The sequence below is a fragment of the Stenotrophomonas sp. 62841_Sma genome (assembly GCF_056482945.1).
The window spans coordinates 1,881,492-1,993,594 of sequence record NZ_CM151224.1 but is presented as its reverse complement, the minus strand read 5'-3'; the positions used below and the strand labels follow the sequence as shown (position 1 = coordinate 1,993,594).

The 112,103-nt window shown below is 66.0% G+C and carries 104 protein-coding genes, 1 other RNA gene and 1 pseudogene (2 of these 106 cut by a window edge); 44 read left to right on the top strand and 62 right to left on the bottom strand.

Annotation, left to right across the window (positions count from 1 at the left end):
• The 5 genes from ACZK5G_RS09420 to moeB form a co-directional block, all read right to left on the bottom strand.
• On the bottom strand, positions 1-176 hold the beginning of the coding sequence (locus tag ACZK5G_RS09420) for a hypothetical protein (protein WP_478466509.1). 301 nt of this gene lie to the left of the window's left edge; 176 of the gene's 477 nt are visible here — the first part of the coding sequence; it begins with the start codon at positions 174-176; its stop codon lies off the left edge, out of view.
• Between the two features lie 107 nt (positions 177-283).
• Positions 284-1,741, bottom strand: coding sequence for an IMP dehydrogenase (guaB, locus tag ACZK5G_RS09415; RefSeq protein WP_005409308.1), 1,458 nt, complete (start codon positions 1,739-1,741; stop codon positions 284-286).
• 398 nt (positions 1,742-2,139) lie between these two features.
• A complete protein-coding gene (folD, locus tag ACZK5G_RS09410; RefSeq protein ID WP_014036908.1) occupies positions 2,140-3,018 on the bottom strand; it encodes a bifunctional methylenetetrahydrofolate dehydrogenase/methenyltetrahydrofolate cyclohydrolase FolD in 879 nt (292 codons plus the stop codon).
• Between the two features lie 260 nt (positions 3,019-3,278).
• Complete coding sequence (locus ACZK5G_RS09405) at positions 3,279-5,111, bottom strand: monovalent cation:proton antiporter-2 (CPA2) family protein (RefSeq protein WP_478466124.1); 1,833 nt, start codon at positions 5,109-5,111, stop codon at positions 3,279-3,281.
• A gap of 277 nt (positions 5,112-5,388) precedes the next feature.
• Entirely contained in the window at positions 5,389-6,525 is a 1,137-nt protein-coding gene (gene moeB, locus ACZK5G_RS09400; protein WP_478466122.1) for a molybdopterin-synthase adenylyltransferase MoeB, read from the bottom strand.
• A gap of 89 nt (positions 6,526-6,614) precedes the next feature.
• On the opposite strand from moeB, the gene ACZK5G_RS09395 reads away from it, so the two are divergent.
• The 3 genes from ACZK5G_RS09395 (at position 6,615) to ACZK5G_RS09385 (ending at position 9,011) form a co-directional block, all read left to right on the top strand.
• Positions 6,615-7,430 (top strand): helix-turn-helix domain-containing protein, encoded by an 816-nt coding sequence (locus ACZK5G_RS09395; RefSeq protein WP_478466121.1) that lies wholly within the window; start codon positions 6,615-6,617, stop codon positions 7,428-7,430.
• A 74-nt stretch (positions 7,431-7,504) separates the two neighbouring features.
• Positions 7,505-8,134: a LysE family translocator gene (locus ACZK5G_RS09390; protein WP_478466119.1), complete on the top strand. Its 630-nt coding sequence runs from the start codon at positions 7,505-7,507 to the stop codon at positions 8,132-8,134.
• A 94-nt stretch (positions 8,135-8,228) separates the two neighbouring features.
• Positions 8,229-9,011, top strand: a complete 783-nt coding sequence (locus ACZK5G_RS09385; RefSeq protein WP_478466118.1) for a lysine transporter LysE — start codon at positions 8,229-8,231, stop codon at positions 9,009-9,011.
• A 137-nt stretch (positions 9,012-9,148) separates the two neighbouring features.
• On the opposite strand, the gene der is transcribed toward ACZK5G_RS09385, so the two are convergent.
• The 7 genes from der to ndk all read right to left on the bottom strand — a co-directional run bounded on the left by der (position 9,149) and on the right by ndk (position 15,780).
• Positions 9,149-10,546 (bottom strand): ribosome biogenesis GTPase Der, encoded by a 1,398-nt coding sequence (der, locus tag ACZK5G_RS09380; RefSeq protein WP_014036905.1) that lies wholly within the window; start codon positions 10,544-10,546, stop codon positions 9,149-9,151.
• Positions 10,547-10,563: 17 nt separating this feature from the next.
• Complete coding sequence (bamB, locus tag ACZK5G_RS09375) at positions 10,564-11,772, bottom strand: outer membrane protein assembly factor BamB (RefSeq protein ID WP_032130494.1); 1,209 nt, start codon at positions 11,770-11,772, stop codon at positions 10,564-10,566.
• Positions 11,772-12,410, bottom strand: coding sequence for a YfgM family protein (locus tag ACZK5G_RS09370; protein WP_032130493.1), 639 nt, complete (start codon positions 12,408-12,410; stop codon positions 11,772-11,774). Before ACZK5G_RS09370 ends, bamB begins: the two co-directional genes overlap by 1 nt.
• Positions 12,411-12,475: 65 nt before the next feature.
• Positions 12,476-13,348, bottom strand: a complete 873-nt coding sequence (locus ACZK5G_RS09365; RefSeq protein WP_189719610.1) for a RodZ domain-containing protein — start codon at positions 13,346-13,348, stop codon at positions 12,476-12,478.
• An 18-nt stretch (positions 13,349-13,366) separates the two neighbouring features.
• Entirely contained in the window at positions 13,367-14,152 is a 786-nt protein-coding gene (gene pilW / locus ACZK5G_RS09360) for a type IV pilus biogenesis/stability protein PilW (protein WP_346484716.1), read from the bottom strand.
• Positions 14,139-15,344: a dual-specificity RNA methyltransferase RlmN gene (gene rlmN, locus ACZK5G_RS09355; protein WP_005409296.1), complete on the bottom strand. Its 1,206-nt coding sequence runs from the start codon at positions 15,342-15,344 to the stop codon at positions 14,139-14,141. Before rlmN ends, pilW begins: the two co-directional genes overlap by 14 nt.
• Positions 15,345-15,354: 10 nt before the next feature.
• Positions 15,355-15,780, bottom strand: a complete 426-nt coding sequence (gene ndk / locus ACZK5G_RS09350; RefSeq protein ID WP_008265389.1) for a nucleoside-diphosphate kinase — start codon at positions 15,778-15,780, stop codon at positions 15,355-15,357.
• A 321-nt stretch (positions 15,781-16,101) separates the two neighbouring features.
• Here ndk and ACZK5G_RS09345 point away from each other — a divergent pair, with 321 nt between their 5' ends.
• The 3 genes from ACZK5G_RS09345 (at position 16,102) to ACZK5G_RS09335 (ending at position 20,475) form a co-directional block, all read left to right on the top strand.
• Positions 16,102-16,755: a TetR/AcrR family transcriptional regulator gene (locus ACZK5G_RS09345; RefSeq protein WP_006431024.1), complete on the top strand. Its 654-nt coding sequence runs from the start codon at positions 16,102-16,104 to the stop codon at positions 16,753-16,755.
• 39 nt (positions 16,756-16,794) lie between these two features.
• Entirely contained in the window at positions 16,795-19,167 is a 2,373-nt protein-coding gene (locus ACZK5G_RS09340; protein ID WP_049399461.1) for a 3-hydroxyacyl-CoA dehydrogenase/enoyl-CoA hydratase family protein, read from the top strand.
• A gap of 99 nt (positions 19,168-19,266) precedes the next feature.
• On the top strand, positions 19,267-20,475 hold the full coding sequence (locus tag ACZK5G_RS09335; protein ID WP_049399460.1) for an acetyl-CoA C-acyltransferase: 1,209 nt from the start codon (positions 19,267-19,269) through the stop codon (positions 20,473-20,475).
• A 196-nt stretch (positions 20,476-20,671) separates the two neighbouring features.
• Here ACZK5G_RS09335 and ACZK5G_RS09330 read toward each other — a convergent pair whose 3' ends face one another.
• The 9 genes from ACZK5G_RS09330 to cmk all read right to left on the bottom strand — a co-directional run bounded on the left by ACZK5G_RS09330 (position 20,672) and on the right by cmk (position 29,272).
• Complete coding sequence (locus tag ACZK5G_RS09330) at positions 20,672-20,929, bottom strand: hypothetical protein (protein WP_478466116.1); 258 nt, start codon at positions 20,927-20,929, stop codon at positions 20,672-20,674.
• A gap of 56 nt (positions 20,930-20,985) precedes the next feature.
• On the bottom strand, positions 20,986-21,864 hold the full coding sequence (galU, locus tag ACZK5G_RS09325) for a UTP--glucose-1-phosphate uridylyltransferase GalU (RefSeq protein WP_478466114.1): 879 nt from the start codon (positions 21,862-21,864) through the stop codon (positions 20,986-20,988).
• Positions 21,861-23,774 (bottom strand): polysaccharide biosynthesis protein, encoded by a 1,914-nt coding sequence (locus ACZK5G_RS09320; protein WP_032130079.1) that lies wholly within the window; start codon positions 23,772-23,774, stop codon positions 21,861-21,863. The genes galU and ACZK5G_RS09320 overlap by 4 nt, the downstream gene beginning before the upstream one ends.
• A 3-nt stretch (positions 23,775-23,777) precedes the next feature.
• Entirely contained in the window at positions 23,778-24,767 is a 990-nt protein-coding gene (locus ACZK5G_RS09315; RefSeq protein WP_049399455.1) for an MraY family glycosyltransferase, read from the bottom strand.
• Positions 24,768-24,770: 3 nt separating this feature from the next.
• The gene (lapB, locus tag ACZK5G_RS09310; protein ID WP_478466113.1) at positions 24,771-25,949 is read right to left on the bottom strand and encodes a lipopolysaccharide assembly protein LapB; all 1,179 of its coding nucleotides are present in this window, start codon (positions 25,947-25,949) and stop codon (positions 24,771-24,773) included.
• 6 nt (positions 25,950-25,955) lie between these two features.
• Positions 25,956-26,240, bottom strand: a complete 285-nt coding sequence (locus ACZK5G_RS09305; protein ID WP_010484569.1) for a LapA family protein — start codon at positions 26,238-26,240, stop codon at positions 25,956-25,958.
• Positions 26,241-26,317: 77 nt separating this feature from the next.
• The gene (locus tag ACZK5G_RS09300; protein WP_005409286.1) at positions 26,318-26,623 is read right to left on the bottom strand and encodes an integration host factor subunit beta; all 306 of its coding nucleotides are present in this window, start codon (positions 26,621-26,623) and stop codon (positions 26,318-26,320) included.
• Positions 26,624-26,710: 87 nt separating this feature from the next.
• On the bottom strand, positions 26,711-28,396 hold the full coding sequence (gene rpsA / locus ACZK5G_RS09295) for a 30S ribosomal protein S1 (RefSeq protein WP_005416230.1): 1,686 nt from the start codon (positions 28,394-28,396) through the stop codon (positions 26,711-26,713).
• Between the two features lie 198 nt (positions 28,397-28,594).
• Positions 28,595-29,272, bottom strand: a complete 678-nt coding sequence (cmk, locus tag ACZK5G_RS09290) for a (d)CMP kinase (RefSeq protein WP_032130077.1) — start codon at positions 29,270-29,272, stop codon at positions 28,595-28,597.
• A 197-nt stretch (positions 29,273-29,469) separates the two neighbouring features.
• Between cmk and ykgO the strand changes: the two genes are divergently transcribed.
• The 6 genes from ykgO to ACZK5G_RS09260 all read left to right on the top strand — a co-directional run bounded on the left by ykgO (position 29,470) and on the right by ACZK5G_RS09260 (position 33,968).
• Entirely contained in the window at positions 29,470-29,595 is a 126-nt protein-coding gene (ykgO, locus tag ACZK5G_RS09285) for a type B 50S ribosomal protein L36 (RefSeq protein WP_005409283.1), read from the top strand.
• A 146-nt stretch (positions 29,596-29,741) separates the two neighbouring features.
• Entirely contained in the window at positions 29,742-30,071 is a 330-nt protein-coding gene (locus ACZK5G_RS09280; RefSeq protein ID WP_404830375.1) for a hypothetical protein, read from the top strand.
• A 39-nt stretch (positions 30,072-30,110) separates the two neighbouring features.
• The gene (locus tag ACZK5G_RS09275; protein WP_478466110.1) at positions 30,111-31,148 is read left to right on the top strand and encodes an agmatine deiminase family protein; all 1,038 of its coding nucleotides are present in this window, start codon (positions 30,111-30,113) and stop codon (positions 31,146-31,148) included.
• A 162-nt stretch (positions 31,149-31,310) separates the two neighbouring features.
• On the top strand, positions 31,311-32,198 hold the full coding sequence (locus tag ACZK5G_RS09270; RefSeq protein WP_005409280.1) for a carbon-nitrogen hydrolase: 888 nt from the start codon (positions 31,311-31,313) through the stop codon (positions 32,196-32,198).
• A gap of 14 nt (positions 32,199-32,212) precedes the next feature.
• Positions 32,213-32,743, top strand: coding sequence for a GNAT family N-acetyltransferase (locus ACZK5G_RS09265; RefSeq protein WP_107432020.1), 531 nt, complete (start codon positions 32,213-32,215; stop codon positions 32,741-32,743).
• A 4-nt stretch (positions 32,744-32,747) separates the two neighbouring features.
• Positions 32,748-33,968, top strand: coding sequence for a TraB/GumN family protein (locus tag ACZK5G_RS09260; protein WP_478466109.1), 1,221 nt, complete (start codon positions 32,748-32,750; stop codon positions 33,966-33,968).
• A gap of 222 nt (positions 33,969-34,190) precedes the next feature.
• On the opposite strand, the gene ACZK5G_RS09255 is transcribed toward ACZK5G_RS09260, so the two are convergent.
• Genes ACZK5G_RS09255 through ACZK5G_RS09245 form a run of 3 tightly spaced genes read right to left on the bottom strand, consistent with a single transcriptional unit; the run spans position 34,191 to position 41,937 of the window.
• Positions 34,191-37,271, bottom strand: coding sequence for an efflux RND transporter permease subunit (locus ACZK5G_RS09255; RefSeq protein WP_478466108.1), 3,081 nt, complete (start codon positions 37,269-37,271; stop codon positions 34,191-34,193).
• Positions 37,268-40,789: an efflux RND transporter permease subunit gene (locus ACZK5G_RS09250; RefSeq protein WP_478466106.1), complete on the bottom strand. Its 3,522-nt coding sequence runs from the start codon at positions 40,787-40,789 to the stop codon at positions 37,268-37,270. Before ACZK5G_RS09250 ends, ACZK5G_RS09255 begins: the two co-directional genes overlap by 4 nt.
• Complete coding sequence (locus ACZK5G_RS09245; RefSeq protein ID WP_197616620.1) at positions 40,786-41,937, bottom strand: efflux RND transporter periplasmic adaptor subunit; 1,152 nt, start codon at positions 41,935-41,937, stop codon at positions 40,786-40,788. Before ACZK5G_RS09245 ends, ACZK5G_RS09250 begins: the two co-directional genes overlap by 4 nt.
• 206 nt (positions 41,938-42,143) lie before the next feature.
• Here ACZK5G_RS09245 and ACZK5G_RS09240 point away from each other — a divergent pair, with 206 nt between their 5' ends.
• The gene (locus ACZK5G_RS09240; protein WP_005413034.1) at positions 42,144-42,533 is read left to right on the top strand and encodes a c-type cytochrome; all 390 of its coding nucleotides are present in this window, start codon (positions 42,144-42,146) and stop codon (positions 42,531-42,533) included.
• A gap of 9 nt (positions 42,534-42,542) precedes the next feature.
• Positions 42,543-43,004 carry a c-type cytochrome gene (locus ACZK5G_RS09235; RefSeq protein ID WP_049423686.1) on the top strand — a complete coding sequence of 154 codons (462 nt, stop codon included), beginning with the start codon at positions 42,543-42,545 and terminating at the stop codon, positions 43,002-43,004.
• Between the two features lie 148 nt (positions 43,005-43,152).
• On the opposite strand, the gene ACZK5G_RS09230 is transcribed toward ACZK5G_RS09235, so the two are convergent.
• The 4 genes from ACZK5G_RS09230 to ACZK5G_RS09215 all read right to left on the bottom strand — a co-directional run bounded on the left by ACZK5G_RS09230 (position 43,153) and on the right by ACZK5G_RS09215 (position 46,536).
• Positions 43,153-45,033 (bottom strand): ATP-binding cassette domain-containing protein, encoded by a 1,881-nt coding sequence (locus tag ACZK5G_RS09230; RefSeq protein ID WP_132809930.1) that lies wholly within the window; start codon positions 45,031-45,033, stop codon positions 43,153-43,155.
• 107 nt (positions 45,034-45,140) lie between these two features.
• Complete coding sequence (locus ACZK5G_RS09225; RefSeq protein ID WP_071228971.1) at positions 45,141-45,518, bottom strand: hypothetical protein; 378 nt, start codon at positions 45,516-45,518, stop codon at positions 45,141-45,143.
• On the bottom strand, positions 45,515-46,123 hold the full coding sequence (locus tag ACZK5G_RS09220) for a hypothetical protein (protein ID WP_197616614.1): 609 nt from the start codon (positions 46,121-46,123) through the stop codon (positions 45,515-45,517). Before ACZK5G_RS09220 ends, ACZK5G_RS09225 begins: the two co-directional genes overlap by 4 nt.
• Positions 46,124-46,170: 47 nt before the next feature.
• Entirely contained in the window at positions 46,171-46,536 is a 366-nt protein-coding gene (locus ACZK5G_RS09215) for a hypothetical protein (protein WP_478466104.1), read from the bottom strand.
• A 70-nt stretch (positions 46,537-46,606) separates the two neighbouring features.
• Between ACZK5G_RS09215 and ACZK5G_RS09210 the strand changes: the two genes are divergently transcribed.
• Positions 46,607-47,709 (top strand): IS3 family transposase gene (locus tag ACZK5G_RS09210; RefSeq protein WP_181859227.1). Its coding sequence is split into 2 segments (ribosomal slippage): positions 46,607-46,865 and positions 46,865-47,709, totalling 1,104 coding nucleotides; the frame shifts between segments, so codons are not numbered across the junction.
• Between the two features lie 117 nt (positions 47,710-47,826).
• Here ACZK5G_RS09210 and ACZK5G_RS09205 read toward each other — a convergent pair.
• From ACZK5G_RS09205 to ACZK5G_RS09195, 3 genes are all read right to left on the bottom strand, one after another.
• Positions 47,827-48,054 carry a DUF2283 domain-containing protein gene (locus ACZK5G_RS09205; RefSeq protein ID WP_164081477.1) on the bottom strand — a complete coding sequence of 76 codons (228 nt, stop codon included), beginning with the start codon at positions 48,052-48,054 and terminating at the stop codon, positions 47,827-47,829.
• A gap of 126 nt (positions 48,055-48,180) precedes the next feature.
• Positions 48,181-48,414, bottom strand: coding sequence for a hypothetical protein (locus ACZK5G_RS09200; RefSeq protein WP_478466103.1), 234 nt, complete (start codon positions 48,412-48,414; stop codon positions 48,181-48,183).
• Between the two features lie 554 nt (positions 48,415-48,968).
• The gene (locus tag ACZK5G_RS09195; protein WP_164081475.1) at positions 48,969-49,844 is read right to left on the bottom strand and encodes a LysR substrate-binding domain-containing protein; all 876 of its coding nucleotides are present in this window, start codon (positions 49,842-49,844) and stop codon (positions 48,969-48,971) included.
• Between the two features lie 102 nt (positions 49,845-49,946).
• Between ACZK5G_RS09195 and ACZK5G_RS09190 the strand changes: the two genes are divergently transcribed.
• The 5 genes from ACZK5G_RS09190 (at position 49,947) to dbpA (ending at position 54,461) form a co-directional block, all read left to right on the top strand.
• Positions 49,947-51,026 (top strand): YeiH family protein, encoded by a 1,080-nt coding sequence (locus ACZK5G_RS09190; RefSeq protein WP_478466100.1) that lies wholly within the window; start codon positions 49,947-49,949, stop codon positions 51,024-51,026.
• A gap of 44 nt (positions 51,027-51,070) precedes the next feature.
• Entirely contained in the window at positions 51,071-51,640 is a 570-nt protein-coding gene (locus tag ACZK5G_RS09185) for a CbrC family protein (protein WP_478466099.1), read from the top strand.
• Positions 51,641-51,681: 41 nt separating this feature from the next.
• The gene (locus ACZK5G_RS09180) at positions 51,682-51,954 is read left to right on the top strand and encodes a hypothetical protein (RefSeq protein WP_478466098.1); all 273 of its coding nucleotides are present in this window, start codon (positions 51,682-51,684) and stop codon (positions 51,952-51,954) included.
• Between the two features lie 125 nt (positions 51,955-52,079).
• Positions 52,080-53,048, top strand: a complete 969-nt coding sequence (locus ACZK5G_RS09175; protein ID WP_478466508.1) for an IS481 family transposase — start codon at positions 52,080-52,082, stop codon at positions 53,046-53,048.
• A 36-nt stretch (positions 53,049-53,084) separates the two neighbouring features.
• Positions 53,085-54,461, top strand: a complete 1,377-nt coding sequence (dbpA, locus tag ACZK5G_RS09170; protein ID WP_049461879.1) for an ATP-dependent RNA helicase DbpA — start codon at positions 53,085-53,087, stop codon at positions 54,459-54,461.
• Positions 54,462-54,635: 174 nt separating this feature from the next.
• On the opposite strand, the gene ACZK5G_RS09165 is transcribed toward dbpA, so the two are convergent.
• From ACZK5G_RS09165 to ACZK5G_RS09150, 4 genes are all read right to left on the bottom strand, one after another.
• Positions 54,636-55,172, bottom strand: a complete 537-nt coding sequence (locus ACZK5G_RS09165) for an adenine phosphoribosyltransferase (protein ID WP_478466096.1) — start codon at positions 55,170-55,172, stop codon at positions 54,636-54,638.
• A gap of 613 nt (positions 55,173-55,785) precedes the next feature.
• Positions 55,786-57,351 (bottom strand): protein adenylyltransferase SelO, encoded by a 1,566-nt coding sequence (locus tag ACZK5G_RS09160; protein WP_478466095.1) that lies wholly within the window; start codon positions 57,349-57,351, stop codon positions 55,786-55,788.
• A gap of 32 nt (positions 57,352-57,383) precedes the next feature.
• Entirely contained in the window at positions 57,384-58,073 is a 690-nt protein-coding gene (locus ACZK5G_RS09155; protein WP_478466094.1) for a glutathione S-transferase, read from the bottom strand.
• Between the two features lie 188 nt (positions 58,074-58,261).
• Positions 58,262-58,471, bottom strand: coding sequence for a cold-shock protein (locus tag ACZK5G_RS09150; protein ID WP_004153307.1), 210 nt, complete (start codon positions 58,469-58,471; stop codon positions 58,262-58,264).
• A gap of 301 nt (positions 58,472-58,772) precedes the next feature.
• On the opposite strand from ACZK5G_RS09150, the gene ACZK5G_RS09145 reads away from it, so the two are divergent.
• Positions 58,773-59,261 carry a YaiI/YqxD family protein gene (locus ACZK5G_RS09145; RefSeq protein ID WP_010484520.1) on the top strand — a complete coding sequence of 163 codons (489 nt, stop codon included), beginning with the start codon at positions 58,773-58,775 and terminating at the stop codon, positions 59,259-59,261.
• A 6-nt stretch (positions 59,262-59,267) separates the two neighbouring features.
• Here ACZK5G_RS09145 and ACZK5G_RS09140 read toward each other — a convergent pair whose 3' ends face one another.
• Positions 59,268-60,146 carry a pseudouridine synthase gene (locus tag ACZK5G_RS09140; RefSeq protein ID WP_478466092.1) on the bottom strand — a complete coding sequence of 293 codons (879 nt, stop codon included), beginning with the start codon at positions 60,144-60,146 and terminating at the stop codon, positions 59,268-59,270.
• Between the two features lie 124 nt (positions 60,147-60,270).
• Between ACZK5G_RS09140 and ACZK5G_RS09135 the strand changes: the two genes are divergently transcribed.
• From ACZK5G_RS09135 to ACZK5G_RS09125, 3 genes are all read left to right on the top strand, one after another.
• Complete coding sequence (locus ACZK5G_RS09135; protein ID WP_049400101.1) at positions 60,271-60,819, top strand: YaeQ family protein; 549 nt, start codon at positions 60,271-60,273, stop codon at positions 60,817-60,819.
• Positions 60,816-62,000, top strand: a complete 1,185-nt coding sequence (locus tag ACZK5G_RS09130) for a BaiN/RdsA family NAD(P)/FAD-dependent oxidoreductase (protein ID WP_478466090.1) — start codon at positions 60,816-60,818, stop codon at positions 61,998-62,000. The genes ACZK5G_RS09135 and ACZK5G_RS09130 overlap by 4 nt, the downstream gene beginning before the upstream one ends.
• A 91-nt stretch (positions 62,001-62,091) precedes the next feature.
• Positions 62,092-64,161 carry a GGDEF/EAL domain-containing response regulator gene (locus ACZK5G_RS09125; RefSeq protein WP_478466089.1) on the top strand — a complete coding sequence of 690 codons (2,070 nt, stop codon included), beginning with the start codon at positions 62,092-62,094 and terminating at the stop codon, positions 64,159-64,161.
• Positions 64,162-64,232: 71 nt separating this feature from the next.
• Here ACZK5G_RS09125 and fabV read toward each other — a convergent pair whose 3' ends face one another.
• The 5 genes from fabV to tgt all read right to left on the bottom strand — a co-directional run bounded on the left by fabV (position 64,233) and on the right by tgt (position 70,737).
• On the bottom strand, positions 64,233-65,492 hold the full coding sequence (gene fabV, locus ACZK5G_RS09120; RefSeq protein WP_049425168.1) for an enoyl-ACP reductase FabV: 1,260 nt from the start codon (positions 65,490-65,492) through the stop codon (positions 64,233-64,235).
• A gap of 721 nt (positions 65,493-66,213) precedes the next feature.
• Positions 66,214-67,194, bottom strand: coding sequence for a protein translocase subunit SecF (gene secF, locus ACZK5G_RS09115; protein ID WP_071228983.1), 981 nt, complete (start codon positions 67,192-67,194; stop codon positions 66,214-66,216).
• 15 nt (positions 67,195-67,209) lie between these two features.
• Complete coding sequence (gene secD / locus ACZK5G_RS09110; protein WP_197615252.1) at positions 67,210-69,066, bottom strand: protein translocase subunit SecD; 1,857 nt, start codon at positions 69,064-69,066, stop codon at positions 67,210-67,212.
• Positions 69,067-69,127: 61 nt separating this feature from the next.
• Complete coding sequence (gene yajC / locus ACZK5G_RS09105; protein WP_005409257.1) at positions 69,128-69,472, bottom strand: preprotein translocase subunit YajC; 345 nt, start codon at positions 69,470-69,472, stop codon at positions 69,128-69,130.
• Between the two features lie 134 nt (positions 69,473-69,606).
• Complete coding sequence (gene tgt, locus ACZK5G_RS09100) at positions 69,607-70,737, bottom strand: tRNA guanosine(34) transglycosylase Tgt (RefSeq protein ID WP_006434331.1); 1,131 nt, start codon at positions 70,735-70,737, stop codon at positions 69,607-69,609.
• 186 nt (positions 70,738-70,923) lie between these two features.
• On the opposite strand from tgt, the gene ACZK5G_RS09095 reads away from it, so the two are divergent.
• Positions 70,924-71,334 (top strand): hypothetical protein, encoded by a 411-nt coding sequence (locus ACZK5G_RS09095; RefSeq protein ID WP_121503051.1) that lies wholly within the window; start codon positions 70,924-70,926, stop codon positions 71,332-71,334.
• 35 nt (positions 71,335-71,369) lie between these two features.
• On the opposite strand, the gene ACZK5G_RS09090 is transcribed toward ACZK5G_RS09095, so the two are convergent.
• A complete protein-coding gene (locus ACZK5G_RS09090) occupies positions 71,370-72,263 on the bottom strand; it encodes a LysR family transcriptional regulator (RefSeq protein ID WP_121503050.1) in 894 nt (297 codons plus the stop codon).
• A gap of 83 nt (positions 72,264-72,346) precedes the next feature.
• On the opposite strand from ACZK5G_RS09090, the gene ACZK5G_RS09085 reads away from it, so the two are divergent.
• Positions 72,347-73,063, top strand: a complete 717-nt coding sequence (locus ACZK5G_RS09085; protein WP_121503049.1) for an SDR family oxidoreductase — start codon at positions 72,347-72,349, stop codon at positions 73,061-73,063.
• Between the two features lie 77 nt (positions 73,064-73,140).
• Here ACZK5G_RS09085 and queA read toward each other — a convergent pair whose 3' ends face one another.
• The gene (queA, locus tag ACZK5G_RS09080) at positions 73,141-74,208 is read right to left on the bottom strand and encodes a tRNA preQ1(34) S-adenosylmethionine ribosyltransferase-isomerase QueA (protein WP_478466088.1); all 1,068 of its coding nucleotides are present in this window, start codon (positions 74,206-74,208) and stop codon (positions 73,141-73,143) included.
• 210 nt (positions 74,209-74,418) lie between these two features.
• Between queA and ACZK5G_RS09075 the strand changes: the two genes are divergently transcribed.
• The 3 genes from ACZK5G_RS09075 to ACZK5G_RS09065 all read left to right on the top strand — a co-directional run bounded on the left by ACZK5G_RS09075 (position 74,419) and on the right by ACZK5G_RS09065 (position 77,951).
• Complete coding sequence (locus tag ACZK5G_RS09075) at positions 74,419-75,915, top strand: aminotransferase class III-fold pyridoxal phosphate-dependent enzyme (protein WP_478466086.1); 1,497 nt, start codon at positions 74,419-74,421, stop codon at positions 75,913-75,915.
• 315 nt (positions 75,916-76,230) lie between these two features.
• Positions 76,231-77,196, top strand: coding sequence for an IS110-like element ISStma4 family transposase (locus ACZK5G_RS09070; RefSeq protein WP_032130373.1), 966 nt, complete (start codon positions 76,231-76,233; stop codon positions 77,194-77,196).
• A gap of 161 nt (positions 77,197-77,357) precedes the next feature.
• A complete protein-coding gene (locus ACZK5G_RS09065; protein ID WP_032128301.1) occupies positions 77,358-77,951 on the top strand; it encodes an LOG family protein in 594 nt (197 codons plus the stop codon).
• A 19-nt stretch (positions 77,952-77,970) separates the two neighbouring features.
• On the opposite strand, the gene ACZK5G_RS09060 is transcribed toward ACZK5G_RS09065, so the two are convergent.
• Positions 77,971-80,811, bottom strand: coding sequence for a bifunctional diguanylate cyclase/phosphodiesterase (locus ACZK5G_RS09060; protein WP_049400107.1), 2,841 nt, complete (start codon positions 80,809-80,811; stop codon positions 77,971-77,973).
• 247 nt (positions 80,812-81,058) lie between these two features.
• On the opposite strand from ACZK5G_RS09060, the gene ACZK5G_RS09055 reads away from it, so the two are divergent.
• The 5 genes from ACZK5G_RS09055 (at position 81,059) to ACZK5G_RS09035 (ending at position 85,242) form a co-directional block, all read left to right on the top strand.
• Positions 81,059-81,577, top strand: a complete 519-nt coding sequence (locus ACZK5G_RS09055; protein WP_229301232.1) for an RNA polymerase sigma factor — start codon at positions 81,059-81,061, stop codon at positions 81,575-81,577.
• Positions 81,574-82,575, top strand: coding sequence for a hypothetical protein (locus tag ACZK5G_RS09050; RefSeq protein WP_478466085.1), 1,002 nt, complete (start codon positions 81,574-81,576; stop codon positions 82,573-82,575). Before ACZK5G_RS09055 ends, ACZK5G_RS09050 begins: the two co-directional genes overlap by 4 nt.
• 40 nt (positions 82,576-82,615) lie before the next feature.
• Entirely contained in the window at positions 82,616-83,212 is a 597-nt protein-coding gene (locus tag ACZK5G_RS09045; protein WP_049400110.1) for an IMPACT family protein, read from the top strand.
• Positions 83,205-84,977 carry an ABC transporter transmembrane domain-containing protein gene (locus tag ACZK5G_RS09040; RefSeq protein WP_049400111.1) on the top strand — a complete coding sequence of 591 codons (1,773 nt, stop codon included), beginning with the start codon at positions 83,205-83,207 and terminating at the stop codon, positions 84,975-84,977. The genes ACZK5G_RS09045 and ACZK5G_RS09040 overlap by 8 nt, the downstream gene beginning before the upstream one ends.
• Before the next feature lie 70 nt (positions 84,978-85,047).
• Complete coding sequence (locus tag ACZK5G_RS09035) at positions 85,048-85,242, top strand: hypothetical protein (RefSeq protein ID WP_005409247.1); 195 nt, start codon at positions 85,048-85,050, stop codon at positions 85,240-85,242.
• Positions 85,243-85,508: 266 nt separating this feature from the next.
• Here ACZK5G_RS09035 and ACZK5G_RS09030 read toward each other — a convergent pair whose 3' ends face one another.
• The 3 genes from ACZK5G_RS09030 to ACZK5G_RS09020 form a co-directional block, all read right to left on the bottom strand.
• Entirely contained in the window at positions 85,509-86,633 is a 1,125-nt protein-coding gene (locus ACZK5G_RS09030; RefSeq protein ID WP_478466084.1) for a prephenate dehydrogenase, read from the bottom strand.
• The gene (gene pdxY, locus ACZK5G_RS09025; protein WP_478466082.1) at positions 86,630-87,538 is read right to left on the bottom strand and encodes a pyridoxal kinase; all 909 of its coding nucleotides are present in this window, start codon (positions 87,536-87,538) and stop codon (positions 86,630-86,632) included. The genes ACZK5G_RS09030 and pdxY overlap by 4 nt, the downstream gene beginning before the upstream one ends.
• A 583-nt stretch (positions 87,539-88,121) precedes the next feature.
• Positions 88,122-89,321: an MFS transporter gene (locus ACZK5G_RS09020; protein WP_071229475.1), complete on the bottom strand. Its 1,200-nt coding sequence runs from the start codon at positions 89,319-89,321 to the stop codon at positions 88,122-88,124.
• 72 nt (positions 89,322-89,393) lie between these two features.
• On the opposite strand from ACZK5G_RS09020, the gene ACZK5G_RS09015 reads away from it, so the two are divergent.
• Positions 89,394-90,191, top strand: a complete 798-nt coding sequence (locus tag ACZK5G_RS09015; protein ID WP_478466080.1) for an AraC family transcriptional regulator — start codon at positions 89,394-89,396, stop codon at positions 90,189-90,191.
• Positions 90,192-90,283: 92 nt separating this feature from the next.
• Here the strand turns inward: ACZK5G_RS09015 and dnaJ are convergent, their stop codons facing one another.
• From dnaJ to hrcA, 4 genes are all read right to left on the bottom strand, one after another.
• Positions 90,284-91,408 (bottom strand): molecular chaperone DnaJ, encoded by a 1,125-nt coding sequence (dnaJ, locus tag ACZK5G_RS09010; RefSeq protein ID WP_478466079.1) that lies wholly within the window; start codon positions 91,406-91,408, stop codon positions 90,284-90,286.
• A 154-nt stretch (positions 91,409-91,562) separates the two neighbouring features.
• Positions 91,563-93,488: a molecular chaperone DnaK gene (gene dnaK, locus ACZK5G_RS09005; protein WP_032128291.1), complete on the bottom strand. Its 1,926-nt coding sequence runs from the start codon at positions 93,486-93,488 to the stop codon at positions 91,563-91,565.
• Positions 93,489-93,670: 182 nt separating this feature from the next.
• The gene (grpE, locus tag ACZK5G_RS09000; protein WP_032128290.1) at positions 93,671-94,186 is read right to left on the bottom strand and encodes a nucleotide exchange factor GrpE; all 516 of its coding nucleotides are present in this window, start codon (positions 94,184-94,186) and stop codon (positions 93,671-93,673) included.
• Positions 94,187-94,249: 63 nt separating this feature from the next.
• On the bottom strand, positions 94,250-95,314 hold the full coding sequence (gene hrcA / locus ACZK5G_RS08995; RefSeq protein WP_107432375.1) for a heat-inducible transcriptional repressor HrcA: 1,065 nt from the start codon (positions 95,312-95,314) through the stop codon (positions 94,250-94,252).
• 115 nt (positions 95,315-95,429) lie between these two features.
• Here hrcA and recN point away from each other — a divergent pair, with 115 nt between their 5' ends.
• Entirely contained in the window at positions 95,430-97,091 is a 1,662-nt protein-coding gene (gene recN, locus ACZK5G_RS08990) for a DNA repair protein RecN (RefSeq protein WP_478466077.1), read from the top strand.
• Between the two features lie 110 nt (positions 97,092-97,201).
• On the opposite strand, the gene ACZK5G_RS08985 is transcribed toward recN, so the two are convergent.
• Positions 97,202-98,119 carry a LysR family transcriptional regulator gene (locus tag ACZK5G_RS08985; RefSeq protein ID WP_478466076.1) on the bottom strand — a complete coding sequence of 306 codons (918 nt, stop codon included), beginning with the start codon at positions 98,117-98,119 and terminating at the stop codon, positions 97,202-97,204.
• A gap of 97 nt (positions 98,120-98,216) precedes the next feature.
• Between ACZK5G_RS08985 and ACZK5G_RS08980 the strand changes: the two genes are divergently transcribed.
• Positions 98,217-99,461 (top strand): SGNH/GDSL hydrolase family protein, encoded by a 1,245-nt coding sequence (locus tag ACZK5G_RS08980; protein ID WP_478466074.1) that lies wholly within the window; start codon positions 98,217-98,219, stop codon positions 99,459-99,461.
• Positions 99,462-99,519: 58 nt separating this feature from the next.
• Here ACZK5G_RS08980 and fur read toward each other — a convergent pair whose 3' ends face one another.
• On the bottom strand, positions 99,520-99,927 hold the full coding sequence (fur, locus tag ACZK5G_RS08975; RefSeq protein WP_005409235.1) for a ferric iron uptake transcriptional regulator: 408 nt from the start codon (positions 99,925-99,927) through the stop codon (positions 99,520-99,522).
• A gap of 103 nt (positions 99,928-100,030) precedes the next feature.
• Between fur and ACZK5G_RS08970 the strand changes: the two genes are divergently transcribed.
• Positions 100,031-100,423, top strand: coding sequence for an outer membrane protein assembly factor BamE (locus ACZK5G_RS08970; RefSeq protein ID WP_010484453.1), 393 nt, complete (start codon positions 100,031-100,033; stop codon positions 100,421-100,423).
• A 36-nt stretch (positions 100,424-100,459) separates the two neighbouring features.
• Here ACZK5G_RS08970 and ACZK5G_RS08965 read toward each other — a convergent pair whose 3' ends face one another.
• Both ACZK5G_RS08965 and ACZK5G_RS08960 read right to left on the bottom strand, forming a co-directional pair.
• Positions 100,460-100,717, bottom strand: coding sequence for an RnfH family protein (locus tag ACZK5G_RS08965; RefSeq protein ID WP_478466072.1), 258 nt, complete (start codon positions 100,715-100,717; stop codon positions 100,460-100,462).
• A gap of 3 nt (positions 100,718-100,720) precedes the next feature.
• On the bottom strand, positions 100,721-101,146 hold the full coding sequence (locus ACZK5G_RS08960; RefSeq protein WP_010484449.1) for a type II toxin-antitoxin system RatA family toxin: 426 nt from the start codon (positions 101,144-101,146) through the stop codon (positions 100,721-100,723).
• Between the two features lie 57 nt (positions 101,147-101,203).
• On the opposite strand from ACZK5G_RS08960, the gene smpB reads away from it, so the two are divergent.
• Positions 101,204-101,707, top strand: coding sequence for an SsrA-binding protein SmpB (gene smpB, locus ACZK5G_RS08955; RefSeq protein WP_010484447.1), 504 nt, complete (start codon positions 101,204-101,206; stop codon positions 101,705-101,707).
• A 125-nt stretch (positions 101,708-101,832) separates the two neighbouring features.
• On the opposite strand, the gene ACZK5G_RS08950 is transcribed toward smpB, so the two are convergent.
• From ACZK5G_RS08950 to ACZK5G_RS08940, 3 genes are all read right to left on the bottom strand, one after another.
• Positions 101,833-102,405 carry a hypothetical protein gene (locus tag ACZK5G_RS08950; protein ID WP_032128284.1) on the bottom strand — a complete coding sequence of 191 codons (573 nt, stop codon included), beginning with the start codon at positions 102,403-102,405 and terminating at the stop codon, positions 101,833-101,835.
• A 141-nt stretch (positions 102,406-102,546) separates the two neighbouring features.
• On the bottom strand, positions 102,547-102,978 hold the full coding sequence (locus tag ACZK5G_RS08945) for a GNAT family N-acetyltransferase (RefSeq protein ID WP_478466070.1): 432 nt from the start codon (positions 102,976-102,978) through the stop codon (positions 102,547-102,549).
• Between the two features lie 85 nt (positions 102,979-103,063).
• The gene (locus tag ACZK5G_RS08940) at positions 103,064-103,291 is read right to left on the bottom strand and encodes a hypothetical protein (RefSeq protein WP_232528310.1); all 228 of its coding nucleotides are present in this window, start codon (positions 103,289-103,291) and stop codon (positions 103,064-103,066) included.
• A gap of 198 nt (positions 103,292-103,489) precedes the next feature.
• Here ACZK5G_RS08940 and ssrA point away from each other — a divergent pair.
• Together ssrA and ACZK5G_RS08930 are read left to right on the top strand one after the other, a co-directional pair.
• Positions 103,490-103,882: a transfer-messenger RNA gene (gene ssrA, locus ACZK5G_RS08935) on the top strand.
• Between the two features lie 343 nt (positions 103,883-104,225).
• On the top strand, positions 104,226-105,731 hold the full coding sequence (locus tag ACZK5G_RS08930) for a S8 family serine peptidase (protein WP_223224726.1): 1,506 nt from the start codon (positions 104,226-104,228) through the stop codon (positions 105,729-105,731).
• A gap of 48 nt (positions 105,732-105,779) precedes the next feature.
• On the opposite strand, the gene ACZK5G_RS08925 is transcribed toward ACZK5G_RS08930, so the two are convergent.
• Complete coding sequence (locus ACZK5G_RS08925; protein WP_478466068.1) at positions 105,780-107,213, bottom strand: MFS transporter; 1,434 nt, start codon at positions 107,211-107,213, stop codon at positions 105,780-105,782.
• Positions 107,214-107,321: 108 nt separating this feature from the next.
• On the opposite strand from ACZK5G_RS08925, the gene soxR reads away from it, so the two are divergent.
• On the top strand, positions 107,322-107,792 hold the full coding sequence (gene soxR, locus ACZK5G_RS08920; protein ID WP_049423593.1) for a redox-sensitive transcriptional activator SoxR: 471 nt from the start codon (positions 107,322-107,324) through the stop codon (positions 107,790-107,792).
• Between the two features lie 91 nt (positions 107,793-107,883).
• On the top strand, positions 107,884-108,369 hold the full coding sequence (locus ACZK5G_RS08915) for a hypothetical protein (protein ID WP_478466067.1): 486 nt from the start codon (positions 107,884-107,886) through the stop codon (positions 108,367-108,369).
• Between the two features lie 14 nt (positions 108,370-108,383).
• Here ACZK5G_RS08915 and ACZK5G_RS08910 read toward each other — a convergent pair.
• The 3 genes and pseudogenes from ACZK5G_RS08910 to ACZK5G_RS08900 all read right to left on the bottom strand — a co-directional run.
• Positions 108,384-108,536: pseudogene (locus ACZK5G_RS08910) on the bottom strand (methyltransferase family protein); the annotation flags it as partial.
• Between the two features lie 157 nt (positions 108,537-108,693).
• Positions 108,694-110,859 carry a hypothetical protein gene (locus ACZK5G_RS08905; protein WP_478466065.1) on the bottom strand — a complete coding sequence of 722 codons (2,166 nt, stop codon included), beginning with the start codon at positions 110,857-110,859 and terminating at the stop codon, positions 108,694-108,696.
• A 131-nt stretch (positions 110,860-110,990) separates the two neighbouring features.
• The gene (locus ACZK5G_RS08900) at positions 110,991-111,452 is read right to left on the bottom strand and encodes a methyltransferase family protein (protein WP_478466063.1); all 462 of its coding nucleotides are present in this window, start codon (positions 111,450-111,452) and stop codon (positions 110,991-110,993) included.
• 153 nt (positions 111,453-111,605) lie between these two features.
• Between ACZK5G_RS08900 and ACZK5G_RS08895 the strand changes: the two genes are divergently transcribed.
• Positions 111,606-112,103: the 5' portion of an esterase/lipase family protein gene (locus ACZK5G_RS08895; protein ID WP_478466062.1), read on the top strand. The gene runs 1,524 nt beyond the window's last position; only the first 498 of its 2,022 coding nucleotides appear in the window; the start codon lies at positions 111,606-111,608; the stop codon falls past the right edge of the window.

Genomic DNA, 112,103 nt, shown 5'->3' with positions numbered 1-112,103 from the left:
ACCGGCGTCAGCACCGGATCATCCGGCCCGTGTAGCAGCTCGGTAATGCATTGCAGCGTGACCTGCAGCGGGCGCTCGCCAGTGCCTTTCAGCCGCCAGCGCTGCTCGCCAGCGGCCTGCACCTGCCAGCCCTTCGGCAGCGAGAACGCGTTCTGGCAGGCCTGCACGTCCTGCAATTGCGAAACCGCCGCGCCCGGAGACCCGGAGCGCGGCGGCGGTTCGGACAACGAACAGCCTGCCATCAGCAGGCTGCCCGTAATCGCAAGAGCAGTTCGCAAGCGCATCAGGCGCGGTAGTTCGGCGGCTCTTTGGTGATCGTCACGTCGTGGACGTGGCTCTCACGCTGGCCGGCGCCGCTGATCTTCACGAACTTGGGCTTGCTGCGCATGTCTTCGATGGTGGCGCAGCCCACGTAGCCCATGGTGGCGCGCAGGCCGCCCATCAGCTGGTGGATGATGCCGCCCACCGGGCCGCGGTACGGCACGCGGCCTTCGATGCCTTCCGGCACCAGCTTGTCGGCGGTGGCGGCGTCCTGGAAGTAGCGGTCCTTGGACCCCTTTTCCATGGCAGCCAGCGAACCCATGCCGCGGTAGCTCTTGTACGAACGGCCCTGGTACAGCTCGGTCTCGCCCGGCGATTCCTCGGTACCGGCCAGCAGGCCACCGACCATGATGGTCGAGGCACCAGCGGCCAGCGCCTTGCCGATGTCGCCCGAGTAGCGGATGCCACCATCGGCGATCAGCGGGATGCGGTCCTGCAGCGCTTCGGCCACCAGGTCGATGGCGGTGACCTGCGGCACGCCGACACCGGCGACGACGCGGGTGGTGCAGATCGAGCCCGGGCCGATGCCGACCTTCACTGCGTCCGCGCCGCTGTCCAGCAGCGCCAGTGCGGCTTCGCCGGTGCAGATGTTGCCACCGATGACCTGCACGTTCGGGAAGTTCTTCTTGACCCAGCTGACGCGGTCCAGCACGCCCTGCGAGTGGCCGTGCGCGGTATCGACCACGATCACGTCCACGCCGGCGGCGACCAGCGCTTCCACGCGGCGATCGGTATCGCCACCGACGCCGACGGCGGCGCCGACCAGCAGGCGGGTCGACAGATCCTTGGCAGCGTTCGGGAAGTCGGTGTTCTTCTGGATGTCCTTGACGGTGATCAGGCCACGCAGTTCGAACGAATCATTGACCACCAGCACCTTTTCGATGCGGTTGCGGTGCAGCAGCTGCAGCACTTCGTCAGACGCGGCGCCTTCCTTGACCGTGATCAGACGATCCTTCTTGGTCATGATGTGGCGGACCGGATCGTCCAGCTCGGTCTCGAAGCGCATGTCGCGGTGGGTCACGATGCCGGCCAGCAGGCCGTCGCTGCCCACCACCGGCACGCCGGAGATGTTGTGCGCCTGGGTCAGGGCCAGCACGTCGCGGATGGTGGTTTCCGGGCCGACGGTGATCGGGTCGCGGATGACACCGGCCTCGAACTTCTTGACCTTGGCCACTTCCGCGGCCTGCTGTTCCAGGCTGAGATTCTTGTGGATGATGCCCATGCCGCCGAGCTGTGCCATGGCGATGGCCAGGCGGGCTTCGGTGACGGTATCCATGGCTGCGGACAGGATCGGAAGCTTCAGCTTCAGGTCGCGCGTCAACCGCGTTTCGAGGTTGACGTCCTTGGGCAGGATGGTCGAATGGGCGGGGACGAGCGAGACGTCGTCGTAAGTGAGTGCTTCAGCCTGGATGCGCAGCATCGGCATACCCGAGATGTGGGGAAGCGCGACATTTTACCCTGTTTCTGGAGCCAAGAACAGCATTTTTTGGTAGCCAGAATTGGATTTCTGCGCGACACAGTGTCGCGCCAGCGGTGATCCGTTCAGGGCACCCAAACGCACCGCCTTTGGTAGGTGCCAACCTTGGTTGGCACAAACAAGGAGGGGCCGTCACCCCATCTGGGGTCCAGCGGCGGACGGATTGTGCCAACCAAGGTTGGCACCTACCAACAGCCGGTCGTCGGCCTGCCTGTGGTGGGTGCGGACCGTTGGTCCGCACTCTCTCTCAGACACCAGTGCCCCAGCAGGAGCCCCACCCCTCTGGCATTGTGCCGACCAACGGTCGGCACCCACCGACGGCAGATCTCCCCAACAGCAGGTCAGCTCAGCGCTTCCGCCGCTTCCAGGGTGTTCTGCATCAAGGTGGCCACGGTCATCGGGCCCACACCACCGGGCACCGGGGTGATCCAGCTCGCCCGCTGGGCCGCCGCTTCAAACCCGACATCACCCACCAGGCGACCGTCATCCAACCGGTTGATGCCCACATCGATCACCACCGCGCCCGGCTTCACCCACTCGCCCGGCACGATGCCCGGGCGGCCCACCGCCACCACCAGGATGTCGGCGTTGCGCACGGCCTGTTCCAGCACGTCCTTGGGGGTGAACTTGTGGCAGCTGGTCACGGTGCAGCCGGCAATCAGCAGCTCCAGGCCCATCGGGCGGCCGACGTGGTTGCTCACGCCCACGATGGTGGCGTTGCGGCCGCGCACCGGCTGGTCGGTGTGGCCCAGCAGCGTGGTGATGCCGCGCGGGGTGCACGGGCGCAGGCCGAACTCGCGCAGGGCCAGGTGGCCGACGTTTTCCGGGTGGAAGCCGTCCACGTCCTTGCGCGGGTCGATGCGCTGGATCAGCCGGCGCGCGTCGGGGATGCCCGGCAGCGGCAGCTGGATCAGGATGCCGTTGATCTTCGGATCGGCGTTGAGCTGGTCGATCAGGTCGAGCAGTTCGGCTTCGGTGGTACCGGCCGGCAGGTCGTAGTCGTGCGCTTCGATGCCGACCTTCTCGGCGGCACGGCGCTTGTTGCGCACGTAGACGGTCGAGGCCGGGTCGCCACCGACCAGCACCACGGCCAGGCCCGGGCGGCTGCCGCCGGCGGCCACGCGCGCGTCGACGCGCACCTTCAGGCTGTCGAGCAGGTCCTCGGCGATGCGGCGGCCATCAAGGATGCGGGCAGGAAGCTGGGGGGCGGAATCGGTCATCGGGAGCAGGCGTGGGGCGGCGGGGACGCTATTGTCCCCGATTCAGGCCCCCTCGCCCACCGCGGAATGGGGTCGGATCCCTTTGCCGCAGGCAAAGGGCTCTGACGCCGGGGTTACGCAAATTGCCAACCTCCGGTAGTGCCGGCCGCTGGCCGGCAACCTCATGACGTCGGAACGTTTCCGTATTTGCCGGCCAGCGGCCGGCACTACCGACGGATGGTGCACTGAGGTTGCCGGCCAGCGGCCGGCACTACCGGGCTTTATTCTTCCTCTTCCGGCACGTCCTGCGGGTTCAGCGTCTTGCTCGCGCGCTTCGGTGCGGTGAACGGGGTCGGCGTCGGTACGCCCTGCGGGCTGTTGCCGTAGATCATCCGTGCGCCGGCATTCAAACCGCCACCGGCAATTTCCAGCTCGAAGCGCTCGGCATCACGACGGCGGATCTGCTCTGCAATCTCCACCGCGTCATCCTCATCCGCCCCCAGCTCCACCAGCGCGGCCTGGCCAAACAGCACCGCCGATTCAAAGGTCTCGCGGATCTGGAAATCGACACCGGCATGGATCAGCCGCAGCGAATGCTCGCGGTCGAACGAGCGCACCATCAGCTTGGCCTGCGGGAACTCATGCGCCACCAGTTCAACGATGCGATCAGCCGCTTCGGCCTTGTCCACGCACACCGCAATCGCACGCGCGTTGGCCGCGCCCGAAGCATGCAGCACATCCAGACGCGTGCCATCGCCGTAGTAGATCTTGAAACCGAAGCGCGCGGCGCTCTGGATCATCTCCACATCGTTGTCGATGATGGTCACGTCCACGTCGCGCGCCAACAGCGACTGGCTGGCAACCTGGCCGAAGCGGCCGAAGCCGATCAGCAGCACGCTGCCGGACAGGCCGTCGGCCTCGTCCACGCCGTCCATGTTCACCGTCGGCTTCGGTGCGATGCGCTTGTAGACCAGCACCACCAGCGGGGTCAGTGCCATCGACAGCACCACCACGGCGGTGAAGTTGGCATTGATCTCCAGGTCGATCACGCCGGCCGATGCGGCAGCAGAGAACAGTACGAAGGCGAACTCGCCGCCCTGCGCCATCAGCACGCCACGGTCCAGCGCCTGCGCGTGGTCGCTGCCCATGATGCGCGCCACCACGTAGATGCACAGCGCCTTGGCCGCCATCAACGCCAGCACCAGGCCGAGGATCAGCTGCCAGTTGCCAGCCACCACGCCCAGGTCCAGCGCCATGCCGACGCTGAGGAAGAACAGGCCGAGCAGGATGCCGCGGAACGGTTCAATGTCCGCCTCGATCTGGTGGCGGAAGGTCGACTCGCTCAGCAGCACACCAGCCAGGAACGCGCCCATCGCCATCGACAGGCCGGACAGCTGCATCAGCAGCGCTGCACCCAGCACCACCAGCAGCGCGGCGGCGGTCATCACCTCGCGCGCCTTCGATTCGGCCAGCACGCGGAACAGTGGGTTGAGCAGGAAGCGGCCGACCAGCACCAGGCCGACGATGGCACCGACGCCGATCGCCACCGACAGCCAGCGCGAGCCTTCGCCGTCGGCACTGCCCGCGCTCGGGCCCATCCAGGCCACCAGCGCCAGCAGCGGCACGATCAGCAGGTCTTCGAACAGCAGGATGGAGACGATCTTCTGCCCCGACGGCAGCGCGATGTCACCACGCTCGGCCAGCAGCTGCATCACCACCGCGGTGGAGGTCAGCACGAAGCCGGTGGCACCGATGAAGGCCACCTGCCATGGCAGGCCGAACAGCTTGGCGATACTGGTCAGCACCAGCGCACAGGTGACGATCTGCAGCGTGCCCAGCCCGAAGATTTCCTTGCGCAGGCTCCACAGGTGTGAGGGCCGCATCTCCAGGCCGATCACGAACAGGAACATCACCACGCCGAGCTCGGCGGTATGCAGGATGGCCTGCGGGTCGGAGAACCAGCCCAGCCCGAACGGTCCGATCGCCAGGCCGGCAGCGAAGTAGCCCAGCACCGAGCCCAGGCCGGCCCGGCGGAACAAAGGCACCATCACCACCGCCGCGCCCAACAGGGCCACGACCTTGACCAGCTCGCTGGTCGCTGCTTCTACCGCCATGCGGTGTTTTCCCCAAGATCCAGAATCGGGTTCAACAATAGAGCAATGCCGATGACGGCAATAGCACACATGTTGCGCCGGATTGTCTTGGAGATGGAACGATGTGAGGAGCGACCCCCAGCATCATCCCGAAACCGTGCATGCGCGTCGATGGGTGCCAACCATGCATGCGCATCGGCGGGCGCCAACCATGCACCCGCTTCGGTAGGTGCCAACCTTGGTTGGCACAAGAGCGCCGACCAAGGTCGGCATCTACCAACGCATTCCCCGGCCAGCCTCACCCGCCCCGGCAAAACGCGGCGTAATCGATATACCCCGGGAACGGCACGCCCGGCGCGCACACCGGGCAATGCGGGTCCGGCCGGATGCCGGTCTCGCGGAAGCGCATGCCCAGCGCGTCGAAGCGCAGCAGCCGGCCGACCAGCGGCTCGCCGATGCCCAGCAGCAGCTTCAGCACCTCGGTGGCCTGCAGCACCCCGGCCAGGCCAGGCAGCACACCCAGCACCCCAGCCTCGGAACAGTTCGGAGCGAACTCCGGCGGCGGCGGCTCCGGGAACAGGCAGCGGTAGCACGGCGCCACGCCACGCTGGCGGCCCGCGTCAAACACGCTTACCTGGCCATCAAAGCGCTCGATGGCGGCATACACCAGCGGCTTGGCGTGCTTGATGCAGGCGTCGTTGAGCAGGTAGCGCAGCGGGAAGTTGTCCGAGCCGTCCAGCACCGCGTCCACGCCGTCCAGCAGCGCATCCACGTTCTCGGAGGTGACCCGCTCCGGCACCGCCTCGACCTCGATCGACGGGTTCAGTGCCAGCAGCCGCTCACGCGCCGAATCGACCTTGAGCTGGCCGACGCTGGCTTCGGTATGCACGATCTGCCGATGCAGGTTGCTGCGCTCCACGCGGTCATGGTCGGCGAAGCGCAGGTGCCCTACCCCGGCGGCCGCCAGATAGAAGCCGGCCGGCGCGCCCAGGCCACCGGCACCCAGCACCAGCACCCGCGACTGCTGTAGCCGGCGCTGGCCGGCCTCGCCCACCTGCGGCAGCAGCAGGTGGCGTGAGTAGCGATCAAAGAAATCGCGGTCGGCGGCGCTGGCCAGCGGCTGCACCAGCGGCAGCGACTGCTCGCGCCAGGCCACGGTACCGCCGCTCACGGAAGCCACATTGGTGTATCCAGCCTCCAGCAGGAACTGCGCAGCATCGGCCGAGCGCTTGCCGCTCTGGCAGATCAACAGGATTTCCTGGTCGTGCTTTGGCAGATGCGCGGCCGGGTCGGCCTGCAGCTCGCCCTTGGCCACGCCGCGCGCGCCCTCGGCCATGCCCCCGGCCCGTTCGTGCGCCTCGCGCACATCGATCAGCACGGCGCCGTGGGCCAGGCGTTCACGCGCCTGCGCGGGGGAAAGCTCTTGGATGCTCATGGCCGCATTATCGCGCAGACACCCTCGACGCGCCTTGCCCCGAACATGGCACCATGCGGGCGTTGCCCCCTGCATCCCGGAACCGCTGCATGCGCCCTGCCACCGAATTCTGGCGTGACCCGCGCATGCCCTTCGTCGAAAGCCGACGGGCCTGCGACAGCCGCGCCTGCCATCGCCCGCACAGCCATGACACCTTCTCGATCGGCGCCGTGGACGCCGGCAGCAGCGTGTTCACCGGCGCCGCGGAAGGACCGCGCCTGCTGCAGCCCGGCAGCCTGGTCGGCGTACCCGCAGGCCGCGTGCATGCCTGCAACCCCCTGCCCAGCCAGGTCTGGAGCTACCAAATGCTGCACCTGGATGCGCGCTGGATGGCCGAAGTCCGCGCCGAGTATGACGGCCTGCCCGGACCCGATTGGCAGCAGGAACCCATCCGGATTTCCCACCATCGCCGGCGCTACCAGCAGTACTGCCAGCTCAACGAGACGCTGTTCTCCGACGATCCGGTCAGCGTCAAGGAAGCGGCCCTGATCGCGTTCGTCGGCGATCTGGATGAACACGATGGGGTAGCCGTCGCCGGCCCGCCTGAAGATGCCGCATTGCAGCAGCGAGTGCAGCCGGTGATGGACGTTCTGCGCCAGCGGCTCGAACACACCCCGGTCCTGCAGGAACTGGCATCGCTGGCGGGCATGAGCCGCTACCAGCTGATCCGCGCCTTCCGACGTGCCACGGGCCTGACTCCACACGCCTGGCAGATCGACCAGCGCATCCAGGAGGCTCGCCGACGGTTGTGCGAAGGCCAGGCACTGGCCGTGGTCGCGCATGCACTGGGCTTTGCCGACCAGAGTCATTTCCAGCGGGTCTTCAAGGCCCACGCCGGTGCGACCCCGGGCCAGTACCGGCGCTGAGCCTGCAATAACGTTCAATACCACCGCGCGGCACATCCCCAGACTGGCGCCCCAGCCAGCCGCCGCCGGACCTGATGGAACAGTTCCTGATCATCGCCACCGTTCATTTTTTCGCCCTGCTCTCACCCGGTCCCGATTTCTTCCTCGTTGCACGCACCGCGATCACCTCTGGCTGGCGCACCGCCAGTGGCGCCTGCGCAGGCATCGCCGTCGGCAATGGCGTCTTCATCGTGGCGGCTTTCACCGGAATGGCCATGCTGCGCGCAGGCAGCGCAGGGTTCATTGCGGTGCAGTTGGCGGGCTGCGGGTTCCTGCTGTACCTCGGCACGCTGTTCCTGCGCCATGCGGGCTCGACGACGCTGCAGGCATCTGCCGCGGAATCGCGCGCAGGCGATACGCACGGGTGGTGGAAGGCGGCAGGGCTGGGCGCCCTGTCTGCGCTGCTGAACCCGAAGAATGCGCTGTTCTACGCAACGTTGGCGGCAATGCTCAATGGCCCGCAGGCCAACGCCGCAACGAAATTCTTCTATGGCGCGTGGATGTTCGGCATCGTCCTGCTTTGGGATCTGCTGGTCGCCGCGCTGGTCGGCCACCCGTGGGTGCTGCGTCGGTTCGCACGCGCCCTGCCCTGGCTGGAGCGGGCCGCAGGGTTTCTGATGATCGCGCTGGCGCTATGGATCGTCGTGTCGCTGTGGGCCGGCTGACGCCAGCGATTCGCGCCTGTCGCAATGGCGTTCAATACCGTGCGTTCACACCCGCCCACACTCTGCACTTTCTGTAGGTCAGTGGCAGGTTTACGTGCAGCAGTTCTTCATCGTCGCGGTGCTGTACGGCTTCGCCATGCTCCTGCCTGCTTCGCATCACGCGAAGATCCTGCGCACCGCGATGGGCGCAGGCGGGCACGCTGCCATGGCCGCGTCGTTCGGTATCGCCATCGGTACGGGCGTCATCTGTGCGACGGCTTTCGTTGCAGCGGGCATGCTGGGAAACCGCGGCCTGTGGACGCTGGCGATGCAGTGCGCGGGCTGCCTCCTGCTGCTGCGCCTGGCGGGCATGTGCCTGCGCGACGCCGGCTTGACCCCGTTCTCTCCGCTTTCCCTGCAGATGCCCTGGGGCCTGCGCGCCCGCTCCCGTTGGCCGCACGCCGAAGCAGGATGCCTGCTGGCGCTCGCCAGCAGCAGCAACTGGATGCTGCAGTTCGCGATTGCAGCCCTGGTTACCGGCCTCGTCGCCGACACGGGCACCCAGGCCGCTTACGTGGCCTGCCTGAGTGGCGTCGCACTGTCGCTCGGCCTGCTGATGGCGTGGCTCGGCAGCCATCCGCGCTGGGCGCAGGGGTGTTGCCGATTGCTTCCATGGCTGGAGCATGCCGCGGGCCTGCTGATCGGGGCGGTGTCGGTGGCGTACCTGGCAGGTGCACTGGGTACGACCCTGGTCTGGGCAAGCATCACGGGGCAGGTGCAGCTGCCGGAATCAATCCCCGCCACACGCCAGGTGCAACCGGCTTCAACATCGCGGCGCGGCCGAGGCATCCCATGCGCGTTGCCGCATTGCCGCGCTCGTCGCAGCAGTCCGCTCTGATCGAGGTCTGTAGATACACGGTAGTGCCGGCCGCTGGCCGGCAACCTCGTGAACACGCCAGGCATCATCGGGTTGCCGGCCAGCGGCCGGCACTACCACAAACAAGAAAGGCGGCCCTGCGGCCGCCTTTCTCTGCATCACTTGCCCTTGACGTGCTTCATCAAGCGCCGCTTGGCCTTGACCTGCCGCTCGGTGAGGACGTTCTTCTTGCCCTCGTACGGGTTGGTGCCCTCGCGGAAGATGAAGCTCACGGGCGTGCCGATCAGCTTGAAGCGCTTGCGGAAGAAGTTCTCCAGGTAGCGCTTGTACGACTCCTGCAGTTCCTTCAGGCGGGTGCCGTGCACGATGAAGGTCGGCGGGTTTGCGCCGGCCGGGTGCACGTAACGCAGCTTGGAGACATGGCCGCGGATGGTCGGCGGCGGGTTGGTCTCGTACGCCACTTCCAGCGCCTTGTTCACTTCGCTGGTGGTGAAGGTCTTGTTCGCCGATTCGTGCGCGCGGTGCACCGCGCGGAACAGCTCACGCAGGCCCGAGCCATGCTTGGCCGAGATGCGCACCGACTCGGCCCACGGCACGAAGCCCAGCTTCAGCGACAGCATGGTTTCAGCCTGCTCACGCTGGTACTCGGTCAGGCCATCCCACTTGTTGATGGCGATCACCAGCGCACGGCCCGCGTCGAGCACGGCACCGAGCACGGTGGCGTCCTGGTCGGTCACGCCTTCGGTGGCGTCGAGCATCAGCACGGCCACCTGGCACTGCTCGATCGACTGCATGGTCTTGACCACCGAGAACTTCTCGACGACCTCGTCCACGCGCGAACGACGGCGCAGGCCGGCGGTATCGATCAGGCGGTATTCGCGGCCGTCACGCTCCAGGTCCACGGCGATCGAGTCGCGGGTGGTGCCCGGCACGTCGGAGGCGATCATGCGCTCCTCGCCGAGGATGCGGTTGACCAGCGTCGACTTGCCCACGTTCGGGCGGCCTACGAAGGCGATGCGGATGCGGTTCGGATCGTTGTCCAGCTCTTCGCCGCTGCCTTCTTCCGGCAGGCGCTGGATCACTTCGTCCAGCAGGTCGTCCAGACCCTGGCGGTGCGCAGCCGACACGGTCAACATCTCGCCGAAGCCGTAACGGGCGAATTCCGAACGCACGGTGTCCTCGTCGGTGCCGTCGATCTTGTTGATCAGCAGCAGCGTCGGGCGCGACAGCTTGCGCAGCCAGGCCAGGATCTCGTCGTCCATCGCCGAGGTACCCTCACGGGCATCGACCACGAACAGGATCAGGTCGGCTTCCGCCGCAGCGGCACGGGCCTGGCGGGTGGTAGCCCCTGCCAGACCCTCTTCCTCTTCCGCGATACCGCCGGTGTCGACGACGAGGAAATGATTGTCCTCGTCCAGACGGCAGACACCGTAGTTGCGGTCGCGGGTGACGCCGGGCTGGTCATGGACCAGCGCGTCACGGGTGCGCGTAAGCGCATTGAAAATAGTCGACTTGCCGACATTCGGCCGTCCAACCAGGGCGACCAAAGGCAGCATCGCGATTACTCCAATTTTTAATTTGCCAACCGGAAGGCGGTCAGCTTGCCATCAACGTTCTGCACCAGCAGCACCCCGTCTACGACGATTGGCTGGGCCAGCAGGGCGTCACCGCCGCTCTTTGCCCGTGCCGCCATCGCACCATCGGAGGTCTGCAGCCAGTGCACGTATCCCTTGTAGTCGCCGACCACGACGTAGTCGCCGTGCAGTGCCGGGCCAGTCAGCGAGCGACGGGCCAGTGCGGTCTGCGACCACATCGCCGCGCCGCTGGCCTTGTCCAGACCGAACACGCCGCCCTTGTTGTCGGTGACGAACACATTGCCAGACGAGACCGCCACGCCACCGGCACCACCATGGTCGCGCGCCCACAGCGGGCGACCGGTCGGGCCTTCGATGGCCATCGTCTGGTTCTTGAAGCTGCTCACGAACAGGGTGTTGCCATCCAGCACCGGCGCACCGTCGACATCGGCCATGCGCTCCAGCTCGGTACGGCCTTCACCGTTGCCCACATTCTGTTCCCACAGGGTGCGGCCATCCTGCTGGGCCAGGGCGGCAACCGCGCCCTCGTCCTTGCCGATGAACAGCACGCCCGGGCCGGTCACCACCGGCGCGTTGCCACGCACGGTCAGCGCCGGCAGCTCGCTCGGGTTGAACCACTTCTGGGTGCCGTTGCCGGCATCGAATGCGGTGATGCGGCCGTCATTGCTGCGCACGTAGACCGCGCCCTGGGCGATGGCCGGCGCGGCGATGACTTCACCCGGAACACGGGCGCGCCACTTCTCGCTGCCGTCGTTGATGTCCAGGGCGATGACCTGGCCATCGAGCGTGCCGATCACGACCAGGTTCTCACCGACCCCCGGGCCGCCGGACAGGCGCAGCTTGGCCTTCTTCTTTTCCTTCTTCGGCTCCCAGGTCCAGACCTTCTTGCCGGTCTGCAGGTCGATGGCGTGCACGCCACCGGTGAGTGCCGCAGCGAACACGTGGCCGTTGGCCACGGCCGGGCCCTGGCGCACGCCGATGCGGCGCTCGCCCTTGCCGAGGTTGACCGACCAGGCCTTGTTGACCTTCACGGTCGGCTCGAACTTGACCAGCTCAGCCGGTTCCTGTGCCTTCTTCGCGGCCGCGTCCTTGCCGGCGAACCAGCCCTTCACGGTGCTGCAGCCGGTCAGGGCCATGCCCATCAGGAGCACGGTGGCGACGCGGGTGATCATGACCTTCTGACTCATCAAACCGACTCCGCAGGGGCGGCAACGGTGCCGCCGGCGTCCATAACCTTGGTTTCCAGCAGGCGCCGCTGCGGCGCTGCCACGTCCAGCGACTTCAGCGCTTTCTCGTACTGGCCTCGGGCGTCATCACGCTTGCCCTGCGCCATCAGCGCGTCGCCATGGATTTCCAGGCTGCTGCTGTCGGTGGCGCTGCCCAGCAGCTTGATCGCCTCGTCACTCTTGCCGGTGGCCACCAGCAGGCGGGCCACACGCTGGTCGACCACGCGCTGCAGGTCACCTTCGACCTTCACGCCGCGCAGGGTGGCCAGGGCTTCTTCGTTCTTGCCGGCGTCGACCTGGGCCTTGGCCAGCTGCAGCGCCGCGAGGTCGCCGTAGATGCTGGACGGGCCGGCTTCGAGCGCCTTGACCGCCTTGGAGGCGTCGTCGAGCTTGTTCTGCTGCAGGCCAACGAGCGCCTTCTGGTACTCGACATTGGCCGAGGCCAGCTTGCCGCCCTGATCCTTCTGGTACCACTGCCAGCCGGCAATGGCACCGATGGCGATGACTACGCCACCGAGGATGCTGGCGCCATTCTTCCGCAGCCAGCTGCGGACGCGTTCACTTTGTTCGTGCTCGTCGAGCAGATCGTCGATCGCCATGCGTACTCTCGCCCCGCCCATCGGGAGGGACCATTGGGATTAATCGAAGGTGGTGAAACCGCGCCTCAGTGCGAAACCGGGACTACGGAGCCTTCAGAGGATACCTGAAAGCGTGCCACGTTGGCTCGCTGGTAGGGGGTCAGATCGACGATAGCGCCGTTCTGCTGAACCTGGACCGCCGAGGCGTTGCCCAGGGTCACCCGGGTCACCTGGCCCGGCGTGAAGCTGCGGCTCTCGCCGGACTTGATCAGCGCCTTCTCGACGGTAGCGCCGTCCGGGCCGCCGATATCGACCCAGCTGTCGCCGCTGAACTGCATGTCCAGCGTGTTGGCGGCAGCCGCCGGTGCCGGGGCTGAACGCGGCACCGGGGCCAGCGAGGCTACGTACGGGGTGGCGGCCGGCTTGCTGGCCGGGGCGCTCGCCACGTCAGCCACGGCGGCCGGCTCGACGCCGGCGGCAGACGGGGTCACCGGCACAGCGGCCGGGATCGCGTCCAGCGAAGCGGTGTTCGGCGACGGCGTCGCACTGCCATCAAAATGACCACGGGTGGCGAACCACACCGGCACCGCCAGCACCGCGGTGATACCGACATACAGCACGCGACGGCCGAGATTCTCGGCAATGCGGCGCGCACGCGGGGTGTGGGTATGGCTGACCAGGGTGGGTGGAACCACCGGGCCGACCTGGGCCTGCTCCAGCAGCTGGCTCACATCCACGTCCAGCAGGCGCGCGTAGCTGCGCAGCTGGCCGCGCACGAACACCGGCGCCCCCAGCTTCTGCCATTGTTCCTCTTCCAGCGACCTGACCACCTGGACCGGCATGCGCAGGCGCGAGCCGACATCTTCGAGGGTCAGTCCGGCCGCCTCGCGGGCCTGGCGCAGGCGGCTGCCGCAGCCGGCCGCAGTCTCGAGAGCGCTCACAGTCTGGTCATCAATCACAATGCATCAACCCTGGAGTTAGGAGCCCGCTTCCTGCGGAAATTCCTGTCGAATGCGCTGAAGATAGCGGTCAGATGCCGCCCGATCACCCAGCCGCGCTTCGATTTGAGACGCAAGTTGTAACACGGAACGCGTTGCGGGTGCAGCCGCAATCCTACGTTCGGCGAAGGCCCGGGCTTCCATGAAGCGGCCCTGGCGGAAGCTGAGCTGGGCCATCGCCTCCAGCGCGACCGGGTTTCCCGGCAGCGTGGCCAGCGCCGCACGCAGGTCGCGCTCGGCACGTTCGAACTGGCCGGCGTCCAGCGCACAGCCCCCGGCATTGGCCCGGGACTCGGCCGGCGTGGCGTAGCCCGGCGCCTGCAGCGCACGATCGAACCAGACCAGCGACTCGGCCGGCCGGCCCTGCTGGCACAGCCACGCGCCGTAATTGTTGAGAATGTCCCCGCGCTGCGGCGCCTGCTCGGCAGCCCTGCGGAAGCTCTCGCCAGCCTGCTGGGTCCGGCCACGGCGCTCGTCGATGCCGGCCAGCAGCACCAGCGCATCGGGCGACTCGGGGGCCAGCTTCAGCGCCTCGCGCGCCTTGCGTTCGGCCGCATCGAGGTTACCTACCTGCATGTCGCGGGCGGCCAGGGCCAGCAGGTCCTGCAGGCGCACCTGGCGCCGCACGCTGTCCGGATCACGGACCGAGTAGACCGGCGCCTCGCTGGGGCCCAGCTTGGCCTTGGGATGGGATTTGCAGCCGCCGACCGCAACGGCCAGCATGCCTGCGAACAGAACCAGCCAGAGGCGGTCAGGCCGCGGCATCGCTCCCCTTCCCCGCCTGCAGCGTCTTGTTGAACTCCGCCTGGCGGCGGGTGCGGTCCATCACCTGGCCCTTGAGCTGGCCGCAGGCGGCGTCGATGTCGTCGCCTCGGGTGCGGCGGACCATGGTCAGCACGTTGCTGTCGAGCAGGATCTTCTGGAAGGCACGGATGTGCGCTTCTTCCGAACGCTCGTAGCGGGTGCCCGGGAACGGGTTGAACGGAATCAGGTTGACCTTGCCCGAATCCTTGGCCTGCACCGCGTTGTCGAACTGGCGCATCAGGCGGGCCAGCTCGCGGGCATGCTCGGGCTTGTCGTTGATGCCCTTCATCAGGGTGTATTCGAAGGTGACCGATTCGCGGCGCTTGTTGGCGCGCAGGTAGCGTGCGCACGAGGCCATCAGCTCGGCGATCGGATACTTCTTGTTGAGCGGCACCAGCGTCTCGCGCAGCGCATCGTTCGGCGCATGCAGCGACACCGCCAGCGACACGTCGCTTTCGGCAGACAGGCGGTCGATCTGCGGCACCAGGCCGGAGGTCGACAGGGTCACGCGCTTGTTGGCCAGGCCGTAGCCCAGGTCGTCGCGCATCACGCTCATGGCGCGCACGACGTTGTCGAAATTCATCAGCGGCTCGCCCATGCCCATCATCACCACGTTGGTGAGGCGGCGCATCTGGTGCGGCACGTTGCCCAGGTGGCGCGCGGCAACCCACACCTGGCCGATGATCTCGGCGGTGGTCAGGTTGCGGTTGAAGCCCTGGGTGGCGGTGGAGCAGAACGTGCAGTTCAGGCCGCAACCGACCTGCGAGGACACGCACAGCGTGCCGCGGGTCTTGTCCGGGATGTACACGGTCTCGATGGCGTTCTTGCCATCCACGCCCATCGCCAGCAGCCACTTGTGGGTGCCGTCGGCGGAGGGCTTGTCGAACACGATGTTGGGAACCAGCACCTCGGCATGGGCCTGCAGCTTGGCGCGCAGGACCTTGCCGAGGTCGGTCATTTCATCGAAATCGGTGACGTAGCGATGGTGGATCCACTTCATCACCTGATGGGCACGGAACTTCTTCTCGCCGAGAACCTCGACGAAAAACTTCTCCAGGCCCGCGCGATCGAGGTCGAGCAGGTTCTGCTTGCCAGCCGTGGGTGCCGACTTCGGCAGCGGCTGGATGGCGGGGGACTGTACGACCTCGTTCACGGCATTACTCTCAGCGCGAAACGACTTCGGTGGCGGCGAAGAAGTAGGCGATTTCAATCGCGGCATTCTCGACCGAGTCCGAGCCGTGGGCGGCGTTGGCATCGATGGATTCGGCGAAGTCGGCGCGGATGGTGCCCGCAGCGGCTTCCTTCGGGTTGGTGGCGCCCAGCAGGTCGCGGTGGGCCAGGACGGCGTTCTCGCCTTCCAGGGCCTGGATCATCACCGGGCCGGAGATCATGAACTCGACCAGCGCGTTGAAGAACGGACGCTCGCGGTGCACGGCGTAGAAGCCTTCGGCTTCACGGCGCGACAGCTGCTTGTACTTGGCGGCCACGACCTTCAGGCCGGCCTTCTCGAAGCGGGCGTAGATTTCGCCGATGACGTTCTTGGCAACGGCGTCCGGCTTGATGATCGAAAGGGTGCGCTCCAGCGCCATGGGATGTCTCCAATGGAATCGGGCCGCTGATGGCCCGAAGGGTAACATGAAAAAAACCCGCGTCGGGACGCGGGCTTAGCCTGATAAACGTAGGCGAATTGTAAAAGATCCCGTGCAGTAGTGCCAGCCCATGGCTGGCAGGCAGGATGCCGGATATCGAGCGCCGGAGCCTGCCCATTCAGGATCAAGCGTTGCCAGCCATGGGCTGGCACTACTGAATCCCTTGTAACCGGGCGACAGGATTTTGCTGCACTGCAAAATGCCATACGCTACCGTCTGGTCCTAGTATCAAACAATCGTTTGATTAAGGTCCGCCCGCCGATGGCCAAACCCGCCCACTTCTCGACCAAGGACCGGATCCTCGGCGCGGCCGAGGAGCTGTTCGCACAGCACGGCTTCGCCGGCACGTCGCTGCGCCAGGTGACCAGCCAGGCCGACGTCAACATCGCCGCGGTCAACTACCACTTCGGCTCCAAGGAAAACCTGGTCAACGAGGTGTTCCGCCGCCGCATGGACGAGATGACCGGCGCGCGCCTGGCGCAGCTCGAGCGCGCCCGCAGCGAACACCCCGGGCAGCTGCGCCCGGTGCTGGCCGCCTTCGTCGAGCCGGCACTGGCGCTGGCCCAGGACCGCCAGAACGGCGGCGCCTTCGTGCGCGTGATCGCCCGCGCCTACGCCGAGAAGAACGACAACCTGCGCAAGTTCCTGTCCGACCACTACGGTCACGTGCTGCGTGCGTTCGGCAAGGCGATTGCCGAATGCGCACCCGACCTGAGCAAGGAAGAGCTGTACTGGCGCCTGGATTTCCTGGCCGGCTCGCTCACCTATGCCATGGCCGACTTCGGGCTGATCAAGCGTCCCGCCGGTGTCACCGAAGCGGCGCATCGTGCCCATGCCGCCCACGAACTGATCCATTTCGCCGAAGCCGGGTTCCGCGCCGCCGCACGCGCCAGCGCCCTGCCCGCTTCCCCTTGATTCCACCCAGTAACTGCTGACCAACAAAGGCCCTACACCATGTCCAATTCCCTGCTAGTCCGCCGCGCCGCCGTGCTGGGTGCCGGCGTCATGGGTGCCCAGATCGCCGCCCACCTCACCAACGCTGGCGTCGACACCGTGCTGTTCGACCTGCCCGCCAAGGAGGGTCCGGCTGACGGCATCGTGCTGAAGGCGATCGCCAACCTGGGCAAGCTGAGCCCGGCGCCGCTGGCCAGCAAGTCGCTGGCCGAAGCCATCACCCCGGCCAACTACGAGTCCGGCCTGGAGCAGCTGAAGGACTGCGACCTGATCATCGAGGCCATCGCCGAGCGCATGGACTGGAAGCAGGACCTGTACAAGAAGATCGCGCCGTTCGTGGCCGACCACGCGGTGCTGGCCTCCAACACCTCGGGCCTGGGCATCAACAAGCTGGCCGACGTGCTGCCCGAGCAGCTGCGCCACCGCTTCTGCGGCGTGCACTTCTTCAACCCGCCGCGCTACATGCACCTGGCCGAGCTGATCCCGGCCACCACCACCGACGCCGCCGTGCTGGAAGGCCTGGAAGAATTCCTGGTCACCACCCTGGGCAAGGGCGTGGTGTACGCCAAGGACACCCCGAACTTCATCGGCAACCGCATCGGCGTGTTCTCGATCCTGTCCACCATCCACCACACCCAGCAGTTCGGCCTGGGCTTCGATGAAGTGGACGGCCTGACCGGCCCGCTGGTCGGCCGCCCGAAGTCGGCCACCTACCGCACCTCCGACGTGGTCGGCCTGGACACCATGGCCCACGTCATCAAGACCATGGGCGATACCCTGCCCAACGACCCGTGGCATGAATTCTTCAAGTCGCCGAAGTGGCTGGACGCGCTGATCTCCAAGGGCGCGCTGGGCCAGAAGACCGGCGCCGGCATCTTCCGCAAGGTCGGCAAGGACATCGTCGTCCTCGACCTGGAAAAGCAGGACTACCGCGCTGCTGATCGCACCGCCGCACCGGAAGTGGTCGAGATCCTGAAGATCAAGAACCCGGCCGAGAAGTTCGCCAAGCTGCGCGAAAGCCAGCACCCGCAGGCGCAGTTCCTGTGGGCGACCTTCCGCGACCTGTTCCACTACAGCGCCTACCACCTGGCCGACATCGCCGAGACCGCGCGCGACGTCGACCTCGCCATCCGCTGGGGCTACGGCTGGTCGCTGGGCCCGTTCGAAACCTGGCAGGCCGCCGGCTGGAAGCAGGTGGCACAGTGGATTGCTGATGACATCGTCGCCGGCAAGAGCATGAGCAACGCCCCGCTGCCGGATTGGGTGTTCGATGGCCGCGATGGCGTGCACGCCGCCGAGGGCAGCTACAGCCCGTCGCGCAACGCCAAGCTGCCGCGCTCGTCGCTGCCGGTGTATCAGCGCCAGCGCTTCCCGGATCCGCTGCTGGGCGAGAAGTTCGCGCCGGGCGAGACCGTGTTCGAGAACGACGGCCTGCGCATGTGGCACGACGGCGACGGCATCGCCGTGGTCAGCTTCAAGACCAAGATGAACACCGTGTCCGACCAGGTGCTCGACGGCCTGCAGGAATGTGTCAGCCGCGCCGAGAAGGACTTCCAGGGCCTGGTGATCTGGCAGCAGAAGGAACCCTTCTCCGCCGGTGCCGACCTGGCCGGTGCATTGGGCCTGCTGCAGGCCGGCAAGGTCGACCAGTTCGAAGAGATGGTCGCCAACTTCCAGCGCACCAGCCAGCGCATCAAGTACTCGCTGGTGCCGGTGGTGGCTGCCGTGCGTGGCCTGGCGCTGGGTGGTGGTTGCGAGTTCCAGATGCACAGCGCCAAGACCGTGGCCTTCCTGGAAAGCTACATCGGCCTGGTCGAGGCCGGCGTCGGCCTGCTGCCGGCCGGTGGTGGCCTGAAGGAACTGGCCGTGCGCGCCTCGCAGGCCGCTGGCCCGGGCGGTGACGTGTTCGCCGAACTGAAGAAGACCTTCGAAACCGTGGCGATGGCCAAGGTCTCCAACTCGGCGGTCAACGCCAAGGAACTGGGCCTGCTGCGCAGCACCGACAAGGTGGTGTTCAACAGCTACGAGGCCCTGCACATCGCCAAGGCCGAAGCGCGCGCCCTGGCCGAAGCGGGCTACCGTCCGCCGCTGCCGGCACGCCGCATCCAGGTGGCCGGCGACGTGGGTATCGCCACCTTCAAGATGATGCTGGTCAACATGCTGGAAGGCCGTTTCATCAGCCCGTACGACTACGAGATCGCCGAGCGCATCGCCACCGTGCTGTGCGGTGGCAAGGTCGACCGCGGCACCCTGGTGGACGAAGAGTGGCTGCTGACCCTGGAGCGCAAGCACTTCGTCGAACTGGCCCAGCAGGAAAAGACCCAGGCCCGCATCGCGCACATGCTCAAGACCGGCAAGCCGCTGCGTAACTGATTGATGGCGGGTGCCGGCCCCTGGCCGGCATCCCTCTGCCTCTGGTAGGTGCCCACCTTGGTGGGCACACCGGCAAAACCAATTCGAGAGATCACTGCAATGACCAAGCAAATCCAGGACGCCTACATCGTCGCCGCCACCCGTACCCCGGTCGGCAAGGCGCCCAAGGGCATGTTCCGCAACACCCGCCCCGACGACATGCTTGCGCACGTGCTGCGCAGCGTCGTCGCCCAGGCCCCGGGCGTGGACGTCAACCGCATCGATGACGCAATCATCGGCTGCGCCATGCCGGAAGCCGAGCAGGGCATGAACGTGGCACGCATCGGCGTGCTGCTGGCTGGCCTGCCCAACACCATCGCCGCGCAGACCGTGAACCGCTTCTGCTCGTCCGGCCTGCAGGCCGTGGCGCAGGCCGCCGACGCGATCCGCCTGGGCAATGCCGACCTGATGCTGGCCGGTGGTACCGAATCGATGTCGATGGTGCCGATGATGGGCAACAAGATCGCCATGGCGCCGAGCGTGTTCGACAACGACCACGTCGCCATCGCCTACGGCATGGGCATCACCGCCGAGAAGGTGGCCGAAGAGTGGAAGGTCTCGCGCGAAGACCAGGACGCCTTCGCCCTGGCCTCGCACCAGAAGGCCATGGCCGCGATCCAGAACGGCGAGTTCAAGGACGAGATCAGCCCGTACGAGATCGTCTCGCACCTGCCGGACCTGGCCGATGGCCAGCGCATCATCACCCGCAACAAGATCGCCGACACCGACGAAGGCCCGCGCCCGGATTCCTCGGCCGAAGGCCTGGCCAAGCTGCGCCCGGTGTTCCGCAACGGCCAGTTCGGCGGCACCGTCACTGCTGGCAACTCGTCGCAGATGAGCGACGGCGCCGGTGCCGTGCTGCTGGCCTCGGAACAGGCGATCAAGGACTACGGCCTGACCCCGCTGGCCCGTTTCGTCAGCTTCTCGGTAGCCGGCGTGCGCCCGGAAGTGATGGGCATCGGCCCGATCGCCGCGATCCCGAAGGCACTGAAGCAGGCCGGCCTGACCCAGGACCAGCTGGACTGGATTGAACTGAACGAAGCGTTCGCCGCGCAGTCGCTGGCGGTGATCCGCGATTGCGGCCTAGACCCGAACAAGGTCAACCCGCTGGGTGGCGCGATTGCCCTGGGCCACCCGCTGGGCGCGACCGGCGCGATCCGCACGGCAACCCTGCTGCACGGCCTGCGCCGTCGCCAGCAGAAGTACGGCATGGTGACGATGTGCATCGGCACCGGCATGGGCGCAGCGGGTATTTTCGAGGCGCTGTAAGGTTCAAAGCGTTGCCGGTCGGGATGTCGGCGTACTGCAGGGCCCGGGTGGGTGAGACTGCCCGGGACACGCCGTGAACCCGTCCCTGGGGGCTCGATGGCGCCATCCATGGCGCCAACGGTCCCGGTCAGCCTCACCCACCCGTGCCAGCCAGCATTCCACGCGGCGGAGGGGTGAGCAGAAGCAAAGTCTGGGGTCAGAGCCCTTTGCGCAGCAAAGGGCTCTGACCCCAACAAGCAAAAAAGGCAGCCACCGGCTGCCTTTTTGCTTTTGCTTTTGCTTTTGCTTTTGCTTTTGCTTTTGCTTTTGCTTTTGCCCTTGATTCCGCCCTTCCCGTCCGCGCCGCACGGAAACTGTCGAGAGGGGGCGGATGGCCCTCTCCAAAACCGTTGGCGCCATGGATGGCGCCATCGAGCACCATGGAAGGGCTTTGGCGTGTTTTGGAGAGGGCCATCCGCCCCCTCCCCCACGTATCAATCAAGGCGCAGCACGGAGCGCTTGATAGAACCCTTAATCCGCCAACATCGCCGTCAGTTTCTCCCGCGCCGGCCCTGCCAGCTTCGGGTTGTCCAGCGCGAAGCGGATCGTCGCCTCCACCAGCCCCAGGTGCGTGCCGCAGTCGAAGCGGGTGCCCTCGAAGCGGTAGGCATCGACCTCTTCGGTCTTCAGCAGCTGCGCGATCGCATCGGTCAGCTGGATCTCGCCACCGGCACCACTGCCGGTCTGTTCCAGCAGCTCGAAAATCTTCGGGCTCAGCACATAACGGCCAACCACGGCCAGGTCGCTCGGTGCGTCCTCCGGCTTCGGCTTCTCCACGATCTGCGAAATGCGACCCTTGCGGCCGTCGAACGCTTCAGTGGCAACGATGCCGTAGCTGGCAGTCTTGTCGTGCGGCACGTCTTCAACGGCGATCACGCTGGCACCACTGGCCTCGTTGAGGTCTGCCATCTGCTTCAGTGCGCCGTCGCCGCGGTTCCAGATCAGGTCGTCCGGCAGCAGCACCGCGAACGGCTCGTCACCGATCACGGCCTTGGCGCACAGCACCGCATGGCCCAGGCCCAGTGCTTCGGCCTGGGTCACGAAGATCGCGCGCACGCCATTGGGCAGCACATGGCGGATCATCTCCAGCTGCTCCTGCTTGCCGGCGCGCTCGAGCTTCTGCTCCAGTTCGTAGGCCTTGTCGAAGTAGTCGGCCACGGCATGCTTGTAGCGGTTGGTGATGAACACCAGCGTGTCGCAACCGGCTTCAATCGCTTCATCGACCGCGTACTGGATCAGCGGACGATCAATGATCGGCAACATTTCCTTCGGAACCGTCTTGGTTGCCGGCAAAAAGCGCGTCCCGAGCCCTGCCACTGGGAAAACTGCCTTGCGAATTCGCTTGCTCATTGGTGCCTGTTGGCCTCACGTGCCGGAAAGGGCACGACTTTAGCGGATGAAATGTAAGCATCCTGTTCGATGGGAGAGAACTCCGGCATCGTCGCGAACAGGATCTCCTGGATGCTGGTCGTGTCGTAACCAGCCACGGCATCGCGCAGGCGCGGGACATTGCCCAGCACCAGGTCACGCGAGAACGTACGTACACCGGCCTCGAGAATCTTCGGGTGCGCGGTGGAACGGTAGTCCTCGTCCGAATAGAACAGCGTCTCGTGCAGCTTCTCGCCCGGACGCAGCCCGGTGTAGATGATCGGAATGTCCTTGTACGGCTGCTTGCCGGCCAGGCGGATCATCTGCTCGGCCAGCACGCGGATCGGCACCGGCTCGCCCATGTCGAGCGTATAGATCGCACCATGCGATGCCGAAGCGGCCGCCTGCAGGATCAGCTGGCAGGCCTCCGGGATGGTCATGAAGTAGCGACTGACTTCCGGGTCGGTGACGGTCACCGGACCGCCACGCAGGATCTGTTCGCGGAACAGCGGCACGACGCTGCCGGCCGAGGCCAGCACGTTGCCGAAGCGCACCGTAACGAAACGGGTATGCGTGGACTTCTGGTCCAGGCTCTGGCAGATCATCTCCGCATAGCGCTTGCTGGCGCCAAGTGCATTGACCGGGTCGACCGCCTTGTCGGTGGAGATGAACACGAAATGCTCAACGCGCGCTTCCAGACAGGCGCGGGCCACGTTCTCGGTGGCCAGGATGTTGTTGCGCACCGCTTCGCGCAGCTGCCGCTCCAGCACCGGCACGTGCTTGTAGGCAGCCGCATGGAAGGCGGTGTCGACCGGATGCAGCGACAGGGCGTGGCGGATCACCGCCGGGTCACCGCAGTCGCCCAGCACCGCTTCGATCTCGACATCGGGGAAGCTTCGCCGCAGCTCGCCTTCGATGGTCAGCAGCAGCAGTTCGCTGATCTCGAGCAGGATGATGCGGCCGGCACCATGCCGTGCGCACTGGCGGCAAAGCTCGGAGCCGATCGAACCGCCGGCACCGGTGACCATCACCGTACGCCCGCCCAGCCAGCCACGGATCAGGTTCCAGTCCGGCATGATCGGCTTGCGGCCCAGCAGATCCTCGATCGCCACTTCCTTCAGCTGCCCCGGCAGCGACTGGCCCTGCAGGATGTCGCTGAGCTTGGGCACGGTGCGGAACGGCACGCCGGTGCTTTCACAGATGGCGACGATCCGCTGCATGCCCGCCGCGTCCAGTGACGGAATGGCGATCACCAGCAGCTTGGCTGCCGTCTCCCGGACCACTGTCGGCGCATCGTCCAGGGTGCCGAGGATCGGCAGGCCCTGCAGCTTGGCGCCGCGCAGGTGCGGCGCGTCGTCCAGCAGGCCGACCGGCTCGAAATTACCGGAACGGCGCAGGTCACGGACCAGGGTCTCGGCGGCCTGGCCGGCACCCAGGATCAGCACGCGGCGCGCGGACGAGTCCGACTGCAGTGCCTGATAGTCCTTCCAGGCCCGGTACAGCAGGCGCGGCGCGCCCAGCAGCGCCGACAGCGCGAACGGATAGATCACCAGCACCGACATCGGCACGCCGTCGAAGCGCTTCCACATCAGCACCAGCACGATGGCGACCATGCCGATGAAACTGGCCTTGAAGATGTTCAGCAGGTCGCTGACGCTGGCGAACCGCCACAGGCCCCGATAGAGGCCCACGCGCCAGAACACCATGCCCTGCAGCAGCAGCACCAGCGTGGTGTCGACGTTCCAGAGAGGGAGCTCGGGGGCGTTGGCCAGGATCGAATACCGCCCCGCGTGGAGCAGCTGCCAGCATGCCCAGACCATGAACAGGTCGTGGCAGACGATGGCCGAACGCGGCATCAGGCCGAGGATTCTGTCCCGCCAGGGTGAAGCCATAAGTCAGGTATTTCCTTTTGGGTGGCGCAATCCATTGCGCAGGAGGAGCCAGAGGACGCTCAGCGCAATGAACCACGCGATCGCCACGGCAGCCTCCCACCTCGGCTGCAAATTGGAGCAGACATTAAGCACTGTAATACTGAACAGGCCCAAAGCAAAGTACATCCCTGTTACCTGGGCGTGACTGGCTCCTGCCTGCACCGCGCGCTGGTAGACGTGCTGGGTATGGGGTTCCATCCAGCGTTGTCCGGAAATGATGCGCGCCAGCAGTGTGAAGCCCGCGTCCACAAGGAACGGCGATGCCGACACCAGCAGCAGGATCCAGTGGATGTCGGTCTTGACGCTGGCCAGTGCCAGCACTGCCGCCACCGCGTAGCCCAGCGCGCCACTTCCGACATCGCCCATGAAGATCCGGGCCCGCGGGAAGTTGAACGGCAGGAAGCCCAGGCAGGCCAGGCCCAACGCGACCGCCGCCAGCGAGTACGGCCAGGGCAGCAGCGGCGCCAGCCCCAGCGCGACCACAATGGCCTGGCTGGCCGCGATGCCGTTGATCCCATCCATGAAATTCCAGATGTTGATCAGCGAGGCGGTGAACAGCAGGACCAGCACGGCCAGCAGCCAGCTGCCACCGTGAACCTTGACCAGCGCGGCCAGCAGCGCGGCGGCGATGAAGTGCACCATCAGGCGGCGCATGGCCGGCAGCGGCCGGTGGTCGTCCCACCAGCCGATACCCGCCACCAGCGCCAGGCCAAGGCTGGCGACCAGCAGGCTCGGACGCGCTTCGGGCCAGGCCCACATGGCAACACCGGCGGTCACCAGCAGGCTGATGACAATGGCGATGCCGCCGCCGCGGGGGGTCGCCACGCTATGGCTGCGCCGCTCGCCCGGCTGGTCAAACAGTTGCCGGCGCAGCGCGTAGCCCCGCGCCGCCCAGGTCAGTGCCGCACTCAGCAGGGCCAGGCCCAGCAGCGCGCCCATCACGAGCCACGGCATGGATCAGAGCACCGCGTAGTTCAGCAGCGGCTTGACCGTACCCCACTCCTTGCAGCTCGGGCACTGCCAGTGGTGGGTGCGCGCACCGAAACCACAACGGGTGCAGCGATAGGCCGGATTGCGCACCAGCAACTGGTCGGTGATGTGCTTGAGGTCGTGCAGGGTCGCCGTGGAATCGGCGCCTTCAGCTAGGGTCAGGTCGATCAGCGCGGACTCGCCACGCACCGACGGGCGATCCTTGAGCTGGCGGCCCAGGTAGGCACGGGCCGGCGCCACGCCCTCCTGCTCTTCCATCAGGCGGGTCAGCGCCAGCACCGGGGCGATGCCGCGGTAGTGCTCGGTCATCTCCGACAGGAAGGCGCGCGCGCCCGCCAGATCGCCGACCTTGCGGTAGTTCTGCATCAGCGCCGGCAGCAGTTCCGGCAGGTACTCCGGATCATTGCGCGCGGCACGCTCGAAGGCGCGTACGGCCGCTTCCGGATTGCCGGCATCGGTTTCCAGGCGTCCTTCAATGATGCCGGCACGTACCGACATCGCATCGGCCTGGTAGGCCCGGGCAATCGCTGCCCTCGCCTCTTCCAGCTTGCCAGCACCGCGGAAGCGTTCGGCCAGTTCGCACTCGAACTGCCCGATCAGCTTGCCCATCGGCTCGCCGGTGACGTCCTCGAAACGGGTCGCGTTGTCAATCGCCTTTTCCCAGTCGCGCTCGGCCTGGTAAATGCCGATCAGGTGCTTGAGCGCCTGCGGGGCACGCTGGTCCAGCTGGGCCAGTTCGGAGAACACGGTCTCGGCGCGGTCCAGCAGGCCGGACTTCATGTAGTCCTCGCCCAGCGCCAGCAGCGCCTGCACGCGTTGCGCATCGCTGAGGTCGTGGCGGTTGACCAGGCCCTGGTGCAGGCGGATGGCGCGGTCGACTTCGCCGCGGCGGCGGAACAGGTGGCCCAGCGCGACCTGGGTCTCGAAGGTTTCCTTGTCCAGCTCGGCGATGTGCAGGAACAGCTCGATGGCCTTGTCCGGCTGCTCGTTGAGCAGGTAATTCAGGCCGCGGAAGTAGGTGCTGGACAGGCGGCTGACCTGGCTGTCACCGTGGCGTTGACCACCACGCCGTCCGATCACCCACCCGGCCAGTGCGGCCAGCGGAACGAACAGGAAGAACCAGAACCACTCGGTGACGAAATCCATCTTCGATCAGCGTCCATCAAAAGATTGGGGGGAAGCAACCGGTGCCGGCGTGGCGACAGCGGACTTGTTGGCGCGGCGCAACTGGCTGTAGAGCGGAATGACCACGCTCACCAGCACCAGGCCGGCACCGACGATGACACCCACCAGCAGCGCGGCGATCAGGGCCACGCCCACCGAGGTATGCAGTTGGGTAAACAGCAGGTTGATCGACATCGCGGTCATGTTGACCGCACCGATGATCAACCCAAGGATCAGAACCGCCAGCAGGACCAGCAGACGAAAAACCTTCATGCGACAGCTCCAGTGGCAGGAGTCCGTAGCTTATCCGACTCGCGGCTGGATTCGCACGCGGTGGCGCGACGGGAGGCTCAGGCCGGATCGGCGTCCAGCGGCAGCACACTGCTGACCCGCTCACGCAGTTCCTTGCCCGGCTTGAAATGAGGGACGTGCTTGCCCGGCAGGGCAACCGATTCGCCGGTCTTCGGGTTGCGACCCAGGCGCGGCGGACGATAGTGCAGCGAGAAGCTGCCAAAACCACGGATTTCGATGCGATCCCCGGCGGACAGCGATCCGCCCATCATTTCCAGCAACGACTTCACCGCCAGATCGACATCATCGGCCTTCAGGTGCGCCTGGCGGCGCGCAAGGATTTCGATCAGTTCGGATTTGGTCATTACCGGCTCACATCAGGGGTATCTCAGCCTGAAACGGCCCGGGCAATGCCCGGGCCGTCCAGGAAACAACGAACAGCGTAAGGCCGATTACTCGGACTTGTTGCCGTTCAGCTGTGCACGCAGCAGCGCGCCCAGCTGGGTGGTGCCGCTGGAAGCCGAAGAGGACTGGTATTCCTCCAGCACTTCGCGCATTTCAGCGTCGTCCTTGGCCTTGATCGACAGCTGCAGGGTACGGCCCTTGCGGTCCATGCCCACGAACTTGGCTTCGACCTTGTCGCCGACCTTCAGGTGCTGGGTGGCGTCGTCAACGCGCTCGTTGGCGATGTCGCGTGCCGAGACGTAACCTTCGATGCCGTCAGCCAGCTCGATGATCGCGCCCTTGGCGTCGACTTCCTTCACCACGCCTTCGACCTTGGAGCCCTTCGGATTGGCAGCCATGTACTGGCCGAACGGATCCTGCTCCAGCTGCTTCACGCCCAGGGAGATGCGCTCGCGCTCCGGATCGACAGCCAGGACGACGGCGTCCAGGGTATCGCCCTTCTTGAAGTTGCGAACGACGTCTTCGCCGGTGGTGTTCCAGCTGATGTCGGACAGGTGGACCAGGCCGTCGATGCCGCCGTCCAGGCCGATGAAGATGCCGAAGTCGGTGATCGACTTGATCTGGCCCGACACCTTGTCACCCTTCTTGTGGGTGGCAGCGAAGGTTTCCCACGGATTGGCGGCAACCTGCTTCATGCCCAGCGAGATACGGCGACGCTCTTCATCGACGTCCAGCACCATCACTTCGACTTCATCACCAACCTGGACAACCTTGGACGGGTTGACGTTCTTGTTGGTCCAATCCATCTCGGAGACGTGCACCAGGCCTTCGACGCCCGGCTCGATCTCAACGAACGCACCGTAATCGGTGACGTTGGAGACCTTGCCGAAGACGCGGCTGTTGGCCGGGTAACGACGGCCGATGTTGTCCCACGGATCCTCGCCCAGCTGCTTCAGACCCAGCGAAACGCGGTTGCGCTCGCGGTCGAACTTCAGCACGCGGACGTCCAGCTCGTCGCCGACGTTCACGACTTCCGACGGGTGACGCACGCGCTTCCACGCCATGTCGGTGATGTGCAGCAGGCCGTCGATACCGCCCAGGTCCACGAACGCGCCGTAATCGGTCAGGTTCTTGACGACACCCTTCAGGATCGCGCCTTCCTGCAGCTTGTCCATCAGCTGCTCGCGCTCTTCCGAGTGCTCGCTTTCGACGACAGCGCGGCGCGAGACCACGACGTTGTTACGCTTGCGGTCCAGCTTGATGAGCTTGAACTCGAGTTCCTTGCCTTCCAGGTAGGCCGGATCGCGCACCGGGCGCACATCGACCAGGGAACCCGGCAGGAAGGCGCGGACATCCTTGATGTCCACGGTGAAACCACCCTTGACCTTGCCGCTGATGCGGCCGGTGATGGTTTCGTTCTTTTCCAACGCTTCTTCCAGCTCGTCCCACACCATCGCGCGCTTGGCCTTCTCGCGCGACAGGACGGTTTCGCCGAAGCCGTTCTCGATCGAGTCGAGGGCGACCTTGACGATGTCGCCTTCGGCGACGTCGATTTCGCCAGCGTCGTTACGGAACTGTTCGATCGGCACGATGCCTTCGGACTTCAGGCCAGCGTTGATCACCACGACGTCGCCGCGGACTTCAACAACGGTACCGCTGACGATGGCGCCCGGCTTCAGCTTGGCCAGATTGGCCTGGCTGGCTTCAAACAGTTCGGCAAATGATTCGGTCATTAGATTTACTCTGTTGGACACATGGGTCGGTGGCGTCCCCTTCAGGGGAATGGCGACCGCCCGCCTGTTGGTCGACCCCGGAAACGCAGGTCGTGTGTAGTAGGAAAACCGCCACGCATCATTGCGCGACGGAGCTGGTACAGCACTGCTATGCGCGACCACCACCGATGCTGCTGGCAGTGCTCCCGCGCGAACGGATCAGGCAGCCGGAACCGGAAGCAGATCCATCACTCTGGCAACGACATCTGCGATGCCGATGCCTGTGGTGTCGATGAGGACAGCATCGTCTGCCGGCTTCAGGGGCGCCACGGTACGCTGAGCATCACGGGCGTCGCGGGCCATGATCTCGCGCAGGAGGTCATCAAAGTTAACAGAAACCCCCTTGTCTTTCAACTGCTTATGCCGGCGCTCGGCGCGCTCCTCGGCACTGGCGGTCAGGAAGACCTTGTAGGAGGCGTCCGGGAAGATCACCGTGCCCATGTCGCGGCCATCGGCGACCAGGCCGGGCAGCTCCCTGAATGCGCGCTGGCGCTCCTTCAGGGCAGCCCGGACCTCGGGAATGGCGGCGATGGCCGAGGCCAGCGCGCCGGTGGTCTCCAGGCGCAGCTCGTCGGTGGCATCGGTCCCGTTCACCATGACCCGCATGGCTTCACCCTGCTCGACAAACTGAACGTGGGTATCAAAGGTGCAGCGGACCAGCGCCGAGGCATCGGAGGTATCGATGTCGGCCCAGCTCGCGGCCACGCCCACCGCCCGGTACAGCGCGCCCGAATCCAGGTAATGCCAGCCCATCCGGCGCGCGATGATGCGGCTGATGGTACCCTTGCCAGCCCCTGAAGGGCCGTCGATGGTCAGGACGGGAGCGAGTGGATTCATGGGGTTCCCAGAGCGTGTGAAGGGGTCATTCTAGCCCCTGTCAGACGCCCCCAATGGGATCTTTTGTGCAACCACTTGAAACCACGAGGAAAAGCCCGGTAGAATGGCGGGCTTGAACGAGCGTCAACTGCCGATTGTCTTTCGCATATCGCGGCCACGCTCCACCCGAACAACTACTGTTTACGCCGAGGTATGCCATGAAAGTCCTGTCCTCCCTGAAGTCGGCGAAGGCCCGTCACCGTGACTGCAAGGTCGTGCGTCGTCGTGGCAAGATCTTCGTCATCTGCAAGTCGAACCCGCGTTTCAAGGCGCGTCAGCGCTAAGCCCAACAGCCTTCGCGGCTGCGGCTGGCCCTACGCGGGGCCGACCCGATGCAAAAAGCCGCCTTCGGGCGGTTTTTTGTTTATGCGGCTTTTTCCTGCCGTTTTTGCTGTAATCGCCTTTCTTGACCACTGGGGAGTAGATCGAGATGAAGCGTTACCTGTCCGCCTTGGCCGTGATGGCCACCCTGGCCGCCACCACGCCGGCGCTGGCCGATACCCTGCTTGTCGACCGTGCCCGCGAGAAGCCGGCCGGTGCCCTGCCCGTGCGCGGCCAGAGCATGCAGCAGGTACAGGCGCAGTTCGGCGCGCCGAGCGAGCAGCTGCAGCCGCGTGGCGGGCAGAAGCGGCAATGGCCGACCATCAACCGCTGGGTGTACCCGCAGTTCACCGTCTACTTCGAGAAGCAGAAGGTGATCGACGTGGTGGCCAACCAGGCGGACCCGAACGAAATCGGCCCAAAACCGCCGATCCGTTGATCCCTTTACCCGCCGTGGGCGGGCCTGTGTAGCGAGACCATGAACCAGACCCTTCGTTTTCCTGCCGAGTGGGAAGCCCAGAGCGGCGTCCTGATTGCCTGGCCCACCGCCGACACCGACTGGGCCGACCGCCTGGGCCAGGTGGAAGAGACCTACATCGCCCTGGTTGCGGCCATCACCCGCTTCCAGCCGGTGCTGATCTGCGTGGCCGACGACGATGTGGAGACCTATGCCGAGATGCGGCTGCGCTCCAACCGCATCGACATGGACAAGGTCCACTTCACCACGGCGGCCTACGACGATACCTGGTTGCGCGACTCCGGCCCGATCACCCTGCGCCGTGCCGACGGCGGCTTCCAGCTGCTGGATTTCCGCTTCACCGGCTGGGGCGGCAAGTTCGACGCCACCCTGGATGACCAGCTGGTGGGCGTGCTCGACCAGGCCGGCGTGTTCAACGACGCACCGGTGCGCAGCATTCCGTTCGCGCTGGAAGGCGGCGGCATCGAAACCGATGGCGAAGGCACCCTGCTGACCACTTGGAAGTGCCTGCACGAGCGCCACCCGGACCGCGACCGCGCCAGCCTGAGCGCCGACCTGGTCAACTGGCTGCAGCAGGACCGCGTGCTGTGGCTGGACCACGGCTACCTGGAAGGCGACGACACCGACGCCCACATCGACACCCTCGCCCGCTTCGCCTCGGCTGACAGCATTGTCTACCAGGCCTGTGACGACGAGAGCGACTCGCACTACGCCGAACTGCAGGCGATGGGCAATGAGCTGGCCGCGCTGCGCACCAAGGACGGCCAGCCGTATCGCCTGTTCCCGCTGCCGTGGGCACAGCCGGTGATCGACGAAGGCCGTCGCCTGGCTGCCTCGTACGCCAACTACCTGATCGTCAACGGCGCGGTGCTGATGCCGGCCTATGGCGATCCGGCCGATGACCTGGCTCGCGACGTGCTGGCGCAGGCGCACCCGGGCCGCGAAATCGTGCAGGTGCCCTGCCGCTCGCTGATCTGGCAGAACGGCAGCCTGCACTGCATCACCATGCAGCTGCCGGCAGGGTTGTTGAAGGCCTGAGGATGGGTAGTGCCGGCCGCTGGCCGGCAACCATGCAATGCCTGATGGATTGACGGGGTTGCCGGCCAGCGGCCGGCACTACCAGCACCCATTCAGCGCGCGACACGCCGTCGCCGCCCATCCGCGCTAACATGCAGGTTTTCCCCCGCAGGAACGCCCCGCATGAACTCGCGCAGCCCCCTTACCGTCGCCCTGATCCAGGAGCGCAACCACGGTGATGCCGCCGCCAACCTGGCGGTGATCGAAGCACGCGTGGCCGAGGCGGCTGCGCAGGGTGCCAAGCTGGTGCTGCTGCAGGAACTGCATAACGGCCCGTACTTCTGCCAGCACGAATCGGTGGACGAGTTCGACCTGGCCGAGCCGATCCCGGGCCCGAGCACCGAGCGCCTGGGCGCGCTGGCGAAGAAGCATGGCGTGGTGCTGGTCGGCTCGCTGTTCGAGCGCCGCGCCGCCGGCCTGTACCACAACACCGCGGTGGTGTTCGAAAAAGACGGCACCCTGCTGGGCAAGTACCGCAAGATGCATATTCCGGACGACCCGGGCTTCTACGAGAAGTTCTACTTCACCCCGGGCGATATCGGATTCAAGCCGATCGATACCTCGGTGGGTCGCCTTGGCGTGCTGGTGTGCTGGGACCAGTGGTATCCGGAAGCGGCACGCCTGATGGCGCTCGCCGGCGCCGAACTGCTGCTGTACCCGACCGCGATCGGCTGGGACCCGGACGATGTGCAGGACGAGAAGACCCGCCAGCGCGACGCCTGGGTGCTGAGCCACCGCGGCCACGCCGTGGCCAACGGCCTGCCGGTGCTGAGCTGCAACCGCGTCGGCCACGAAGCCTCGCCGCTGGGTGCTTCGGGCATCCAGTTCTGGGGCAACAGCCACGTGCTCGGCCCGCAGGGCGAATTCCTGGCCGAGGCCGGCACCGACGCCACCGTGCTGCTGTGCGACGTCGACCTGCAGCGCAGCGAGCATGTGCGCCGCATCTGGCCGTTCCTGCGTGATCGCCGCATCGATGCATACGGCGACCTGCTCAAGCGCTACATCGACTGAGCCGGAGCCCGCGCATGGCCGTCCTCATCCGTGATGCCGGCCCGGCCGACATCGCCGCGATCACCGCGATCTACGCGGTGGAAGTGACCGACTTCGTCAACACCTACGAGTACGACATCCCCGACGCGACCGAGATGCTGCGCCGTATGCGCGACATCATCGATCGCGGCTTCCCCTACCTGGTCGCCGAGATCGACGGCCAGGTGGCCGGCTATGCCTACGCCAACACCTACCGCACCCGCGTTGCCTACCAGTGGACCGTGGAGAACTCGGTCTACGTCGATGCCGCGTTCCAGGGCCAGGGCGTGGGCACCGGCCTGCTCCAGGCCCTCATCGACGCCTGCGTGGCGCGTGGCTACCGGCAGATGGTGGCGGTGATCGGGGAGCCGACCAATGCCGCCTCCATCAAGCTGCACGAACGCTTCGGCTTCGAGCTGGTCGGCGTGTTCCGTGGCCTCGGCCGCAAGCATGGCCGCTGGCTGGATACCGTGCAGATGCAGCGCGCGCTCGGCGATGGCGCCGACACCGCACCTTCCAATGAATGAATCCATGACCGAAACCCTTCCTGACACCGGCGACGACCTGTTCGCCGGCCAGCCGGTGCGCATCGTTGAACGCGACGGCGTGCGCTACACCCTGCTCGGCACCGCGCACGTTTCCCGCGCCAGCGTCGAAGCGGTGGAAAAAGCGATCGACAGTGGCCGCTTCGACGCGGTGGCCGTCGAGCTCGATCCGCAGCGCCTGCAGGCGCTGAGCGATCCGGACACACTGGCCAAGCTCGATCTGGTCGAAGTGATCCGCAAGGGCCGCGTGGCCCTGTTCGCCGCCAACCTGGCCCTGTCCGCGTACCAGCGCCGCCTGGCCGAACAGCTCGACATCGAGCCGGGCGCCGAACTGAAGCGCGCGGTGGAACTGGCGCGCGAGCGCAACCTGCCGGTACACCTGATCGACCGTGAAGTCGGCCTGACCTTCCGCCGTGCCTCGCAGCGGCTGGGCTTCTTCGGCAAGCTGAAGCTGGTTGCCGGGCTTGGCGCCGGCCTGTTCTCATCCGAGGAAGTGGGCGAAAACGAGATCGAGAAGCTCAAGCAGGGCGACATGCTGGAGTCGAGCTTCGGCGAGTTCGCCAGCGAGAGCCCGGCGCTGTACGAGACCATCATCGGCGAGCGCGACCGCTACATGGCCACCCGCCTGCGCGAGGAACACGACCCGCACCAGCGCGAAGTACTGGCCGTAGTCGGTGCCGGCCACCTGGCCGGGCTGGCACGCTATCTGGAAACCGACACCGAGGCGCCGGCACCGCTGCGCGCCGAACTGGAAGCGGTACCGAAGAAGCGCAACATTCCGTGGTTCACGCTGGGCATCCTGGCCATCGTGGCGACCGGCATCGGCGTAGGCTTCTACCGCGGTGGCCTGGGCGTGGGCACCGAACTGCTGGCAACCTGGGCGATGTATACCGGCGGTCTGGCCGGCCTGGGCTGCCTGCTGGCCGGCGGCCATCCGCTGAGCATCCTCACCGCGATCGCGGTGGCGCCGTTCAAGCCGTTCCGCCTGAGCATCCCGACCGGCGCATTCTCGGCGCTGGTGGAAGCGCGCCTGCGCAAGCCGGCGTATGAGGACTTCCTGAAGCTGCGCGACGATGCGCAGAGCCTGAAGGGCTGGTATCGCAACCGCGTCACCCGCGTGGTGCTGACCTTCATGCTGACCAACATCGGCAGCATGCTGGGCCTGTGGCTGACCACGTTCAAGGTGTGGGGCAAGGTCGCCGGTTGATTGCAACGCCCCGCCGGGCATGGCCCGGCGCTACCGGCCGCACGGCGTCTGCGCGCGACCGGCAGGTGCCAACCTTGGTTGGCACGCTTTACGCCGACCGTAAAGCTCGGCCGAGCATGCTCTGCGCAGAACATCAAAAAAAGGGGGAGGCCGCCCCACTACGACCGGCCTCCCCCACACCACAACACGTTGGCGCGCATTACGGTCGAGCAAGCTCGACCACTACACCGGGGTACCCGGCACGATCTCCAGACCGCGGGCGCGGCGGATCAGTCGCGTGACCGCACTGCGCAGGTCATCCAGTACTGCATAGATCGTCGGCAGGAACAGCAGGCTGACCACGGTCGAGAACGCCAGGCCGCCGGCAATCGCGCGCGCCATCGGTGCGTACTCCGGGCCATTGCCGAACATCTGCGTACTGGTCAGCGAGATCGGCACCATCGCCAGGATCGCCGTGCCCATGGTCATCATGATTGGCCGCAATCGCTCGCGTGAGCCCTCCACCAGCGCCTGGGTGCGTCCCATGCCGCCGCGCCGCAGGTTGTTGATGTGCTCGATCATCACGATGCCGTTGTTCACCACCACACCCATCAGCACCAGGATGCCGATGAAGGACATGATCCCGAACGAGGTGCCGGTGATCCAGAACAGCCAGAACACACCGAAGATCGAGAACAGCACGCCACTCATGATCGCCGCCGGGAACAGCAGCGACTCGAACACCGCCGCCATCACCACGTAGATCATTACCAGCGCGATCAGCAGGTTGAACACCATCTGCTGCATCGCTTCGTCGTCGTTGCCGTAGTCACCGCCATCGAAGGTGAAGCCATAGCCGGCCGGGAAGTTCATCGGCTTGAGCACCGACTCCATCGCCTTGCGGCCATCCGGCGCGGTGACCTTCTCGGCCAGGTTGGCCTTGATGGTCAGCGTGGTCTGGCGGTTGGTGCGTCCGATCTGGGTGGCGGACGAACCAACGTCGACGGTGACCAGGCTCAGCAGTGGCACGCTGCGGCCATCGCCGGTGCGCACGCTGAAACCGGCCAGGTCTTCCGGGCTGCTCTGCTCGGCACCGGCGAAGCGCACCCATACCGGCACTTCGTTGTCGCCGCGGCGGAACTCGCGCATCGGCGCACCGCGCAGCGCCAGGCCAACGAAGCTGGCCACCTGCTCGGCATTGAAGCCGAACGCCGCTGCACGCTCGCGGTCGACGCGCACCTTCAGTTCACCACCCTTCTCGCCGTTGTCGATGCGCACATCGCGCAGCTCGGCGCGCTGGGCCAGCAGCGGCACCACTTCCTGGCCGATCTCCTGCAGCATCGAACTGGAGTCGCCGACCAGCTGCACCTGCACGCCCTGGTTGCCGCCACCGCCGCCATCACCGCCCTGGTTGCCAACGAAGTAGTCGGTGCGGGCCGACTTCGGCAGGCCCTTGCGCAACTCTTCCTGCAGCGCCTTGATGTCCTTGGCGTACTTCTCGTCCAGGGTGACCACGGTGGAGCTGCCTTCCTGCTCGCTGTACCAGGAATACACCTGCTTCACGTGCAGGCGCTCGCGGTTGGCGTCGATCCAGTTCTCCACCCGCGCCACTTCCTCGGACATCTGCCGGTAGGTGTAGGCGCCCTTCCACATGTAGCCGATGAAGATGTCCTTGCCGCCGTCACCACCGAACATGTCGACCTTGGTCAGCTTCATCGGCACCAGGCTGACCAGCACCACCAGCACGATGCCGAGCAGGCTCCAGCCACGATGGTGCAGCGACCAGTCCAGCAGTGTCGCGTAGCGCCGCTGCAGGCGTGCGATCACGCCGGTCTGCGAGTGCACCAGCTTCGGCGTGGCCATGCGCGCGGACAACATCGGGATCAGGCTGACCGCGACCAGCCACGAGGCCAGCAGCGAGACCGAGATGGTGATCGCGATCTGCGCCATGAAGATGCTGATGTTGTTGGTCTCGCCGAACAGGTTCGGCACGAACACGATGCAGTGGCACAGCGTGCCGGCGCTGAGCGCGATGGCCACGTTGCGGGTGCCGATGATCGAGGCCAGGCGCGGCTGCCCCGGCATGCGCTCGCGCTCCTGGTAGATGCTCTCCACCACCACCACGGCGTTGTCGACCAGCATGCCCACCGCCAGCAGCAGGCCCATCATGGTCAGGATGTTCAGCGTCACCCCGACGAAGTACATGAAGCCCAGGGTGATGGTGAAGCAGATCGGAATGGCCAGGGTCACCATCAGCGTGGACGGCCAATGGCGCAGGAAGAAGAACAGCACCGTGATCGACAGGATCAGGCCGACCGCACCGGCCTCGGCCAGTTCCAGCAGCGAGGAGGTCACCGCCTTGCCCTGGTTGTCGATCACCTTGATCTGCACGTCGCGCATCGACGCTTCGGCACGGATCGATTCAACCTCGGCCAGTGCCGCGCGCGACACCTCCACCAGATTGGCACTGCGCTCCTTGAAGATGTCCAGGCCAACCGCCGGGTTGCCGTCCAGGCGGCGGCCGTAGTTCATCCGCGCCGGCTTCAGGCGCACATCGGCGATATCGCCCAGGCGCAGGCCCTTGGCGTTGATCACCAGATCGCGCATTTCCTGCAGGTCGGTGATCTCACCCACCGGCTGCACGCGCACGCGCTGGCCGTTGTCGTCGATCTGCCCGGCCGAGATCGAGAAATTCAGCGTGCGCAGGCGCTCGCTCAGTTCATTGATGCTCAGGCCGTGCGCGTTGAGGCGGTTCGGATCGATGGCGATCTCCACCTCGTTCGGCGGCGCACCGGTGATGTCGACACGGGCCACGCCGGGGATGCGCTCGATGCGCCGCTTGAACTCGCGATCGAGCATGTCGTACGCGGTGGTCAGGTCGGTGGTGCTGGCCAGGCGCACCTTCAGCACCGGCTGGTCGCTGCTGGACCACTTGAACACGTTGTAGCGCTGCAGGTCGTCGGGCAGGTCGCTGCGGATCGCGTCGATGCGCTCGCGTGCATCGGAGGCGGCGATGGCGATGTCGCGGTCCCAGTCGCTGAACTCGATGAAGATCAGCGCCGCTTCGGAGGTGGCCGACGAGCGCATGCGCTTGATGCCGGTCATCGTCGCCAGCGATTCCTCGACTGGGCGGATGATGGTCCGTTCCACTTCCTCCGGGGTGGAGCCGGTGTACGGAATCTGCACGAACAGGAACGGCGCGGAGATGTCCGGCAGCGCTTCCAACGGCAACCGGAACGAAGCGATCAGGCCGATCACCACCAGCGACACGAAACACATGATGGTGGTGACCGGGCGGCGGATGGAGAACTCGGCCACACTCATGCCGGTTCCTCCGTACCCGCCGCACTGCCCGCTGCACCCGGCTCGATCTCACCGGCATGCTTGCGGCCACGTTCGCGGTAATACGCATCGCCACGACGGTCCATCAGGTCGTACACCACCGGGATCACCAGCAGGGTCAGCAGGGTCGACACCAGCAGGCCGCCGATCACGGTGATCGCCATTGGCGCGCGCACTTCAGCGCCCTCACCCATCGCCACCGCCAACGGCAGGAAGCCGAACAGCGTGCACAGCGTGGTCATGATGATCGGCCGCAGGCGCGAGCGCGCGCCTTCCACCAGCGCCTCGCGCTTTGCTACGCCGGCCTCGCGCAGCTGGTTGACCTTGTCGATCAGGATGATCGCGTTCTTGGTGACCAGGCCGACCAGCAGGATCAGGCCGATGAACACCACCACCGAGATGGGCTTGCCGGTCAGCATCAGCGCCAGGATCGCACCGACCAGCGCCAGCGGGATGGTGAACAGGATCACGAACGGGTGCAGCAGCGATTCGAACTGCGACGCCATCACCAGGTAGACCAGGAAGATCGCCAAGCCGAAGGCGAAGATCAACGACTTCGCCGCCTGCGCCAGCTCCTCACCCTGGCCACCGATGTGCAGGCCGACGCCCGCACCCAGCGGCTGCTCGGCGACCATCTGCTGCACCTCGCGCATGGCCGCGCCGAGGTCGATGTCGCGCAGGTTGGCCGACACCACCGCAACCCGGGTCTGGTCGGCGCGGTGGATTTCGCTGGGGCCAGTGGTGGCGACCACTTCGGCCACCGCGTCCAGCGTGACCGGACGGGTGCTGCCCGGGTTGACGATCAGCCGGCGGATGCTCTCCACGCTGGCGCGGTCGCCTTCCTGCGCACGCACCAGCACGTCGATCTTGCGGTCACGGAAGCTGTAGCGTGTCGCCACGTCGCCGCGCACCTTCTTCACCACCACGTCGGCGATCTGGCGCGTGGTCAGGCCCAGCGCACCGGCACGCTCCTGGTCGAAGCGGATCTGGATTTCCGGGAAGCCCTCTTCCACCGTCGACTTCACATCGGCGTAGTGCGCATTGCCGCGCAGCATCGCCGCCAGGCGCTGGCCGGCCACTTCCAGGGTTGCCATGTCCTGCCCGCGCAACTCGATTTCCAGCGGCGTGGAGAAGCTGAACAACGCCGGCCGCGCGAAGTCGACCTGTGCCCCCGGATGCTGGCCCATGGTGTCACGCAGGCGCTCGGTGATCTCGGCTTCGGTACGCGCATTGCCGCCGCCTTCCATCACCACGGTCAGCTTGCCGATGTTCTCGCCGCTCTCGGTGGGGCTGGCATCCAGGCGGGTGCCGCTGCCGCTGACACCGTACAGCGACGCCACGCCCTCGCCCTTGCCGTGTGCCAGCTGCAGTTCGCGCACCAGCGCATCGGTCTGCTTCAGCGGCGTGCCGGCCGGCAGCTTCACCGTCATTTCGAAACGGTCCTGCGCCAGCTGCGGAATCAGGTCGGCACCGAGCATCGGCACCAGCGCCATGGTCGCCACGAAGATGATCGAGGCGACACCCAGCACCTTGCCCGGATGCGCCAGCGCGCTCGGCAGCAGTCGCAGGTAACCGCGCTCGGCACCGGCGTAGGGCTTCATCGCCAGATCGCTGGCCTTGCGCATCACCGGGCCGACCACCGCCACCACGCCACGCCACGCCCGCACGACCAGCCAGGCCAGCGCGTAGAAGCTCCAGCGCGCGGTCGCCACGGCACCACGACGGCCCAGTGCCACCGGCTTCTGCCAGCGGTTCTGCGGTTGCCACGGTTCGTTCGGCGCTTCTTCCGGGAACGCCAGCGGCGGCCGTCCCTTCAGCGAGCTCAGCATCGGGATCAGGGTCATCGACACCAGCAGCGAGATCGCGATGGCGATCGCCACGGTCAACGCCTGGTCGCGGAACAGCTGGCCAGCGATGCCATCGACGAACACCAGCGGCAGGAACACCGCGATGGTGGTCAGGGTCGAGGCGACCACCGCCATGCTCACTTCGCGGGTACCGACGATCGCCGCCTGCAGGATGCCCAGGCCACGCTCGCGGGCCTTGGCGATGCTCTCCAGCACCACGATCGAGTCATCCACCACCAGGCCGGTGGCCAGTGCCAGACCGCCCAGCGACATCACGTTCAAGCTCAGGCCGAGCTGGCCCATGAAGAAGAACGTGGCGATGATCGAGACCGGCAGCGACAGGCTGATCACGAACGTGCTCCAGCCATCACGCAGGAACAGGAAGATGATCAGGATCGCCAGCAGGCCGCCGATCACTGCATCCTTCTTGACGTCGGCGATGGCGTGCTCGATGAAGCGCGACTGGTCCTCGATGGTGGTCATCTCGACGTCGGACGGGAACGTGCCCTTGATCTGCTCCAGGCGCTTGCGCAGCGCTTCGGCGGTGGACACGGTATTGGCGTCGCCTTCTTTGTAGATCGCCAGTTCGACCGATTCCTTGCCGCCCAGGCGGATCACCGCTTCGCGCTCCTTGTAGCCCTGGCGCACGGTGGCCACGTCCTTCAGGCGCACCGGCACACCGTTGGCGACCACGCTGGAACCACCGCCGGACGATGCGCTCTGCGCCGCCGATGCCGCCGCGATGGCTGCCGCCGAACCGGTCGACGCGGCGATGTTGAACATCTGCTGCAACGCCGAGTCGGCCGCGCTGCCGTTCGACGCCTGGGTGGTGACCAGCAGGTTGCGGATCTCCTCCAGATCGGCGAACTGGTTGACGGTACGCACCAGGAAGCGCTGCGAACCCTCCTCCAGGCGGCCTCCGGAGATGTTGATGTTCTCGTCCTTCAGGCGCTTGATGACGGTGTCGATCGGCAGGTTCAGCTGGGCCAGCTTCTGCTGGTCGATGTCGACCTGGATCTCGTCCTCGAGGCCGCCACCGACCTTGACCGCCGCCACGCCGCTGACCGGCTCCAGCTTCTTCTTCAGGTCTTCATCGGCATAGCGGCGCAGGCCGGTCAGCTCACGGACCGCATCGGCATCGCTGCTCGGCGCCACCTTGTTCGACAGCACCAGGCGCATGATCGGTTCGGTGGACGGATTGAAGCGCAGCAGCACCGGGGCCTTGGCCTCCAGTGGCAGGTTCAGCGCTTCCATCTTGTCGCGCACCTCCAGGCTGGCCTGGTCCATGTTGGTGCCCCAGGCGAACTCCAGCACCACATCGCTCTGGCCGGTGCGCGAGACCGACTTCAGCTTGCGCAGGTTCTTGACCACGCCGACCGCTTCTTCAACCGGCTGGGTGATCAGGGTTTCGATTTCGGTCGGCGCCGAACCGGTGTACTCGGTGCGCACGGTCAGCGTCGGGTAGCTCAGGTCGGGCAGCAGGTTGACCTTGAGGTTGCCCAGCGCGATCAGGCCAAACAGCAACAGGGTGACCGTGCACATGGCGATGGTCACGCGGCGGCGGGTGGCGAATTCCACCAGGCCGCCGCGCATGCTGGCGGCGGCGCCGTCGCTCGCCGGCGAGGCACCGTGGTCGTGGCCCGGGGCGGTCATTGCGTGCTCCCGGCCTTGTCTGCCGGCTTGGCCGACGCTGCGACCGTCTTCGCCTTTGCCTTCGGATCGGCGATCACCTGCACTGCGGTGCCGTCGCGCAGGGCGACCTTGCCGGCGGTGACCACCTGATCACCGGCCGCCAGGCCATCACGGATCTCCACCCACGGGCCCTCGGCGTAACCCAGCTTGACCGGAACGCGTGCGACCTTGCCTTCGCGCACCCGGAACACCGCCGGCTCACCATCGTCGAGCAGCGCCAGGCGCGGCACCACCAGCGCATCGGCACGCTGGTCGTAATCGATGCGGATGCGACCGAACATGCCGGGCTGCAACGCGTGCGCGGCGCCATCGAAGGCACTGACCACGCGAAACGTACCGCTGCCCGAATCCACCACCGGTGCGATGCGGTCGACGGTGCCGGTGAAGCTCTGCCCCGGCAGCGCATCGGCAGCCAGCGTCACCGGCTGGCCGGCGCGCAGGGTGGCCAGCTCGCGCTCGGGCACGTTGAGGGTGGCTTCCAGCCGCGAGTTGTCGACGATGCGGAAGATCGGCGTGTTGATCTGCACGAAGTTGCCGGTCTTGATCGAGCGCGAGGCGATCACGCCGGAGATCGGCGCCACGACGGTGGTGTAGGACAGCTCCAGCGTGGCCAGGCGGTACTGCGCGCGGACGTTTTCCAGGTCGTAACGCAGCTGGTCGACGTCGGCGGCGCTGACCATCTGCTGGCCAACCAGTTTCTGCGCGCGCTGGTAGTTGTTTTCCAGCTTGCGCATCTGCGCTTCGCTCTGCGCCACAGCCAGCCGAGCGCGGTCCGGGTCCAGACGTACCAGCGGCTGGCCGGCGGTGACCCGCTGGCCTTCTTCAACCAGCACCGCCAGCGCCACGCCGGAAGTCTTGGCCACCACCTGCGACTCGGCGCGTGGTTCCAGCGCAGCGGTACCGGTGTAGCTGGCCGCGACAGCACGGTGGCTGGCCACAGCCACTTCGACCGGGACCGCATCGACCTTCTTCTCCTCCTTGGTCTCGGCGGCCTTGGCTTCGGAATTGGGCCCTGCGGCGCAACCGCCCAGCAGCAGGGAGGTGGAGATCAGCAGTGCGGCAGCGCAGATTCCGCTGCGACGGCCGGACAGGAAGGTTGGGTGCGACATCGTCAGATCCCTGGAGGATGCGTGGACAGGTGTGGTAGCAAAGTAATGCACCACTTCACGGCAACACCATATCCCAAAGGTCATGGTGTCTTCGTGCCACTGGTCGGCCCGCCCCCCATTTCAGCTAGATGAAACCTGGGGCTATACTCGGGTCGTTCCGTACCCCACGCCGGAACGACCAGACCCGAATCCCCGGAAACGACACCATGCGCCCGCAGCCGCTCGCCGCTTGTCTCGCTCTGGCCGTCCTCCTGCCCCTTGGGGCCGCCGCACAGCCCGCTCCTGCTCCTGCCACACCTGCCCCGGCCCCGGCTCCCGCCGCTGCCCCGGCGCCTGCCGCCCCCACCGGCAACTTCGACAATGGCCGTGTCCTGGCCTACACCTGCCAGGGGTGCCATGGCATCACCGGCTACAAGAACGCCTACCCCAGTTACCGGGTGCCGAAGATCGGCGGCCAGACCCAGCAGTACCTGGCCCAGGCCCTGACCGAGTACCGCCAGGGCAAGCGCAGGCATCCGACGATGCAGGCGCAGTCGATGAGTTTCAGCGAACAGGAGATCGCCGATCTCTCTGTTTACCTGTCCACCGTCAAGTAAGGCCCGCCCATGTCGAAAGCCGCGCATCCGATGCGTCACGCCATCGCCCTGTCCGTTGCCCTGCTGCTGGCCGCCTGTTCACAGTCGCAGGTGGAAAACAGCGAGAAATCCGCCGCCGACCCGGGCCATGCCAGCGGCGAACACGGCTCTTCATCCTCCGCCGGCCTGCCGCCGGGCCGCGAGGCCGCCGGTGAAGCCCGCGCCAAGGTGAAGAGCAAGGCCACCAACCAGAGCTGCCTCGACTGCCACGGCGCCGATGGCAACGCGCCGATCGATGCGACCTATCCGAAGCTGGGTGGGCAGTACGGTGACTACCTGGCGCATGCGCTGCAGGCCTACCGTGCCGGTGACCGCCAGCATGCGCTGATGACCCCACAGGCGAAGGACCTGAGTGATCAGGACATCGCCGATCTGGCGGCGTATTTCGGCAGCCGGCCGAGCCAGCTGCGGGATCTGCACGGGGTCAAATGACCGCCGGCGCCCCGGTGGGTGCGGACCTTGGTCCGTACGGAGGCGTAACCGGCTTCGGTAGGTGCGGACCGTTGGTCCGCAAGGATCCCGATATCCACGCATGGCGTGGATCTACTGAGTTCACCGGCAGCGCCGGCGGACGCTCAGCTCAGCCTTCCAGCTCTTCCCAGCGAGCGTACGCGGCATCCAGCTCGGCCTGCACCTTGGCCAGCTGCTGGGTATGCGCGGTCACTTCGGCGCTGCTGCGGGTGTAGAACGACGGGTCGTTCATCGCCGAGGTCAGCCCTTCGACATCGCCTTCCAGCTTCTCGATGGTCTTCGGCAACTGCTCCAGTTCGCGCGCTTCCTTGTAGGCCAGCTTGCGCTTGGGCGCAGCCGGAGCAGCGGCCGTGGCGGCCGGTGCAGCGGCCGCCGGCTTGGCTGCCGGGGCCGCAGCAGGCGTCGCCAGACTAGCCGCATAGCGCTGCCAGTCGCTGTAACCACCCACGTACTCACCGATCACGCCGTCGCCTTCCATCACCAGCGTGGAGGTCACCACGTTGTCGATGAAGTCACGGTCGTGGCTGACCAGCAGCAGCGTGCCGGTGTACTCGCCCAGCAGCTCTTCCAGCAGCTCCAGGGTTTCCACGTCGAGGTCGTTGGTCGGTTCGTCCATTACCAGCAGGTTGGACGGCTGCGCGAACAGCTTGGCCAGCAGCAGGCGGTTGCGCTCACCGCCAGACAGGCGGGTGATCGGCGCACGCGCGCGCTCCGGCGTGAACATGAAGTCCTGCAGATAGGCATGCACATGCTTGCGCTTGCCGTTGAATTCGAGGAAATCACGGCCCTCGGCCACGTTCTCGATGGCGCTCCAGTCTTCGCGCAGCACCGCGCGATACTGGTCGAAATAGGCGATCTGCAGGTTGGTGCCGGGATTGACTTCACCCTTCTGCGGCTGCAATTCGCCCAGCAGCAGCTTCAGCAGCGTGGTCTTGCCGCTGCCGTTGGGGCCGATCAGGCCGATGCGGTCACCACGCAGGATGGTGGTACTGAAGTCACGGACCATGGTGCGCTCGCCGAAGGCGAACGAAATGTCCTTGACGTCGATGACCTTCTTGCCGGAGCTGACGCCCTGCGCGGCTTCCATCTTGACGTTGCCGCTGAGGTCGCGGCGCTGCGAGCGTTCGGTGCGCATCGCCTTCAGGCGGCGCACGCGGCCTTCATCGCGGGTACGCCGGGCCTTGATGCCCTGGCGGATCCAGACTTCTTCCTGCGCCAGCAGCTTGTCGAAGCGGGCGTTCTCCTGCGCCTGCGCGTTGAGGCGTTCCTCGCGGCGGCGCTCGTAGTTGGCCCAGTCGCCCGGCCAGCTGGTGACCTGGCCGCGGTCGATCTCGACGATGCGGGTGGCCAGTGCACGCAGGAAGCGGCGGTCATGGGTGACGAACACCACGCTGCCGCTCCAGCCCTTCAGGAACGCTTCGAGCCAGTCGATGGCCTCGATGTCCAGGTGGTTGGTCGGTTCGTCCAGCAGCAGCACGTCGGGGCTGGACACCAGCGCGCGGGCCAGCAGCACGCGGCGCTTCATGCCACCGGACAAGCGGCCGAACTCGGCCTCGCCGTCCAGGTCGAGCTTGGTCAGGGTTTCGCTGACGCGCTGGTCCAGGCCCCAGCCGTTGGCGGCGTCGATCTTGGCCTGCACGTTGCCGAGCGCTTCGCCATCGAACACCTCGGCATGGCTGAGGTGGTGGAACTCGGCCAGCCACTGGCCCAGTTCGCCGAGGCCATCGGCGACGACGTCGAACACCGAGCCAGCAGCGCCGTGCGGCACTTCCTGCTCCAGGCGGGTGACACGCACGCCCTGCTGCACGCGCACTTCGCCGTCATCGGGCTTGTGGTCGCCGGACAGCAGCTTGAGCAGGGTGGATTTGCCGGCGCCGTTGCGGCCGATCAGGGCGATGCGTTCGCCCGGCTCGATCGACAGTTCGGCCTTTTCCAGCAACAACGGGCCGCCGACGCTGAAGTCGACGTTCTGTAGGGTAATCAGAGGCATCGGCCTATTGTACGGGTTGGCGGGCACGCTTGGCGGAGGCGAGGCCGGTAGAGTCGAGCTTGCTCGACTACCCAGCCAGGCCCGACTGGCGGCAATGAAGCGACGGGTCAGGCTGCGGCCTTGATCCTTCTGACTTCTGGGGTCAGTGCAAAGCAGTCCTCCAACGGTTCCCCCTCCAGCGCCCAGTACTCAATCAGATCGAGGTGCTCCAAAAGGCCAGCGGCAAGCGCGTCCAATACAGCGGCGATGCTGTGATCCTGAGGGTTCGCGCCCGAGGAAAGCAGATCATTGCTCACATCAAGCGCCAGGATCATCAACTCATTCCTGACATCCCGTGGATAGCCGCCGGTGCGATATGCCGCCATGTATCGATCCAGCCATGCACTGGTCCGATACTCATCAGAAAGCTCATATGCCCAATCCTGGGTATAGGAATCACCGGATGGCAAGCCGAGATCGAGGCAGATCCTGTCAACGGCCTTCATCTTTCACTCCCACGGATCTCCACTCTCTCAATGCGCACGCTTTCAAGAGAGATGTCTGCCAACAGCGCCATAGCGGACTCTGTCATCAACAAGCCTCCAAAGTCGGTCCATGAAATGCAGTCACTGGGGGCGTCCGCACAGTCGATGTACTTCGCTCCACGCCCATGACCAAATCGCGCGCCACATCCGACACATACCCGATCTTCCGCCCCGAGCAATGGTTGTCCATCAAAATATGAAGGCTCGTCTCCCTTGAGCGTCACCCAAGGGCGCTTTCCGACAAGTGCATGATGCGATTCCAGCGGACCGCCATCTCCTGCAAGCCACACCCTTCCGAAGTTGAAACACGCACGGGATAGCTCTGAAATCCTAGAGAAGATCCTAGTTGAAACAATAACCGGCGAAGCGTATCCCGAGAAGAACATGTCGGCTCCCTTCGGGATTCGCTGATCAACAATCAGGTCGGCGCCTGACACATCATTGGGCATGTAGTTCCCGCAAGACTGACAGATGAGGGACCCCGTCGCCTTCTGGCGCCACATCTCATTCTGATCGACAACATCCGCCCCCGAATAATAGACGTGCCAAAGACTATGCGATTTCATGTTCAATCCTGGCGAAGAACGCAAACTCACAGTGGCACCGCGCTGAATCAATAGAACACGGCCCTGCAGTCCGACAGGTCAAAAATGCGCCCGTCCGACAGGACAATCCTGCCGCCGACCATTCTTCCGATGAGCAGTCCCAGCGCCTCAGCCGCTTGCTCAAAGTGCCTCCTCCAGCCATCAATATCCCCCTTGTATGACAAGGCATGCAGAAGCTCTCCAGAAGGCAACCATAGGTTGCAGCTCTCCGTGATGGCTCCGCCACTCTCGGGAAGAGAAGAACTCGAGTAGTCAGTCAACTTTTGAAAGAGGCCCTTCCCATGGAAGCGACCACTCCCATCATCCGAGACATAGCAATACTCGCGCCACTCCACAGGGATCAGGCCAGGAATTTCTCGATCATCTATCGCCACGGGACTGACCTGCCCGGTTTCTCCGAGACATTGATATCTAGGAAGATGGCTCCAATCGGAAGATGAGCCCATGAAGAAGAGTCGATTCTCAGAAGAGCAAATGGTGACGATCCTGCGCGAGGCAGATCGCACGACGGTGGCGGAGGCCGCCAAGAAACACAAGGTCAGCGACGCCACGATCTACGCTTGGCGCAAGCACTTCGGGCAGATGCAAGCAGCCGATGTCAAACGCCTCAAGGCCTTGGAGCTTGAGAACAGCCGTTTGAAGAAGCTGCTGGCCGAGCGCGATCTTGACATTGAGATCCTCAAGGAGATCAACGCAAAAAAATGGTGAGCCCGCTGGCGCGGCGCGAGCAACTGGACTTCGTGCGTGCACGGGGCCTGAGTCTGCGCCGCGCCTGCGGGCTGATCGGAATGTCCCGGGCCACGCCGAGCTATCAGTTGCGCCTGCCGGCCAGGGATGCGCCGGTGCTCGCTGCGATGCGGGAGCTCTCGGCGCAGTACCCAAGATACGGCTACCGCCGCATCCGCATCTTCTTGCGCCGCAAGGGCTTCGAGCTGAGTTGGTCGCGTACGCATCGCTTGTGGCGCCGGGCGGGACTGCTGGTGCCCCGAAAGCGTCCACGCAAGCGCATCGCCTCGGTACGCCCGCGCATTCATACGCCCTTCAAGGCCAACATGGTCTGGGCCTATGACTTCGTCTTCGACACCACGGCCAGTGGTCAACAGATCAAGTGCCTGACCGTCGTGGACGAATACACCCGAGAGTGCCTTGCCATCGACGTGGCCGGGGCCATTCGCTCCAGGCGCGTGATCGAAGTGCTGTCGCGGCTGGTGAGCCTGCACGGCGCGCCGCTGTTCATGCGTTCGGACAACGGGCCGGAGTTCGTCAGCCACGCCATTCTGGAGTGGATCGCCCACTCGGGCATCGCCACCGTGCTCAACGACCCCGGCAAGCCGTGGCAGAACGGCACAGACGAAAGCTTCAACGGCAAGTTGCGCGACGAATGCCTGTCCATCGAGTGGTTCCGCTCGCGCCGCGAGGCCGCCGTGCTGATCGAAGCCTGGCGCGTTCACTACAACGAGGTGCGACCCCATAGCAGCCTGCAATACTTGACTCCGACGGAGTTCAAGCAGCAACCCCGTCACAACCTGCAACCCGCTGTCTTCTAGTTAAAACTGTCTCGATTAAACCGAGCAGGTCAGGACGCCCATATTGAACAGCAAACCTGGAGCCCCCCCATCAGGCAATTGCCCCATGATAAAAACGCCGTGCATTTCGCCACCATCTCAATCGACCAGTGTCTCGCTAACACGAAGGAACTCCAGCCCAACCAGTTCGCCATCCTTGTCAAAGTCCAGAAGCACTTCTGGGCCGCGATAGTTCTCAATCATCGAGCTCAGCGAAATGTGCTTCGCGACCGAGCCTGGGGCGCCCTTTCCCGCATGTGCCGGAAGGTACAGATAGGCAACGTCATCATTTCGCCTTCTCTCCAGTCTTATCTTCGACTTGACCACGCGTGATTCCTTACTGGTCTGGTGAGGGCGCCCACGGCCCGGGGTTGCGCCAGCTCCCCTAAAGGACCGCCGCCAGCCTCCCCCACCTTGAACGGACTGGCCCGACGGACGGGCGTTGGCGGCGAATCAGCCCTGACACAGGCCGTTGAGCACATCTGCCAGCTCACTGTAGGTAATTGCAACCTGCGGATATTCTTCATCATCGACAAAATATTCAAGAATAGCCGTTTGCGACAGATGCTCGAAAGTAAGGTATACAAGGTTAAACCGGATGACCTTCCTTTCCCTCGCCCACATACCACGGAGAATCAGGCTCTTCATCCGCTGACTGCCGCGGATCGACTCAGCCAGGGCGTGCATCGTATTTTCCTTCATTTCACCACCATCATCGCATCTCGCGCGTAGACGGAAACCGACCTATGGCCTCGCTTGAAACGCTGAACTGAATAGATGAAACATGGTTGCATCGCCCCCCTCTCCAAGGGAAGTTCGCTTTGCGGCACTTGTTGTCGCATTCAACCATTGCAGGACTTCCGTGCCGCAAGCAGTGCGCCCGCTTGAGACTCCGCCGCGTCATTGGAGTGGCAGAACAAGCATCCTCGACCGTCCAACGCTGCGATCGGAATTTACCGCCTCGCCCCTATGTGCAGCCAGATCGGCCTCATCGAGCCTCTCTCACCGGTTTCGCAAGGGCCGGCGGAATGATTCAAAAACTCCACTCCTGATTTCCAATGCGAGCCTTTGCTCAACCGGCAAACCGAAATGACTGACAAGCGCAGGCATCAATGAATTCATTACTCAATCCAATCTCTCTGTCTACGTAGCCCTATCACTCCGGACGGGCAATACATCAGCATCACGATGGCAAAGCAGCTTTCAGTATTCGATCACTGATTCATCGCCCCCAAGCACCTCTACCCCACCTCCCCCAACAACGCCTGCAACCCCGGCAACCATTGCTTGCCGGGGTGACGTACCAGCCACAGGGTGCGCTGCAGCGGAGGCAGCGGAGTCTCGAGCACGCGCAGGCGACCGAGGGCCAGCGGCTCTTCCAGCGCATGACGGGAAAGACAGGCCAGGCCAAGACCGGCGATGGCGGCCTGCTTGATCGCTTCGGTATTGCCCAGCTGCAGGGTCTGGGCGAAGCCGCGCAGGTGCGGCAGCAGCGCCTGTTCCACCGCTTCGCGGGTACCAGAGCCCGGCTCGCGCAGCAGCCAGCGTGCGCGGCGCAGTTCGTCCAGCGACCAGCGCGCGGCAGCGTCGGCGGCGCCGACGATCACCAGCGGATCCTGCTGCCAGGCCGTGACCTGCAGGCCGCGCTCGTGGCACGGGCCTTCGATCAGGCCGGCGTCGACGTCCAGTCGCTGCACGGCGGCGACCACGCCGGCACTGTTGTCGATGCGCAGGTCGACTTCGGCCTGCGGCGCCTGCCGCAGCAGTTCGGCGATGCGCGGCGGCAGCAGGTAGTTGCCAATGGTGGTACTGGCGGCCAGCACCAGCCGCAGCGGTGCACCCTGCGACGGGTCGCCGCCGGCAGCCAGCTGCCGCTCCAGATCGGCGGCATTGACCAGCAGTGTACGCGCCGGCTCCAGCAACGCGCGGCCGTGGCCGTTCAGGGCCAGGCGGCGGCCGATGCGGTCGAACAGCGGCGTGCCGAAGTGCGCTTCCAGCTCCTGCAGGGCGGCGCTGCTGGCCGACTGCGAAAGCGCGATGGCCTGGCCGGCAGCGGTGGTGCTGCCGTGGTCGGCGATGGCGACGAAGACCTGCAGTTGGCGCAAGGTCAGGCGCATGGCATTAACCCGCTTGATAGGTAGGTTTCACTCATATTATTCGTTTTACAGGTCAGCGACTCAGGCGCACGCTTGCCACGTCACCCCAGCCCTGCCCCTGTCATGAACGCCCCCGCTCTCTCCTCCTGGTCCCTGCCCGCCCTGCGCCAACGCTGGCAGCCGCGCCTGCCCGGCCTTCTGCTGGTGGGCCTGATCGCGGCGGCGTCGCTGTATCTGGCCGAGCTGTCCTGGCTGCAGGCGCACGGCCTGAGTGCGCTGACCGTGGCCATCGTCGCGGGCATCGTGGTCGGCAACACCCTCTACCCGCGGCTGGCGCCGAGCAGCGCAGCCGGTGTGGGCTTCTCCAAGCACTGGCTGCTGCGCGCCGGCATCGTGCTCTACGGCCTGCGCCTGACCTTCCAGGACATCGGCCATGTCGGCGTCACCGGCGTGCTGATGGACGTGCTGGTTGTCGCCAGCACCTTCGGACTGGCCTGCTGGCTGGGCATGCGCGTGTTCAAGATGGAACGCGAGGCGGCGATGCTGATCGGTGCCGGCAGCGCGATCTGCGGCGCGGCGGCGGTGATGGCCGCCGAACCGGTGGTGCGCGGCCGTGCGGCGCAGGTCACGGTAGCGGTGTCGACAGTGGTGGTGTTCGGCACGTTGGCGATGTTCCTGTATCCCGCCCTGTATGCATTGGTGCAGTCGCACGGCTGGCTGGCGATGGACGCGCAGCAGTACGGCCTGTTCACTGGTGCGACGGTGCATGAAGTGGCACAGGTAGTGGCGGCCGGCCGCGCGGTCAACGAAGCGGCGGCCGATACCGCAGTGATCACCAAAATGGTGCGGGTGATGCTGCTGGCGCCGTTCCTGGTGGCGCTGTCGCTATGGCTGGCGCGTGGCGGCAAGGCCAGCGCCGATGGCAGCAAAGCGCGCATCGTGGTGCCGTGGTTCGCTTTTGGTTTCGTGGCGGTGGCCGGGTTCAACTCGCTGCATCTGCTGCCGGCCGGCCTTCAGGCGGGGCTGGTGCAGCTGGATACCGTGCTGCTGGCGATGGCGATGGCCGCGCTGGGCCTGACCACCCACGTTTCGGCGCTGCGCCAGGCTGGACTGAAGCCGCTGCTGCTGGCGCTGATCCTGTTTGCGTGGCTGCTGTTCGGCGGGCTGGCGATCCACCAGGGCGTGCTGGCCGTGCTGGGCTGAGCGGCCTTCCCAGCTTGCCGACGACGTCCGCAGGTCGTACAAGAATGCCTGCCCTGCATTACATGGACGACATGAGCACCCATCACCTTCCAGACTTCCGCTACCATCCGGACCCGGTTGCGACGGGCAACGTGGGGCCCTCCACTACGGCCTGCAGGGTCTGCCAGCAGGCGCGTGGATATGTGTACCTGCACGATGCCATCCACGCAGGGCGCGCAGATTACTCGGAACAGATCTGCCCTTGGTGCATTGCCGATGGCCGCGCCGCGTCGGCGCTGGATGTCGCATTTGCCTGCAGTCTGGACATCGACGAAAGCGTGTCCGAAACCGCATTGGAGGAGCTGTCCCTGCGCACGCCTGGCTACGTCAGTTTTCAGGGGGAGAAATGGCTGGCGCATTGCAACGATATCTGCCGCTTCCTGGGCGACGCCACGATGGAACAGGTGAGTCAGGCCACTGCAGCGACCATCGCGGCCTGGTGCGCGGCCAATGACGCCGACGAATCACTTTGGTCGGAGCTGGTCGGCGACTACGCACCCGGTGGAGATATCGGCTTCTACACGTTCGAGTGCCTGCACTGTGGCCTGATTCAGTTCCATGTTGACGCGGCCTGAGCCTGCTCCGCATGTCCTACGTGGATCGTTAGACTTGAGGCATGCCCGCCTCCCCCGCCCTGCTGCCGGTCCCGTTGCGATTGCTGGATGATCGCTATGGGCCGGGCAATGTCGATGAAGCCGAAGACACGCTGATCGCGATCGTGCAGGCGGTGATGGGCGAGCAGGCAAGCTGCGCGTTCCATTTCGACACGCAGCACGCCAACCCGTGGTTTCACCAGCTGCTGCTGGAGCCCAGGGCCGCTGGAGAGCCCGCCACCCCGGAGCAGTTGCAGGCGATGGCAGCACGATTGGCGGCCCTCGGGCTGGATTGAAGCGACGTACATCCAAGCTGCCGGCCAAGATCGGCCGCTACCTGTGATCTCTCTGTAGGTTGTTCATCCGGGACATCTTTGGAAAATGGCGGTTACCACACCTTTCCAGACCCCAAAGAGCCCGGATGAACCACCATAAAAATGCCCGTTTGACCGTCCATAGTCGAGCACTTCTTGTTCACCGCATTCTTCACGAGGGCCTGCGCCCGGAAGAAGCAGCTCAGGCGTGTGGCGTCAGCGTGCGTACGGCTTACAAATGGCTGGGCCGATTCCGGGAGTTGGGGCCATCGGGCTTGGAGAACCGCAGCTCAAAGCCTCACCAGACGCCGCACGCCACACCGGAGCTGGTGGTCGAGCAGATCAAGGAACGCCGCCGTAAGCGGCAGACCTACCTGACCATCTCCAAGGCACTGGGGGTCGGCCACAGTACGATTTCAAGGCTGATGCGCGCCCACGGCCTCAATCGGCTGTGTCAGCTTGATCCGCCCAAGGAGGTCATCCGATACGAATATGATCAGCCAGGAGGGCTGCTGCACCTGGACATCAAGAAGCTGGGCAACTTCCAGCGGCCAGGGCACAGAACCGATGCCAAACGCCGGGGAAACGCCGCGGGCGGTGGCTGGGGCTACGTCCACGTGGCCATCGACGATCACTCCCGAGTGGCCTTCAGCAGCGTCCACCCCAACGAACAGGGCGAAACCGCCTGCCAGGCGTTGCTGGGCGCTCTGGAGTACTACGCCAGCCTGGGAATCACCTTCAAGCGGATCCTGACCGACAACGGTGCCTGCTATCGCTCCACCGCCTTTGCCAAGCTGCTCAAATCCCTTGGAATCAAGCACATCAGAACCAAGCCCTACACGCCGCGGACCAATGGCAAAGCCGAGCGCTTCATCCAGACCAGCCTGCGCGAGTGGGCCTACGCCTGCGAGTACGCATCCTCGGACCAGCGCAATTCCGTTCTGAACCAATGGCTGCACCACTACAACTGGCACCGTCCCCATATGGCGATCGGCGGCCAGCCACCTATCTCCAGAGTGCCGCTGAACAACGTAGTGGGTTTACACAGCTACCAGGCGCCCCATAATCATGAATGACGGCGGGACCGGCCGCGCACGCGGGTACAATGCGCCATGACTGACTTCTCGACCCTGCCGCTGAGCCCGGCCCTGCAGCCCGGCCTGGATGCCCTCGGCTACACCACTCTCACCCCCGTGCAGGCGCAGAGCCTGCCGGCCATCCTGGATGGCCGCGATGTGATCGCACAGGCGCCGACCGGCAGCGGCAAGACCGCCGCATTCGGCCTGGGCCTGCTGCAGGCCATCGACCCCAGCCTGATCCGCGTGCAGGCGCTGGTGCTGTGCCCGACCCGCGAACTGGCCGATCAGGTCGGCAAGCAGATCCGCAAGCTGGCCACCGGCATCCCCAACCTGAAGCTGCTGCTGCTGGTTGGTGGCGTGCCGCTGGGCCCGCAGCTGGCATCGCTGGAAGGCCACGACCCGCACGTGGTGGTCGGCACTCCTGGCCGTGTGCAGGAGCTTGCACGCAAGCGCGCGCTGAATCTTGGCGCGGTGCGCACGCTGGTGCTGGACGAAGCCGACCGCATGCTCGACATGGGCTTCGAGGAGCCGATCCGCGAGATCGCCGGCCGCACCCACAAGGATCGCCAGAGCCTGCTGTTCTCGGCCACCTTCCCCGACAGCATCCGCACCATGGCGCGTGACCTGCTGCGCGACGCGGTGGAAGTGACCGTGGAAGGCGCCGACCAGGCACCGGCCATCCGCCACCTGTTCTGCGAGGTGGAACCGGCCCATCGCCAGAAGGCACTGGCCGGCCTGCTGCTGAAGTACACGCCGGAATCGGCCGTGGTGTTCTGCAACACGCGCAAGGACGTGGACGAAGTGGCCAACTCACTGCAGCAGTTCGGCTTCTCCGCACTGGCTCTGCACGGCGACATGGAGCAGCGCGACCGCGAGGAAGTGTTGTTGCTGCTGGCCAACCGCAGCTGCAACGTGCTGGTGGCCAGCGACGTGGCCGCACGCGGCCTGGACGTGGAAGAGCTGGCGGCGGTGATCAACTACGAGCTGCCGACCGACGTGGAGAGCTACCAGCACCGCGTGGGCCGTACCGGCCGTGCCGGTGCCAGCGGCCTGGCGATCAGCCTGGTGGCCGGCCGCGAGAAGACCCGTGCCGAAGCCATCGAAGCGCAGATGGGTCAGCCGCTGGACTGGCAGAAGACGCCGCTGGCGACTTCGCGCCCGGCCGAGCTGCCGCAGGCCGCGATGCGCACGCTGCGGATCGACGGCGGCAAGACCGACAAGCTGCGCCCGGGCGACATCCTCGGTGCACTGACCGGCGACGCCGGCCTGTCGAGCAAGTTCATCGGCAAGATCGCGATCTTCCCAACCCGCTCCTATGTGGCGATCGCGCGAGAGCAGGCCAACAAGGCCGTGGCCAAGCTGGAAGCCGGCAAGATCAAGGGCCGACGTTTCCGCGTGCGGATGATGTGATTGAAGCAGCGTTGCCAACCTCGGTTGGCAACGACCTGACCTGGTAGCGGCCAACCTTGGTTGGCCCATCCGTGGCGCCAGTCGCGAAAGGCGCCGCCAACCAAGGTTGGCAACTACCGGCTCCAGGCCATTCGCGCTGGTAGATGCCAACCTTGGTTGGCACCCACCCTTCGATCAGAACACCAGTTCGGTGTGCAGCGGCAGGCCCGATTCCCAACGGGCGCGACCACCGAGGCCGTCCAGTTCGACCAGTACACCGGCACCGACCACGTCAACGCCCAGGCGTCGCACCAGCGACAGCGCCGCGACCAGCGTGCCGCCGGTGGCCAGCACGTCGTCGATGATCGCCACGCGGGCGCCGGCCGGCAGCGCATCGGCGTGCACTTCGATGCAGTCGCTGCGGTATTCCAGCGTGTATTCCTCGCGCAGCACCTGGCCCGGCAGCTTGCCCGGCTTGCGCACCGGCACGAAGCCGACGCCCAGTTCCAGCGCCATCGCGGCGCCGAGGATGAAGCCGCGCGATTCGATGCCGACCACCGCGTCCAGCTTCTGGTCGCGCCAGCGGTCGGCCATCGCGGTGATGGCACCGCGGAAGTCCTCGCCGTGGGCGAGCAGCGGCATGATGTCCTTGAACAGAATGCCGGGCTTGGGGAAGTCGGCGATGTCGCGCAGGCGGGAGGCCCACTGCGGAGCGACGATGGCGTCGGTCATGTCACGTTGGCTATCTGATGGCGGCATAGGGTACCTGTTCCGGGCGTCGCCTGCCTGTTGGGGGTATTCGGCCGGGCTGCGCCCGGCACCTGCAGAGGCTTCAAGCCAAGGCAACGGCAACGGCAACGGCAACAGCGAGTTTCCTGTGGGATGGCGGGGTGGGTCCGGTTGCGGGGGACGCTGCAAGTACGTCCATGTAAGCTCGGTCGCCGCATCCATGCGGCTCACGCCCCCGCAACCGGACCCACCCCGCCTTCGACAGATTTCTGCGATCTGTCGGGCATTGCTTTCTGTAGATCCACGCCATGCGTGGATGAATCTTCATCGAAATCCAATATTTCGAAAATTGAACGAAGAGCATCCACGCATGGCGTGGATCTACCGTGTCGACCAAGGTCGACACCTACCCACAGCAGCGGAAATCTGTCGGAGGTGGGGCGGTGTGGGGCTGCAGGACCGTTGGCGCCATGGATGGCGCCATCGAGCCCCCATGGACGGGTTTACGGCGTGTCCTGCAGCCCCACACCGCCCCGCCAGACCACGGAATCCGCTTTTGCTCTGGCGTTTGACCTGGCCTCTGCGGGTGCAGGGCGCAGCCCTGCAAAAGACCCCCTCAGGAACTGCAGGACAGCATCGAGCAGCCCGCGCGGTTGTCTGCCCACGCCGGGCGCTTACCGGCGAAATGCTCCAGCCCGGCACGCTCGGTGTACGGATCACGCAGCACGTCCTGCAGTGCGTGAACGCCACCGAGGTCGCCCTGCTCTGCACGATCGATGGCTTCCTGCGCCAACCAGTTGCGCAGCACGTACAGCGGATTGGCCGCGGCCATCTTCGCCGTGCGCTCAGTGGCCGACAGCGGATCGGCCTGCAACCGTGCCGCGTAGTCCTGCAGCCACTGCTGCAACGGTGCCTGCACCGCCTGCTGGCGCGCCTCGTCGTAGTACACCGCGTCCAGCAGCGCCGCATCCGGTGCCGCCGGATCGAGGCGCATCAGCGCGCGCCAGGCCAGGGTCATGTCCATGCCACCGTCCTGCATCAACTGCTGCCAGCGCAGGTAGAGCTGCAGGTCGTCATCGTCGGCCGCGGCCAGGCCCAGCTTGGCTGCGGCATCGCGACGGGTGCAGGCCACGAAGGTGGACTGGTAGGCCGCCAGACCGGCCTGCAGCGGCGCCACATCGGCGAACAACGGCGACAATGCCTGCGCCAATCGGCTCAGGTTCCAGTACGCCACCTGCGGCTGGGTACCGAAGCGATAACGGCGGCCCTGCGCGTCGGTGGTGTTCGGCGTCCAGTCCGGATCGAAATCCTCGACCCAGCCGTAAGGGCCGTAATCAAGTGTGAGGCCGAGCACGGACAGGTTGTCGGTGTTCATCACGCCATGCACGAAACCCACGCGCATCCAGTGCGCGATCATCTCGGCGGTGCGCACCGCGATCTGCGCGAACCAGTCGCCATACAGCGCCTCGCCCTGCCCTTCCAGTTCGGGGAAATCGCGAGCGATGCAGGCATCAACCAGCTGCTGCAGCAAGGCGGTTTCCCCGCGCGATGCCGGAAGCTCGAAGGAACCAAAGCGCAGGAACGACGGCGATACCCGGCACACGATGGCACCAGGCTCGGCGCGCGGATGACCGTCGTAGAACATGTCACGCACCACGTCGTCGCCGGTACCGACCAGCGACAACGCGCGCGTGGTCGGCACCCCCAGATGGTGCATCGCTTCGCTGCACAGGAATTCGCGGATGGACGAGCGCAGCACTGCGCGCCCATCGGCGCCGCGCGAGTAAGGCGTGGGGCCGGCCCCCTTCAGCTGCAGCTCCCAGTGGCGGCCATCCGGCGCGACCAATTCACCCAGCGAGATCGCACGGCCGTCGCCGAGCTGGCCGGCCCAATGGCCGAACTGATGGCCACCGTAGTTGGCCGCCCAAGGCTGCATGCCTGCATACAGTGCGTTGCCACCGAATACACGGGCGAAGCCTTCGCTCTCGACCTCAGCGGTATTGAAGCCAAGCATTTCGGCCACGTCCGGCGCCCAGGCCAGCAGCGTGGGCGCCGTCACCGGGGTCGGCATCACTGGCGACCAGGCTGCGCCCAGCACTTCACGCCTGCGCGGGCCGGATTCGGGGTCGCCCGGCAGGGTATGCAGCAGGCGGTTGTCGAAACGGGGGCTGTCGGTATCCATGGTGCTGAAGATGGGGGCGACGGCCGCCCGCCTCAATTGCCGCTGAGCGCCTGCAGGTGGCCGCCGTGGGCCTCGGCACGCAGGTAGGCCGGGCGCTCACCGATACGCTTGAGGAAGCCACGCAGTGCCGGCTTGTCGTCGAGGCCACCACCGCGCGCGGCAGCGGCCTGGATCGGGAAGCTCATCTGGATGTCGGCCGCACTGAAGCGCTCGCCAGCAAACCACGGGCTTTCGGCCAGGCGGCGCTCCATCCAGTCCAGGTGCAGGCGCCGCTGCGGACCGATGAAGCCGCGCTCGGCCTTGTCGGCGATGCTGCGTGCGATCGGGCGCGCGAAGAACGGCATCGGTGCGCTGCGGATGCGACCGATCACCAGGGTCAGCAGCAGCGGCGGCATCGCCGAACCTTCGGCATAGTGCAGCCAGTAGCGGTAGGCGATGCGTTCAGCTCCGTCGGCCGGCATCGGTGACGGCGACAGCTGGCGCTGCGTGTCGTAACGGTCAGCGAGGTAGTCGAGGATCGCCCCGGACTCGGCCAGTACCAGTTCGCCATCCTGCAGCACCGGCGACTTGCCCAGCGGATGCACGTTGCGCAGTTCCGGCGGCGCCAGCAGCGTCTTCGGATCACGCGGATAGCGGCGCAGTTCGTAGTCCAGCCCCAGTTCCTCCAGCATCCACAGCACGCGCAGGGAACGGGAGTTTTCCAGGTGGTGGACGATGCGCATGGACGGTTCCGCGATGGGAGGATGCATCTGATCTTAGCCCGCCCGGCTGCATGCCTTTTGTAGAGTCGAGCTTGCTCGACTGCTTTCAAACGCGGTCGAGCAAGCCCGACTCTACAAAACAGCGGGCAATAAAAAACGCCGGAAGCTTTCGCTTCCGGCGTTCTGGCTACCAAACGGTAGCAGACGGATTAGACCGCCTGCACCTGGTCAGCCTGCATACCCTTCTGACCCTGGACGGCGATGAAGGTAACCTTCTGGCCTTCCTGCAGGGTCTTGAAGCCGGTGCCCTGGATGGCACGGAAGTGCACAAACAGGTCCGGGCCGCTTTCCGGGGTGATGAAGCCGAAGCCCTTGGCGTCGTTGAACCACTTGACGGTGCCGGTCTGACGATCAGACATTTGACTAACTCCTGAAACACATGTTGAAAAAATCGCAGCCACCGGGTATCGGGGCCGAGACTGAGTTGCAGGCGTTGGTAAAGCGGATCGATGAGCGGATCGTGAGATCAACTGCACCAGGCCACGATTCACGGTGACCCTAGCAAACACAGTGGGACGAACGATACGCGTGTTTTCTGCAAAAAGCGATAGCCCGGACGTTCATGGGCAGACCCCGCCCGCTAGACGTGACAAGGGCTGGCAGCCGATCGAGGCTAACTCCGAGTCCCCATTCAGGATTTTCCTACCCTACACTGGGTAAATGACTGAAGCTGAAACCCAAGCTGAACCCGCTCTCCCACGCATCTGGGTAGACGCGGACGCCTGCCCCACCGTCATTCGCGACATCCTGTTCCGTGCCGCTGAACGCGTTGGGATCGAGCTGACCCTGGTCGCCAATCAGTGGATCCGGACCCCGCCCTCACGCTGGCTGCGCTCGATCCAGGTCCCCCAGGGCCTGGACGTGGCCGACAGCGCCATCGTCGAGCGGGTCGCCGCCGGTGACCTGGTGGTCACCCAGGACATCCCGCTGGCCGCACTGGTGCTGGAAAAGAAGGCGGTGGCGCTGAACCCGCGTGGCCAGCTGTACACCCCGAACAACATGGCCGAGCGGCTGTCGATGCGCAATTTCATGGAAGAGCTGCGCGGCGCCGGGGTGCAGACCGGGGGCCCACCGCCGCTGGGACCCCGTGACCGGCAGCTGTTCGCCGCCGAACTGGACCGCTGGCTTGCGCGGCGCCCGGTTCGCTGAACGGCCCTACCCGCTCTGGCCCGGCAGGCACAGGCGACGCTGACTGCTGAACCGCCTGGGCTCCCCACTCAATGGATCGTCGAAGGCCAGCCCCTGCGCCAGCAGCTGCAGGGGTGACTCGACCGTTTCATCCGGGCGCGGCCTCAGCTGCGGATACAGGTCATCGCCCTCGATGGGGGCGCCCAGCATCGCCATATGCACGCGCAGCTGGTGCTTGCGGCCGGTTTCCGGCCGCAACCGGTAGCGCCAGACCGGCCCCTCGGCCTCGATCAGCTCGATCCGGCTGCGGGCATTGGGCTCGCCCGGCACTTCGGCCATGCGGAAGAACGGCTCCCCCGGCACCAGACGACTGTCCCGCTGCAACGGAAACGCCAGCCCCGGCAGCGCCGGTGCCAGCGCCTCGTAGGTCTTCCCGATGCGCCGCTCGCGGAACAGCCGCTGGTAGGCATCACGCGTGCCTGCCTGGGTGGAAAACAGCACCAGGCCGGCGGTCAGCCGGTCCAAGCGGTGCAGCGGCACCAGCTCGGTGTTGCCGGTGCGTGCGACCAGGCGCGACAGCAGGGTTTCCCGTACATACCCACCGGCCGGCGTCACCGGCAGGAAGTGCGGTTTGTCGGCCACCAGCAGGTGCGCATCCAGATGCAGGATGGTCTCGGCGAAGGGAATCACCGGCTCGTCGGCCACCTCGCGGAAGTACTGGATTTCCAGCCCCACCTGCCAGGGCATGTCCGGCGCCAGTGCCCTGCCCTGCGCATCCTGCACGCGGCCTCGGGCGAAGCGGTCCTGCCATTGCGCACGGTCGATGCGCGGGAAACGCGCGCACAGGCCATCGAGCAGGCTGGGCCAGTGGCCGGGTGGCAGCTGCAGGCGGCTGGGCAAGGTCATGGCATCCACTCCGGCCACGGGAAAGAGCGCAAGAGTGCCACCGTTGACGCTGCGCAGACAGACCGGCAACGGACACCCCTGGAGCAAACCTCTATCATTGTCGTCTTTAGTCCACGGACCACCCATGGCCCTCACCGCCACCATCCGCAAGGCCGAACTGCAGATCAGCGACATGGATCGCGGCTACTACGCGACCCACAACCTGACCCTGGCCCAGCACCCGTCCGAGACCGACGATCGCCTGATGGTGCGCCTGCTCGCCTTCGCGCTGAACGCCGGCGACCGCCTGGAATTCGGCCGCGGTCTGAGCACCGATGACGAGCCCGATCTGTGGGAACACGACTACACCGGCGACATCCTGCAGTGGATCGACCTGGGCCATCCGGACGAATCGCGCATCCGCAAGGCCAGCAATCGCAGCCGCCAGGTGCAGGTGATCAACTACGGCGGCAACGCCTCGGAGATCTGGTGGGGCAAGCAGAGCAAGGGCCTGGCACGCTTCGACAATCTCTCGGTGGTTGATCTGGACGGTGAATTCGTCGAGCGCTGGGGCCAGCAGATCCAGCGCGCCATGCGCTGGAGCGTGCTGATCCAGGACGGTGAAGTGCAGCTGCTCAACGACCAGATCCAGCTCGACGTGATCCCGAACTGGCGCAAGCGCGCCAAGGCATGAGCACGATCCGTTGCGACGTGGTTGTCATCGGCGCCGGTGCGGCCGGGCTGATGACCGCGATCACGGCTGGCCAGCGCGGCCGCCAGGTGCAGGTGATCGACCATGCCAACAAGGTTGGCAAGAAGATCCTGATGTCCGGCGGTGGCCGCTGCAACTTCACCAACACCGGCACCACCCCGGCCAACTTCCTGTCGGCCAACCCGCACTTCTGCAAGTCGGCACTGGCGCGCTACACGCCCTGGCACTTCATCGAACTGGTAAGCAAGCACGGCATCGCGTATCACGAAAAAGAGCTGGGCCAGTTGTTCTGCGATGTCTCGTCCAAGCAGATCGTGAAGATGCTGGTGGACGAATGCCTGGCGGCAGGCGTGCAGGTGCGTACCGACTGCAGCGTGCAGCGCATCGAGCATGGCAGCGATGGTTTCCGCGTGCACACCACGCAGGGCCTGTTCCATTGCGCCTCGCTGGTGGTGGCCACCGGCGGCCTGTCCATTCCCAGCATGGGCGCCAGCGGCTTCGGCTATGAAGTGGCCCGACAGTTCGGCCACCAGGTGCTGCCGACCCGCGCCGGGCTGGTGCCGCTGACGCTCAGCGGCAAGCACCAGGAACGGCTGGCCGATCTCAGCGGCGTCGCTCTGCCCATCGAGGCGCGCTGCAACGGAAAGAGCTTCCAGAACTTCATGCTGCTGACCCACCGCGGCGTGAGTGGCCCGGCGATCCTGCAGATCTCCTCGTTCTGGCAACCCGGTGACGCGCTGGAGCTGGACCTGCTGCCCGGCCAGGATGCCGGCGAGTGGTTGCGCCAGATGAAGCGCGAACGTCCTGCCGCCGAGCTGCGCACGGTGCTGGGCGAGGTACTGCCGAAGCGGCTGGCACAGCGGTTGTGCGAACACTGGCTGCCCGACCGGCCCGTGCGCCAGCTGGACGAGCCGGTGCTGCGCCAGGCCGCACAGCTGCTGGGCGCGTTCCCGCTGGTGGCCAGTGGTACCGAGGGCTACCGCACCGCCGAGGTCACCCTGGGCGGCGTGGATACCGCCGAGGTCTCGTCCTCGACGATGGAATCCAAGCGCGTGCCCGGCCTGCATTTCGTCGGCGAGGTGCTGGATGTGACCGGCTGGCTGGGCGGCTACAACTTCCAGTGGGCCTGGGCCAGCGGCCACGCAGCCGGTGGCGTGGTGTGAACCGCATCGCCGTTCAATGCGTGCAAGGGGTGCGCGCATGGACGGTTCGCCGCGCATCGTGTATCTAGATTTGCAGATTGGGGAGCAGTGCATGCAGAACGCGAACGACATCACCATCCGCCTGCTGATCGTCGATGACAGCGGCGAGAATGCCGAAGCCATCGTCAGCACGCTGCGCAACAGCGGCATCGCGGTACGCCCGTGGCGTCCGCAGGATGCAGCCGAGCTGGCCCAGGTGCTGGCCAGCCAGGCCATCGACCTGGTGCTGGCTTCGCCCTCCCAGGGCATCCCGCTGCCACTGGTGGCCCAGCATATTGCTGCCAGCGGCAAGGATATTCCGCTGGTGCTGCTGGCCGAGCGCATCGACGAAGACGAACTGGTGCAGGCCAGCAGCCACGGCATCCGCGCCCTCGCCCTGCGCCAACGTCCGGAGCATCTGCTCGCCGTGGTCCGCGACCAGTGGGTGGACCTGCAGGCGCGTCGCGGCCTGCGCCGCATCGAAGCACAGATGCGCGAAACCGAGCGCCGCTGCGATGCGTTGATCGCCTCCTCGCGCGACCCCATCGCCTATGTGCATGAAGGCATGCACATCCGCGCCAACGATGCCTATCTGGAGATGTTCGGTTACGAGCATTTCGACGACATCGAAGGCATCTCGCTGCTGGACATGGTCGCCGCCCAGCACGTGGAAGGCTTCAAGCAGCTGCTGAAGGGCCTCAGCCGTGGCGAAGCACCGCCGCCGCAGTACCAGCTTGATGCCCGTCACGAGGATGGCAGTGCGTTCCCGGCGACAATGGAATTCACGGCCGCCACCTACGAGGGCGAATCCTGCCTGCAGGTGGTGCTCCGCCGCCGCATGGAATTCGACCCCGAGCTGGCACGTGAGGTCGAGGACCTGCGTCAGCGCGACCAGGTCACCGGCCTGCTCAACCGCCCGACCTTCATGCTGCAGCTGGAAAGCGCGGTGGCCCAGGCCGGGCGCAGCGAGGGGCAGTTCGGCCTGCTGCTGATCGAGCCGGACCACTACGCGCGCCTGCTGCCGGACATTGGCCTGGCCTCGGCCGACACCCTGATCGGCGCCCTTGCCGGCCTGCTGGCCGAGGTGGTCGGCGAGGACGCACAGCTGGCCCGCTTCGGCGAACACAATTTCGCCGTGCTGCAGGCCGGGCCCTATGCGCAGACCGTGGCGCTGGCCGAGCGCATCCGCGAAGCCTACGCCGCGCACGTCTTCAGCATCGGCGCGCGCTCGGCCACGGTAACGGTCAGCATCGGTGGCGTGCAGGTGGGGGAGAAGATCGCCAGCATCGGCCAGGTGCTGGCGCGCGCCAGCGAATGCACGCAGGCCGCCGCAGAACTGGGCAACACCTGCCGCATCTTCGACCCGGCCGCCGCCGACCGCGTGGAGGAAGAACGCGTGCTGCGCTGGGTCGCCCGTATCCGTGAAGCGCTGGCCGGTGACGGCTTCCAGCTGCACTACCAGCCGGTGCTGAACCTGCAGGGCGAGTCGCTGGAGCTCTACGAGGCCTACCTGCGCCTGGAGCACAACGGCGAACTGCTGAGTCCGACCGCGTTCCTCGGTATCGCGGAGGAGCACGGCCTGCTGGCCGACATCAACCGCTGGGTGGTGTCACGGGCCATCGCGGTGCTGGGCCAGCGTGCACGTGACGGCCATGCCACGCAGGTGCTGGTGAAGGTCACCCCGGAATCGTTCGATGACCCGCAGATGATTGCCACCCTGCGCCGCGAGCTGCAGGCACAGGGCGTGCCCGGCGAGCGGCTGTGGCTGCATGCGCCGGAAGCGAAGGTGTTCACCCACCTGCGCAGTGCACAGCAGTTCCTTGCCGAAGTTGCACCGCTGGGCTGCCGCATCGGCCTGGAACAGTTCGGCTCGGGGCTGGATTCGTTCCAGCTGCTGGCCCACTTCCAGCCGCAGTTCCTCAAGCTGGACCGCGGCTTCACCAGCGACCTGGCGGCCACCCGCGAGAACATCGACCGTATCAGCCAGATCACCGCGCGCGCGCAGGAAGCCGGCATCCGCACCATCGCCGAGTTCGTCAGCGATGCCAATTCGATGACGTTGCTGTTCAGTGCCGGCGTGGACTACGTGCAGGGCGACTTCGTTGGCCCGGCGTTGCCGGAGATGGGCTTCGAGTTCGGATGACCGATGGTAGTGCCGGCCGCTGGCCGGCACCACCCAAAGAGAAGGCCGGCTTCCGCCGGCCTCTTCGTTGATCAGGTCATGTCGACCAGGTTTTCGATCTTCACGTCCGGATTGACGTCGGCCTCGTAGTCGACACCCTCCACGCCAAAACCGAACAGGCGCAGGAAATCGGCCTTGTAGCCGGCCAGATCGCTGATCTCGTACAGGTTCTCGTTGGTCACCTGCGGCCACAGCGCGACCACCTTGCCCTGCACGTCCGCGGCCATTTCCTTGTAATCGGCACGCAGGCGGCCTTCGTCATCGACCAGCGCGACGGTGTGGCCATCGCCATCGACCAGGTCGTGGCGCAGACGATCGACCGCCACGCCATCGGCCTTGCCGCCGTAGAGGATGTCGTACAGCACGTCGAGCTGTTCGATGCAGCCTTCGTGCGTGCCCTTTTCCTTCATCACCTTGAACAGCAGCGACAGGTACAGCGGCATGGTCGGAATGGCCGAGCTGGCCTGGGTGACCACGGCCTTCAGCACCGACACGCGCGCGTCGCCACCGATCCTGGCCAGCTTCTCGCGCAGGCCCAGCACCTTGTTGTCCAGGTCCTTCTTGGCCGCACCGATCGAGCCATTCCAGTAGATCGCCTGGGTGATCTCTTCGCCCACGTAGGTGAAGGCGGTGGTGGTGCAGCCATTGGCCAGCACGCCGGCGTCGGCCAGCGCATCGATCCACATCTGCCAGTCCTCGCCGCCCATCACCGCGACGGTGCCAGCGATTTCTTCCGGGGTGGCCGGCTGCAGATGGGTCTCGGTCAGCACTTCCTTGTCGGTATCCAGGCCACGCAGGGTGATCGGCTCGCCGATCGGCTTCAGCGTGGAGCTGATGATCTCTCCGGTCTTCGGGTGCTTGCGGCGCGGCGCGGCGAGGCTGTAGACGACCTGGTCGACCTGGCCGAGATCGGCCTTGATCATCTCGATGGTCCTGGCCTTCACTTCATCGGAGAAGGCATCGCCGTTGATGCTCTTGGCGTACAGGCCAGCTTCGTCGGCGTACTTGTGGAACGCGGCCGAGTTGTACCAGCCCGCGGTGCCCGGCTTGGTTTCACTACCCGGGCGTTCGAAGAAGATGCCCAGGGTGGCGGCGCCACTGCCGAAGGCGGCAGTGATGCGCGCCGCCAGGCCGTAGCCGGTGGAGGCGCCGATCACCAGCACGCGCTTGGGACCATTCTGGATCGGCGGACGTGCGCGGATGTAGTCGATCTGCTGCTTGACCGCGGCTTCGCAGCCGGTCGGGTGGGTGGTGACGCAGATGAAGCCGCGGACGCGCGGTTTGATGACCATGGATACCTCGGGTTGGCAGGTGCGGCGCGCGGGGCGCTCAGCAGGAATACGGGCGCGCGCCTGCGCGCGCGAACCGCAGGATCGTAGTGCGCGGGGGAAGATTGCACAACCGACGGCGGCGTAGGGTGGGGTCTGTTCTGCAGGGTTGCACCCTGCACCCGCAGAGGCCGGAGCAACGGCCGGAGCCGGAGCAACTTCAAAAGCTGGGTTCCTGTGGGTTGGCGGGGTGGGTCCGGTTGCGGGGGACGCCGTAAATCCGTCCATGGAGGCTTGGCCGCGGCATCCATGCCGCGGACACCCCCGCAACCGGACCCACCCCGCCTTCGACAGATTTCCGCGATCTGTTGGAACGGCATCCTGCTCTGGTAGGTGTCGACCTTGGTCGACATGGATGAACTCATTCAATATCTGACAGATGTGTCGACCAAGGTCGACACCTACCAACAGCCGCGCGATCCAACAGCCGCAGGAATCTGTCAGAGGTGGGGCCATGTGGGTTGGCAGGACCGTTGGCGCCATGGATGGCGCCATCGAGCCCCCATGGATGGGTTTACGGCGTGTCCTGCCAATCCACATCGCCCCACCATCCCACGGAATGCCCGCTGTTGCTATTGCTGTTGCCGGCCAGCGGCCGGCACTACCGCGGGTGCAGGGCTGCAAGCCCTGCACACAAAAAACCCCGCTTGCGCGGGGTTCTCTGTGTGTTGCGTGCAGCGGGTGCTTACGGGCGACGGGCCAGGGCCTCGATGTCCTTCGCCTTCGGCAGCAGGTCCTGCTTGCTGACGCGCAGGAAACCGATCGTCAGCATCGGCACCGCCACCAGGATCGAGGACAGCACCACGATCACCGCGCCGATCATGTGCGTCTCGGCCAGGCCTTCCATCGAGCTGCCGCCGTACATGTACAGGGCAAGTGCCGACAGGAAGAACATCACCGCGGTGATCACCGTACGCGACAGCGTCTGGTTGATCGAACGGTTCAGCACTTCCATCGAGTCCACGCGCAGGCTGCGGAAGTTCTCGCGGACGCGGTCGAAGACCACGATCAGATCGTTGATCGCAAAGCCCATTACCGACAGCAGGCCGGCCAGCACGGTCAGGTCGAACTCACGGCCCAGCAGGGACACGTAAGCGACCGTCACGATCAGGTCGAACATCGCCACGATGCTGGCGGTGACCGCGAACTTCCATTCGAAGCGCACCGCGATGTAGATCAGGAAGCCGGCCAGCATGAAGATGGTGGCGTACAGGCCATTCATCGCCAGGTCCTTGCCGATCTGCGGACCCACGAACTCGTTGCGGAGCACGGTGGCCTGGTTGTCGGCGGTGGACAGTGCCTTCACCACGGCGGCGGCGGTGGCCTTGTCCTCGTGCGCGGCGTCGCCGGTACCGGCAGCGTGCTCACCATGCGGGGCCAGGCGGATCAGCAGATCGGTGTTGCCACCGACGCTCTGCACCTGGGCACCGTCGAAGCCACTTTCCTCGAGCTTGGTACGGACCTGCTCGACGTCCACCGCCTTGTCGAAGCGGGCTTCGATCAGGGTGCCGCCGGTGAAGTCCAGAGCGTAGTTGAAGCCCTTGAAGCCGATGATGGCAACCGAGGCCAGGAACACGATGACCGTGACGACCATCGCGACATGGCGCCAGCGCATGAAGTCGATCTTGGTGTCGTTCGGGAGGATGTGCAGCGGAAACAGTTTCATGTGCGTGTCGTCCCGTCAGATGGCCACGTTCTGGAGCTTCTTGCGGCGGCCGTAGATCAGCGTCGCCAGCGCACGCGACACGGTGATCGCGGTGAACATGGAGGCGAAAATACCGATGATCATGGTCAGCGCGAAGCCCTTCAGCGGACCGGTACCGAATGCGAACAGCGCCACACCGACGATCAGGCCGGTCAGGTTGGCGTCGAGGATGGTGCCCGAGGCACGCTCGTAACCGGTCACGATCGCGGTCTTGCCCGGCACGCCGGCACGCAGCTCTTCACGGATACGCTCGTTGATCAGCACGTTGGCGTCCACCGACAGGCCGACCGACAACGCCAGGCCAGCGAAGCCCGGCAGGGTCATGGTCGCGCCGAACAGCGACATCACCGCCACCACGATCAACAGGTTGAACAGCATCGCGATCGAGGTGATCACGCCGAACATGCGGTAGTAGACGCTGAAGAACACCAGGGTGAACAGGAATGCGAACACCACCGCGCGCATACCATTCTTGACGTTCTCGGCACCCAGGCTCGGGCCCACCACGCGCTCTTCGACGAAGTCCATCGGCGCGGCCAGCGAGCCGGACTTCAGCAGCTTGGCCAGGTCCTCGGCTTCCTTCTTCTGCAGGCCGGTGGTCTGGAAGTTCTTGCCGAACACGCCGTTGATGTTGGCCACCGAGATCACTTCCTCGTTGACCTTGAAGCCACGCACTTCCTGGCCGTCGACGACGGTCACGGTCGGCACGCGCTCGGTGTAGACCACCGCCATCGGCTTGTTCACGTTGGCGCTGGTGAAGTCGAACATGCGCTGGCCGCCGACATTGTTCAGCGTCACGCTGACCGCCGGAGAGCCGCTGTTCGAATCGGTCACCGCCTGCGCGCCGACCATCTGGTCACCGGTGACGATCACGCGCTTGTTCAGCAGGACCGGACCACCGCCATCACGACGCTGGTAGACCTTCGCTTCCGGCGGAATGCGCCCGGAGTTGATGGCGTCCTGTGCATTGCCGTCAACCACCGCGCGGTACTCGAGGGTAGCGGTGGCGCCGATCATGCGCTTGGCTTCGGCGGTGTCCTGCACGCCCGGCAGCTGCACCACCACGCGGTCGGCACCCTGGCGCTGGATGATCGGCTCGGCCACGCCGAGCTGGTTCACGCGGTTGCGCAGGGTGTTGATGTTCTGCTCGATGGCGCCGTTGGCGATCTGGGTGATCTCGGTTTCCGGCACGGTCACCGTGATGCGATTGCCACTGACGTCGTAGCCGAGGGTCGGCTGCGCCTTCACCAGGGCAGTGCGGGCACGCTGCGCGGCGTCGTCACCGGCGGACGGGCTCAGGTTCGCCACGATGCTGTTGTCAGCGCGGCGTTCCACCGACTGGTAAGCGATGCGGGCGTCGCGCAGGGTGCTGCGCACGTCTTCGGTGTAGGCGTCCAGGCGCTTGTCCAGGGCGGCCTTCTGGTCGACCTGCAGCACGAAGTGCACACCGCCCTGCAGGTCCAGGCCCAGCACCATCGGGCGACCGCCGAGGTTGGCCAGCCAGTCCGGCACGGTCGAGGCCAGGTTCAGGGCCACGGTGTACTTTTCGCCGACCGTGTCACGCAGGGCGTCGCTGGCAGCGGACTGCGCCTTCAGGTCCGGCAGGCGGACGATCAGGCTTTCCCCTTCCTTCTCGGCACCGACGGTGGCGACACCGGCCTTCTTCAGGTCGGCCAGCACACGGTCACGCAGCGCATCGTCGATCTGGCCGCCACGGTTGGCGGTGATCTGGAGGGCCGGGTCCTTCTGGTAGATGTTGGGCAGCGCGTACAGCGCGCTGAGCGCCAGTACGATCAGGATGACGACGTACTTCCAGCGTGGAAATTCGAGCATTGCTTGGGTCCCGCGCGGCGCCATCCCCGGCGCCGCGGTTGTGCATCGGAAAGGGAGTGGCTTACTGGGCCGACTTCAGGGTACCGGCCGGCAGCACGTTGCCGACAGCGCCCTTCTGCACGCGGATGCGCACGTTGTCCGCCACTTCGATGGTGATGAAGTTGTCGCCGATGTCGGTGACGATGCCGGCGATGCCGCCGTTGGTCAGCACTTCGTCGCCACGCTTGATCTTCTCCAGCATGGCCTTGTGCTCCTTCTGCCGCTTCATCTGCGGGCGGATCATCAGGAAGTACATGATGGCGATCAGGATGACCGGGAACAGCAGCGTGGTCAGGCCCATGCCCTGCGGTTGGCCGCCGGCGGCCTGGGCGTGGGCGGCGGGAATCAGGAAGGCAAGCAGGTTCATCGTTGGTCCTTTGGTTGGGCGGCGCTCCGGCCCTTTCACGGGCACGGGGTGTCGACCGCGGATCTGGGTCAGCCTTGAAGTATGCCACGGCCCCGGGCGTTCGTCCTTGGGCCGTTTGGCAGGGGGTGTTCGGGTTACAGGGGCGGTGCTACCGCCCCGCGTGCCGCGTAGAAAGACTCACGGAAGGCCAGGAAGGTTCCCGCCTCGATCGCCGCGCGGATGTCGGCCATGAGCTTTTCGTAATAGAACAGGTTGTGCAGGGTGCCCAGCATCGGCGCCAGCATCTCGTTGCAGCGGTCCAGGTGGCGCAGGTACGAACGCGTGTAACCGCCGGTGCAGGCCACGCAGCCGCAGCCGGGCTCGATCGGGTCCATGTCGCGCGCGTACTGGGAATTGCGGATGCGGACGGTGCCGAACGAGGTGAAATAGTGGCCGTTGCGGGCGTTGCGGGTCGGCATCACGCAGTCGAACATGTCCACGCCACGTGCGACACCCTCGACCAGGTCCTCCGGCCGGCCCACGCCCATCAGGTAGCGCGGGCGGTCGCCCGGCAGTTCCGGGTCCAGGTGGTCGAGCATGGCGTTGCGCTCGTGCTCCGGCTCGCCCACGGCCAGGCCACCGATGGCGTAACCGTCGAAGCCGATCGCCTGCAGGGCCTCGGCCGAGCGGCTGCGCAGGTCGGTGTGCACGCCGCCCTGGACGATGCCGAACAGGGCCGCGTCGTTGCCCAGCTCGTCATGCGCGTTGCGACTGCGCTGGGCCCAGCGCAGGCTCAGCTCCATCGAACGGCGGGCGACATCCTCGGTGGCCGGGTACGGGGTGCACTCGTCGAAGATCATCACCACGTCCGAATCGAGCACCTTCTGGATCTTCATGCTCTCTTCCGGGCCCAGGAACACACGGGCACCGTCGGTGGGCGAGGCAAAGGTCACGCCCTGCTCGGTGATCTTGCGGCGGTGGGCCAGCGAGAACACCTGGAAGCCGCCGGAGTCGGTCAGGATCGGGCCATCCCAGCGGCAGAAGCCGTGCAGGCCGCCGTGGTCGGCGATGATGTCCAGGCCCGGGCGCAGGTACAGGTGGAACGTGTTGCCGAGGATGATCTCGGCGCCCAGCGCACGCACCTGGTCCGGCAGGATGCCCTTGACCGAGCCATAGGTCCCCACCGGCATGAAGGCCGGCGTTTCCACCGTGCCACGCGGGAAGGTCAGGCGGCCACGGCGGGCACGGCCGTCGCGGGTCTTGAGCTGAAACTGCAATCGGGACATGGAGCGGTCATTCGGGCAAATAGTCGCCCATTGTCTCCCAAAACCGGGTCGACCGCCCATTCAGGCCTGAACGGGCCGATGTCCTCGCGACATGACTGCTGGCTTGTCGCATCTGGCCTTGGTCCTGACCTGTTACCACTCCAAAATCGACCCGACAGGCGATCTCGTCAGGAAGTGCGGCCCAGAATGAACAAAAATAACCGCGAGGCACTAGAAACGATTCTTGGGGGAAGAATCGAGCAACGAGTAGATCGAATCGCGCCGGGCATCAACCGCGTGGCCGGAGTGGAGGTCATCTATTACGAAGATGACGAAACGAGCGGTGCTACAAGTCAGTTCGATCTACTGCTGGACTCTGCTGGAGAGATTGTCGCGAGCCACGGCGGCATCGTATCCGACAGCTGCCGAATCGTTGCCCCCAACGGCCAGTGCTACCAGTGCCTGACCTTCCATGGCGACCTGGACGGTTGGCGCAAGGCTGTTGAAGCCGCAGCCAAGGCACGCGGCATTGGCTTGGCTCGCATTGAAGGCCACCGCCTGAAAATCTCAGAAGACCAGTCATTTGCGCTTGAAGAGTGTCGAATTGAAGTTGGCTGAATGCCTTCTGCCGGGATGAAGAGCGGGATCCCCACTCACCCCGAAAAACGCGCATCCGCCGCCATCGCCGCCGCCAGTGCGTCGATGATCGTCCGCACCCGCCGTGGCAGGTGTTCCCCGCGCGGCCAGACCAGCTGGATCGGCAGCACGGGCGGGCGTTCGCGCGCCAATACCGGCCGCAGCGCACCCGACTGCAGGTGCTCGGCGGCCAGCCACTGGGGCAGCAGGGCAATGCCCTGCCCGGCCAGGGCGGCCTCGCACAGCGCCGCACTGTCGCCCAGCGCGATCTGTTCGCGCGCCTGCAACGGCTGCGACAACCACGGCCAGCCACCTGCCCGCGACTGCAGCAGGCAGGTGTGGGCGTGCAGGTCGCCCGCCGCGGCCGGCAGCCCGTGGTTGTCCAGGTAGACCGGGGCTGCCACCAGCACGGTTGGCTGTCGGCCCAGCCGGCGCGCCACCCACTCGGCCCGGTCCGGCAGCGCACCGACCCGCAGTGCCAGGTCCACGCCCTCGGCAACCAGCTCGCTGGCCCGGGTCGAGAACTCGATATCGAACACCAGCCCGGCATGGCGCTGGCGCAGCGCGAACAGCGCCGGCATCAGCCACAAGCGCCCCAGCAGCGGCGGCGTGCTCAGGCGGACCCGGCCGGCCGCCGCCCCTGCCCCGGCGCCCAGCGCCTCTTCGGCCGCCGCCAAGGCGTCCAGCGCGCGCCGTGCGTAGACAAGCAACGCCTCGCCGGCCTCGGTCAGGCGCAACTGGCGCTGGCTGCGCTCCAGCAACCGCACCCGCCGACGCTCTTCCAGCCGGCTGACCGCCTTGCTCACCGCCGAGCGTGAAATGCCCAGGCGCTGGGCTGCGGCACTGAAGCTGCCACCATCGGCCACCGCCACGAAGGCGCGCAGGCCTGACAACACCTCGTCATTGCCCATGTTCCCACCCGTCACGCCAAAGGTGACCCATTGTCACGCATGCGGCAGCTAGCGTGGTCACACCTCACAGTGGAATTCCCCTCATGTCATTGGCGAACAAGACCCTGGTCATCATCGGCGGCAGCTCGGGCATCGGCCTGCGTGCGGCACGGCAGGCGGCCGCGCAGGGTGCGCGGGTGATCATCGGCGGGCGTGACCCGCAGCGCCTGCAGCAGGCGCAGCAGCAGATCGGCCACGATGCGCGGGCGATTCCGGTCGACGCCACCTCGCGCGAGTCATTGCAGGCGCTCTTCGCGGCCACCGGCACGATCGATGCCCTGTTCACTCCCGGTGCGAGCTACCAGGTCGGGCCATTCGCCGACGACGATGCCGCGCTCGCGCGCAGCCCGTTCGATGGCAAGTTCTGGCCGCAGTACTGGGCCGTGCATGCCGCCCTGCCCCATCTGGCGGCCGAGGCATCCATCGTGCTGGTGGCCGGTGCCGCCGGTGCGCGTCCGGTCAACGGCGCGGCGGCCTATGCCGCCTGCAACAGCGCCATCGAAGGGCTGGGCCGCGCCCTGGCCACGGAACTGGCGCCGCGACGGGTCAATGTAATCTCGCCGGGCACGCTGGACGGCGAACTATGGCAGGACCGACCGGCGGCGGTGCGCGAGGCGGCGTTTGCACACTATGCCGAGGTGACCCTGCTGCGCCGGGTCGGCACCGTGGAAGATGCGGCCGATGCGGCGCTTTTTCTGCTGGGCAACCCATCAATGACCGGGTCGACCCTGTACCCGGACAGCGGGTATGTGTTGCGTTGAGGCCGGACAATGTGCGCACCAACGGTGCGCACCCACCAGGCCCACCAGGCCCATGTGCGCACCCGCCGGATTGATCGTCAGCCCGCCTGCGGGAACAGCAGCATCGCGTCGCCGTAGCTGAAGAAGCGGTAGCGCTGCTCGATCGCGTGCTGGTAGGCCTCGAACACGCGCTCCTTGCCGGCGAACGCGGAAATCATCATCAGCAACGTGCTTTCCGGCAGGTGGAAGTTGGTCACCATCGCATCGACGCTGCGGATGCGGTAGCCCGGGGTGATGAAGATCTGCGTCTCGCCGGCGAACGGCAGCAGTTCACCCTCGCGCATCGCGCTTTCCAGCGCGCGCACCACGGTGGTGCCGACGCCGATCACGCGGCCGCCAGCGGCGCGCGTGCGCCGCACCTGCTGCACCAGCTCGGCACCGACATTCAGCCACTCGCGGTGCATCACGTGGTCCTTCAGGTCATCGGCACGCACCGGCTGGAAGGTGCCCGCACCCACGTGCAGGGTGACGTGGCCGAAGTCCACGCCCTTGTCCTTCAATGCGGCCAGCAGCGGTTCGTCGAAATGCAGGCCGGCGGTCGGTGCGGCCACCGCGCCCACTTCACGCGCGAACACGGTCTGGTAGCGCTCGCGGTCATCCACACCCGGCTCGCGCTGGATATAGGGCGGCAGCGGCAGGCGGCCGGCATGCAGCAGCCACTGTTCCAGCGATTCCGGCACATGGAACTGCAACACGTAGAACTCGCCATCGCGGCCCAGCACCTCGGCTTCGCCACCGGCATCCAGCGCGATGCGGCTGCCGGCCTTGGGCGACTTGCTGGCGCCCACCTGCGCGCGGGCCTGCTGGCCACCCAGCAGGCGCTCGATCAGAATCTCCACGCGGCCGCCACTGGCCTTCTGCCCGAACAGGCGCGCCGGGATCACCCGGGTGTCGTTGAACACCAGCAGGTCGCCGGGCTGCAGCAGCGACGGCAGGTCGCGCACCCGCAGGTCGGTGAAGGCATCGGGCGCCGCAGGCACCAGCAGCAGGCGGCTTGCGGAACGTTCGGCCAGGGGCGCCTGCGCGATCAGTTCAGCCGGCAGGTCGTAGTTGAAATCGGACTTCTTCAAGGCAGTGGGCGGCAACAGGTCGACAATGGCGCGCATTGTACGTCCAGCGTCTGCGAGCCGGCGTGCTTCGCGGCGAACGTCGCGCAAAATGCTGCTATGCAGCAGGTTTCTGCGGGGTTATCGCGCAAAAAAACAAGTGCTAGCATCGAGTCGGAAGTCCGCTGCACGAGCCTGCCCCAAGCGCGCGTGATGACGCGCGTTTTGCTTTTGAAGACCCGTGCGACCCATTGTTTCAGGAGATCTGCAATGAGCTTCATCGAACGCCTCGCCCCCCTGCGCAACCAGCCCGGCACCCGCCTCACCTCCGGCCTGGACGACGCCACCCTGACCGCCCTGTCCGCCAACCACCCGCAGCTGATCGCCGCGGTGGACGCCGCCGCCGAGGAATTCGCGCGCGTGCAGGCCGACCTGGGGCCGCTGCTGGCGCAGGACGAACAGGCGCAGATCGACGCGATGCAGGACGGTTTCGTCAATTTCTATGCCGATGACGCGGTGACCCCGTATGTGGCACTGGCTGCGCGCGGCCCGTGGGTGGTCACCCTGAAAGGCGCCGTGCTGTACGACGCCGGCGGCTACGGCATGCTCGGCTTCGGGCACACCCCGGACGCCGTGCTGGAGGCGATGGCCCGCCCGCAGGTGATGGCCAACATCATGACCCCCAGCCTGTCGCAGCAGCGCTTCATCACCGCCCTGCGCGCCGAGATCGGCCACCGCCGTGGCGGCTGCCCGTTCGCCCGTTTCATGTGCCTGAATTCCGGTTCCGAGGCGGTCGGCCTGGCCGCGCGCATCGCCGACGTCAACGCCAAGCTGCAGACCGACCCGGGCGCACGCCACGCCGGTGCTGCGATCAAGCGCGTGGTGGTCAAGGGCAGCTTCCACGGCCGTACCGACCGCCCTGCCCTCTATTCGGACTCCAGCCGCAATAGCTACATGCAGCACCTGGCCAGCTACCGTGGCGAGGATTCGGTGATCACCGTGGCGCCGTACGACGAAGCCGGCCTGCGCAAGGTGTTCGAGGATGCCGCACGCAACCAGTGGTTCATCGAGGCGGTGTTCCTGGAACCGGTGATGGGCGAAGGCGACCCGGGCCGCTCGGTGCCGCCGTCGTTCTATGCCGTTGCCCGCGAACTGACCCGTGCCCATGGCAGCCTGCTGCTGCTCGACTCGATCCAGGCCGGCCTGCGTGCGCATGGCGTGCTCTCGGTGGTCGATTACCCGGGCTTCGAAGGCCTGGACCCGCCGGACATGGAGACCTACTCCAAGGCACTCAACGCCGCGCAGTACCCGCTGTCGGTGCTGGCGGTGACCGAGCATGCCGCGCAGCTGTACCGCAAGGGCATCTATGGCAACACGATGACCAGCAACCCGCGTGCGCTGGACGTGGCCTGCGCCACTCTGGCCCAGCTGACCCCGCAGGTGCGCGCCAACATCGCCGAGCGTGGTGCCGAGGCCGTGCGCAAGCTTGAACAGCTGAAGAACGAGCTGGGCGGACTGATCACCAAGGTGCAGGGCACCGGCCTGCTGTTCTCCTGCGAACTGGCGCCGCAGTTCAAGTGCTACGGCGCCAACTCCACCGAGGAATGGCTGCGCCAGCACGGCATCAACGTGATCCACGGTGGCGAGAACTCGCTGCGCTTCACCCCGCACTTCGGCATGGACAGCGAGGAGCTGGACCTGCTGGTCGGCATGGTGGGCCGTGCACTGCGTGAAGGCCCACGCCGCGAGCAGGCTGCGGCGGCGTAAGTCTCGTTCTTTGTAGAGTCGAGCTTGCTCGACTGCACTTCGTTCAGGCGCCGCGATAGTCGAGCAAGCTCGACTCTTGTGTCTTGGATCGTGCCCTGATCAGGCACAATCCCCCGGTGACCCGGGAGGCTCCGATGACGCTGCCTCGGCTCTTAAGCCTTCGAGCTTGCAAAGTAGATTCAGCGCGTCGGCGGCCTGACACCGCCATGGAACTTGAACGGTATCTTAGGCCCGCCATCGGGTGAGAGCCTGTACTCACAAGGGCAAGTCTGGCGGCTTCCGATCACGATCGTAAGTTCAAGCTGGAGCGAAATCATGCAATTTATCGGCATCGACGCAGCCAAGGCGACTTTTGACATCGCCCTGCCTCTATCTCACGGCAAGTATCGAACCAAGGCCAAACTCCCCAATACGCCAAAGGGTTTTGATGAGCTTCTGGCTTGGCGCGCCAAACATGCGCCGAACGCGGCGGTAGGTATGGAGGCTACAGGCATCTATCACGAGGCCTTGGCTCAAGCACTGGTGGAGGCAGGGGTCGTGGTTCATGTGGCCAATCCCGCCCGAGTAAAGGCGTTTGGGCAGGCGGAGGGGATGCGGACCAAGACTGACCGCAGCGACGCCAAGCTGATTGCCCGTTTTTTTGAGGCACAACGCTCGGAAAAGCTATATCCCTACGTTCCACCGACGCCCTCGGAGGTGAAGCTGCGCGCCTTGGTACGGCGTCGAGATGACCTCCAGGAAATGCTGCAGATGGAGCACAACCGCCTGGACGTTGCCGATATCTCGGTCCAGCAAGGGATCAAGGATGTGATCCGGACGTTGGAAGAGCAGATCAAGCAGGTCCAGAAGGCGATTGAGGACCATATCGATAACGATCCGGACCTGCGCCGGCGTCATCAACTGCTTACCAGCATCCCCGGTGTAGGCAACACCAGCAGTGCCCAGCTGTTGGCCATTCTGGGGGATCTAAGCAAATACAGCGACGTGCGCCAGGTGGTTGCCCACGCGGGCCTGAATCCGGCCCAGCGTCAATCAGGAAACTACGAAGGCAAATGCCGGATATCACGCGTCGGCGACGCCAATTTCCGCAAAAAGCTGTACATGCCGGCGCTGACCGGGAAGACCCACAACCCCACACTGAAGTCCTTTGCAGACCGGCTCAGCGCGAAAGGCAAGCCCTTCAAGGTCGTCATGTGTGCAGTGATGCGCAAGCTCATCCATCTGATTTGGGGCGTACTGAGAAGTGGCCGACCCTTTGAGCCTGACGTCGCCCTTGCCTAGGCGAGGGCGACACGGTATCTACTGAACGAAGGGCAGCCGAGCGTGGCTCGGCTCTACAGACAGCAACCGCGAAGGTCCATACTCCATAGACACCCCGTCCCTGACCGCCCTGCGGTCGGCGACGGGGCGTTTTCGTTTCCGGCCAAGAGACAGGAAGATCCATGAAATCGATCTGTGTGTACTGTGGTTCCAACGCTGGCAGCAAGCCGGCCTATACCGAACGGGCCCTGGCCCTGGGCGACCGCATCGCCCGCGACGGGATGCGCCTGGTGTACGGCGGCGGCAATGTCGGCCTGATGGGAACCGTGGCCAATGCCGTGCTCGCCGCCGGCGGTGAAGTGACCGGCGTGATCCCGCGCCAGCTGGCCGACTGGGAAGTGGCCCACCGCGGCCTGACCGAACTGGAAATTGTCGGTTCGATGCATGAGCGCAAGTCGCGCATGTTCGACCTCGCCGATGGCTTCGTCACGCTGCCCGGCGGCTTCGGCACCATGGAAGAGATCTTCGAGATGCTGACCTGGCGCCAGCTTGGCATCGGCAACAAGCCGTGCGCCTTCCTCGACGTGGAAGGTTTCTACGCCCCGCTGATCGGCATGATCGACCGCATGGTGGAAGAGCGCTTCCTGCACCCGGACCAGCGCCAGGACCTGTGGTACGGCTCGGATATCGAAGAGATGCTGGAGTGGATGAAGAACTACAAGCCAGCGCAGGCCTCGAAGTGGATCGACGAAAAGCGTCGCGCCGCCCTGCGCTGATGCTTTCCTGCGCGGCGGCTCAGACCGCCGCGCAACTCCACGGTGCGGGCCGCCCCAGCAGATAGCCCTGGCCGTAGTCGCAACCCAGTTCGCGCAGGGTCTGCCGCTGCGCCTCGGTTTCGATGCCCTCACCGATGGTCTCGATGCCCAGCGTACGCGCCAACGACAGCACGCCCTCGACCAGCGCCCGCGTGCTCTGCACTTCCGGCCCATGCAGGCCGGCGATGAAGCTCTGGTCGATCTTCAGCGTACTGATCGGGAAACGGTGCAGGTAGGACAGCGCCGAGAAGCCGGTACCGAAATCGTCCAGCTGCACCTGGATGCCGCGCTCGCGCAGGCCCTGCAGGATGCGCAGCGTGTGCGGGCCATCGTCCAGCAGCGCCACCTCGGTGATCTCCAGGCGCAGCCGGCGCGGATCGGCACCACATGCATCCAGCAGGCCGAACAGGCGGCCGCTGAACCCGGCGGAGCGGAAATGGCGCGGTGATACGTTCACCGAGACGTAACTCTGCCCGCCCTCGGCCAGGCCGGCAATCACCTGTTCGTAGATCAGCCAGTCGACCTGCTCGATCAGGCCGCTTTCCTCGCCCAGCTCCAGGAACGCCCCCGGCAGCAGAAGGCCGCGGCGCTCATGCTGCCAGCGCAGCAGCGCCTCGTGGCCCACCACCTCGCCATCGGACAGGCGCACGATCGGCTGGTAGAACGGCACGAAATCGCGGTTGTTGATCGCACGACGCAGGTCGGCTTCCAGATCGAGGCTGCGCATGGCCTGCTCGCGCATGTCTTCGTCGAAGATCGCACAGCGGTCATGGCCCTGCGCCTTGGCCCGGTACATTGCCGCGTCGGCATCACGCAGCAGCTCTTCGCCGGTGCGGTAGCGGGGGTTCCACAGCGCGATGCCCAGGCTGCCGGACGGGAACAGCTCGCGCCCGGCGATCCACATCGACTCCTGCAGCGCCAGCAGCAGGCGCTGGCCAAAGTCCAAGGCCTGGGCCAGGCCCTGCGGGCATTGCAGCAGCACCGCGAATTCGTCACCGCCCAGCCGGGCCACCACGTCCTCGGTGCCGGCCATCGATACGATGCGCTTGGCCACTTCCACCAGCATGCGGTCGCCGGCGGCATGGCCGATGCTGTCGTTGACCAGTTTGAAGCGGTCCAGATCGAGGAACAGCACGGCGAACACCGGGCCGCCCTCACGCTTGGCCAGTGCCAGCGCATCCTGCAGGCGGTCCAGCAGATGCAGGCGGTTGGGCAGCCCGGTCAGCGCATCGTGCATGGCCTGGTGGGTCAGGCGCTGTTCGGCACGCAGGCGCTCGCCGATCTGGCCGAGCAGCTTTTCGTTGACCTCGGCCAGTTCGCGCGTGCGCTCCTCCACGCGCTTCTCCAGCTCGGCATGCGCCGAGCGCAGCCGTTGCTGGTCGCGCTGACGGGCCAGGCCGGTACCGATGTTCTGCGCGACGAAGGTCAGCAGGCGCTGGTCATGCACGCTGAAAATGCTGTTCTCGCTGTAGCTCTGCACCACGATCGCGCCGACCACTTCGTCGTCGCGCAGCAGCGGTACGCCCAGCCAGCAGTGCGAACGCGCACCGGATTCACGCACTTCGCCACTGGCCAGCAGCGCATCGATCTGCGCGCGTGATGCCAACAGTGGCCGCCGGTTGCGCACGACGTACTCGGTCAGGCCCCGGCTGAACGGTCGCGGCGCGCGGCTGGCGTTGTGCTCGTCCACCGAATAGACGAAGTCCAGGCCGTTGCCGGCCGGGTTGACCAGGGCGATGTAGAAATTGCGAGCGTCGAGCAGGCGCCCGACCACCCCATGCACCTGTCCGTAGAACTGCGCCAGGCTGTCGGCCGACATCGCCATCTCGGCGATGTTGTACAGGGCGGTCTGCAGCTGTTCGGCACGCCGACGCTCGGCCACCTCGTCCTGCAGGCTGTGATTGGCGCGCTGCAGTTCCTGGGTGCGCCGCGCCACCTGCTGCTCCAGCCGCACCTGCGCCTGGCGCCGGTCCATCGCGGTCTGCACGTGCTGCGCAACGAAGCCCAGCAATGCGCGCTCGGCCTCGCCATAGCGGGCCGCCTGCTCATAGCTCTGGACCACGATGGCACCGCATACGCGGCCATCGCGCAGCATCGGCACGCCCAGCCAATCCAGGCTTTCGGGCCCGCGTTGCGGGTCGTGCTCCTGCTCCATCACCTGCGCCAGCAGTTCGCGCGAGGGACCACTGAGCGGCTTGCCATGACGCAGCAACGCCACGGTCAGGCTGCGCGGCATCTCGCTGGCGTCATGGCTCTGCGTGGGATCGGCGACGAAATCATCGACCTGATCGGCGAAGTACAGGAAACGGATCTGGTCGCGCACATCGTCGTATTCCACGATGTAGCAGTTCTCGGCATACATCAGCGTGCCCAGCACACCATGCACGTGGCGCAGCATCTCAGGCATTTCCAGGTCGGCACCGGCCAGATCTGCAATCTGGAACAAGGCCTGCTGCAACCGCTCGGCCTCTTCCAGCGCCTTGATCTGGCCGGCCTGGCGGCCGCGCTGCAGCGCCAGCTCCATCGCCTGCCGGGCAACCCCCCACCATGCCGGCGAAGGCACCGCGCCTTCCACCGACAACAGCAGGCGCGCCCCATCATGTTCCCAGCCGTGCTGGCCATCGCCCACGCCTGGCGCTGCCGCATCACCTCCGGCAGCCGCCCTCGGCCAGGCCCCCTGGCCACGGCCAAGCTGCGGGTCATCCCAGCCGACGCGGACCACAGCCGTTTCCGGCAGAAGCGCATGCAACGCGCGCACCAGCGCCGTGCTCAGCACGGCCTCGTGTGGTGGCTCTTCCGCCGGTTCAGCATGCGTGGACAAATGACAATCTCTTGGCGCCGTCAGTGCGTCGCCTCCCCTGAGCCGCCGAGCATAGCGCGCCACCCGGGGGGCAATGGAAGCCCGTAAACCCCGAATCGTGCGCCCGTACGTTTTTCCTGCTGACCGTAGCCCCTTCCGAGCCATGACCCTCGCCCTGCCCGCCCTCGCCACCGGCTATGCGCCATCGCCTGCAGGCCTTACCCTGTACGCCGTGGAAGCCAGCGCACTGCCAACCGATGAAGCCTTGATGCTGGCCTGGGCCGGTGGCGACCTGCGCGCGTTTGAAAGCCTGTATGCGCGCCATCGCAAGCGCCTGTTCGGCTTCCTGCTGCGGCAACTGCGCGACAACGCGCTGGCCGAGGAGATCTTCCAGGACGTCTGGCAGCGGGTGATCAGCGCCCGTGCGGGGTGGCAACCGGACGCGGCGTTCAGCACCTGGCTGTTCCGCATCGCCCACAACCGCCTGAACGACCATTGGCGCGCCGCCCGCCACCGGCCGGCTGCCCCGGCCGATGCCGACCTGCGCCTGGCCGCGATCGAGGATGGACAGACCCCGGAAGGCGAGCTTTCCGAATTCGAACAACGTCGCCGCATCCAGCTGGCGATGGAACAACTGCCGCCGGAGCAGCGCGAAGTGCTGCAACTGCGGCTGGATCAGGAACTGAGCCTGGAGGAGATCGGCCAGATCACCGGCGTAGGCCGGGAAACCGTGAAATCGCGGCTGCGCTATGCGATGGACAAGCTGCGTGCGGGATTGAACGCATGAACCGAGACGAACCGCTGACGCCGGAAGAACGCGAGCTGGCCCGGCTGCTCGGCCGTCGCGCCGAACAGGCACCGCCCGCCGCACTGGACGCCGCCATCCTGGCCGCGGCCCGCGCTGCCGTGGACGCTCCGGCTGCCGATGCGGTCGCCTCTCCCGAAGCACCACGTACGCAGCGCACACGCCCGCGTTGGCCGGCGGTGTTCGGCATCGCCGCCTCGATGGTGTTCGCCATCGGCATCGCCTGGCAGCTGCGTCCGGAACCGCCACCGATTCCGGCGGGTGAGGCCGCTGTTGCGGCGGCACCGGCTGCGGCAGAAGACGTCGCGGCTGCCGATCAGGCCGCTGAGCGCAGTGCAGCCGACAGCGCGGTGGCGACTGCGGAACCGGCCGCTGCGCCCGCAGCACCCGAGGCAGCCCCGGTTGCCGCCCCGGCACCGGCCATCGCGCGCGCAAGCAAGCCTGCGCCGGCCGAGACCGCTGAAGCGCCGGCCCAGGCTGCACGATCGATGGCTGCGGATGCGGCCGCCGATACCTCCTTTGCGGCCCTGCCGCCCGCTCCGGCCGCAGCGCTGGCAGCAGCCCCCCCTGCGCCTCCGGCTCCCACCGCCTACTCCGCACCCGCGCCGCTGATGGCGCCGGTTGTCGCCAGTGGTTCGCTGAAGGCCCGCTCGGCAGGCACGCCAGAGTCCAACAGCGTGCAGGCCGAACAGGCCCCGGCATTGGACCGGGTAGAAATCACCTCGATGAAGCGCGAGGCTCCCAGCCGTTTCGCACCTGGCATCATGCGCCGCGGCAGCGATGCGGGCCTGAGCGCGGATGCCGTGCAGGCCGAGGTGGACGCTGACGCACGACTGCCGCGCCGGCAGTGGCTGCAGAAGATCCGTACACGACGCGACGACGGCCAGCGCGATCTGGCCCGTGCCAGCCTGGAGCGCTACATGCAGCAGTACCCGGAAGCACGCCTGCCGCGCGACCTGCGCCCGCTGCTGGACGACTGAAGCGGACGGGAATACCCGGCAACCCCGTAGAATGACGGGAATGCTCGATACTCTCGCCCAGCCGGTCAGCCACACGCTGGAAGTCAAACACAGCCGTTTCATCGCCCATGCCGCGCCGATCGATGGCGCCGCAGCGGCCATGGCGTTCCTGCAGCAGGTTGCGGTGGCCGATGCCACCCACAACTGCTGGGCCTACCGGCATGGGCAGGACTATCGCTCCAGCGACGATGGCGAGCCGGCCGGCACGGCTGGACGTCCGATCCTGGCGGCGATCGACGGCCAGGGTTTCGACCGGGTGATGGTGGTAGTGACGCGCTGGTTCGGCGGTATCAAGCTCGGTGCCGGTGGCCTTGTGCGCGCCTACGGCGGCGCCGCCGCCGAGTGCCTGCGCACTGCCCCGCGCCTGCCGCTGGTGGCGATGGCCCGGCTGCAGCTGCTGGCCGGCTTCGAGGACCTGGGTACCCTGCATGCCACCCTGCCCGCCTTCGGTGCCGAAAAGCGCGATGAACAGTTCGATGCCAATGGTGTGTGCCTGCGGATCGAATTGCCTGCCGATCAGGTCGACGCATTGAAAATCCGCCTGCGCGACGCCACCCGTGACCGTATCCGCATAGAAGACGACGACCAGGATGACTGACAAGGACGACGCCCCCGCTTCGACCCCGCCGCTGCGGCGCCTCGGCAGCCTGCGCACGCTGTGGCCATTCGTGCGCCGCCACAGCGGCCTGTTCACCGCCTGGCTGCTGGCCCTGGCGGTGTCTTCTGCAGCCACGCTGAGCCTGCCTCCGGCGGTGAAGCAGATGATCGATCACGGTTTCAGCAGCGGCGGCCAGATCAACCGTGCCTTCGCCCTGCTGATGCTGGTGGCGGTCGTCATGGCGTTGGGCACGGCGGCGCGCTTCTACTTCGTATCGTTGCTGGGTGAAAAGGTCGTGGCCGACCTGCGCAGCCAGCTGTATGCCCACCTGATCCAGCTGGGCGCCGGCTTCCACGACCGCAGCCGCAGCGGAGAGCTGGTCTCGCGCCTGACCGCGGACACCGAACTGCTGCGCAGCGTGGTCGGCTCAACCATGTCAGTGGCGCTGCGCAGCACGGTCACCGTCATCGGCAGCCTGGCGATGCTGTTCGTCACCAGCCCGCGGCTGGCCGCATGGTCGCTTCTCGGCATTCCACTGGCGGTGCTGCCGATCATCATCGGCGCGCGCAAGCTGCGCACGGTCGCACGCAACAGCCAGGACCGCATCGCCGATGCCAACAGCCTGGCCAGTGAAACCCTGGGTGCGGTACGCACGGTGCAGGCACATGCACGCGAGCCTTACGAGCGCGGGCGCTTCGACAAGGCACTCGGTGATGCCATCGGCGCCGCCCGTCGCCGCATCGGCGCACAGTCGCTGGTCACCGCCAGCGCCATCCTGCTGGTGTTCGGCGCCATCGTCGGTGTGTTGTGGCTGGGCGCGCACGACGTCATCGACGGCCGCCTCAGCGCCGGTACGCTGGGCCAGTTCGTGCTGTATGCATTGATCGGTGGCGGCTCGGTGGGCGCGCTGGCCGAAGTGTGGAACGAACTGCAGCGCGCGGCCGGCGGCATGGGCCGCATCGGCGAACTGCTGCAGGAAGACATCGAAATCCGCGCGCCGGCACAGCCGCACGCGCTGCCGCAGCCGCTGCGTGGCGAGATCCGGTTCGACGACGTGGTGTTCCACTACCCGCAGCGACCGGACCAGGCCGCACTGGACCACTTCAACCTGCACGTGCACCCCGGCGAGACCGTGGCGCTGGTGGGTCCGTCGGGGGCGGGCAAGAGCACGGTGCTTTCGATGCTGCTGCGCTTCCATGATCCAGCCAGCGGCCGCATCGACGTGGACGGCATCGACGTGCGCCAGGCCGACCCGGCCGAGCTGCGTGCGCAGCTGGCGCTGGTGCCGCAGCAGCCGACGCTGTTCGCTGCCAGTGCGCGCGACAACATCCGCTATGGCCGCCTGCAGGCCAGCGACGCCGAAGTCGAGGCTGCCGCGCGTGCCGCCGAGGCCGATGGCTTCCTGCGCGCGTTGCCGCAGGGCTATGACAGTGAGCTGGGCGAGCGCGGTGCCCGCCTGTCCGGTGGCCAGCAGCAGCGTGTGGCGATTGCCCGTGCGCTGCTGAAGGATGCGCCGATCCTGCTGCTGGACGAAGCGACCAGCGCGCTGGACGCGCAGAGCGAGCACAGCGTGCAGCAGGCGCTGGAGCGGCTGATGGCGGGCCGCACCACACTGGTCATTGCCCACCGCCTGGCCACCGTGCTCAAGGCCGACCGCATCGTGGTGATGGACCAGGGCCGCATCGTCGCCGAGGGCACGCACGCACAGCTGCTGGCAGAAGGTGGACTGTACGCTGAACTTGCGCGCCTGCAGTTCATCGATTGATGACGTCCGGCTAACATCGGCGCGGCCAAGCTGGCCGCGCAACAGCCGCATCCGCTGAAGGAGGTGCACGATGTCGTTCCGTCAGTTTCCCGCCGTCGACAGCAACGGCGAAAGCCACATCATCATCGAGTTCAAGCCCGAGGCGAATGGCAGCGGGCATCACTCCGAAGCCACGCCACGCTACGAACTGGATGACGGGCGGCCGCTGGTGCGCGATGGCCGCGAGTTCACCACCAGTGGCGGCGAGCTGCGGCTGACGATCTGAGGTTGGCCGGGCATGACCCCGGCGCTACCCGATCTCGTATCGCCCCGCTCTGGCGGGTGTCGACCTTGATCGACCCGCTTTCTTGCCTCTGGTAGGTGTCGACCTGGGTCGACACGCCTTTTGCCCAAGGCGGTCGAGCATGGCTCGACGCTACAAAAGGCGTGATCATTTTTTGGCCAGGCATCTTGACAGCCTTGGCTGGCAAGGCCTGAGCAAGGTTATCCACACGTTTGCTCAGGAACCATCCACACCGCCTGTGGATGAATTCAGCCCAGTACCCGCCCGATGCCGCTGGCGTCCACGTCGGCTGCTGCCCGGGTGATCGCCGCAGCATCGCTGCCGGCCACGAACCCGATGCGGAAATGCACTTCGCCACCAGGCGTGCGCGAGGAATGGATTGAAGCCAGGCTGATGCGATGCTGCTCGAACACGTTCAGCAGCTCACGCAGTGAGCCTGGCCGGTCCTCCGGCAGGTGCACCGACAACGCATTACGCTCGGTCAGGTCAGCCAGCAGATAACCCACGCGTTCAAAGGTGTAGTTGCCGTCCGCCAGCGCCTGCTCGCCGAAGGCACTGCGGTTGGCCGACAGCAGCTGCTCGCGGAATTCACCACGCGCACGGTCGTCGCCCTGCCCGACCTGCGCCTGCAGGGCCTGCAGCTGGCCGACCAGCCGTTCCAGCATCGGCGCCACGTACGGGTTACCGAACTGGATGTCTTCGTAGATCGCCGGGTTGAGCGACAGGATGCGCGAGATGATCGCCGTGTCCAACTCGAACGATGCCGAGCGGTACGGCATCATCGCGGCCAGATCGCCCAGCTGCGGCTGGTACTGGCACAGCACGCCGGCCTGGGCCAGGTGGGTGGCATGCACCATCGCCTGTACCAGCGCCATCATCTGATCGTGGTGCTGCGGCGTGGCCCGCACGCACTCGGCCTGCAGCGCAGTGCACAGCGTATCGACCCATGGCTGCCAGTGCTGCAGCCGCGCTTCGCAGACCACCATCACCCGGCCCTTCAGGGTCGGCGCCTTGGGTGGCGCGGTCATCGGGTGCAGGCCGACCACTTCGGCTTGAGAGGCCAGCATCGCCTGCACCGGCGCTTCCTTCACCGAGGTCACGTCCAGCCATAGCCGGTCCTGCTCACGGCCGGCCGACTGCCGCACGTACTCGGCAATCAGAGCCGGCGTATGCCGGATCGGTGCCGAGAACACCAGCACGTCGGCCTGCGCCAGCAGCTGTTCCGGCGTATGCGAGTCCGGATCGGCCGGATCGTGGCCGATCACCTGCAGCTGCATGTGCTGCTGGAAGAAGCGGCTCAGCCAGCGCCCATAGGCGCCGGCACTGCCGACGATGCCGACCGTGCGCGGCGTGCGTTCGTGCAGACCGCTCATGCCACGTGTTCGGCACGGAAGCGCGTGCCTTCGGCCAGCGCGGCAGGCGCCGCCGCGATCACGTCGAACTCTTCGAAGCCATTGTCCAGAGTCGCCTCCAGCGCCGCGTGGGTACCGGCAATCGCACGCGAAATCGCCTGCTGCATCGATTCACCTCGCAACAGGAACGACACCACCAGCGACATCAGCACGTCACCGGTGCCGGCCACGTCCACCGGCAGCAGCGGCGAAGTCCAGCGCCAGGTTTCCTCGCGACCGACCGCCAGGGTCACCAGCTCACCCGGGTTACCGCCCACGCTGTGCGCGATCACCCAGTGCGGGCCACGGTCCAGCAGCGTGCGCGCGGCGGCGATGGCATCGGCCTCGGCCAGTGCCGGCATACCGGTCAGACGATTCAGTTCGAAGGCGTTCGGGGTCACCAGCCAGGCATGCGGCAGCAATCGCTCGGCGAAGATCGCTTCCAGGCCCGGTTCCACGTAGGGGCCGGTGTGGGTGTCACCAATCACCGGATCCAGGCAGTAACGCAGCTGCGGACAGACCGGCAGGATGTTGTCCAGCCAGTCGGCGAAGGCGGCACCGTTGGCGGTGCTGCCGAAGTAACCGGAAACCAGCATCTTCGCCCGCTGCGGCAGACCGCGCTCGTGGGTGCCCAGCAGCAGGTCCGCGAACCAGTCGGCGGGCAGCACCCGACCGCGCGTGGTGTCGTAGAACGGCGCATTGCTCAGCAACACGGTCGGGATTTCCGCGACGCGCACACCGAGCGCACGCATCGGCGGTACGGCGGCGCTGTTGCCGGCGTGGCCGTAGACAAGTTGCGACTGGACCGAGATGACATCGATCGGCGACGGGCCATCGGGCCGCTGGCGGCGGCCGTGGACCAGGTGGTTATCAAGGGATTCGCTCATGGCCGCATTCTACGCCCAAGGAAGTTTTCGGCAGGGCTTGCAGCCCTGCACCTGCTCAATGCAACGGCAACCGCAACGGCCGAAGCCAAAGCGGCATTCCGTGGGGTGGCGAGGCGGTGTCGGAGTGCGGGGACGCCGCAAGTACGTCCTTGTAGGCTTCGCAGCGGCATCCATGCCGCTGACACCCCGCAATCCGACACCGCCCCACCTTCGACAGGTTCACGCGGCTGTTGGTAACTACGGCTGTTGTTCCGCGCGGCTGTTGGTAGGTGTCGACCTTGGTCGACACATCTGTCAGACATCGAATGAGTCATCCACGCATGGCGTGGATCTACCGTGTCGACCAAGGTCGACACCTACCAGAGCAGTAAGCCGTTCCGGCAGATCACGGAAAACTGTCGAAGGCGGGGTGGGTCCGGTTGAGGGGGCGTGAGCGCCATGGATGGCGCGACCGAGGCTACAGGGACGTATTTACGCCGTCCCCCTCAACCGGACCCACCCCGCCAACCCACGGAATGCAGGCTTTTGACGTTGACGTTGCCTCTGCAGGTGCAGGGCTGCAAGCCCTGCAAACCCCACCCCCTCAGTGAGCAGCAGGCCGCGACGGTGGCAGCCACGCCGCCACGATGCCCAGCAGCGGCAGGAACGCGGTCAACTGGTAGACGTACTCGATGCTGGTCTTGTCCGCCAGCAGGCCCAGGACAGCCGCCCCAAGCCCGCCCATGCCGAAGGCGAAGCCGAAGAACAGGCCGGACACCATGCCGATGCGGTGCGGCATCATCTCCTGCGCGTACACCACGATCGCCGAGAACGCCGAGGACAGCACGAAGCCGATCAGCACCGCCAGTACGGTCGTCCACAGCAGATCAGCATGCGGCAGCATCAGCGCGAACGGCGCCACGCCCAGGATCGAGGTCCAGATGATCGGCTTGCGGCCGATGCGGTCACCCAGCGGGCCACCAAGGAAGCCGCCAGCGGCGGACGCCACCAGGAACGCGAACAGATGCAGCTGGGCCTGCGCCACCGGAATGCCGAAATGGTGGATCAGGTAGAAGGTGAAGTAGCTGCCGATGCTGGCCATGTAGAAGTACTTGCTGAAGATCAGCACCAGCAGGATCGCCAGCACCTTGGCCACGGTGCGAGACGGATGCCGCGGCGCCATCGCAGCCGTGCTGACCGGTCGAGGCGTACCCAGATGCAACGCGTACCAGCGGCCGACATAGGTCAGCAATGCGATGCCGATCAGGGCAGCACCGGCAAACCACGATGCGGCGTGCTGGCCATACGGCACGATCACTGCGGCGGCAATCAGCGGGCCCAGCGCGGTTCCGAAATTGCCACCGACCTGGAACACCGACTGCGCGAAGCCGTGACGGCCGCCCGAGGCCAGTCGCGCGATGCGCGAGGCTTCCGGATGGAAGATGGCCGAGCCAATGCCGACCATCGCCGCCGCCATCAGCACCACCGCGTAGTTCGGTGCGAAGCCGAGCAGCAGCATGCCGCACAGGGTCGAGGCCATGCCGATCGGCAGCGAGTACGGTGCAGGGCGACGGTCGGTGGCCATGCCGATCAACGGCTGGAAGATCGAGGCGGTAAGCTGGTAGGTCAGGGTGATCAGGCCGATCTGGGTGAAGCTGAGATTGAAGCCGCCCTTGATCACCGGATAGATGGCCAGGATCAGCGACTGCATCATGTCGTTGACGACATGCGAGGTGGAAATGGCGGCCAGCACGCCGGGGGCCACCGGGCGTGAGGTCGTTGCGGGAGAAGCCAGGGTCGACATGGACACAGTCAGGTTGGGGGCGAGCCACGCATGCTACGGTGGCCTCCCCCTCCCTTCTGCCGCGTTCGGGTCATGGCATATCGTAAAAAGGACACTCCCTGCCCGGTCCGCGAGACTGCACCGTGGAACGAGGTTCCGGTACACCGCCCGGTGACCTGCCGCGCCCGCCACTACAAACCCGGCACCCACATCGCGCCCCACCGGCATCGCCGTCACCAGCTGGTGTTCGCCATGTCCGGACTGATGGTGGTGCGTGCGGACGGCGGCCGCTGGGTGGTGCCCTCGACCCGCGCGATCTGGGTGCCGGCCGGCATGGCCCATGCGGTGGACTGCATCGCTGAGGTGCATATGCGCAGCCTGTATGTGGAACCGGACTTCGCGCCGCAGCTGCCGGACGAGGCGTTCGCGGTACAGGTAGCGCCGTTGCTGCGCGAGCTGCTGCTCGCCGCCAGCCTGATCGAGACCGCGCATGTGGATGACAGCCGCGACGGCCGCGTGGTGCGCCTGCTGCTGGACGAGCTGCACCGCATGGACGTGCTGCCGCTGCACCTGCCCTCGCCCACCGACCCGCGCCTGCAGCGGATCTGCCAGCACATCCAGAAACACCCCGGCGACGACGCCACCCTGCTGGACTGGGCGCAGGCGCTGCAGGTGGACGTGAAAACCATCCAGCGTCATTTCGCCAGCGAACTGGGCATGACCTTCGGGCAGTGGCGGCAACAGGCGCGGCTGCTGGCCGCCCTGGAGCGACTGGCGGTCGGCGACAAGGTCATCGATGTCGCGCTGGCGATGGGCTACGACAGCCCGAGTGCATTCACCAGCATGTTCAAGCGCCAGCTCGGGCAGACGCCGGCGGCGTTTTTCCGGTAGCGCCGGGCCATGCCCGGCGGCGGCAGTGCGGCACCACAAAGGAAAACGCCGGGCATTGCCCGGCGCTGTCGTTCAACACATGCGTCGATGGATCAGGACGTCATCCGGTCCCAGAAGCCCTTCACGCCATCCATGAAGGTGGCCGACTTCGGCGAATGCTTGCGCGCTTCCTCGCCGACGAAGGTGGCTTCGAACTGCTCCAGCAGCTTGCGCTGCTCGTTGGTGAGGTTGACCGGGGTCTCCACCACCACGCGGCAGTACAGGTCGCCTTCGCTGCGGCTGCGCACCGAACGCACGCCCTTGCCACGCAGGCGGAACAGCTTGCCGGTCTGGGTCTCGGCCGGGATGCGGATCTCCGCTTCGCCGCCCAGGGTGGCCACGCGCACGGTGTCACCCAGTGCCGCCTGCGAGATGCGGATCGGCACTTCGCAGTGCAGGTCGTCGCCATCGCGCTGGAAGATCGCATGCTCGCGCACGCGCACTTCCACGTACAGGTCACCCGGCGGCGTACCGGCCGGGCCGGCCTCGCCCTCGCCCTGCAGGCGGATGCGGTCGCCGGTATCGACGCCCGCCGGCACCTTCACCGACAGCACCTTGTCTTCCTCGACACGGCCATTGCCGTGGCAGGTCTTGCAGGGCTTGGCGATGATCTGGCCGCGGCCGCCGCAGTTGTGGCAGGCCTGCTGCATTGCGAAGATGCCGCGCTGGATGCGCACCTGGCCGCGGCCATGACACACATTGCAGGTCTCGACCTTGCCGTCTTCGGAGCCACTGCCATCGCAGTCGCCGCACTCGGTCAGGGTCGGAATCTCGATGCGGCGCTCGACGCCGCGCACGGCTTCTTCCAGGTCCAGCTCCATCACGTAGCCGATGTCGGCGCCACGACGGGCCTGGCGCGGACCACCGCCGCCACCACCAAAGATGTTGCCGAAGATATCGCCGAAGATATCGTTCATGTCCGGGCCGCCCGGACCGCCTCCGCCCATGCCGTGCTCGAACGCGGCGTGGCCATGGCTGTCGTACATGCGGCGCTTGTTGCCGTCGGACAGCACTTCGTAGGCTTCCTTGCACTCCTTGAAGGAGGCTTCGGCCGCCGCATCACCCGGGTTGCGGTCCGGATGGAACTTCATCGCGCAGCGACGGTAGGCCTTCTTCAGCTCTTCGTCGTTGGCGGTGCGGGCAACGCCCAGCACTTCGTAGTAATCGCGCTTGCTCATATCGTGAATCGGGTTCCGGAAAGTCGGGATTCGTCAAAGCGGAAGAGCGGAACCAGGTCCGCTCTTGCGTCGGGCGCCCCGACACGCCGGTGGGCGGTCAGGACCCTGATGCGACAACGGGACGCTGATGGCCAGCGTCCCGTGTCGGTCCGGATCAGGACTTCTTGTCGTCCTTGACTTCGGTGAACTCGGCGTCCACCACGTCATCCTGCGGCTTGCCCGCATTGCCAGCGTCGGCACCCGGGGCGGCACCGCCCTGGTCGGCCGAAGCGGCGGCGAACAGCGACTGGCCGGCTTCTTCCAGTGCCTTCGACTTGGCTTCGATCTGTGCCTTGTCGTCACCCTTCATCGCGGTTTCCAGGTCGGCCAGCGCCGCCTCGACCTTGCCGATGACATCGCCGCCCACCTTGCTGCCGTGCTCGGTGATGGCGCTGCGGGTGCCATGGATCAGGGCGTCGGCCTGGTTGCGGGCCTGCACCAGCTCCTGGAACTTCTTGTCTTCTTCGCGGTTGGCTTCCGCGTCGGCGACCATGCGCGCGATCTCTTCCTCGGACAGGCCCGAACCGGCCTTGATCTCGACCTTCTGTTCCTTGTTGGTCTTCTTGTCCTTGGCCGACACGTGCAGGATGCCGTTGGCGTCGATGTCGAAGGACACTTCCACCTGCGGCAGGCCGCGCGGGGCCGGCTCGATGCCGGACAGGTCGAACTTGGCCAGCGACTTGTTGAAGCGGGCCTGTTCGCGCTCACCCTGCAGCACGTGCACGGTCACGGCCGACTGGTTGTCCTCGGCGGTGGAGAACACCTGCGAAGCCTTGGTCGGGATGGTGGTGTTCTTCTCGATGATCTTGGTGAACACGCCGCCCATGGTTTCGATACCCAGCGACAGCGGGGTCACGTCCAGCAGCAGCACGTCCTTGACGTCGCCGCCCAGCACGCCGCCCTGGATCGCAGCACCCAGTGCCACGGCTTCGTCCGGGTTGACGTCCTTGCGCGGTTCCTTGCCGAAGAACTCGGTCACCGCCTGCTGCACCTTCGGCATGCGGGTCTGGCCACCGACCAGGATCACTTCGCTGATGTCGCTCGAACGCAGGCCGGCATCGTTCAGGGCGACGCGGCACGGCTCGATCGACTTCTTGATCAGGTCTTCCACCAGCGCTTCCAGCTTGGCGCGGGTCAGCTTGATGTTCAGGTGCTTCGGACCCGAGGCGTCAGCGGTGACGTACGGCAGGTTCACTTCGGTCTGCTGGGCGCTGGACAGCTCGATCTTGGCGCGCTCGGCGGCGTCCTTCAGGCGCTGCAGGGCCAGCGGATCCTTGCGCAGGTCGATGCCCTGGTCCTTGTTGAACTCTTCAACCAGGTACTCGATGACGCGGTTGTCGAAGTCTTCGCCGCCCAGGAAGGTGTCGCCGTTGGTGGCCAGCACTTCGAACTGCTTCTCGCCGTCGACGTTGGCGATCTCGATCACCGAGACGTCGAAGGTGCCGCCGCCCAGGTCGTACACCACGATCTTGCGATCCTTGTTGTCACCCTTGTCCAGGCCATAGGCCAGCGCAGCCGCAGTCGGCTCGTTGATGATGCGCTTGACGTCCAGGCCCGCAATGCGGCCGGCGTCCTTGGTCGCCTGGCGCTGGCTGTCGTTGAAGTAGGCCGGCACGGTGATGACCGCTTCGGTGACCTTCTCACCGAGGAAGTCCTCGGCGGTCTTCTTCATCTTTTCCAGCACCTTGGCCGAGATTTCCTGCGGGGCCATCTTCTTGCCGTCGCTGGTCGACACCCAGGCGTCGCCATTGTCATGGGCCAGGATGCCGTACGGGACGTGCGCGATGTCCTTCTGCACTTCGGCGTCGGTGAACTTGCGGCCGATCAGGCGCTTCACCGCGTAGAAGGTGTTCTTCGGGTTGGTCACGGCCTGGCGCTTGGCCGAGGCGCCGACCAGGACTTCGCCGTCCTTGGTGTAGGCGACGATCGACGGGGTGGTGCGATCGCCTTCCGAATTCTCGATGACGCGGGCCTTGCCGCCGTCCATGATCGCCACGCACGAGTTGGTGGTGCCGAGGTCGATACCAATGATCTTGCCCATGGGGGAGACTCCTGAGGATGCTTGTTGGGGTCAGTCCGGCCGCTCGGCCGGTGGATGAATACGATGTGGGGGAGGCTCGTGGAACATTCAAGCCACCTCCCGAACGCTGTGTTCAGCGCCTGGAAAACCTTGCCAGGCATGGCCTGGCACGACCGGGACCGGGCATCGCCCGGCCCGGCCGATCAATCGGCGGCCACCACCACCAGCGCCGGCCGCAGCAGGCGCTCGTTGAGCAGGTAGCCCTTCTGGAACACGGTCACCACGCTGCCCGGGGCGGCGCCCGGGGTCGGCACCTGGCTGATCGCCTGGTGGTGTTCCGGGTTGAACGGCTGGCCGATCGGGTCCAGCAGGACCAGGCCGTTGTCGGCAGCGACCTTCAGCAGCTGCTTGTAGGTCAGCTCCAGGCCTTCGCGCAGCGGATGCGGGTCGTCGCCGGCGGCCTTCAGGCCGGCATCCAGGCTGTCGAATACCGGCAGCAGCTCGCCAAGCAGCTTCTCGTTGGCGAACTTGCGGGCCTGCTCGATGTCACGGGCAACACGCTTGCGCTGGTTCTCGAGGTCGGCGCGCTCACGCAGCGCATCGGCCTTGATCTGCTCGACTTCGGCGCGCAGGCGCTCCACTTCGTCGTTGACGCCGGCGGCGGCGGCCGCATCGGCGGCAGTCTGCTGGGATTCGATATCTGGATGTTCGTGGTTCATGTCTGGGTCCCTGGCGGTCAGTCTCCGCCTCCACCCACCCTAGTGTGGGCGGGATGCTGCGTTTCAAGCGTCGGATGTTCCGGGAGTGCGCCCGGCCGGTGAAAAGGCCGCGCCGAGCACATCGGCAGTGGCCTGGACCAGCGGAATCATGCGGTCGTAGGCCATCCGCTTGGGGCCGATCACGCCCAGCACGCCCAGTACCTGGCCATTGGCGGTGTACGGGGCGGTGACCAGCGAGACCCCCTGCAGCGGCATCATCCCGGTCTCCTCGCCAATGAAGATGCGCACGCCCGGGGCCTGGATGGTCCGCTCCAGCAGCTGCAGGATCTCGCGCTTGCTGGAGAACAGCTCGAACAGCTCGCGCAGGCGCTCCAGGTCGGACAGGTCCTGCACCCCCATCAGCCGGGTCTGGCCGGCCACCAGCATGTCGTCGGCGGCCGGCTGCAGGGCCTGCTCGGCCAGTTCGATGCTGTGCGCCAGCAGCTGCTCCAGCTCGGAACGGGCATCGCGCAGCTCCAGCAGCAGGCGGGTGCGGATCTCGGCCATCGGCAGGCCGGCGAAATGCGCATTGAGGTAGTTGGCCACCTGCTCCAGCTGACCCGGCGCGAACTCCTGCCGGGTCTCGATGACGCGGTTCTGCACCTCGTTGTCGGCAAACACCAGGATCGCCAGCACCCGGCGCCCGTCCAGCGCCACGAAATCGATCTGGCGGAAGGCGAACTGCTCGCGCCGTGGCGCGCTGACCACGCCGACGAAGTGACTCATCGCCGACAGCAGCTCCGAGGCGCTGCCGAGCAGGGCCTGGGTGCTGCCGCCGCTGGCCAGCTCCTGGCGCAACCGGGCCAGCTCGCCCTCGCCCGGCGGCTGCATCTGCAACAGGCTGTCGACGAACACCCGGTAACCATGCGCGGTCGGGATGCGCCCGGCCGAGGTGTGCGGCGAGGCCAGCAGCCCCAGGTCTTCCAGGTCGCCGAGGATGTTGCGGATGGTGGCCGGGCTGACCTCCAGGCCGGCCACGCGCGCCAGCGTCTGCGAGCCGACCGGCTCACCGTCCTGGATGTAACGCGCAATCAGCGTGCGCAGCAGATGGCGCGCACGCGGGGCAAGCTGGTCGGGAGAACCGTGCATGGAATCAACCTGTGAGACACGGACACTAGATAATGGCGGCGCATCACCTTGGCAAGTCATTGGACCTCCCTCGCCCGCGTGCTAGCGTTGCGCGGCTGCTGATACCCCCTTACCCATGCTCAGACATCTTTCGATCAAGGATTTTGCCGTCGTCCGCGCCACCGAACTGGAGTTCGGGCCAGGCATGACCGTGGTTTCAGGCGAGACCGGCGCCGGCAAGTCGCTGATGGTCGACGCGCTGGGCTTCCTGTCCGGCCTGCGTGCCGACAGTGGCGTGGTCCGCCATGGCGCCGCCCGCGCCGAGCTTTCGGCCGAATTCGTGCTGGACCAGCTGCAGGCCGCGCGCCAATGGCTGGCCGACAACGAGCTGGATGACGAGGAACAATGCCAGCTGCGCCGCGTGATCCGTGCCGACGGCGGTTCGCGGGCGTGGATCAATGGCCGTCCGGTGACCCTGGCCCAGCTGGGCGACCTGGCCTCGCTGCTGGTGGAGATCCACGGCCAGCACGAACAGCAGGCCCTGCTGACGCGCCCGTCGCAGCTGGCCTTGCTGGATGCCTATGCCGGCAACGAGAACGAGCGCCGCCAGGTGCGCCGCGCCGCCGCGGCCTGGCAGGCCCTGGTCGATGAATCGCTGGCGCTGTCGCAACAGGGCGACGTCAGTGACCGGATCGGCTTCCTGGAGCACCAGCTGCGCGAACTGGACCGCGAAGATCTGGAACCGGAGTCGATCGTCGCACTCGGTGCCAGCCACCGCCGCCAGGCCCACGCCAGCGCCCTGCTGAGCGCCTGCCAGGCGGCCAGCAACCAGCTCAATGGCGACGACGGCAGTTCCGCGCTGGACCTGCTGCAGCAGGTGCGCCACGAGCTGTCGCGCCTGATAGAACACGACCCGCGCCTGGGCGAGGTGGACGGCCTGATCGAGAACGCCTCGATCCAGCTGCACGAAGCCCTGTCGCTGCTGGACCGGGTGCATGACGACCTCGACGCCGACCCGGAGCAGTTCGAGGAGAACGAGCGTCGTCTCGGCCGCCTGCACGACCTGGCCCGCAAGCACCGCGTGCCGATGGACGAGCTGGGCGCGCAGCGCGAGCGCATGCATGCCGAAGTGGAACAGCTGCGCGGCGCCGACGAACGCCTGCAGCGCCTGGCCGGCGAAATCGACAAGGCCGCTGCGGCCTGGCGCGTACAGGCCGAGGTGCTGACCGCCAGCCGTCGCAGCGCCGCTGCCGAACTGTCGGCCACCACCACCGGCATCATCGCCGAGCTGGGCATGGGCGGTGGCCAGTTCCTGATCGAACTGGAGCCGCAGGATTCCGGCAAGCCCGATCCACAGGGTGCGGAGCGCGTGGAGTTCCTGGTCGCCGCCAACGCCGGCCAGCCACCGCGCGCCCTGCGCAAGGTGGCCTCGGGCGGTGAACTGTCGCGCATTTCGCTGGCCATCGAAGTGGCCGCGCTGGACCTGGATGCGGTGCCGACCATGGTGTTCGACGAAGTCGACTCCGGCATCGGTGGCGCGGTGGCGGACATCGTCGGCCAGAAGCTGCGCGCCCTTGGCGAGAAGCGCCAGGTGCTGTGCGTGACCCACCTGCCGCAGGTCGCCTCCAAGGGCCACGCCCATTACCGGGTCAGCAAGGCCCCGGTGGAAGGCATGACCCAGAGCGCAGTGGAAAAGCTGGACAGCAAGGCGCGCGAGGAAGAACTGGCGCGCATGCTGGGCGGCGTGGAAGTGAGCAAGGAAGCGCGCGCCGCCGCACGCAAGCTGCTGCAGGTCTGACGCCGCCCGAGCCGAGCATGGGCCCGGCTTCCGCGCGGTAGTGCCGGCCGCTGGCCGGCAACCCGATGCGGGTCGGCGAAGATCGTGAGGTTGCCGGCCAGCGGCCGGCACTACCCCTGTGGCCGCGCCAGATCCACCGTTTCCACCAGAAAATCAAGGAACGCGCGCACCCGCAGCGGCAGGTAGCCGCCCTGCCCCAGGAACACCGCGTGCACCTCTTCCAGGTCACCGGGGTTGGCCTCCTCCAGCACCGGCAGCAGGCGTCCGGCGGCGATGTCCTCCTGCACCTGGTAGGTCGCCAGCCGCGCCATGCCCAACCCGCCCAGCACCAGCTGCCGCAGCGCGTTGCCGTTGCTGGCGCGGGCATTGCCACTGGGCAGCAGCATGCGCTCGCGACCGTCCTGCAGCAGCGGCCAGCCCTGCATCGCACGCGCATGGCCGATGTCCAGACGGTTGTGCGACATCAGCTCCTCAGCGTTGCGCGGCAGTCCATGCCGCTGCGCGTAGGCTGGTGCGGCCACGATCATCATCCGCGTCGCACCCAGCCGTCGCGCCACCAGGCTGGAACTCTTCAGCGGGCCGGCCCGCACCGCCACGTCGGTGCGCTGCTCAAGCAGGTCGATCACCTCGTCGTTGAGGGTCAGATCCACCCCCACCTGCGGATTGCGCTCCAGGAATGCCGGCAACAGCGGCAACAGGAAATGCTGGCCGAACGGCACGTTGGAGTTGACCCGCAGGCGTCCGCGCGGCTCGGCATGGGCGCTGGCGCAGCGCTCGGCCTCCTCCAGGTCGGCCAGCACGCGCAGGCCGCGCTCGTAGAACGCGCAGCCTTCCGGGGTCAGCTGCAGCTGGCGGGTGGAGCGCTGCAGCAGGCGCGTACCCAGCCGTTGCTCCAGCCGGGCCACCAGCTTGCTGACTGCCGACGGCGTCATGTCCAGGGTGCGGGCGGCGGCAGAGAAGCCACCGGTCTCGATCACCCGCACGAACACTTCCAGTTCGCCGGATCGGTTGATGTCGGGTCGCGCCATGGCGATGAATCCAGTTCACAGATGATTATCCATGCGCAGTCTAGTTCACAGATCGACGGAGAATCACCATGGCCCTCCCTCCTCCCGGGATTGCCCGATGAACCGCCTCAGCCAGCTCACCGCGACCGCCTTGATCGCCCTCTCCAGCGCAGCCAGTGCCGCCCCGGCCCCGCACTGGGTCGCCAGCTGGCAGGCCAGTCCGCAACCGGTCTGGGGCGCCGATTTCCTGTTCCCCACCCTGGTTCCGGCCACGCTGCAGGACCAGACCTTCCGCCAGACCGCGCGCATCAGCCTGGGCGGGCCCCGGCTGCGGGTGCGGCTGAGCAATGCCTACGGCACCCAGCCGCTGCGGATCGGGGCGGCCAGCGTGGCCGCACACGCGGGTGCCGCCCCGCAGCCGCTCAGTTTCGACGGCCAGCCCGGCGTATCGATCGAGCCCGGTCAGGAACGGCTGAGCGATCCACTAGCGGTGGCCACGGATGACCGCCAGGCGTTGCAGATCAGTGTCTTTGTGCCGGGACCGACTCCAGTCCAGACGTTCCACTGGGAGGGTCGGCAGACCAGTTGGATTGCGCCAGGCGACCAGAGCCAGGCCCAGGCTCTGAGCGGGGCCAGCAGCACTACCGCCCGCCTGTTCCTGGTCGGCATCGAGGTCGAGGCCGCCCATAGCGCACGCAGCGTGGTGGTGATCGGCGATTCGATCACCGACGGTGCCACCGCCAGCCTCGACCAGGACCAGCGCTGGACCGACCAACTGGCGGCGCGCCTGGCACCGCGGGGCGTTGCCGTGGTCAACGCCGGAATATCCGGAGGGCGGCTGCTGCGCGATGGCATGGGCGAATCCGCCCTGGCCCGCTTCCGGCGTGACGTGCTGGATCAACCAGGCGTGGTCAGCGTAGTCGTGCTGATCGGCATCAATGACATCAGCTGGCCCGGCACCGCCTTCGCCCGGAACCAGGCCCGGCCCACGCTGGCCGAACTGCAGGCGGGGTATCGCACCCTGGCCGAGCAGGCCCATCGGCGGGGTCTACGCATCCTCGGCGCCACCCTGACACCGTTCGCCGGCGCCCTGCCCGGCACGCCGCTGGACGACTACTACCAGCCGGAGAAGGAAGCACTGCGCCAACAGCTCAATGCCTGGCTGCGCAGCGACAGCCCGTTCGATGCGGTGATCGACCTGGATGCGGCGCTGCGCGACCCGGCCGATCCGTCACGGATGGCCGCCGCCTACGACTCCGGCGACCACCTGCATCCGGGCGATGCGGGTAACCGGGCCATGGCCGAGGCGGTGGATCTGGAGGTGCTGATGGGGCCCCTTACGCATGGCGTGGATCTGCCGTAAGCAACGAAAAACCCCGGGAAGGCCCGGGGTTTCGTCGCATACAGCTGGCCCGAACGGCTTACTTGCGCTTCTTGCGCACGTACAGCACCAGCGAGTGCTCTTCCAGCTCGTAGCCGTGGTCTGCGGCGATCTTGCGCTGCAGCTCCTCGATCTCGTGGCTTTCGAACTCGATGATCTTGCCGCTGTCCACGTCGACCATGTGGTCGTGGTGGCCGCCACGGTCCAGCTCGTAGACGGCCTGGCCGCCTTCGAAATTGTGCTTGAGCACGAGGCCGGCGGCCTCGAACTGGGTCAGCACCCGGTAGACCGTCGCCAGGCCGATCTCGTCGCCATGCTCGAGCAGCTGGCGGTAGATGTCTTCGGCGGTCATGTGGTGCTGGGCATTGCGCTGTTCAAGCAGCGCCAGGATCCGCATCCGTGGATGGGTCACCTTCAGGCCGACTTTTCGCAGGTCGTGGGTTTCCATAGGTCTCCGTTCATTGGCGATTTAGCGCCAGCTGCCTCGGATTGGGTCGCGGTGGCACGCCGGGAGTGTATCATCGGTTTGATTTCCCCAACCGCCAGTCCCGATGCGCAATCTCCTGTTGGTCGCCGCCGTCGCCCTGTCCACCACCGGGTGCGGCATCATCTACAAGCAACCCATCTATCAGGGCAACCTGATCCGGGAAGATGCCGTGGCCAAGCTGCAGGTCGGGCAGAGCAAGCAGCAGGTCACTGCGCTGCTGGGCACCCCGTCCATTCCGGACCCGTTCCACGCCCAGCGCTGGGACTACACCTCCAGCCAGCGCGTGAACCGCCTGGGCCGTACCGAGGTGAAGAACTTCACCGTGTTCTTCGACAATGACAACGTGACCCGCTGGGAAGGCGATTACTTCCCGGGTAACGACAAGGCCCTGGCCCAGCAGACCGTGCGCCAGTTCGGCCGCAATCTGCCGAAGGACAAGAAGAAGAAGGGTCGCTGACGCCCCCAGCCCGTCCACGCGGACGGGTTGCGGGAATCAACCGCCGAGCGCGCGACGCCGGCGGTTGTCCTTGGGGTCGGCCAGCAGCGGGCGTAGCAGCTCGATGCGGTCGCCATCCAGCAGCACCTGCTGCAGGCGCGCCAGTACGCCGTGCACGGCCACGGCCGGGCATCCAGCACTGCCTTCCAGCGCAGCAGCGGCAATGGCCTCGGCCACGGTCGCGCCCTCGTCCAGCTGCAACCGGCGCGAAAGCACCCGCTGCGGCCAGGCCAGCACCACCTCGACCTCGATCATCGCTCAGGCCTCGTCGGCAACGCGGATGAAGTCGTTGACCATGCGGTCGGCCAGGCTCTGGAAGCCCAACGCCAGCGCCGGACCGAGCAGGCGTGAACTGGGCTCGAAGTCCAGGGTCAGGGTGACCTTGCAGGCATCTTCGGCCAGCGCATGGAACTCCCAGCGGCCGTGCAGCTGCTTGAACGGGCCGTCGCGCAGCTGCATATCGATGCTGTGCGGGCGCTGCAGGGTGTTTTCAGTCTGGAACCAGGTGCTGAACGAGCCCAGGCCCAGGTCCAGGCGTGCTACCAGCCGGTCCTCGCCCTGCTCCAGGATCTGGGCAGCCGAACACCAGCGGAAACGGCGCGGATAGGCCTGGACATCATTGACCAGGTCGAACATGCGCGCGGCCGAATGTTCGACCAGGGCGCTGCGGCGGATAGTAGGCATGAATACAGGACGTTTCGGCAATCGACCGGGCGGGCCCGAATCGGAGACAATACGGAAATGAGCAAGAACAGCGGCAAGGATAAAGCAAAGAGCGCGACGGCCAACAAAACCATCGCGTTGAACAAGCGTGCCCGCCACGAGTACCACATCGAAGACCGCTTCGAAGCCGGCCTGGCCCTGCAGGGCTGGGAGGTGAAATCGATCCGTGCTGGCCGCGGCAACATCGTCGACGCCTACGCCTACGTGAAGGATGGTGAGATCTTCCTGATCGGCGCGCAGATCACTCCGTTGATCCAGGCCTCGACCCATGTCGTGGCCAACGACCGGCGCGATCGCAAGCTGCTGCTGCACCGGAGCGAGATCGACAAGCTGGTCGGCAAGGTCGAGCGCGATGGCTACACGATCGTGCCCACCGCGATGTACTGGAGCAAGAACAAGATCAAGCTCGAAGTCGCGCTGGCCAAGGGCAAGCAGACCCACGACAAGCGCGATGCCGCCAAGGACCGCGACTGGGCGATCGAGAAGCAGCGCGTGATGCGTCGCGGCAACCGCGACGCGTAAGGCCGTTGCACATGATCATGTAGAGCCGAGCCATGCTCGGCTGCCTTGGCTTTCTGTAGAGCCGAGCCATGCTCGGCTTCGGTAAGAAAAGCAGTCGAGCATGGCTCGACTCTACAAAAGGCAGGTCACCCCGCCAGCATGCCCTGCCTGCGCATCCGCGGCGACAGCGCCGCGTGCATCACCGCCAGGTGCATCACTACCGCCAGCTCCGGTGCGTAACGGTCATCACCCAAGCGCCACTGTTGGGCCAGGTTCGCGGCATCAGCCGGCAGCAACGCCAGCAACTGGGCGTCGTCCAGTGCATCGGCCGCGCCCTGCAGCTGGCGCGCCATCTGTCGCGACTGCCATACATGCACACCGATGCTGAGGCTGGCCAGCGACATCAGGACCACGGCCAGCCCGTGCTCGAACCACTGCGACAGCACTTCCGGCCCCCACAGCAGGGCGGCCAGCACTGCCAGGCCCGGCAGGCGCCACCCCAGCCAATGGATGCGGCCGCGCTGCGACCAGTGCACCACCACCGCGCTGGCGACCAGTGCCGCAGCTGCCGTGGCCGGCAACTCCGTCACCCAGGTGGCCGCCAGCAGCACCGCCAGCACCGCCCAGACCCAGCCCGGCGGCAACGCACGCCGCTGGTAGTCGGCACCGACCGGCCCGATCAGCTGCCGCAGGCTGCGTTGTTGGCTTGCATCGGTCACCCATGGTCTCCGTGTCTGTCCTGGCTCGGATGGTCATCGCCAGTGTGTCGCAAATTCGTGCCCACGAAGTTAGCAATCCGCTATGACAGACGCTCTACAACAAGTTGCGGATTGACAGGACGCGCGGCTCGCCCGCAGCGCTCACCCCACCGACAGATCCTTGCTGAGGAACACCCTGCATGTGCCGGCCGGATCGCATGGCACCCGGCCGAACACGACCCATCCATGCTTCACATAGAAGTCGGGCGCCTGGAAGCTGAGGGTGTACAGCACGCCGGAACGGCAACCGCGACGCCGCGCTTCATCCTCTGCGGCCTTCAGCACACGCGACCCCAGCCCGTTGCCGCGATGGGCCGCTGGCAGATGGAACAGATCCACGAACCACAGGCCCAGTGAGGTTCGCCCGGTAAGGCCCCCTACCACCTCGCCGCTGGCCGGATCGGTAACCAGTACCGCCAGCGCGCGTCGATCGGCATACCCTGCAGCCTCCAGATTGAACTGGTCCAAGCCAGTGCCAATCACCTCCAGCGCTTCGTCGCTGGGTTCATCTGTTACTGCAACGTCAAGCGTCATGGCGTCCTTCCACTGGCTCCACTTCAGGAATCTGGATGCTATCAAGCCTGATCGCACCTACGCCGGCCCGCTTCAGCGTTTGGCGCTATTGCGGCCCGTCTTGAGCACAGACCGATGCCACTGCCTTCAACAACAGATAGGCCTGCAGCCCTGATGCAGGACCTGTTGCCGGAAACGCCGCCGCGAGGGCCTTCGCCGCCCGATCTGCGTGTGGCTGGATGTACCAGGACGATTCAGCCGACAGCATGCCACCGCGCACCTCTTGCCCGATCCGATACTGTCCCCAGTTGCCGGGGCTGACGGAAATGGCCATGAGGCCCCCCGTGGAGTGATGTCCGGAAATTCGAGCTCGGCGTCCCAAGGGATCGCAACGTGCCAAACAGCTGGGAACCGGACGCTCACCCGCGTGACTGTTCAGGAAGATTGCCGTAAGATCCGTCTCGTTGGGCAGGGTCAGTGTCAGCTTTCATGACGGCATTGGCCCCAAAGCCTTGCAATGCTTGAAGAAACCGGGGGTGCATTGGTTTCGACGGGGGTTGTGAAGTCGCCTGGCGCATGCCGAGGGGGTAGCTTTCCTCGTAAATCCAGCTGCAAAACTCTAGTTGCCAACGACGACAACTACGCTCCGGTCGCTCTCGCAGCCTAAAAACTGCGGTGCGTGACCTTCTGCCGACTTAGGCGGAGCCTCGAAACTGCTTGTGTCCATGCTCGCAGCGTAGAGTCATTATCATGGAATCGCGCTGGGCGGCTGCCTGTCAGTCCGGCACTAGAACACAACAGGCTGGTTCCCGGGTGCGCTTTGCACACCGTGCTGCTCGGGGATGAGATTCAACGGTGAGCTAAGCATGTAGTGCTGGGGATGGAGTGCCTTCGGACGGCGGTTCAATTCCGCCCACCTCCACCAACGAACGGTTCGTCAAGGACCGGAGAAGCCCGGAAATTCCACCAGCGTGGGTTTCCGGGCTTTTTTATTGGCTGCTCTACGCCGCTGCGAAGTTCGACGCCGCGGCGCAATCGCGGTCCGATGCCGTCAAGCAATGTCGGCAACCGCCATCTTCTCTCGCTTTCGACATCACTAAACCACTTCAGAAATTTCCCACCCTCTCCTTGGGGGGGATGTGTCCGCGAAGCCGTTCGTCCTTGGTCGCCATCAAAAGGAGACCACGGGACACCTGCACCCTTCACATCCAAGCCGAGCCCGAAGGGCACGGCCTGTTCGACACATCTTCCACAAAGGAACTGTATCCATGCGTACGTCGCTTCGGGTTTCCCTTGCCAGCGCCATCACCCTGGTCCTGGCCAGCGCCCCCGCCTTCGCCCAACCCACCGAACGGGTATGGACGCGAGGCATGGCCAGCAACGAGCAGTACAGCAGTTTCATCGTCAAGTACCGGGACGGCAGCAGCAAGCGCGTCTCCGCCACCACCGCGCAGGATGCGCTGAAGAAGCGCCTTGGCGTCCAGCAGCGCAGCAAGCGTTCGATCGGCAACGCACCGCCAGCAGCCGCGTCCGTAACCCATCAACGCCGCATGGGCGGCGGGGCCGACGTGGTCACCACGGACAAGCCACTGGACCTCCCGGAAGCGCAGATCCTGATGCAGCGCATCGCCGACGATCCGGACGTCGAGTATGTGCAGCCGAACTACATGATGAGCGCATTCGCCACACCGAACGACCCACGCTACGGCGAGCAGTGGCACTACAGCAATCCGACCAGTGGCGCGCGCCTGCCCGGCGCGTGGGATCGCTCCACAGGCCAGGGCGTGGTGGTGGCTGTGGTCGATTCGGGCTACCTCAACAACAACGACCTGCAGGCCAACCTGCTGCCGGGCTACGACATGATCTCGTCGACCCGTCCGTTCAGTGATTGGCAATGCATCATCGGCGGAATGAATCCCGGCTGTGGCGGCTCCGACGATGGCGATGGACGCGACGCCGATGCCTTCGATGCCTCGGGCATCGCACACGGCACCCACGTCGCTGGAACGGTCGCTGCGGTGACCAACAACCAGATCGGCGTGGCCGGCGTGGCCTACAACGCGAAGGTCGTGCCGGTGCGCGTACTCGGCAACCAGGGCAATGGCGGTTCCGCCGACATCATCGATGGCATGCTCTGGAGTGCCGGCATCAACGTGCCCAACGTCCCGGCCAATGCGAACCCGGCCGAAGTCATCAATCTCAGCCTGGGCGGCCGCCGCGCCTGCTCGCCGGCCGAGCAGGATGCAATCGACGACATCACCGCGCAGGGCACGATCGTGGTGGTCGCCGCCGGCAACAGCAATCTGGATGTGTCCGAGTTTGCTCCGGCGAACTGCAAGGGCGTGATCGCCGTGGCTGCCAACGATCAGGGCGGGCGACGCGCGTTCTACTCCAACTATGGCGCAGGCATCCATATCACCGCACCCGGTGGTGAAACCTGGTCCTGCCGCGCGTCCGTCGGCGAGTTCCTGCCGCTGGCCACGCCGCCTAGCCAGGCCAACTGCGCCCCGACCCGTCAGCATCCGGCGCAGGGCATCCTGTCCACGGTGGGTAACAACGCCTTCGACTTCATGTCCGGCACCTCGATGGCGGCGCCTCACGTCGCTGGCATCGTCGCGCTGATGCAAGCGGTGGCGCCGGTGCCAAAGACCACCGACCAGGTCAAGGACATCCTGCGTCGAACTGCGCACCCGATCGCCGCAGCGAACTGCCCGGGTGGCTGCGGGCCAGGCATCATTGACGCGGCCGAAGCCGTGAAGGCAGCCAGCAACTGATGGCATGGCGCAGCGGCCCGGCAAGGTCGCTGCGCCCTCCTCCGTTCCTCAGTTCACGTCCGCCGGAAAGCGGCATCGCTTCACCAGCAGCATGCCCAGCATCGGCGCCAGCGCGAAGGTGGCAAACAGCCACCGGGCCGCACGCGCGGTTCCCTCGGCCCCGCCCGGCTCGATCAGTCCCGCTGCATTGGCGACCATCCCGGCAAGCGCAGCCCCGGCCGCGGTGGCGAACAGCTGGACGGTGGTGATCGACGCACCGGCGCGCTCCTGCTCCTCCGGCGGTGCAGAGGTCAACACGCGTGTCAGCAGGTGAGGCCAGGCCAGGCCCACGCCGATCCCGATGACGGCCAGCGCCACGCAGATCGGGACCATCTGCAACCACGTACCGCTGCCGGCAGCCGGCACCCACAGCACCAGCCCGATCATGCCCAGCCATCCCAGCGCCGGGCCGATCATCAACGCCCGGTCAACGGCGCGCCCGCTGAAGCCGGAGCCGACCAACGACCCGAGCGTCCAACCGGCCGCCATCAGCGCCGCGAGGTAGCCCGCAGCAAGCGGTGATTGCTGATGCAGCACCTGCAGGAACAGTGGCACGAAGACCTCGCCGCTGGTGATCATCACCACCAGCAGCGACATCAGCCCATACAACGCGGCCAGCCGCGAGCGGAGCCGGAGAGCGCCGGAAGGAAGCAGCGTCTGCTTCGCTCGGGACTCGATCCTCATCAGCACCACTGCGAGGAACACGGCCATCACGATGCCGATGAAATTGTTGACTGCGCTCGAGGATGTACTGCCAAGGGAGACGCTGATGACGGCCAGGGTCAGCAGCAGGATCTGCAGCCACGGGACCGAGGACCTGGCCGCGGCTGAAGACGATGCCTCCCTCTGCGGAAGGACGTTCGACGCCAGCAGCGCGAACAACACGGCAACCGCGGTGACCGACCAGAATGCGGCCCGCCATACGCCCCATTCGGCGAAGACGCCGCCCACCGCAGGTCCGATCAACGTCGCCACGCCCCACATCCCCGAAACCAGGGCCATCGCGCGGGGCCAGAGCGGCTCTTCGAACGCGAGCCGGATCATGGCGTAGGCCAGTGCGAACAGGAAGCCGCCGCCGACACCCTGCACCAGCCGCCCCACCAGCATCATCGGCATCGAGGTCGCGAGCGCGCAGATCACGGCACCGGCTGCGAAGATGAGCGTCGCCAGTGCATAGCTTCCACGAGGCCCGGCACGTTCAAGCAGCTTGATCGACAGTGCCGACCCCAGGATGGACGCGACCACGAAGAGCGTGGTGTTCCATGCGTAGAGATCCAGGCCACCGATGTCCTCCACCACGGTTGGCAACATGGTGGTGGCGATGTAGACGTTGACCGCATGCAGTGCGACCCCGCCCGCCAGGGCAAGTGAGCGCACTGCATTGCGGCCGGACAGGAGATCGCCCCAGCGGGTGCCGGGGACGGCGATGCCTTGCTGTTCCATTTTCGTTCAAACCTATGATTCATGACCTGCAGCCCAGGGTTCACATGCAGGAAAAAGGGAACTGCCTTATAAAACCTCATGTATTGATGAGGTCAAGGAACCCCGGCCATGAAGATCGATGTCAGCGTTCCGCTTTCCGTGGGCGAAGTCGCGCGTCGCAGCGGGGTCAGCATTGCCACCGTGCACTTCTATGAAGCCAAGGGACTGATCCATGGCTGGCGCAACAACGGCAACCAGCGCCGCTACCGCCGCGACGTGCTGCGGCGCATTGCCGTGATCAAGGTCGCACAGCGGGCGGGCGTTCCTTTGGCCACGATCAAGATCGCGCTGGATGATCTTCCAGCCGAACGGGCGCCCAGTTCGAAGGACTGGGCAAGGCTGTCCAGCAACTGGCGCGACATGCTGAACGAGCGCATCCGCAGCCTGGTCCAGCTGCGCGACCAGCTCGACGGCTGCATCGGCTGTGGTTGCCTGTCACTGAAGGACTGTCCGTTGCGAAACCCTGGCGACCAGTTGTCACAACGCGGCGACGGCGCCGTCTTGCTTGAATCGGACGACGGCGACCGGGGCGTGCCATGATCCATTGCTGCACGCGGCGCTGACTGGAACATCGCAAAATGAAGCGGCATCCTCCCCGCGTTGCTGCCCACTACCTACAGAAGGACCTGCGATGAGAACCGTGATCATCACCTCTGCCCTGCTCCTGGCTGCTTGTGCCGCGGCCCCGGCTGCGCGCGCGGCTGCACCCGCCATCGCGCCGCCCGGCACCGCAACACTCGAAGCCCTGCTGGCCTGCAAGGCAGGCTCGACCTTCGGCGAAGCCGAGGCCATCGATGCCCTGCAGGCAGCCGGCCTGGCCAGAAAGCCTGGCGGCACGTTCGAGCCGGAAACCACGCCGGTCGCCCTGTTCGGCGGTACCGTCACCCATGCCGACGTGAATGTCGCCGAGGGCGAGAAGAGCATCTTCGTCTACTTGAACGGTGTCGACCCCAAGCGCCTGGCCAAGACCTGGTCGGTGACCACGGTCAACGAATACGCCAACACCGAAGCACCGTCCTACGTGAAGCGCATCGACAAGCACCACACCCTGCACGTGATTGCCGGTGATGATTACGAAGGCTATTCCGCTGCCGTGAAGTGCCAGATCACACCGTGACGGCCTGACCCGCGCTAGAGCCAGCGCCGTACGCGCTGGCGGAAGGCTGCGTATGCCTCTGGAAAGCGGGCCGACAGTGCCCGCTCTTCCGGCATGATCTGCCATCGGTTGATGTACAGCACGAACAGTGGCACGGCCAGCAGTGCGGAGAGGTTCTGCAGGTACAGCCCATTGAAGTGATAAAGGCCTACGGCGATGGTGCCCGGAATCCGTGACAGTCGCGACCGTTGCCCCTCCAATGCAATACCCACAACGGTCCGGAACATGCAGGGGCAGCCACCTGACCGTCCTTCGCTCCGGGCACGTTGCGGGCATCCCAGACGCTCAGCGCTTCGGGCTCACCCTCCAGAGTTCGTACGGCCCTTCGGTCATGATGCGTGTTGCCCGGCTGTCCGCAGCAAGTGTGTCAACCGCAGCGCGCAGAATCCGATCCCGCTCCTGGCCACCTGCCGAACCGGGTGAGCGCACGATGAGGTATTGAGCAGCGATGTCCTCCAGAAACTCCAGCGTGTGCTCCGGGGTATCAACCAGGCCGGGTCGTGTCAGCGCAATGATGTCGATCGGCTCGTACCGGACTGGCAACCAGAAGCCCTCCCCGCCCACATCCCCCACAGCACGCGTGCGCGGCGCCTCCTGGGAAAGCCGCTGGGCCATCCTTTCCAGGCCGATGTCGCGCCAGGCTGCCGCACGCCGCGAAGCCGTATCCAGCATGGGCCGATCAAGACGTGTATCGAACGCCCGGGTACCGGGCCCCCATGCGCCCGTCACAAGACACATCAATGCAGATGCCACGGCGATCGAGAAAATCAAGGCATGCATGACCCGGCTCACGCCAGGGCAGGACTGCCATTTCCACAGTGATTGCTGAAGAAGGAAGCCAGCAAACATCAACAGGCTCAGCAAAGGCGTGATGAAGTAGTTTCCATCCGCACCTGACGCTTCGATGTAGCGATTTCCCAGGAGCATAGGGAAGAACAGCAGTCCCAGCAGAAGCACGGGAACAGCACGTCGCCAGGCGACCGATCGCCGCCAGCCGAGGATCATCGCCACCAATGGTAGGCCAAGCCATGCATTGCCCGTCCACAATATCTGCAGCAGCGGATACTGCCGTGGATCGAACAGGTACGCCAACAGGGCCCTTCCGGGAGGCAGATAAACAAGCAGATCACTGGTCGGGAGGCGACCCACGGGTGACTGCAGCGGCATGCCCCATGCGGCAAAGAGATCAAGCGCGGCATTCGGGGCAACAATAGGTACCCCCGCCAGCCACCATGTTCGCGCGGTGATCACCCCCACCAGCACTATCGCGCCAAGTAACACCCCTCCGGCAATCGCAGCAGGCGGCTGCCTCCGGTGAAAGCGCTGGCTCCGCCAACGGATGAAAGCGGGAATCGCCAACAGGCCGATGGCCAGCGTGTAGGGAATATTGGACAGCCTTGCCTGGCTCGCCAACAGGGACGCAGCCATCGCAATCCAGAGCCAACCGACACCGCCTCTGTTGCCGAGTCGAAGCACGGCCAACAGCGAGACAGCAAGCAACAAGGCCGCCAAGGCGTCTCCCTTGGCCGTGATTGAAATGTTGGCGAACGCAGGCAGTGTTGCAAGCAGCGCGACAATGTAAGAACGCAAGACACGCGTTGCGCGCAGCTCACGTAGGATCTGTGACGCAACCCCGAGGGTGGCCAGCCAGCAGCCTATACTCAAGCCGATGATCGCGGGAATGCTGCCGATGGCCGCCAAGGGGACCTGGAGCAGCTCAATCAGTTTTGGATAGTAATGGACTGGTGCTACAAGACCTTCGCTACGGAATATGTTGCCACTTGCGATCAATGCGCGGTCGGCCGACAGGCCATACCAGTTGGAATCAAAATCCGAGGAAACAGATGCCTTCGCAAAAAGCACCAGCGTCAGAGTCGCAATCAAGGCCGTGACTGCCGGTGTACGCTCAGCTCCACGTCGAACACCAGAAACCAGCATCCCACCCAGCCACGGTCCACGCCGCAGGATCAACGCCCCGACCAGTACCAGCGCGGTGAGCCCGGCGAGTGCCTGCATGGCCCCCACGCCAAGCAATGAAGCCATCCACAGCAGAAGCGAGCAGGCCACAAGGCCTGTCATGCCGACAATGACCTGTTGGGCGGGATCGCGCTGGGAGACACCCCCAGCCAGGGCAACAAGGCATCCGCCCAGGGCAAAGATACCCTCCAGGTAGATGTAACTGGCAAGCATCGCCACATCCACACCATGGTGCCTGGCATACAGAGCTGAAACCGCTGCGATACCTGCCCAGAGAGCGGGCCCACGGATCAACTTCAGCGCCACATACAACGCGAAAAAGAGCGCTGATGACTCCAGGGCGCCCTGCCAGGCTGCTGGCTGCTTTACATGCCAGCCCCACACGCCGGGACCGACCAGGGACCAGATGGGAACCAGGATGAAAACGAGTACCAATGCGCTTGCAAGTACAAGCCTCCCGACGGGTGGTTTCACGCTTGCACTCGAAGGTTGGATGGGAGGGCGCAGATTACTGTCTGAAGCTGCGCGCGTCATCCACGGAACGCGAGACCACCCGTGATGCAGCCCAAGGAGTGCCAGATCACACCGTGACGGCCTGACCCGCGCTAGAGCCAGCGCCGTACGCGCTGGCGGAAGGCTGCGTATGCCTCCGGAAAGCGGGCCGACAGTGCCCGCTCTTCCGGCATGATCTGCCATCGGCTGATGTACAGCACGAACAGCGGCACGGCCAGTAGTGCGGTCAGATTCTGCAGGTACAGCATGGCACCTGCCAGGACAGTGGCCTGGCCCAGGTACATCGGGTTGCGCGTGTAGCGGTACACGCCGTGCGTGACCAGCACGCTCGACGTCGCCGGCCGCAGGGGGTTGACCGTGGTGCCCACGCGCCGGAAGGCCAGCTTCGGCAGCAGGTTCAGTACCACGCCGAAGGCCATCACCAGACCCGCAAGCAACTCCGGCACGGGTAGCTGCAGCGCCCCGCCCGGCTGCCATCGGCTGGCCATATAGCCGATGGCGGCGCACAACAGCATCACAAGAGGCGGAGGAACACGGGTCTCAAGCCATCGCATCGCACCCCCGCATTCATCCTGTTCACCCCAGTGTCACACGGGAATGCCTGAATCGCCAGGTTGGCGGCATTTCCGCGCTCCAAACCGACCGCCCGGTATCTTCCGCTTTGACATGCCGACCGCTAGAGTGGCGCCACCGCGCAGGAGGATCGTATGGCAACCACGGGCTTGGGCTTCATCGGCCGCACGACCCTCATCATCACCGTGCTGCTCACCCTGGGCGGCTGCGCGACGTTGCGCCAGTTCGGGCCGTCGGTGCAGGTGGCCTCGGTCACCCCCGGCCAATACATCGCCCTGAAACGCGGCGACATCCTGACCACCGGCAAGCTCAGTTCGGCCACCATGGAGACGCTGCGCGTCGCCGGCCTCGACGAAGGCGTCTGCGCCAAGCCAGGCCTGCCCTGCATCGAGGCGATGGAAGGCAGCATCGTGGTGCGCGAGGAGGACAAGCGCTCAAGCCTGGCCGAACTGTGGCTGCAGTATGCGATGACCTTGCCCGCGCCCAAGCGCGAGTACTCCACGTCAGGCCGTGCCAAGAGCGCGATCACCGAACTGGATGCGGACTTCCAGCCGCGCCTGGACGCGTGGATGCAGGTCGCGCGGCAGGCCTACGCCTACCTGTTCTTCACCGAGCGCACGGCCAACCAGCGC

Excerpts from the sequence above, each read along its gene's own strand:
- ACZK5G_RS09345 (WP_006431024.1), top strand. The coding sequence starts at position 16,102 with ATGGCCAAACCCGCCCACTTCTCGACCAAGGACCGGATCCTCGGCGCG.
- ACZK5G_RS09335 (WP_049399460.1), top strand. The coding sequence starts at position 19,267 with ATGACCAAGCAAATCCAGGACGCCTACATCGTCGCCGCCACCCGTACC.
- tgt (WP_006434331.1), bottom strand. The coding sequence starts at position 70,737 with ATGTCCCGATTGCAGTTTCAGCTCAAGACCCGCGACGGCCGTGCCCGC.
- galU (WP_478466114.1), bottom strand. The coding sequence starts at position 21,864 with ATGAGCAAGCGAATTCGCAAGGCAGTTTTCCCAGTGGCAGGGCTCGGG.
- ACZK5G_RS09130 (WP_478466090.1), top strand. The coding sequence starts at position 60,816 with ATGAGCACGATCCGTTGCGACGTGGTTGTCATCGGCGCCGGTGCGGCC.
- ACZK5G_RS09280 (WP_404830375.1), top strand. The coding sequence starts at position 29,742 with ATGAAGCGTTACCTGTCCGCCTTGGCCGTGATGGCCACCCTGGCCGCC.
- ACZK5G_RS09155 (WP_478466094.1), bottom strand. The coding sequence starts at position 58,073 with ATGCGCATCGTCCACCACCTGGAAAACTCCCGTTCCCTGCGCGTGCTG.
- ACZK5G_RS09065 (WP_032128301.1), top strand. The coding sequence starts at position 77,358 with ATGAAATCGATCTGTGTGTACTGTGGTTCCAACGCTGGCAGCAAGCCG.
- ACZK5G_RS08970 (WP_010484453.1), top strand. The coding sequence starts at position 100,031 with ATGCGCAATCTCCTGTTGGTCGCCGCCGTCGCCCTGTCCACCACCGGG.
- ACZK5G_RS09050 (WP_478466085.1), top strand. The coding sequence starts at position 81,574 with ATGAACCGAGACGAACCGCTGACGCCGGAAGAACGCGAGCTGGCCCGG.
- secF (WP_071228983.1), bottom strand. The coding sequence starts at position 67,194 with ATGAAACTGTTTCCGCTGCACATCCTCCCGAACGACACCAAGATCGAC.
- queA (WP_478466088.1), bottom strand. The coding sequence starts at position 74,208 with ATGCGCGCCATTGTCGACCTGTTGCCGCCCACTGCCTTGAAGAAGTCC.
- dnaK (WP_032128291.1), bottom strand. The coding sequence starts at position 93,488 with ATGGGCAAGATCATTGGTATCGACCTCGGCACCACCAACTCGTGCGTG.
- ACZK5G_RS09395 (WP_478466121.1), top strand. The coding sequence starts at position 6,615 with ATGCGCCCTGCCACCGAATTCTGGCGTGACCCGCGCATGCCCTTCGTC.
- ACZK5G_RS08985 (WP_478466076.1), bottom strand. The coding sequence starts at position 98,119 with ATGGCGCGACCCGACATCAACCGATCCGGCGAACTGGAAGTGTTCGTG.
- dnaJ (WP_478466079.1), bottom strand. The coding sequence starts at position 91,408 with ATGAGCAAGCGCGATTACTACGAAGTGCTGGGCGTTGCCCGCACCGCC.
- ACZK5G_RS09405 (WP_478466124.1), bottom strand. The coding sequence starts at position 5,111 with ATGGCGGTAGAAGCAGCGACCAGCGAGCTGGTCAAGGTCGTGGCCCTG.
- ACZK5G_RS09330 (WP_478466116.1), bottom strand. The coding sequence starts at position 20,929 with ATGGCCCTCTCCAAAACACGCCAAAGCCCTTCCATGGTGCTCGATGGC.
- ACZK5G_RS09390 (WP_478466119.1), top strand. The coding sequence starts at position 7,505 with ATGGAACAGTTCCTGATCATCGCCACCGTTCATTTTTTCGCCCTGCTC.
- moeB (WP_478466122.1), bottom strand. The coding sequence starts at position 6,525 with ATGAGCATCCAAGAGCTTTCCCCCGCGCAGGCGCGTGAACGCCTGGCC.
- ACZK5G_RS08980 (WP_478466074.1), top strand. The coding sequence starts at position 98,217 with ATGAACCGCCTCAGCCAGCTCACCGCGACCGCCTTGATCGCCCTCTCC.
- soxR (WP_049423593.1), top strand. The coding sequence starts at position 107,322 with ATGAAGATCGATGTCAGCGTTCCGCTTTCCGTGGGCGAAGTCGCGCGT.
- ACZK5G_RS09190 (WP_478466100.1), top strand. The coding sequence starts at position 49,947 with ATGAACGCCCCCGCTCTCTCCTCCTGGTCCCTGCCCGCCCTGCGCCAA.
- ACZK5G_RS09370 (WP_032130493.1), bottom strand. The coding sequence starts at position 12,410 with ATGGCGATCGACGATCTGCTCGACGAGCACGAACAAAGTGAACGCGTC.
- der (WP_014036905.1), bottom strand. The coding sequence starts at position 10,546 with ATGCTGCCTTTGGTCGCCCTGGTTGGACGGCCGAATGTCGGCAAGTCG.
- ACZK5G_RS08940 (WP_232528310.1), bottom strand. The coding sequence starts at position 103,291 with ATGGCCATTTCCGTCAGCCCCGGCAACTGGGGACAGTATCGGATCGGG.
- ACZK5G_RS09275 (WP_478466110.1), top strand. The coding sequence starts at position 30,111 with ATGAACCAGACCCTTCGTTTTCCTGCCGAGTGGGAAGCCCAGAGCGGC.
- fabV (WP_049425168.1), bottom strand. The coding sequence starts at position 65,492 with ATGGTCATCAAACCGCGCGTCCGCGGCTTCATCTGCGTCACCACCCAC.
- ACZK5G_RS09075 (WP_478466086.1), top strand. The coding sequence starts at position 74,419 with ATGAGCTTCATCGAACGCCTCGCCCCCCTGCGCAACCAGCCCGGCACC.
- grpE (WP_032128290.1), bottom strand. The coding sequence starts at position 94,186 with ATGAACCACGAACATCCAGATATCGAATCCCAGCAGACTGCCGCCGAT.
- ACZK5G_RS08925 (WP_478466068.1), bottom strand. The coding sequence starts at position 107,213 with ATGGAACAGCAAGGCATCGCCGTCCCCGGCACCCGCTGGGGCGATCTC.
- ACZK5G_RS09090 (WP_121503050.1), bottom strand. The coding sequence starts at position 72,263 with ATGGGCAATGACGAGGTGTTGTCAGGCCTGCGCGCCTTCGTGGCGGTG.
- ACZK5G_RS09070 (WP_032130373.1), top strand. The coding sequence starts at position 76,231 with ATGCAATTTATCGGCATCGACGCAGCCAAGGCGACTTTTGACATCGCC.
- ACZK5G_RS09125 (WP_478466089.1), top strand. The coding sequence starts at position 62,092 with ATGCAGAACGCGAACGACATCACCATCCGCCTGCTGATCGTCGATGAC.
- ACZK5G_RS09020 (WP_071229475.1), bottom strand. The coding sequence starts at position 89,321 with ATGTCGACCCTGGCTTCTCCCGCAACGACCTCACGCCCGGTGGCCCCC.
- ykgO (WP_005409283.1), top strand. The coding sequence starts at position 29,470 with ATGAAAGTCCTGTCCTCCCTGAAGTCGGCGAAGGCCCGTCACCGTGAC.
- yajC (WP_005409257.1), bottom strand. The coding sequence starts at position 69,472 with ATGAACCTGCTTGCCTTCCTGATTCCCGCCGCCCACGCCCAGGCCGCC.
- ACZK5G_RS09320 (WP_032130079.1), bottom strand. The coding sequence starts at position 23,774 with ATGGCTTCACCCTGGCGGGACAGAATCCTCGGCCTGATGCCGCGTTCG.
- ACZK5G_RS09140 (WP_478466092.1), bottom strand. The coding sequence starts at position 60,146 with ATGACCTTGCCCAGCCGCCTGCAGCTGCCACCCGGCCACTGGCCCAGC.
- ACZK5G_RS09195 (WP_164081475.1), bottom strand. The coding sequence starts at position 49,844 with ATGCGCCTGACCTTGCGCCAACTGCAGGTCTTCGTCGCCATCGCCGAC.
- ACZK5G_RS09145 (WP_010484520.1), top strand. The coding sequence starts at position 58,773 with ATGACTGAAGCTGAAACCCAAGCTGAACCCGCTCTCCCACGCATCTGG.
- ACZK5G_RS09245 (WP_197616620.1), bottom strand. The coding sequence starts at position 41,937 with ATGTCGCACCCAACCTTCCTGTCCGGCCGTCGCAGCGGAATCTGCGCT.
- ACZK5G_RS08930 (WP_223224726.1), top strand. The coding sequence starts at position 104,226 with ATGCGTACGTCGCTTCGGGTTTCCCTTGCCAGCGCCATCACCCTGGTC.
- ACZK5G_RS09135 (WP_049400101.1), top strand. The coding sequence starts at position 60,271 with ATGGCCCTCACCGCCACCATCCGCAAGGCCGAACTGCAGATCAGCGAC.
- ACZK5G_RS09235 (WP_049423686.1), top strand. The coding sequence starts at position 42,543 with ATGTCGAAAGCCGCGCATCCGATGCGTCACGCCATCGCCCTGTCCGTT.
- ACZK5G_RS09055 (WP_229301232.1), top strand. The coding sequence starts at position 81,059 with ATGCTGGCCTGGGCCGGTGGCGACCTGCGCGCGTTTGAAAGCCTGTAT.
- ACZK5G_RS09085 (WP_121503049.1), top strand. The coding sequence starts at position 72,347 with ATGTCATTGGCGAACAAGACCCTGGTCATCATCGGCGGCAGCTCGGGC.
- bamB (WP_032130494.1), bottom strand. The coding sequence starts at position 11,772 with ATGAGTCAGAAGGTCATGATCACCCGCGTCGCCACCGTGCTCCTGATG.
- fur (WP_005409235.1), bottom strand. The coding sequence starts at position 99,927 with ATGGAAACCCACGACCTGCGAAAAGTCGGCCTGAAGGTGACCCATCCA.
- rpsA (WP_005416230.1), bottom strand. The coding sequence starts at position 28,396 with ATGACCGAATCATTTGCCGAACTGTTTGAAGCCAGCCAGGCCAATCTG.
- secD (WP_197615252.1), bottom strand. The coding sequence starts at position 69,066 with ATGCTCGAATTTCCACGCTGGAAGTACGTCGTCATCCTGATCGTACTG.
- ACZK5G_RS09160 (WP_478466095.1), bottom strand. The coding sequence starts at position 57,351 with ATGGATACCGACAGCCCCCGTTTCGACAACCGCCTGCTGCATACCCTG.
- ACZK5G_RS09030 (WP_478466084.1), bottom strand. The coding sequence starts at position 86,633 with ATGAGCGGTCTGCACGAACGCACGCCGCGCACGGTCGGCATCGTCGGC.
- ACZK5G_RS09175 (WP_478466508.1), top strand. The coding sequence starts at position 52,080 with ATGAACCACCATAAAAATGCCCGTTTGACCGTCCATAGTCGAGCACTT.
- pilW (WP_346484716.1), bottom strand. The coding sequence starts at position 14,152 with ATGCCGCGGCCTGACCGCCTCTGGCTGGTTCTGTTCGCAGGCATGCTG.
- cmk (WP_032130077.1), bottom strand. The coding sequence starts at position 29,272 with ATGAATCCACTCGCTCCCGTCCTGACCATCGACGGCCCTTCAGGGGCT.
- smpB (WP_010484447.1), top strand. The coding sequence starts at position 101,204 with ATGAGCAAGAACAGCGGCAAGGATAAAGCAAAGAGCGCGACGGCCAAC.
- ACZK5G_RS08960 (WP_010484449.1), bottom strand. The coding sequence starts at position 101,146 with ATGCCTACTATCCGCCGCAGCGCCCTGGTCGAACATTCGGCCGCGCGC.
- ACZK5G_RS09340 (WP_049399461.1), top strand. The coding sequence starts at position 16,795 with ATGTCCAATTCCCTGCTAGTCCGCCGCGCCGCCGTGCTGGGTGCCGGC.
- ACZK5G_RS09200 (WP_478466103.1), bottom strand. The coding sequence starts at position 48,414 with ATGCACGCCCTGGCTGAGTCGATCCGCGGCAGTCAGCGGATGAAGAGC.
- ACZK5G_RS09040 (WP_049400111.1), top strand. The coding sequence starts at position 83,205 with ATGACTGACAAGGACGACGCCCCCGCTTCGACCCCGCCGCTGCGGCGC.
- ACZK5G_RS09185 (WP_478466099.1), top strand. The coding sequence starts at position 51,071 with ATGCCTGCCCTGCATTACATGGACGACATGAGCACCCATCACCTTCCA.
- ACZK5G_RS08915 (WP_478466067.1), top strand. The coding sequence starts at position 107,884 with ATGAGAACCGTGATCATCACCTCTGCCCTGCTCCTGGCTGCTTGTGCC.
- ACZK5G_RS09180 (WP_478466098.1), top strand. The coding sequence starts at position 51,682 with ATGCCCGCCTCCCCCGCCCTGCTGCCGGTCCCGTTGCGATTGCTGGAT.
- ACZK5G_RS09225 (WP_071228971.1), bottom strand. The coding sequence starts at position 45,518 with ATGAAGGCCGTTGACAGGATCTGCCTCGATCTCGGCTTGCCATCCGGT.
- ACZK5G_RS08965 (WP_478466072.1), bottom strand. The coding sequence starts at position 100,717 with ATGATCGAGGTCGAGGTGGTGCTGGCCTGGCCGCAGCGGGTGCTTTCG.
- ACZK5G_RS09265 (WP_107432020.1), top strand. The coding sequence starts at position 32,213 with ATGGCCGTCCTCATCCGTGATGCCGGCCCGGCCGACATCGCCGCGATC.
- ACZK5G_RS09255 (WP_478466108.1), bottom strand. The coding sequence starts at position 37,271 with ATGAGTGTGGCCGAGTTCTCCATCCGCCGCCCGGTCACCACCATCATG.
- ndk (WP_008265389.1), bottom strand. The coding sequence starts at position 15,780 with ATGGCGCTGGAGCGCACCCTTTCGATCATCAAGCCGGACGCCGTTGCC.
- lapB (WP_478466113.1), bottom strand. The coding sequence starts at position 25,949 with ATGGATTTCGTCACCGAGTGGTTCTGGTTCTTCCTGTTCGTTCCGCTG.
- guaB (WP_005409308.1), bottom strand. The coding sequence starts at position 1,741 with ATGCTGCGCATCCAGGCTGAAGCACTCACTTACGACGACGTCTCGCTC.
- ACZK5G_RS09035 (WP_005409247.1), top strand. The coding sequence starts at position 85,048 with ATGTCGTTCCGTCAGTTTCCCGCCGTCGACAGCAACGGCGAAAGCCAC.
- ACZK5G_RS09260 (WP_478466109.1), top strand. The coding sequence starts at position 32,748 with ATGACCGAAACCCTTCCTGACACCGGCGACGACCTGTTCGCCGGCCAG.
- hrcA (WP_107432375.1), bottom strand. The coding sequence starts at position 95,314 with ATGCACGGTTCTCCCGACCAGCTTGCCCCGCGTGCGCGCCATCTGCTG.
- pdxY (WP_478466082.1), bottom strand. The coding sequence starts at position 87,538 with ATGAGCGAATCCCTTGATAACCACCTGGTCCACGGCCGCCGCCAGCGG.
- ACZK5G_RS09315 (WP_049399455.1), bottom strand. The coding sequence starts at position 24,767 with ATGCCGTGGCTCGTGATGGGCGCGCTGCTGGGCCTGGCCCTGCTGAGT.
- ACZK5G_RS09015 (WP_478466080.1), top strand. The coding sequence starts at position 89,394 with ATGGCATATCGTAAAAAGGACACTCCCTGCCCGGTCCGCGAGACTGCA.
- folD (WP_014036908.1), bottom strand. The coding sequence starts at position 3,018 with ATGACCGATTCCGCCCCCCAGCTTCCTGCCCGCATCCTTGATGGCCGC.
- ACZK5G_RS09220 (WP_197616614.1), bottom strand. The coding sequence starts at position 46,123 with ATGAAATCGCATAGTCTTTGGCACGTCTATTATTCGGGGGCGGATGTT.
- ACZK5G_RS09270 (WP_005409280.1), top strand. The coding sequence starts at position 31,311 with ATGAACTCGCGCAGCCCCCTTACCGTCGCCCTGATCCAGGAGCGCAAC.
- ACZK5G_RS09045 (WP_049400110.1), top strand. The coding sequence starts at position 82,616 with ATGCTCGATACTCTCGCCCAGCCGGTCAGCCACACGCTGGAAGTCAAA.
- ACZK5G_RS09305 (WP_010484569.1), bottom strand. The coding sequence starts at position 26,240 with ATGAAGGTTTTTCGTCTGCTGGTCCTGCTGGCGGTTCTGATCCTTGGG.
- recN (WP_478466077.1), top strand. The coding sequence starts at position 95,430 with ATGCTCAGACATCTTTCGATCAAGGATTTTGCCGTCGTCCGCGCCACC.
- ACZK5G_RS09250 (WP_478466106.1), bottom strand. The coding sequence starts at position 40,789 with ATGACCGCCCCGGGCCACGACCACGGTGCCTCGCCGGCGAGCGACGGC.
- ACZK5G_RS08900 (WP_478466063.1), bottom strand. The coding sequence starts at position 111,452 with ATGCGATGGCTTGAGACCCGTGTTCCTCCGCCTCTTGTGATGCTGTTG.
- ACZK5G_RS09095 (WP_121503051.1), top strand. The coding sequence starts at position 70,924 with ATGAACAAAAATAACCGCGAGGCACTAGAAACGATTCTTGGGGGAAGA.
- ACZK5G_RS09150 (WP_004153307.1), bottom strand. The coding sequence starts at position 58,471 with ATGTCTGATCGTCAGACCGGCACCGTCAAGTGGTTCAACGACGCCAAG.
- dbpA (WP_049461879.1), top strand. The coding sequence starts at position 53,085 with ATGACTGACTTCTCGACCCTGCCGCTGAGCCCGGCCCTGCAGCCCGGC.
- ACZK5G_RS09300 (WP_005409286.1), bottom strand. The coding sequence starts at position 26,623 with ATGACCAAATCCGAACTGATCGAAATCCTTGCGCGCCGCCAGGCGCAC.
- ACZK5G_RS08945 (WP_478466070.1), bottom strand. The coding sequence starts at position 102,978 with ATGACGCTTGACGTTGCAGTAACAGATGAACCCAGCGACGAAGCGCTG.
- ACZK5G_RS09230 (WP_132809930.1), bottom strand. The coding sequence starts at position 45,033 with ATGCCTCTGATTACCCTACAGAACGTCGACTTCAGCGTCGGCGGCCCG.
- ACZK5G_RS09165 (WP_478466096.1), bottom strand. The coding sequence starts at position 55,172 with ATGACCGACGCCATCGTCGCTCCGCAGTGGGCCTCCCGCCTGCGCGAC.
- ACZK5G_RS09240 (WP_005413034.1), top strand. The coding sequence starts at position 42,144 with ATGCGCCCGCAGCCGCTCGCCGCTTGTCTCGCTCTGGCCGTCCTCCTG.